We start from the raw sequence: 113,868 nt of genomic DNA, 5'->3' as shown, positions 1-113,868 counted from the left end.
ATAGGTAGGGTCGGCTCAGGGGATGGGGTAGTTGGCAATCCCCTGAACTCCATGAATACCTTGCAGTCTAAGGTTGCAAGGGGCTAGAAGGGAGAATCCCCCGGTTTCTAACCGGGGGAGTGTCAATTCGAGGCGTTCTCCCCCCCACAATGCCGGTGAGAATGCCCGCGATGGTTTCTCATTCTTCAAGCACTCGATACAAGGTCAGCCTCTGCTGAATGCATTGCTCTTTGACCGTTAAAGAATGGAGCTGACGGGAGTCGAACCCGTGTCCGAGATGGGTAATGGGGGATCACTCATTCACAGGCTTAGCCCCTTTTACCCCAGAGGCGGGGATCACCGTTTGGATCCCGGTGATGGGATTTCTCCGCCTGAGCTTGGGCTCTCCCTCGACGGAGCCAAAGAGGAGAGCTGCACCCGTTGAGGGTTTGATCCGCCCACTTAACGGGGTCGTGAGGGGATCCTCGAGCTCAAGAGTAAACCTTTAGGTTACTGAGCCTTAGGCAGCCAGAACGGCAGCTTTACGAGCAAAGGGTACGACGTTGTTCGCACGTACTTGTTTTGAGCCTGGTGGTAACGGGATAAGCTCAATCCCGACCTGTATCATGAACCCTTGTTCGCCACCCCGTCGAAACCGTTACAGCCCCAGGGTTGACTTAGCCTTAGCATAGCAAAAAAACTCGCGACACTGGGAAGTGACTCTGCTAAGATTGTAAAGCTGCAAATTAGGGTCGGTAGCTCAGCGGTAGAGCATTCGGCTTTTAACCGATTGGTCCAGGGTTCGAATCCCTGCCGACCCATATCTGGAAAACCCTTGGTAGAGTGAGCCTAGCAGTGGATCCCTGCTCTTTATAGCTCTTTATATGAGCCCACCCCAAGCGGGAAATCTCCAGCGAATCTCTCTTGGGTTGGGATAGCCTTGCGAGCAGGCTATCAGCCTTTTGGAGCACTCAAGAAGCAAGAATGATAAGACCCTCAGGGAACTGGGAGGCCCCTGGTAGAATCGGTCGGGTGAGCTATTCAGGAGGGCTTTCAAAGCTGTGGCCCGCAGAGCCGCCCTAAACCCAACCCAATTCTCCGTATCAAGGCTTCTGGATGGTACTCAAACTTCTGATTTTTGACTTTGATGGTACGCTCGTCGATTCCGAACCTGGCATTCTCGAAGCGATCCGCCATACTGCTGCGGCCCTGGAGCTGCCCCCAGAAGCGGTGGAATCTTGGCGACAGATGATCGGGATCCCGTTGGAGAAACAACTGGCTGCTCTGCTACCGAAGCATTCCCAGAACCGGATCCCGGAGGCGATTGAAATTTACCGCTGCTACTACGACGCTATCCGCCCTTACTACAGTAAACCCTTCCCCGGTATTCTCGACCTTTTGGCAGATCTAGCGGAACGGATCCCGTTGGCCATTGCCTCGAGCAAGCGACGAGAATCCATCTTGCCTGTTCTCGACCAATGGGGCTTTGGCGACCTATTTGAGCCGATCATTTCCCCAACAGAAGTGACTCATCCTAAGCCACATCCAGATTCTGTGGAACGCATCCTCGCCCACCATGACCTTGCCCCTGATCACACCGTTCTGATTGGTGATACGGAATACGACATCGAAATGGCCCGTCGTGCCGGAGTCGAGGCCTGGGGTGTGGGCTGGGGCATTCACCCCCTGGAGCGTCTGTATCAGGCTGGAGCAGAGCAAGGGTTTGCGGATGTGCAAAGCTTGCACCAAACGCTGACAGAACTGTTAATTTGAGAGAGCTTTAAGAACCTTTCAGGATTATGTTGGGTTGGCTCAACTTTTTAACAAGTTCGGTGTAAAGCCGGATGCTCCCTTTCCTAAAAGAGCACTACTGTAGGAGTACTCCAACTGGACTCCTGCTGTGACCAGTCTTTCCTTTGCCAAAATTGAGATGTCTAGAACAATCGGGGTGCCCGAAACGGCTACTTTAGAGCCAACAGATGTCAGCCACCTCTTGATCGTCGACGATCAGCCCAACAGTCGCATGTTGCTGGGGGATTTGCTAGAGGGCATTGGCTATCGGGTGAGCGAGGCCGAGAGTGGCAATCAAGCCCTGCAGATGTTGGAAACCCTCCAGCCGGATCTGATCCTGCTGGATGTGATGATGCCAGGTTTAGATGGGTTTGAAGTGTGTCGGCGCATCAAAGCGAACGAAGAGACGCGCCTGATTCCGGTGGTGTTGATCACAGCCGCCAGCGATCGCAAAAATCGGGTGCGGGGTATCGAAGCAGGGGCAGATGATTTTCTCAGCAAGCCTTTTGATGAGTCAGAATTGTTGGCGCGGGTGCGATCCCTTGTGCACCAGAAGCACCTGAACGAAGATTTGGATCATGCCGCTCAAGTCTTGTTCGTTATTGCTCGCAGCGTGGAAAGCCGGGATCCCACCACAGGAGATCACTGCGAACGCTTGGTGAAAATGGCCAAGAGCTTTGGCGAGTTTTTGCAGTTACCCCGTCCCATGATCAAGGTATTGGCTTGGGGAGGATACCTACACGACATTGGCAAAATTGGTGTGCCTGACGCGATCTTGGGCAAACCAGACAAACACACCCCAGAAGAGTGGGAAGTGATGAAATCCCATGTCCTGATCGGGGAGGAAATTTGTCGGCCCTTGCGCACTATGAAAGAGGTGTTGCCCCTGATCCGCCACCACCACGAACGCTGGGATGGCGGTGGTTACCCAGATGGGCTGAAGGGGGAAGAGATCCCATTGGTGGCCCGAGTTTTTCAGGTGCTCGATATTTACGATGCCCTCACCTCAGAGCGGCCCTACAAACGTGCCTTTACCGTTCAAGAAGCCATGGACATTCTGCGAGAAGAAACGGCAAAAGGCTGGCGGGATCCCCAATTGGTGGAGTCCTTTTTTGCGTTTTTGCGATCGCGTCTGCCCCAGTTGGATTGATCCTATGTCAGGTGGGGATCCCTTACGTCGCTGTGTGGCCTGTCGCCAGTTGTTCCCACGCTCGCAACTGTGGCGATTGGTCAGGCAATTCGATTCTCACCAAGTTCTTCTGGAGGAGGGCATGGGGCGTTCTGCCTACCTGTGTCGTCAGCTCGATTGTTTACAGGCAGCCCAACGCAAGCAACGGCTGAACAAAGCTCTGAAAGCATCAGTCCCTGACGAACTGTTTCAACGTCTAGAGGCCCAACTGCTGAGCCATCAGCCTTCTGGTGCGCCTACGGAGTTCGAAATCTCTCGATAATCTAAAGAGTTCGGCCATCTGAGCCCCTCAACCGGGACAATTTGCCTTAACGCTACACGGCAACCCAACTCACCTGTCAGAATAGGGATCCGTCTGGTGAACCTGAGGCCAGCCTGTTCAGGCTCCAGAAAGGTTATTCTAGACTAGCGCCTTAGACGTTATGTTCACTTCCCCGGTTGTCCTACCCTATGCCCCATGTGGATATTTCCAGAGCAGCTTTAGATCTAGATTCCCTCCAGTCCGGATCCCTGGAGGCCGACCCAGCTGTTCTCGATAGGCCCGAGGAAGAACCCGCAAGTTCGAAAGGCTCACCCCCTACTGATCATTTGGATCATTTGGATAGTGAAACCGACGAGGAGAGAGGAGCAGAGGCTAGCAGACGAATGACCGATAAAGTTCGACTTTACGATATTGCCCGTGAAATGGGGCGTGAAAACCGCGATGTTTTAGAGGTTTGTGAACAACTGGGGATCCCTTTCAAAAGCCACAGCAGCACCATTTCCCTGGAGCAAGCAGAACAGGTGCGCAGCAAACTGGGTAAAGCCCGTATTGTGCAACCCCCTCGCTCCCGTTCCAAGGGGCAACCCGAGGGCCGTCCACCCGAGTCTACCCCTGAATCTCGAAGTGGTGAGCGTCCTCAGCAGATCGTCGGCATTCGTCGACCTGTGCCTGCCCAGCGGCAGACCTCGGTTGCTGAGGCGACTCCTCCCAGTGCTCCGCCTGCTGCCAAACCCTCACTGCAACGACCCGAGCGGGCCTCCTCTGCTGAAAAACCTGAAAAAAAGGTCTCCGGTGGCAATACCCAGTTGATAGGCCCACCGCGCCGACAATCTGGCTCCCCCGTCCGTCCAGCTGAGATGGCCCAAGAACCCGAGCCCACTCCGCCTACTCCAGCTCGTCCGGAGCCGCCTATCCCAGTTCGTCCTGAGCTCCCTGCCACTAAGGCCAGAAGCCCTGAGCCCAGCCCTGCTCCGGTGGCCAAGCGCCCGACTGTGCTTACTCCCCCCCGACGAGCCACCTCTGAGCCCGAGCCGCCAGTAGAGCGTCCTGAACCTCTACAACGTGCTCCTGAGTCCAGTCGTCCCAGCCCCTCAGAAGCATCCTCCCCTAGCCGTCCCCGTACTCCTCGTCCCACGGAAGAAGGAGCCCCTTCTCGTCAGCCTGTACAGCGCCCGCGTCCCCAGTTGGTGGGTGCTCCCATACGCCCTGGCAGTCGCCCCCAAGAGTCTCCCTCTCCGGTGGCTAGGGAAGATAGCCCAAGCGGAAGTAGCGATACCCCCCGTCCGCAGCGGCGGATGGAGTTGGTGGGCCCCCCCACCCGTCCTGCGGCTAAGCCGACCCTCCCAGACCTGGAGGACTCCCCTCGCTTGCCGGAAGGGATCCCTGGCGAACGTCCTAGCCCGGTGTTGGCGGATGCCCCTGTGCGTCCCGCCGTGCCCAAGGTAAAGCGCAAAACCGCTGCTGAAGAGGAGGACGAGGAGCTACAGGTCCTCAATCGGCGCACCAGCCGCACGCAAGCCAAACGCAAACGCAGCCGCAGACGTGGGGAGGGAGACGGGGACACACTGGATCTGGATCCCACCGCCATAATTTCGGCGGTCAAGCAAGCAGAGCTGAACGCCCTCAAGCCATTAGCCCGTCCCACGGCTAAGCCCACTTCCTATCGACCACCAGCGACTGTCACGGTCAGTAGTGCCCGTCCTCGCCCCGCTGCCCGTTCCCAGCGACAATCTGCCGCTGCCGAAGCCAACGCTGCTGATGCGCCAGCCGAACCGGAAGAGAAGGTATTGCTGTTGGATGGCAGCCTCACTGTACAGGAATTGGCCCATCGCCTGCGTTTGGCTGAAACCGAGATTATCAAAACCCTCTTCTTCAAGGGGGTGATGGTAACCATCAACCAAGTGCTGGATGAATCGATTGCCGAGTCGGTGGCTACAGAACTGGGCTACGAGATTCGGCGGCCAGAGGCAGAATCCAAAGCCAAGAAAACAGAAATGCTGGATGTGGAGGATATCGACCATCTGGTTCCTCGTCCTCCCGTAGTCACCATCATGGGCCACGTCGATCACGGCAAAACCACTTTGCTCGATGCCATCCGCGATACTAATGTCGCTCGGGGAGAAGCCGGCGGGATCACTCAGCGCATTGGGGCCTACCACGTTGATGTGGATTTTGAGGGGGAAAGCCGCCGTGTGGTTTTCCTCGATACCCCTGGCCACCAAGCCTTCACCGCCATGCGTGCCCGTGGCACCCGTGTGACCGATATTGCCGTTTTGGTGGTGGCGGCCGACGATGGGGTACAACCGCAAACCCTGGAGGCAATCAGCCATGCGCGGGCCGCTCAGGTGCCGATCATCGTTGCCATCAACAAGATCGACAAACCGGACAGCCAACCGGATCGCATTAAGCAGCAGCTTGCCGAACATGGCCTACTGCCAGAAGAGTGGGGCGGGGATACCCCGATGGTGGAGGTCAGCGCTCTAGCTCGCCTCAACCTCGACAGCCTGTTGGAGATGATCCTGCTGGTGGCGGATGTAGCGGAGCTGCAGGCCAATCCCAATCGTCCGGCCCGTGGCACGGTGGTGGAAGCCCACCTAGATAAGGCGCGTGGCCCTGTGGCGACGTTGTTGGTTCAAAATGGCACGCTGCGAGTTGGGGAAACCCTGGTGGCGGGGGCTGTTTTGGGCCGTGTCAAAGCAATGGTGGATGATCGGGGCAACCGGCTACAGGAGGCAGGGCCCTCTTCTGCCGTGCAACTGCTGGGTCTGGATGAAGTACCGGCAGCTGGAGATGAATTTCAGGTCTACCCAGACGAGAAAGAAGCCCGTCGCATTGCTCAGGAACGGGCGGATGCGCTGCGGCAAACTCGACTGCAACAGGCGCTCCTCTCCCGCCGAGTCAGTTTGGGCAGTATTTCTGCCAAGGCTCAAGAGGGCCAGCTGAAGGAGCTGAACCTGATCCTGAAAACCGATGTCCAGGGATCCGCCGAAGCGATTCAGGCCGCATTGCAGGATCTGCCCCAAGAGGAAGTGCAATTGCGGGTCTTGCTGGCCGCTGCCGGTGAGATTACTGAGACAGATGTGGATTTGGCAGCCGCCAGTGAAGCGATCATCCTCGGTTTCAACACCAGCATGGCCCCTGGATCCCGACAAGCTGCCGATGAGAAAGGGGTGGATGTGCGGGAATACGACATCATCTATAATCTGCTCGACGATCTGCGGGCGGCGATGGAGGGCTTGCTGGATCCTGAAGAAGTGGAAGAACCTCTAGGCCAAGCGGAAGTGCGGATGGTGATCCCGATTGGGCGCGGTGCGATTGCCGGCAGCTATGTGCTTTCCGGCAAGGTGCAACGGAACGCTTTGGTGCGAGTCCGGCGTAAGGGGGAGGTGATTCACGAAGGTCGCCTCGATTCCTTGAAGCGCTTCAAAGACGATGTGCGCGAAGTGGCTTCTGGCTTCGAGTGTGGGATCGGTGTCGATAAGTTCCAAGCTTGGCAGGAAGGGGACATTATCGAGGTGTATCAGATGGTCTCGAAACGGCGAACCCTGACTCCGGCCTAGATCGGGGTCGAAGCGGTTAGGTTGTGAAGCAGGGATAGGGATCCCTCCCACTCAAGGGGATCCCTGGGGCAGGATGATGACGCTCCGCATCGTGCGGAGCAGGATGGAGATCTCAGCTTGTTGATGGGGAGAAGCATGCGACTGAGCCAGATGTTGTTTGTAACACTGCGGGAGGATCCCGCGGAAGCCGAGCTGCCCAGCCACAAGCTGCTGTTGCGGGGGGGATTCATCCGCCGCCTATCTCCAGGTACCTACACCTATTTGCCGCTGCTCTGGCGAGTCTTGCAAAAAATCTCCGAGATCGTCCGGCAGGAGATGAACGCCATCGGCGGACAGGAATGTCTGATGCCCCAGTTGCAGCCGGCAGAAATCTGGCGGGAGTCCGGTCGTTGGGACGTGTATACCCAAGCGGAAGGGATCATGTTTGCCCTCACAGATCGGCAGGGGCGAGAACAGGGTCTTGGCCCCACCCATGAAGAGGTGATTACCCTCCTTGCCCGCGATTTGATCCGCTCCTACCGACAATTGCCCCAAACCCTCTATCAAATCCAGACCAAATTCCGGGATGAGATTCGGCCTCGCTTTGGCCTGATGCGGGGTCGGGAGTTCATCATGAAGGATGCCTACTCTTTTCATGCCAACGAAGAAAGCCTGCGCCAAACCTATCAGGATATGCATCGTGCCTACTGTCGTATTCTCAGCCGCTGTGGGCTGCAATTTCGCGTGGTGGATGCCGATGCGGGGGCGATTGGCGGGCCGACCGCAGCCTCTCAGGAATTTATGGTGCTAGCTTCTGCTGGAGAGGATGACATTCTCTACACCCCTGACGGCTCCTATGCGGCCAATGTGGAAAAAGCAGTATCGATTCCGCCGGAGGCTGCTCCCTCTCCCTATGATTCTGTTCAAATATTGGATACCCCCGGCACGGAAACCATTGATAAATTGGCGGAGTTCCTCAAGATTTCTCCCACCGTCATCCTCAAAAACGTTCTCTACCAAGCCCTTTACGACAACGGCATGCGGGTGGCGGTGCTCCTGAGCATTCGGGCGGATCAAGAGGTGAATGAGGTGAAACTCTCCAACCATCTCAGCCGCTTGGCGGAACGTTACCAAGCCAGCAAATTGCTCACCCTCACCCTGGCGGATGCCGATATCCAAAGCAGTTGGCAGGGGGATCCGATTCCTGTCGGGTATATCGCCCCTGATTTGCCAGATCGCTGCTTGGGCCAAACCCAGAAAAACCTGGCCCCCAAAATCTTGCGGTTGGCGGATCAAACGGCAGCCCTGATGAAAAACTTCGTGACGGGAGCCAATGAACCCGGCAAGCATGTGGGGGGAGTGAACTGGGGCGAACACTACCCGCTCCCGGAGGTGGTGGATGTGCGCAAAGCCCAAGCAGGGGATCGTTCTCTCCTCAACCCGGAGCAAATCCTAGAAACCACCCGTGGGATTGAAATTGGGCATATTTTCCAGCTGGGCTTGAAGTTCTCGTTACCGATGCGGGCCACCTTCACCGACGAACAGGGATCCGAACATCCGCTATGGATGGGGTGTTACGGCATTGGGGTGTCTCGCTTGGCTCAGGCAGCTGTGGAACAATCCCACGATGCCAATGGCATCATCTGGCCGGTGGCAATCGCCCCTTATCAGGTGGTAGTGGTAGTTCCCAACATCTCCGATGCCCAGCAGATGGAAGTGGCTGAGCGGCTGGTGCGGGAGCTGACGGCTGCCGGGATCGAAACCCTCTGGGATGACCGGGATGAGCGGGCCGGCGTGAAATTCAAAGATGCCGATCTCATCGGGATCCCTTACCGCGTTACCACCGGTCGCAGCCTGAAGCAGGGCAAGGTAGAACTGACCGAGCGGGCCACCGGGCAAGCCATAGAGATCCCAATTGAGGAAGTGGTGGCCACCCTGAAAGAGCGGCTCGAGGCGGCCTTAGCGGTGCCAGACTGAGCAGGGTTCCGGTAGGGCTAGGATGCTGAATATCTCCATCCTTAAAAAGGAAGACAACTCCTGTCCCTTTGGTTCTTACAGCCCTTGCGCGGGTTTGCTACAACAACTGAATCGTAAGGGAGCGATTGGCCGGGGTTATTTGACCCAAAATAACAGCTCGACTGGCTCCAGTTGCCTCGGGTAAATTGTTTGCCTGACCCTGCCAAGTTCGATAGGCCAAGATAGCAAAAGCCAGGGCTTCTTTTGCTTGCGACGGGATCCCCATTTGTTCACTGGTGAGCAGGGTCACTTCCGGAAGCTGCCGCTGCAACATCTTCATCAGAGTTGGGTTTTGGGTGCCACCACCACTCACAATTGCTTGATCCGGCAGATGGGGCAAAAAGGTTCTGTAGGCGTGGGCAATGGAACAAGCGGTCCATGCAGTTAGGGTGGCAATGCAATCTGCGGCTGAAGCAAAATGAGGCCAAATCTGTTGTAGATAGGACGCTCCAAAATATTCTCTGCCGGTGGTTTTGGGTGGAGGCAACTGAAAATAGGGATCCCGCATCCATTCTCTAACCTTTTCCCAGTCCACTTGGCCTTGGGCGGCCCACTGCCCGTTGCGATCAAACGTTTGTTGCCCTTGAGTGGCTTGCATCACTGCTAAGTCGATCAAAATGTTGCCTGGACCCGTATCAAAGGCAAACGGGGATCCCGGCCCAGAGGTTTTGGGTAAATAGGTTAAATTGGCAATGCCGCCAATGTTTTGGGCCACACGATTCCGGTGAGAGTCACTGAACAACAGCCTATCTACAAACGCCACCAGCGGGGCCCCCTGTCCTCCAGCCGCCATATCCCGCGCTCGAAAATTGTTGATGACAGGGATCCCGGTTAATTCTGCAATCACAGCCGCTTCGCCGATTTGCAAGGTAGAGGCATTGGGGCCGGTGGGGATATGCCAAAGGGTTTGGCCATGACTGCCAATCAAGTCAATCTGTTCCGGGTTCAGGTTTGCAGAATCGATCCCCTGCAAAGCTGCTTCCGCAAAAGCTTGCCCCACCCGAACATTCAACGCGCAGAGCTGATCAACGCTGCTGGTTTTGGGATCCGAAGCCCGCAAGATGGCTTCTCTCAACTGTTCGGAATAGGGGATGGTTTCATGATGGAGAAGATCCCAGGTTAAGGGATCCCTGCCCTCAATTTGCACAATCGCCACATCGATCCCATCCACAGAAGTGCCCGACATTAAGCCAATGACAATCATCTTGTTGAAGACAGTGAAGATAGTGAACTACTTCCGCTGGAAGACAACGGAAAGGTTGTTGGCCGGCATAGGAATCACCTCTTTCAGGATCAGCCCCTTTTGCTCAGCCACCTCAACAACGTTTTCCAAATCCCGCACTCCCCATTCCGGGTTCTCCGCTCTTAAGCTGGCATCAAACTGGGCGTTACTGGGAGCCGTGTGTTCTCCCTGGCAACGGAAAGGGCCATACAAATAGAGGATCCCGTCGGGTGGCAAAATTCGACCGGCTCCGGCCATCAATCCCAAACAACTGGCCCAAGGGCTGATGTGAATCAGGTTGATGCTGACCATCGCTGTTGTGGGTGGATCTGGGCTTGGGGTCTCGACCGGCCAGATCGGATCCCGGACATCCAATGGGATAGGGGGGCGTAGGTTGGCTGCCGGAAATTCCGCTTGCCAGGCTTGAATACTACGACAAAGCTCCGGATCCGGCTCACTCGGTTGCCAGATGCAATGGGGCAGACGCGGGGCAAAGTACACGGCATGTTCCCCTGTGCCACTGCCAACCTCCAACACCCTGCCACTGCTGGGTAAAACCTGCTCCAGCACCCTCAGAATCGGATCCCGGTTGCGCAGCGTTGCCGGAGCATGGCGACGATTCTCTTGTCCCACCCCCATCTCCTTGTCCCCTCGACGTTACACCCGACCCCATCAAACGAACACTCCTGAACCCCAACATCAGCGGCCAGAGAAGCTCCCCAGAGACTTTACCAGAGGCTTTAGAAGGTATGAAGGTTCTGCCCTTTCTGCATCAGCCCTCATTAGCATACAAACAGCGCACCCGAAACCTCTGGGTAGGAACTTCGTCTAGTGGGAATTTTGTCTGATGAGTGAAGCCATCCGCTACGATCTTTTGCTGGTAGGGGGGAGTTCCTCCAACCTGATCCTGGCCCATCGCCTTTTGGATCTAGCCAAACTCTCCGGCTTGAAGATCTCCATTGCCATTCTGGAAAAAGCACGGCAATTCGGTGGGCACATCGTCAGCGGCGCCATCTGCAATCCCCAAGTGATCTGCAAACTCTTTCCTGATTTTGAAAGTCAGGGGTTCCCCACCGAAGGGCGCGTGGAAGTCAATCATCTGAGTGTACTGGGATCCGAACAGCGCTGGGATCTACCGGAAGCCGTGATTCCCCAAGGGTTTCGCAAACAGGGACAAGTCATCCTCACCCTCAGCCACGTCATTCGTTGGTTGGCAGAACAACTGCAAGAGAAAGCCAAGGGGATCCCGAATGTCACCCTTGATTTATTTCCCGGTTTTGCCGCCCATGAAATTCTGTACGACGGGGAACGGGTGATTGGGGTGCGAGCCAGCGACTCCGGCCAAATTTACGAAGACTGCATTTTTGCTGATCTCACCTGTTTTGGCGACAAAGGGTTCATCTCCAAAGATCTCATCGAGAAGTTTCAGCTGCGGCCTAATCCGCAACTGTGGTCGGTCGGGGTGAAAGAAGTCTGGCAAATTCCCGGATCCCTGCAAGGGCAGGTGTGGCACACCCTGGGTTACCCGGTTTTGGACGGCAGCTTTAGTGGCGGCTTTGTCTATGGCCTCAAAGACAATCGCCTTGCCTTGGGCCTGATCATCGGCCTCGATAGCAAAAACCCCAACCTGAACCCGCAACAACGTCTCCAGGAGTTCAAAGGCCATCCTTGGATCCAATCTTTGCTGGAGGGGGGCAAGTTGCTCAAGTACGGGGCTGCCGTGATTCCAGAGGGAGGCTACTACAGTCTGCCCACCCGCTTTGGTGTGGAGGGATCCCTGTTGTTGGGGGATGCGCTCGGGGTGCTGGATGTGGGCAGCCTGGCCGGGGTCGATAAGGCCATGGAAACCGGCTATGTGGCGGCGGGCTTAATTCACGATGGCTTTTTGAAAGGCAATCTGCACATTCAAGAGGCCTATCAACAAGAAGTGATGCAAAGCTCGGTGGGGCAAGATCTGTACCGCAGCCGCTACTTCCGGGAAGCTTTCCTGGAAAACTCCCGCCTGTTGGAAGAGTACCTACCCAAAGTGTGCAGCAGCGTCGATGCTGGCCATCCTTGGTTGGGATCCCTGCAATTTGGCCTGCAAGACCCGGTTCGCCGGGGCCGAGAAACCCTGCGCGCTTATACCCTTCTTACCGGACGAGTTAGCACCAGCGCACCCCCACCTCAGGGATACATTGCTCCCCATGCCGCTATTCAGGCGGATTTTGTTGCCCCCACCGCCGTTTCTGTGCCTCAACCCGAGTCCGTGTACGGCTATTTCTCTCGGCCTGATGCGGTCTTTTTTGCCGAACCCCGTTATCACGAAGGCAACCATCATATTGTCGAGTTCAGTGCCGAAACCTGTCGTCGGTGCATCGCCACTTACGACAAACTCAATCGCCCTACCCCCTGCATTTCTGACTGCACCGCAGAAGTTCACCACATCCGAGAACAGCACGGGATCCGTTCCCATGCCATGTCTTTAGAAAATTGCATTCAGTGCCGCACCTGCGAAATCATCTGTCCCCAATTAAATTTGCGGGTTAACCCCAGCTATGAGGGATCCGGCCCGGATTTCTTCGGGTTATGACCGTGCGGTTGTGAGATGCCTTATTTGTAGATAACTACCGCGTTTTACATGGACGGGATCCCTATGTGGCCCAGTCGGTTGGAGACCGGATTTTGCACCGCTTGTGGATGTGGTCGCCAGATGCGGCAGGGATCCCTGAAGGCATTCAATACTCGGATCCCGATGATGTGCTGGTGGCCGCCTCGTAAATTCAGGAAGCTTCAAAATACGCGAGCAGGCGGGAACAGATAAAATCATGGATAGATTAGGAGACCTGAGAATGCCATGTCTCCATTCCGATCGCTCTTGTCAGCCTCAGAAGTAGAAACAGGTGGGGGTCAGCAGATTGGCTTATCCCAAAAGCAGCGCTTCTAACGAGCGAGTTACGACAATTGACGCATGGGATAGCCGTAAGTATCGGTAAGAATAAATACATAGTCTAACCAGGCAGGAGCCGAACTAAAGCCTCCTTGATAAACTAACTGAGGTTGCTGCGTTGGCTGGAGCGGCTTTGGGTTCTGAGGGCCTAGAGTCTGTTCTCGGATTCGAAGCGCTTCCGGACGCCAATTTTCAGTCCTGTTCACCACTCCCTGAAGATGTAAGATGCAAAGCAACGATCGCTTCGATCAGATCGACTTTCGGCTGGATCGCCTGGTGGGTGCCGTGCTGACCCTGACGGAGACTGTGAGCTTCGTCAAAGATGATCTGACCAACCTGAAAGGAATTGTTCAACAGCAGCTTATGGTGACCCAAGAGCACAGCAACTGGTTGGGAGAGTTGAAGCAAATCTGTCAACAACAGGCCGAGACCGCTCGCCGCCAGTCCGACACGGTTGAGCGCATCATCACCTATCTTCTTCCTTCAGAAACTCCCAAACCCTAAAGGGGGATTGGCGGGGTATGGGGACGTGTCAGAATATCACCAGAAACAGAAGTTAAGGTCGTCTACCCTTGCAAAACAAGGTTGAAGCAGCCCAGCAGGGCTCTACGCAGAGTTCTATAAATGCCGAGGAGTTGCTTGCCTTCTTCCGTTGTCGACGACTCCCTTATTTGGATCGGGTTGGGCCTATTCAGGCAAAGCTTCCCCCAGAAGATCTATTAGAGCAGTGGCGGCGGGATCGCCAAACTTTAGTGTCAAGAGTGTTTGAGCAATTCCCCGGAGAACGGATTGAAGCTGGCAATGGGGCGGTGTTGGCGGCCATGTCCCAGGGTGTGCAGTACATCTATGGGGGAGGAATCCAGGCGGAACTATTTATTGAGCGGGTTATTGAGCGGGCAGCCGCGGTGGATGTAACCGCCCTTGAATGTGAAACCGAGCTTTCAAAGGCTCCCCGTTCTTCGCCAGGGATCCCAGACCCTACGGATCCTATAGATAGAGACACCGCAACAGCCGATAACACCTTGCCCGCAGAGTTTGAGGCAATCCGGGTGAGCAGTTCCCTGGATCTACTCATTCGGGATCAACCCCTACCCACCAAAAGCCAACCCTCCCTCAGACACTTTTACCTGCCGGCGCAAATTCGTATTGGCAAACGTCCCAAACCTGAGTACGAGTTGCTGCTGGCTTTACAGGCGGAATTGCTCGGCACTTTGCAGGGGACAACCCCGAAGCGGGGAATTTTGATTTTGAAAGGGGGGAAGTGGCATCCTATCCATCTGGGGCGACGGCGGGAACAGGTACGGCAGTTGATCCGCGAGTATTTGCTCACTTTAGACCAGCCCGATCCCCCCCAGGTGTTTATGGCGCGCAGCCGTTGTCATCTTTGCCATTGGCGGGAGCATTGTCGGCAATTGAATGCAACCAGCCAACCCCTCAGCCTGCTGCCGGGCGTGACGGGATCCCGTTATCCGCTGTTACAAGAAGCAGGGATCGAGTCGGTGGAAGCTCTGGCCAACGCTCACCTGGAAACCCTACAAGCGATTCCCAAACTGGGAGCCGCCGTCGCCCTGCAACTGAAGCGGCAAGCCCATGCCACCCTCACTCAGCAACCCGTCTGGATTCAGCAGGAGCCTTTCCCAAAAACCGCTGTCGAAATTTACTTTGATATTGAGGCAGATCCCCGTCACAATGTCGCCTATCTGCTGGGCTTACTGGTGGTGGAGCAAACTCAGGATGCCGATGCGTTTCGCTATCACAGTTGTTTGGCCACAACCCCAGAAGAGGAAGGGCAGGTGTGGCAGCAATTTTTGCGCCTGACAGCACAGCATCCCGAGGCACCCATTTATCACTTCCACGGGTTTGAAGTACAAACTTGTCAACGCCTGGGTCAGCAATACAATACGGATCCCCGCCAACTGCGGCAGTTATTAAAGCGCTTTGTAGATTTGCACGAATGGGTACAACGTTCCGTCGTATTGCCCATCGAAAGTTACTCCCTCAAAAACATCGCCCGTTGGCTGGGGTTTGAGTGGCGGATCCCGGATGCCAGTGGGGCACAGTCGATTTACTGGTACAGCCAGTGGCTGGAAACCCAAGATCGGGATTTTTTGGAGCGCTCGGTGATTTACAACGAGGATGACTGTCGAGCAACCCATCGCCTCAAAGACTGGCTGGCCAAAGGCGCGGATTCCAACCCTTAAGGCAGCGGTTCTCCGCAAAAAGGATCAACCCAGTTCGGATTAGGATAACCTATAGGACACCAGACTCTGAGGGATCCAATGCGACTCAAATCCCATGAATCCCCCCGCCAACAGGGAAGAAACCATCGCGGGCGGGGAGGAACAGCCCGCAAACGACAACTGGACAAACGGAATCGCACCTTGATGCAACGACTGCGACAGGGTGACCGTTCTCCATCCACTTCCTCTTCAAGGCAGGGCCAATCCAACCCTGCTTTTTTTGTGGCTGCTATTCCTTCAGATTTCAGATCAGATCTCCTTAGACTTCAAGTTCGGTCATCAGAGGCGGGATCCCAGCCTACCGTTTCGGCCACCTGATCCGCCAACTTGGTCGCATCAAAGGGTTTGGTAATCACCCCCCGCACCCCCAGCGGCAAAAACTGCTGCTTGACCAACCGCGCCCGTACTTTCGCTGTCAGGAGAATGACCGGAATATCTCGAGTTTTGGGGTTGGCCCGCAATTGACGGAAGGTGGTCGGGCCATCCATATCCGGCATCATCACATCCAACAGAATTACATCCGGGTGAGCCGTTTCCGCAATGCGGATCCCTTCTTCACCAGAAGGCGCACTCCACACCTCCCAACCGGCCATAATCTCCAGGCTAAGCTGAGCCACTTCGCGGATATCGTCTTCATCGTCCACCACCAAAACCCGGCGGGTCAGAGTGGCATCACTGGAGGTAGAAGTTAAAGTTTGCATGGTCTTAGCCAATTGAGTCACTACGCAACAGATCCATCATTCGGGAGCAAAGAGGGGCAACGTAAAAAAGAAGGTACTGCCTTTGCCGACTTCGCTTTCTACCCAAATTCGCCCCCCATGTTGGCGGACAATGCTACGGCAAATAGCCAGCCCTAAGCCGGTGCCGCCCTTCTCGCGGGAGTCAGAACTATCCACTTGTTTAAAGCGATGAAAGATCGTCTCCAGATTGGCCGCCGGGATCCCTCGCCCCTGATCCTGCACCCAAAAGATAACTTGATGAGCATGGCGTTGTTTGGCCCCCAAGCGCACCGTTGCCCCCCTCGGCGAGAACTTGATGGCATTACTGAGCAGGTTGGTCAAGGTTTGAATAATGCGGTCGGGATCCGCATGTATCGTCACGGGCAAGGGCTGAGTTACCAAATGCACCTGGGCTTGCTCCGCCATCGAGCGCATGGTTTCGGCAGCATACCGAATCAGCTCCGCCGCATCACAGGGCTTTTTCTCCATGCTCAGGCTACCCGCTTCCATGCGATCCAAATCCAGAATGTCATTCACCAAACGCACCAGACGTTCGGTATTGGTGGCGGCAATTTGTAGCAGGCGTTCCCCTTTGGGCAGCAGGGATCCCAGCTTACCGGTAGCCATCAGGCTCAAGGCCCCGTGAATGGAGGTGAGGGGAGTACGCAACTCGTGGCTAACAATCGAGATAAATTCATCCTTCATGCCCTCCAACGCTTGTCGTTCCGTGATGTCTTCCACCATCGTCAGGCCATAGCCCTCTTCTTTTTGTTCCGATTTTTGTTCCGAGTGTTGTCCTGAGTCAGAGGTGGAAATACGGCCAAAGGTTAGTTGCGTCCACACCCAACGGCCATCCCGTCTTAAAAATCGCCTTACCTGCCGATAACTGTGAATCTCTCCCTGGGCAAGGCGCTCCTGTTGTTGTTTCTCCTGTTGCCATTCTTCTGGCGTCAGATCAAGACTCGCTTGGGCCAGGGATCCCAGGTGCAGCCCCACCAATTCAGAGGCATCGGCATACCCTAACATTTCCGCCAGGGCCCGGTTTGCCGTGAGAATATGGCCCTGCCGATGGGTCAGGGCAATCCCAATCGGCGCTTCTGTAAAAATGCTGCGGAACCGTTCCTCACTCTGGGCTAGGGCACGGTTGGCTTGTATCCATTCGGCTGTGCGGGCTTCCACCCGTCGTTCCAGTTCTTCATTAACCTGCCGTAGTTGCGCCTCCGCCTGCTTGCGCAAACTGATGTCGATCACCATATACAGGGTGCCCAAGAATCCTCCTTCCTGTTCCGACTCCAGCATCGGACTGGTGGACACCAAGCTCCAAAGCGGGGATCCATCTTTACGCCGCCAGCAAATCTCCAATTGTTCAGGGAAGACCTTATTTTGGCCTGGTGGAACCACCAGCCGCTGCACCATCTGGCGTTGATCCGGCTCGACAAATTCCACCAGGCCGCGCCCCAACATTTCTGGTGCGGTGTAGCCCAACAGTTGCCCCAAGCGACGATTGATAAAGCAGGTTTTTCCCTGTTTATCCACCACCCAGATCCCTTCCTGGGCTGTATCCACGATGCGTCGATACAGTTGTTCGTGCGCTCGCTGCGCATCCGGATGAACCTGTGGATGGGTTGGATCCCAAACTTTTCGGCCCTGATCAACTTCTGGGTCTGTGTTTACCAATGGCGCGGCAGGGACTTCCTCAGGGGTGGAGGGATACACGGTTGGATCCTCCAGGTGCCAAAAGCGGCGTAGCTGCAACTGAGCCATCACCTGCTCCGCCACCGTTTGCAATCCCTGTAATTGCGACAAACTAAACTGCCGTGGCCGCGGATCCATAACACTCAAAGTACCCAGCACAAAGCCTTCCCCATCGATCAAGGGCTGACTGGCATAGGCGCGAATCCAGGGATCCCTGACAACCAATGGATGCTCCCGATAGCGAGGATCCTGATCTAGATCGGTTAACAGCAACGGTTCGGGGCGACAAATAGCCTGTGCACACCAGGACTGTTCCCGAGGCAACGCTTCAATCTTCCAGCCATAAGCAGCCTTGAACCAATGGCGGGACTGATCGATAAAACCAATCAAGGCAATGGGTGCCTCACAAATCTGAGCCGCCAACCGACACAAATTATCCCATACAGGCTCAGCGGCAGTATCCAAAACACCATACCGATAGAGGGCTGCCAACCGAGCCGCCTCGTAGACTTCTGCAACATCAAGTTCTGTAGGCACCATGAGATTCGCTAGAAGACAGCGAATGAGACTAAATGAAACTATTGAAACAAAAAACAACCGTGTTCAGCCAATTGCTCGAGAGATCTAACAACCGCTGATCAGTCCACTCATCTGGTCAAGATCAATGAACTGGAGCTGTAGCAATATCATCAACAATGGCCCCATCTGTTGTCGTTGTACCTTTCTCGCCAAAGCCAGCTGTCTTTGATCGATAATGCCCTGCGCCAGCAACTGCTGCTCCAGGGAGGTTTCGTTGAACAGAGACATGGACAAACCATCCTTACGTGCAAGTAAGCCAAGGGGCTCGCCGTAGTTCTAAGCAGAGCACTGTGGCACTCAATTCCTCCTCAGCCTGCCGAATCCAGATGAATTTTCCCTGAAGCCAGGGTTAAGCCTCTCTGAACAGACGGAGACAGGCCGAGATCAGGCATGTACAGTGACTCTAAAGTAGAGAATGGATGTGAAGGACTTGTGAAACTCCACCCCTAGGGATCCCAGCGTGAAGCTCCTTTTGGTCGAAGATGAAGCCAGCTTGGCCACTGCTATTGTCGAGGCCCTCAGCGCAGATTACTACGTGGTGGATATTGCCCGTGATGGTCAAGAGGCTCAAGATTACCTGGAGGTCTACCCCTACGACCTGTTGATGTTGGATGTCGGTCTTCCCGACCAAAACGGTATTGATCTCTGCCGAGACTTGCGCACCCAAGGTTATACCCAGCCGATCCTGCTCTTAACTGCCCACAACCACAGCGAGACGAAAGTGGAAGGGTTGGATGCTGGGGCCGACGATTACCTGGTCAAGCCCTTTGAAATGACAGAATTGGCTGCCCGCATTCGTGCCCTTCTCCGACGAGGTCAAATTGCCCAACAACCGATTTTGAGCTGGGGAGAGCTACGGTTGGATCCCAGTAGTTGTGAAGTTAGCTTTGCCGATCTCCCTCTTCACCTTACCCCCAAAGAATACGCCCTACTAGAACTTTTTCTGCGCAATCCTCAGCGAGTATTTAGCCAAAGTGCCATCCTCGATCATCTCTGGACCTATGAAGATCCCCCAGGGACAGATACCGTGCGTGCCCATGTTAAAGGCTTACGCCACAAATTAAAGTCAGCCGCTGCACCCGACATCATCGAAACAGTCTATGGCTTGGGGTATCGCCTCAAAGCTCCACCAGAAGATCTGACCACACCTGCAGAGTCAAACCCTTCTCATCCTGAACCAGAGGAGCAGCCCAATCAAAGTTCCAAACAGCAACGCACCCAACAGGCCCTAGCCAAGACTTGGCAACGGTATCGTACCCAGCACTGGCAACGGTTAAACACTCTGGAAGATCTTGTTTCTCAGCTCTCTGGCGAGATCAGCCAGAATCCCGAATTAGAAATCACTCGTCATGAAGCCGAAGGAGAAGCTCACAAATTGGCAGGTTCTTTGGGTACTTTTGGTTTTAGTCAAGGCTCGGAGCTGGCTCGCCAGATCGAAGAGCAATTACACAAGAAACCACTCAGTGGATCCCAACTTAAACACTTAAGAAAAACAATAACAGCCCTTAGGCAAGCCTTTGAGTCATTTGACGCTACTCATGCCAATCTCCCTGTAATTGCAGCCTATTGGAGCAAAGCCACATCTTCTCCTTTCCAAAGCTTGGCAACAGAACATGGCTTTAAGATCAGACCGATTCCAAACCTTGATGCTCTAAATCATCCACAGGACTTTACCCCCTCACCCTCTGCTTGGATCATTGACCTAGATGAGATCCCAGAGATGGATCCCATAATCAATCTCATCCACTTCAAACAGCCCCACATCTCATATCCTCCCACCTCCCTAATTTTGCTAACAGAGAGAACTGACCTAACCACACGGGTTGAAACCTCCCGCCTTGGGAAACATATCCTCCTACAGAAGCCTCTCTCCTTTAATGAAATACTGATTACACTTAAAACTCAACTGGATCGACAAACAACTACAAATAGCAAAGACTCTGCTCTCAAGAGCCTCAAGAGAGCCAAAATTCTGGTTGTTGATGACGATGAATCTATGCTGTCTGCTCTAGAGGAGCTGTTGGATCCCTGGGGTTTAGAAGTCTATACTCTCTCTGAGCCAAAAGACTTTTTGAAACAACTCAATTACCTCAACCCTGAGCTTCTAATCCTCGACATAGAGATGCCCAAATTCAGTGGGATTGAACTTTGCCAGGTTGTACGTAATGACCCAGATTGGAGTTGGATCCCAGTACTCTTCCTCACCGCCCACACAGACTCTCAAATTGTTGAACAGGTCTTTTCGGTAGGAGGAGATGATTTTGTTAGTAAACCTATCGTTGGCCCGGAACTCATCACTCGTGTTTTCAACCGTCTAGAGCGCACAGAACTTCTACGACGAGTTTGGCAAAAGAACCTTCCAAAAGCCTAATCTCCCCTTTTTCAATTTCACTTTTCTATGGGTCACTTTGCACAAGTGTTGCACGATAGCTTAAAGGACAAGAAAAAGGACCAGATATGTTAATCTAGCCCTTGCAAAAACATTATTCAGCAATGACTAGCCTACGTTCCCTTCCAGGAGTTGTCAAGTCTCTGTTGGCTCAACTTCCTAGCCACGACTATCCGGTGATGAACACCCAGTTGTTCGTCAAAATCTGGCTGACCTATATTTTGGATAAGTCAGTCACAAGCTTGAGAGATCTATTCTTTCAACTCCACCACACTGGAGTAGAAGGTAGTTTATCTTCATTCTCTAGAGCTTGTTCAAGCCGAAGCTTACAGTCTATCAACCGACTTTTTGTGGATTTACTCCACCAAGTGCGTCGTCGGCCCAGCCAGAAAGATGTGATCATCTGTCCCTTTGATTCAACGGTCATCAGTTTGACAAGCAAGTTCTTCTGGGCAAAGCAGTATCATCAAGTCAAACTATTAACCACCTTGAACCAAGAGATGCAGGCTCCCAGTGAATTATTGATTCATTTTGGAGATAAGCACGACGCTTATTTTGGAGAACTAGTCTTAGGGACGACACCTGAGAATGGTTCAGCCGTAGGGGATAGAGGGTTTGCGCGCAAAGAGTTGTTCAATGAGTTTATCAATAGTAATAAACTGTTTTTAATCCGCATCAATAGCAACTAGATTGTTGACAATAATAGGTTGGTTGATGTGGGAGGGAGAAAAATTAGGGTAGTCAGTTTTTGTGATTTAGAGAAACAGATAGAGTATCGTTTAGCGACGAATGTGCCAATAGAGGTTATGGACGACGAGGATATTAGGGAAGCATATCGGCAACGGTGGGGGATAGAGCTACTATGGAAATTCCTCAAGGCCATCTTAAACTTGACCGACTAGCGACAAAGAGTGTGAACGGAGTGACGATTCGAATATATATGGTATTGATAGCTTATCTAATTCTATTGATGATAGAGATACCAAAAATATATGGCGAGAAATTATTAGACAAGTTGAGATATATTCAACTGATTATCCGTCAGGAAAGTAATTTTGTGATTTGGATGACTCGTATGACTGGAGGCTCTAAAGTGTAAAGTATTATGTCAGGATGCAACGCTTGTGGTCACTTCGGTTAATTCGGCTCTTGTCAATACACTTGTCAATACAAGAGAGCTGAAAGCTGCATCCCATTGTTTGTACTCTCAATAAGCTCAATAAGCACTGGATTTTTCGATATGCCCCATAGCTGTTTGACTGACAAAAGTTGATTGTAGGTAGCTGAGCACCTTACTGTGCGGTAGTTTCGGAGATTGAAGAGATGAAGGGGGAGTCAGCGTTCTAAGCTTACAGCCCTCTAATGCTCCGCAGTCGCGTGTCGCGTAGCATTAGCGTTGCTTAGCAACAATGCCTACGGCAGGCTGCGCCACCCCAAAAGTGAACACGGGTTTGCGACAACAACGGTAGTTTCCATAATCGATTTTAAAAGGGCTAGAGTGCTCCGCACCGCTGTCGCGAAGGGGATTGACCCTATGCTAGGTGACTAGCGGTCGCGCTAGCGTGCCCTTGGCGCAAAGGGCTGTAACTTTACAGGTGATCCCTCAAAGGCCACAAACGGCCATGGATTATCTCAGGTCTACTTGCAGGGAAGAAGACGTGGTGGTCCAACCGATAATTCTGGTCGGGCTATATCAGGCAGGAAAATTATTAATGCCATCAAGCTGATGAACCGGCCTGAATGCTACGACCTCGGTGTTGGATGGTCGGCTGCTGCAAGAGCAAAATGGTGGCAGTTCTGTGCCTATCCAAGATATTGACCTCCAGGGCTCGCCGGGTTCTGGCGAGCAGGGATCCCATCTGGTGGCTTTGTTAGGTCGAAGTCGCCTTTTGGGAGATGGAGAAGATTCTTGGCGCAGTGGGCTGGTGCGGGTATCTGGGTCGGGATCCCTGTTCGCTTGCTCTCAAGCAAATCCAGGCCGTAGGGTGAAAAGGTTGAGCCTTTTTAACTTTATCCATCTATGCCCAGTGCCACCCTGTTGGTGTCTTGCCCTGATCAAAAAGGGTTGGTCGCCAAGCTCTCCGCCTTCATCCACAGCTACGACGGCAACATCATCCATGCCGATCACCACACGGATCCGGAAGCGGGGTTGTTCTTGAGCCGCATCGAATGGGATCTGCAGGGCTTCCAACTGGAACGGGCGGAAATCATTCCTGCTTTTTCTGGCATTGCCCGAGGGATCCAGGCCAACTGGGAACTACACTTTTCCGATGCCTGCCCCCGCATTGCCCTCTGGGCTAGCAAACAAACCCACTGCCTGCTGGATCTGATTTGGCGGCAACGGGCCGGGGAGTTACCGGCGGAAATCCCCCTGATCATCAGCAACCACCCGGATTTGGAACCCACAGCCCGCTCCTTCGGCATCGACTACCACCACATCCCCGTTTCTCCAGACCATAAAGCTGAGGCAGAAGCCCAACAACTCGCCCTTCTGCAGCAATATCAGATCGATCTGGTGGTGTTGGCCAAATACATGCAGGTATTGAGCGGATCCCTGCTCCGTCAAGCCCCGCCGGTGATTAACATTCACCATTCCACCCTACCCGCTTTTGCCGGCGCCAATCCCTACCACCGTGCCCACCAACGGGGGGTGAAAATCATCGGCGCAACAGCCCACTACGCCACGGAAGATCTGGATGAAGGGCCGATCATCGAACAGGATGTGGTGCGAGTCAGCCACCGCGATACCGTGGCCGATCTGATCCGCAAGGGCCGAGATATGGAGCGGGTGGTTCTGGCACGGGCCGTGCGCTATCACCTGGAAAATCGCGTCCTGGTTTACCAGAACAAAACGGTGGTGTTTGCATAAGCAACAGACCCAACTCCTTCAAGGTGTAGCGCTGCCCAAAGGGATCCCTGGCCGTTCCCTCAGGAGGGCCATGATCTCATCCTTTAGATCTTGGAAGGCTGGAGTACGCTTGAGGCCGTAGTCCCGCTGGCTGGGCAAGTTCACCAGAATCTCCCGTTTGACGCGACCGGGATGGGAAGTGAGCACGTAAATGCGCTGGGAGAGAAAGACCGCCTCTTCCACATCGTGGGTGATCATCAAAATCGAGGTGCGCGTCCGTTGCCAGAGATCCAGCAAAAATTCCTGCATCGTCTCTTTGGTTTGCACATCCAAAGCGCCAAAGGGCTCGTCCAGTAGCAAAATTTTCGGTTGGGCCGCCAGAGCGCGGGCAATGGCCACCCGCTGCTTCATCCCGCCAGAGAGTTGATTCGGTAGAGCTTTGGCAAAGCGCTCCAGACCGACAATCTCCAGAAAATAGTCCACCCGTGCCGCCCGTTCCTGTCGCTTTACCCCCTGCAGTTTCAGGCCAAAGCCGACGTTTTCCGCCACGTTCATCCAGGGATAGAGGGTATAGGACTGGAACACCACTCCCCGATCCGCCCCCGGCCCGATCACCGGCTCTCCATCAACGCGGATGGATCCCCCGCTAGGTTGATCCAACCCGGCAATCAGGCGCAACAGGGTAGTTTTGCCAGAGCCAGAAGCCCCTACCACACAGACAAACTCCCCCGACTCCACGTGCAGATCGACGCCATCCAAAGCCAAGATAGGGCCTCGGCGGCTTGGGAAAGATTTGCTCAGGCCAACCACTTCCAAATGCACGGCAACCTCACAAGAACGCCCAACGGCAAGTCAAACGCACCAAACGCCGCAAGAGCAAATCCAGTAAAAACCCAATTAAGCCCAAAACAATCAGGCAAGCAAAAATCTCTTCCGTTCTAAAAAAGCGTTGTGCCAGTTGAATCCGCTTGCCCAGTCCCTCATTGGCCGCCACCAATTCCGCCACCACCACCAAGTTCCAGGAAGCCGCCATGTTGATGCGAAACGCATCGAGAATATTGGGGGTGATGTAGGGGGTGATTACCTGCAATAACACCTGCCAACGCCGTCCCCCCAGGGTGTAGGTGGCCTCGATCAACTCCTTGGGGATGAACTTCACCGCGTCCATAATCATCAGCATGTTGAAAAAGACGGTGCCGATGAAAATCAGGCCAATCTTAGGGGCTTCATCCAACCCCAGGTAAATGATCAACAGCGGGGTAAAAGCAGGGGCCGGCATATAGCGAAAAATGCCGCTAATCGGCTCGATCAGGGCACGAATGCTGGCGAAGGCACCCATGGCAATACCGAGGGGGGTCGCTACCACTGCTGCCAGCAGAAAACCACTGCTGACGCGCCCAAAACTGGCCAGCGTGTCATTCCATAGCAATCCCTCTCGCCAGAGGCGCATTAGGGCTGCCCACACCAGCGGGGGAGAAGGCAAAAAACGCGGTGGCACCCACCCCGACACCGATAACCCCCACCACAAGCTAAAAGGCACCAACACCGATAGCCCCATTAGCAGCAACGCCAGTGGGCGCGGGATCCCTTCCGCGATGCGCCAAAACACCGTCGGGGGCAGACTGGGGCGGGCGGGGGGAGAGTCAACCGGGGCTGTTAGCATCCTACTTTCTCATCTCCTGAAGGGATCCCTGCAGTCTCAACACAACAATGAAAGTACCAAGAATCACCGAAAATCAAAATCAACAGAATTACTGTCCAACGCCGATCGACTCTGCGTAAGCACGGACAAAGCGGTCATCGAACAACGCCTCCAAATCTTCAGGTCCTGCCGGAATAAAGCCCACCCCCACCATAAATTCCGTCATCTGCACGGCGGCATAGGGCATGTGTTGCATTCCCTCGCCAGGGCTAAAGGCTTCCAGATTGTCTTCAATCGTGAAGAAACGGGTGCCATCCTTGAACAGTTGCAGTTCTTCCGGGGTGACACCGGCCCGTCTGGCCATAATTTCGTCTGCGCGTTCCGGGTTTTCCTCCATAAATTTCAGAATATCGAACCAGCTATTCACCAAGGCTTGCACCTGATCTGGCTGCTCATCGATCAGCTTTTGGCTCACCACCAACAAATCGGGAATGGCCCCCGGAAACTCCGCCGAAGAAAACAGCTCTTTGCTGCCGGGCCGCTCCAGGGCTGTCAACCAGAACGGGGGGAAAGCGCCGACGGCATCCACCTGTCCGGCGGCAAACGCAGCAGCAGCGGCTCCGGTTTCCAGCGGCACAATCGTCACATCATCCCGAGAAAACCCCTCCCGTTCCAAGCCAAGGGTTAGCAGAAAATCATTCACCACCCCCTCTTCTACGGCCACCCGCTTACCGACAAGATCGGCAATGGTGTTGATCTCTTCGCTAACGATGATCTTGTCGTTGCCTGCCGAGTTGTCGTTGACCAGCACCACCACCTGACCATTCACCGATTCTGGTGCAAAGGAGATGGTGTCGTTCAGGGTCTGGGTATTGGCATCCAATTGTCCGGCGGCAAAGGCTTCCATCGACTCCACGTAGCCATCAAACCAGCGCAACTGCACATTGGCCCCATTTTTCTCGAAGATGCCCTCTTCCTCGCCAATCGCCCACGGCCACCATCCAGCCCAATTGCTGTAGCCCATTTGAATCGGCGTTTGTGCAAAAGCAGGGGTTGTTCCCCCGAGCATAAGGGTTGGCAGCAGGCCCAGCATCCAAGACAAAACCTGACGGCGACGTGGGATCCATGGCAAAGAAGTCATAAACCTACAGGGTAAACAGCGGGGTAACCAGACTGAGAATAAACCGTTCGCAGGGGTTGATTCCAGAGTCTGCCGAAGCCGATCATCAGATTGTTAAGTTGGCTACGGATTTCCCCTTAGCGCCTCTCCCATCAGTAGTCAAAGGTCATGGGTGGAAAGCGGGAAGCTTGCGGTTTTACGCTGCTTGGCTTTGGCTTAGAGCTAGGCTCCGCTTCGGAATAATCCACGAAGGCTTCGGCATCTTGCTTCAGGTTCTGCATGGCTTGGTCGATTTCCTGGAGCCGCGCGTGAATTTGCCCTTGTCGTTCTTGAATCGATTCCAACTCTTGGTGGAGCCGCTGCTTTTCGACTGTGAGTTGCTGCATTTCAGCGTAGAGGGCAGATTCGGTTTTGCGGCGGGGGATCGAGCGTAGCTTCGGGCGAGGACGGGAGCGGGGCACACGGGGCAAACTCATAATCAGGATCCCATGGGAAATGGCGTTGCGCACATCCTAACCGCACATCCCAACAAGGTAGGCCAAACTCTGCCGTAGCAGCGGGTCTAGAGAGATAATCGGCAAACACAACATCAGAAACATCAAAATAGACATGACGGAAATCGTCTGAGGATCCCTGGCAAAGCTGCACCTCTTGGCGACAAGCCCGTTCCTGGGTACGATCCGATTCGTCCGGCATAGGAAACTACAATGGCTGAAACAGTGGCAGAACTGCTGCAACGGTACAGCAGCGGTGAGCGAGACTTCAGCAGCAGCCAACTGGCGGATGCCAACCTGGAGGGGGCGGATCTGGCGGGGATTGACCTTGGTGGGGCAGTGCTCAAACAGGCCCAACTGGCCGCAGTCAACCTAGAGCGAGCTTACTTGAGCGGTGCCGATTTAAGTGGGGCTGATCTGAAGGGATCCAACCTGCGACTGGCTACCTTGGAAAAGGCCCAACTGCAGGGATCCCAGTTACAAGGGGCCAACCTGCGCGGGGCCAATCTCATCGGTGCAGATTTGAGTGGGGCCGATCTCAGTGCAGTGGATTTGGCGGGAGCCAACTTCACCGGGGCCAACCTAAAAGGGGCCACCTTAACCCAGTGCAAGCTTAAACTGGCCAACCTGCGTGAGGCCCGGTACGATGCAGCCACCCAAATGGAGGCGGATATCGACCCGGCATCCTTGGGGATGCTTCGGGAATAACCCACAATGTATCGGTCTGGATCATTATGGGGCGATCTCAGCACTCCGACCCACCTAGTCCTCCCGATCCAGATCCAGAGCCTCTTGAATTTCTGCATCGGTATAACCCACTGCCCGCATTTTTTCCGATACCACCTGAATTTCCTCGGGTGATAGCTCCTGTTGCCGCACCCGATCCCAGAGATTGGCCACAATTTGCATCAATAAGCCGCTGCTCTCCGCCTCGAACAACTCAAAGGCGGTGGCCAACTCGATCGCCTCCAGCACCTCTTCTCCAGTGCCAATCGGCTGATCGATGGATTGATCCTCCAACTGAACAAGCAACTGACGCAACTGGTTCAGGCCATCCCCAAGAGCAGACATGCAGCAGCCTCAAAACGGCACTTGGATCCCCACCCTACCAGACTGTAATCGTTCAACAGAAGGGAGCCGACAGATTCCGCTCCAGCTGGGGCTATCCTAATAAGGAGGAATCGATATGATTGTCAGAAAACCAAGAGGAGATGCATCGGTATGGCCCCAGCGAATGTCCTGCCCAACAGCCCCCAGTCCTTGGCGGGAGAAGCTCGCACCGCCCCTGATTACAGCAGTACAGTCTATCGGCAGGCCTACTCACGCATCAACGGCATTGTCATTGAAGGGGAACAAGAAGCCAACGACAACTATCTGAAACTGGCGGAGATGCTGCCTGAGGCGGCGGATGAGTTGCGCAAGCTGGCCAAGATGGAGTTGCGCCACATGAAAGGCTTCCAATCCTGTGGCAAAAACCTTCAGGTGGAGCCGGATATGGAGTTTGCCCGCGCCTTCTTTTCCCCGTTGCACAACAACTTCCAAAAAGCAGCGGCAGCTGGGGATTTGGTGACCTGCTTTGTGATTCAGTCTCTAATCATCGAGTGCTTTGCCATTGCCGCCTACAACATCTATATCCCGGTTGCTGATGATTTTGCTCGCAAGATCACCGAAGGGGTCGTCAAGGATGAGTATCTCCACCTGAATTTTGGGGAACGCTGGTTGGGAGAGCACTTCCCCGAGGTTAAGGCACAAATTGAAGTGGCCAATGCGCAAAACCTGCCTTTGGTTTGGCAAATGCTGCAACAGGTGGACGCGGATGTGGAGAACATCCATATGGATCGGGAAGCCATCGTGGAAGATTTTATGATTGCCTACGGTGAGGCTTTGGCCAATATCGGCTTTAGTACCCGCGAAGTGATGCGCCTTTCGGCCCAGGGATTACGAACTGCGTGACCGGTTTTAACCCCATTGCCCTGTTTGGCATGAGGCAAAAGGATTGGGTGGTTAGTCCAGATCTAGAAAAAAGCCTACCCCTCAGGGCATGGTCGTGTTCTGATGAGATCCAGGAATTGAATTATCCAAGTGAGTAAACCTCTATGTTCGGCCTGATCGGGCACTTAACCAGCCTTACCCATGCACAACGGGTGGCAGACAAGCTGGGCTACCCAGAATATGCGGACAGCGATCTTGAGTTTTGGTGCATGGCTCCCCCTCAGGTTGTGGATGAGATCACCGTCACCAGCATCACTGGCCAAAAGATCCACGGACAATACGTCGAATCCTGCTTCTTGCCAGAAATGTTGGCGGGTGGACGGGTCAAAGCTGCCTGCCGGAAGATCCTCAATGCGATGGCTTTGGCCCAACGGCGCGGGCTGAGTATCACCGCCCTGGGGGGGTTTAGCAGCATCATTTTCGAGAATTTTCGCCTCGATAGCCTCCGGCGAGTGCGCAATATCGACCTGGAAGTGCAGCGCTTCACCACCGGCAACACCCATACTGCCTACATCATCTGTCAACAGTTGCAACTGGCAGCCCAACGCTATGTTATGGATTTGGCGGCGGCGACGGTAGCTGTGGTAGGGGCCAGTGGGGATATTGGCAGTGCCATCTGTCAATGGCTGGCAGCCCATACCCAGCTGGGCAAATTGTTGTTGGTGGCGCGGGATCGACAACGGCTGGAAGAATTGCAGGCCAACCTCAAGCAGGGGGAGATCTGTTCGGTGGAGGATGCCCTCCCGCGGGCCGATTTCATTGTTTGGGTGGCGAGTATGAATCAGGGCATGGTTCTCAATCCGCAGGTGTTGCGGGATCCCTGTGTGATCATCGACGGCGGCTACCCGAAAAATATCGCTTCCAGCCTGCAACGGCAGGGGGTCTATGTGATCGATGGCGGCATGGTGGAGCACTCCCTTGACATCGAATGGAACATCATGCAATTTCTCAATGTGGCCAATCCGGCCCGCCAGCTTTTTGCCTGTTTTGCCGAATCGATGTTGTTGGAGTTCGAGGGACTCCACACCAATTTCAGTTGGGGCCGCAATCTGATTACCTTAGAAAAGCTGGATTTGATCGGGCAGCTTTCCCGCAAGCATGGCTTCCGACCGTTGATGCCAGAAGCCTAAAAATCCAGAGTTTCTCGGGATCCCTGTGGGCTTTGGGCAAGCCAGAAGTTCCCATCCTTTCATGAGGAGGGATCCCTAAAATCCGTAACCCTGTGGAAGTTGTTTTTTACTATGTCCAATTCCTTTACTGACCACCTTTGGCAGACCATTCAACCGATTTATCAGCAGATTTTGACCCATCCTTTTAACCAAGAGTTGGCAGCTGGAACCTTATCTCGCGCACAGTTCCAATTTTATTTGCAGCAGGATGCCCTCTACCTGACGGATTTTGCTCGGGCTTTGGGTCTAATTGGAGCTCGGTCGGAAGGGGCTGAGCAGGTGGTGAGTTTTTTGAATTTCGCCATCGGAGCAATTGTGGCCGAACGTAGCCTCCACGAAAGCTATTTTCGTCTCTACGACATCCAGCCAGAAACCACCTATGCCCCCGCCTGTTTTACCTATACCCGTTCCCTATTGGCTTCAGCAGCTCTGGATCCCTATGAGGTAGCCATTGCCGCTGTGCTGCCCTGTTTTTGGATTTACCGAGAGGTGGGATCCGCAATCTATCAAATGGCCAAACCTGGCAATCCTTATCAACAGTGGATTGATACCTATGCCGGTGAAGAATTTGCTCAGGTGGTACAACAGGCCATCGACATTACCGAATCGGTAGCTGAGCAAACCACCGCAGCCCTGCGGGAGAAGATGACGGCAGCCTTTGTCACTGCTTCCCGCTTGGAATGGCTTTTTTGGGACAGTGCCTATCGCCTGGAGTCCTGGCTACCAGGGTAACTTTTCCCGACTCCGCTTTAGGAGCTCTAGGACTCCCCCTGGGCGAGCAACCTGCGCACCTGTTCAAAAACCGCATCAAACATCGGCTCTGTAAGCAGCTTGGTGGCCGTATTGCGTTGACTGGGGTGATAGGAGGTGAGCAAATATCGCCCTTCTGCTAGGGCAGTGACTTGGTTGTGGGCAAACTTGGGGCGAGGTTTGGGGGGATCCAGCAACGCCAGGGTGTGCTGAAAGGCAAAGTGGCCCAAGGTGAGGATCACCCGCACCTGAGCCAGCCCGTTCAGTTCCTGGGCCAGGTACCCCAAGCAAGTTTTGGTTTCTGTCAGGGTGGGGCGATTCTCTGGAGGCGCACAACGAACCACTGCCGAGATGTAGCAATCCCTAAGCTGGAGGCCATCCTGTCGATGGGTGGAGGTGGGCTGGTTGGCAAAGCCAGCCCGATGCAAAGCTCGAAAGACCCAGTCCCCGCTGGGATCCCCGGTGAAGACCCGGCCTGTCCGGTTGCCACCATGGGCTGCCGGCGCCAGTCCAATCACCCACAACCGCGCCCGGGGATCCCCAAAGCCAGGAATGGGCCGCCCCCAGTAGGTGTGATCCCGAAAGCGGGCCACTTTTCGGGCTGCGACTTCCTCTCGCCAACTGACCAAGCGTGGGCAGCGACGGCACTGGATGATTTCAGACTCTAGGGCAAGCCAGTCCTGAGATGGAGCAGTAGGATCCCTTTGCGGATCACTCGTCCTCGTCATCCTCCTCCAAGTCATCAAAGGCAGGGGTGGAGTCGTCGATCAGCTGGTCATCTTCGAGAATCAGACGCGGTGGCAGCTCCGGCAGCAACACCTGCTGTTCCTCTTCCTCGTAAGGCTCCGGTTCAGGAGCGATCTCTTCGTAGGTACTAAAGCCAGTGCCCGCCGGGATCAAGCGCCCAATGATCACGTTTTCCTTGAGACCGCGCAACCAGTCTGACTTGCCTTCGATGGCAGCCTCCGTCAGTACGCGGGTGGTTTCCTGGAAGCTGGCCGCCGAGATGAAGCTGTCGGTGTTCAAACTGGCCTTGGTGATCCCCAGCAAAACGGGGGTGTACTTGGCTGGAGCCCCACCGGTAATGGCCATAGTGGCATTCGTCTGCTGGATTTCCCGCAGCTCCACCAACTCACCCGGCAGCAGAATGGTATCGCCACTGTCGTCCACCCGCACCTTCGAGGTCATTTGGCGCACCACAACCTCGATGTGTTTGTCGGAGATCTCCACCCCTTGGGAACGGTACACATTCTGTACCTCATTGACAAAGAAGCGCTGTACCTCCCGCAAGGCCAAACGAGCCGCTTGGTCATCCCCAAGAGTTTGGCGATGGTACTCGTAATAGCTCTCCAGAATGTCGTGGGGATTGGCAGGGCCGTCCGTGAGGGGATCCCCCACTTCCACTGGCTGTCCATCGGCCACCATCAGGTTTTGCCCGGGCAGTAACGGGTAATCGGTGACCGTGCCATCGCTCTCGATAATTTTTAGATCTGGCTCTTCCCCCCGCCAGCTCAGTTGAACAGTACCGGGTCGCTTGGCCAGAACACACATTTCCTTGGGTTTGCGAGCCTCTAGCAGCTCCTCAATCCGCGGCAGACCCTGGATAATATCCCCGGTTTTGGCTCGCTCAAACACCAGCAGGGCCAGCGAGTCTCCCCGCTGCACCAAGTCCCCATCCGCCACCTGCAAGATGGCCCCAGCTGAGACAAGATAAGGCCGTGCCATGCGTAAGACCAGTTGTCCTTCAGACACCTGCATCACTTGGCCTGATTCAGGAGACGGGATCCCAGGCGCAATCTCATCCTTAGCCCGCACCAGATCCCCCACCTGCAGGGTGGTGCTGCCCGTGAAGGGCACACTGACCTGATCATCATCGGTAACCACCAGAACCCGGCGCACCACTTCCGCCCCTTGGCGGATCCCTTGCACAATCCCAGCCTTCTTCGCCTGAATTTCCGTGCGGGCAATCACGGCTCCGGTGCCAATGCTGTCCCCTTCTCCGACCAACAGTCGGGTATGGGTACTGCCCTGAGTCAGATCTGCTTCCACATCACGGCGCAGCAGCAGCGTTTCCAGGATCACCAGTTGCAGGCGGCGGATCTCGGGATCCTCATCATCGTGAATCAGCTCAATGTCCGCCTTCAGTTGCGGGGCATCGGTGTCGATCTCCAGTACCAGTTGGGTGCGTAACAGTTCCACTCCCCCCACCGACCGGACACGCTCACCATCCTTGAAGGGGATGCGCTGCACCGCCCGTAGACGGATGGAACGGCCCGACTCGCTGGTGGACTCTTGGCTGGGCACCGAGGGTTGGTCGGGGATTTCGTACTCCTGCACTGGACGCAGCAGCAGCCCTGGCCCTTCGGGCGTTTCCACATGCTCCAAGTAGACCAGTTGATCAGGAACAATGCTACTGAGCACCTGTTGTCCTGGCTGGATCAAGGTGCCATCCTTCACCTCCATGTCGACGGGGTTTTCCACCAAATGCAGGGATCCCGGTTTAATCACGATCTCCCGCAGAATGTCATTTTTCTGGATCACCTCGACGATGCCGGCATTTTGGCAAAAGATATCCTTCACCACCTCGGTGCCCGCTTCTACAAATTGGCCATCCTCCACATTCAGCAGCGAGATGTCCTTGTTCACTTCGTGGGTTTCCTCCGGGATCCACAGCAGCGTACCCCCCCGGATCACCTCGAAGCCCTGTTTGGCCTTGCCCCGCCGTGCCACCTCAATGCCCGCAAACTTGACCAAGCCGCCGGTTTGGGTGCGGAAGTCGTTCTCGATCAGCTCTGCCACCACTTCGTCATTGCCCACCTTAGTGCCGGGGGTAGCTTTGAGAACAAAGGTTTGACCACCCGCCGTATCCAGCAAAAACTGTTCCCGACCTTGGTGGGACTCCACTCGCACCCGTGCCTCGTGCAGAACCACAGAAGCGTTGATGATCTCCACTTCCCGTCCACTCTTGCTGTCGGTACGCTCCGGCAGCCGCACAACACCGCCGTGCTCCGTTGTTAGGGAGGTTTCCGCAATCACATCCCCCGCCTGTACTGCATCTCCGTTCTGCACCACAGGCTCGGCACCGGGGGGAAGGTTGTACACCTGGCCTGACATCACCCAAATCAAGCCCTGCCGTTGGGCCGTGTAGGTCACGTTGCCTTGGCGGTCAGTCTTTTCTTCGATGGGCAGATCAGCGAAGCGAATCTCTCCAGCCAGATCGGCAATCACCTCTTTTTGTGCTTTTTCGGTGCTCTTGCGGTTGGCCTTGGCCAGCGACACCTCTGCGATCATCTGGTCAGCCTGTACCTTGGCTCCATCCCGAACCAGCAGAGTGGAGCCTTGAGTCACATCGAAAGTTTCCTGCTGCCCATCGGATCCCTCCAGGGTAATTTGGTTGTTCACCTCCACCTGTAGGGCATCATCCCCATGACGGGTGCGGAAGGGGCGGGTACGCAAGCTTTTGGGAAAGCGGACCACGCCGGCAAAGGGAGCGCGGATCTGCCGTGCCACCTCCCCTGTAAACACCCCCCCGGTGTGGAAGGTGCGCATCGTCAATTGGGTGCCTGGCTCGCCGATGGATTGGGCAGCAATAATCCCCACGGCTTCTCCCATATCCACCAAACGGGAATGGGCCAAGCTCCAGCCATAGCAGAGACGACAAACGGAACGGTTGGCCTCACAGGTGAGGGGGGAACGAACCATCACCTGACGAACGCCAGCATTGACGATTACTTTGGCCAGGTCATGATCGACTTCTTGGTTGCGATGGGCGATCACTGCTTGGGTTTCCGGGTGTAGCACATCCCGCGCCAGCACACGTCCCACCAGGCGCTCTTCCAGAGACACCACCACTTTGTCCCCATCCATTAGGTATTCCAGGAGAATGCCCTGCTCGGTGCCGCAGTCGGATTCCCGCACGATCACATCTTGAGACACATCCACCAAACGACGCGTGAGGTAGCCGGAGTCGGCGGTGCGCAGCGCGGTATCCACCAAACCCTTACGAGCACCATAGGAGGAGATGATGTATTCCGTAACCGTCAGGCCCTCGCGGAAATTGGTTTTAATCGGTAAGTCGATGATTTCCCCCTGTGGGTTGGCCATCAGGCCACGCATCCCCACCAACTGCCGTACCTGAGACACATTTCCCCGCGCCCCGGAGTTGGCCATCATGTAGACGGAGTTGAGAGGGTCGTTTTGCTTGAAGTTGCTGAGCAGCTCGTCTTTGATCTGGTCGTTGGTTTGGTTCCAGGTGTCGATGACCTTCTGATAGCGCTCGACTTCCGTAATTTCACCACGGGTAAACCGCTCCGTTGCCGCCTCAATTTCCGCTTCTGCCTGAGCCAACAACTGCCGCTTACTGGGGGGGACGCGCAGATCTTCGATGCTGATGGACACCGCTGCTTGCGTGGCATACTTGAAGCCCATCGCCTTCAGGGCATCGGCCATCTGGGCCGTACGGGCGGTGCCATAGCGGGCAAAAGACCAGGCAATCAAGCTACGCAACTCTTTTTTGCCAATTTGATAATTGCGAAAGGGCACAGCGGGCGGAGTGGTGTTGCCGTCGGCAGCCTGTCGCAACAGGTCAGCAGAAGGTCGTCCTTTTTCGCTCATGATTCCTCGATGATGACTGGATGATGGTGGCAATAGGGCCAGACAGTGACAGGAGAAGGGATCCCTTCGTGTCCTGCACAATGGGGTTGCAACTAGGTGGAAAGGGCTTCCTGCACAATTTTGTTAAAGATGATCCGGCCTGGAGTGGTGCGAATGTACTGGCTGAGGATGTTACCGTCGCGATCTTCGCGGATGCGGCGATAGTTAGTCACCTTGAGGCGAATGCCGCCGGGTTCTTCAGTAACCTCAGGCTCCGACTCTTTTTCTCCCTTACCCAGTTCCATCGGGCCGTTGTAGCGCACCCACACTTTAGCGTGGAGATCCACAGCACCGCGGTCGTAGGCGATCAGGGCATCCTCAAGACTGGAGAAGTAGCGCTCCCCATTTGCGGGCTGCTGTGGATTGTCGGCAGTCAGATAATAGCAACCCAGCACCATATCCTGGCTGGGGGTGATGATCGGGGTACCGGTGGCAGGAGAGAGAATGTTGTTGGTGGCCAACATCAGCAATCGTGCCTCGGCCTGGGACTCCAGTGAGAGAGGGACATGCACGGCCATTTGGTCGCCGTCAAAGTCGGCGTTAAAAGCCGGACACACCAGCGGGTGCAACTGAATGGCCCGACCTTCCACCAAGATCGGCTCAAAGGCTTGGATCCCGAGGCGGTGCAAGGTGGGGGCGCGGTTGAGCAACACGGGGTGACCGTCGATCACCTCCTCCAGCACATCCCAAATTTGCGGATCGTTGCTTTGGATTAGCTTTTTGGCAGCTTTGATGTTGTTGACAATGCCCCGTTTGATCAGCTTGTGAATAACGAAGGGCTGAAACAGCTCGATTGCCATCTCCTTGGGCAAGCCACATTGGTTCATGCGCAGACTGGGGCCCACCACGATGACGGAACGACCGGAGTAGTCCACCCGTTTGCCCAACAGGTTTTGCCGGAAGCGACCTTGTTTGCCTTCGATAATGTCCGACAAGGACTTCAGGGGACGGTTGTTGGCTCCCACGACGGTGCGTCCGCGACGACCATTGTCAATCAGGGCATCCACTGCCTCCTGCAACATGCGCTTTTCGTTGCGGATAATGATCTCGGGAGCAAGAATCTCCTGCAGACGGGCCAGACGGTTGTTGCGGTTGATGACGCGGCGATAAAGATCATTTAGGTCACTGGTGGCAAAACGCCCCCCATCCAACTGCACCATCGGGCGCAAATCCGGTGGGATCACCGGGATCACCCGCAACACCATCCACTCCGGCCGGGATCCGGTGGCAATGAAGTTGTCGATCACCCGCAGCCGTTTAATCAGACGGGCCCGTTTTTGGCCACGGGCACTGGCAATTTCTTCCCGCAACTGCTCGGCTTCTTTTTCCAGGTCAATGTCCATCAACAGGCGCTCGATCGCCTCCGCCCCAATCATCGCCCAGTGATCCGGCAGCTGTAGCTCGGATCCCTCTTCGTACATCTGATCCTCAATTTCGAGGAATTGGTCTTCTGTCAGCAGTTGCTTGTAGGAGAGGTTTTGGGCATTGCCCGGATCCACCACCACGTAGGCGTTGAAATAGACCACCTGCTCCACATCCCGCAGCGGCATATCCAGTAGGGTGGCAATGTGGCTAGGGATCCCTTTCAAATACCAAACATGGGTGACGGGCGCCGCCAACTTGATATAACCCATGCGATGGCGACGCACCCGTGACTCGGTTACCTCCACCCCGCACCGCTCGCAGACAATGCCGCGATGCCGTACCCGCTTGTACTTGCCACAGTGGCATTCCCAGTCTTTGGCTGGCCCGAAGATGCGCTCGCAAAAAAGGCCATCCATCTCCGGCTTGAGGGTGCGGTAGTTAATAGTCTCTGGTTTGGTGACTTCCCCCACCACCTGACCGTTAGGCAAAGTCCGCTGTCCCCACTCCATGATCCGTTCGGGAGAGGCCAACCCAATTTTGACGTAATCAAAACGTTGCTCTGTTCTCGCCATGGCGATTTGCTCCTGACTGACTTGCTGCTGCCCTTGCACCTGATCTGATGGATGTGTAGGGATGACCCCTGCCATCCCTAGCCTGAACGGGATCCCGACCCGCTCCCTTTACGTGCGATTAAAAGTCGTCCTCATCCTCTCCGTCGTCTTCATCTTCATGACTGCGACTAGCATAGGCAAAGGCTGCCGCCGGTGCGGGGGAGAGGTCATCCGACGTGACGGATTCATAGGTGGGCCGCGAGGGAGTATGGCGACCGGACACATCCGTCATCAGATCCGCTTCCACATCGCGGGTTTGCCCTTCGCCGTCCACTTCCACCTTGTGTACCGACACATCTAGGCAGAGGGACTGCAATTCTCGCACCAACACCTTGAAGGATTCTGGTGTACCGGGGCGAGGGATCGGCCTACCTTTGACAATGGCATTCAGGGCTTCGTTGCGACCGACCATATCGTCCGACTTGACGGTGAGCAGCTCCTGCAGGATGTAGGCGGCACCAAACGCCTCCAAAGCCCACACTTCCATTTCCCCAAAGCGCTGACCCCCCTGCTGCGCCTTCCCACCCAGGGGTTGCTGGGTTACCAAGGAGTAGGGCCCAGTGGAGCGGGCGTGAATTTTGTCGTCCACCAAATGTACCAACTTCAACATGTAGGCACGGCCCACCGTGACGGGCTGATCGAAAGGTTCACCCGTGCGGCCATCAAACACCTGCACCTTGCCGCAGTGTTTACCTTCCGAGTTGAAGATCCAATCCCGCCCAGTTTTCTCTCGGGCTTCCTTGAGTTTGGCTTCTACCGTCAGGCGCGAGGCCTCCAAGCCGTGCATCTCGTCGAAGGGCATGAGCTTAAAGCGCACCCCCAAGTGTTCGGCCGCCCAACCCAGCAAACACTCAAACACTTGGCCCACATTCATGCGGGAGGGCACCCCCAAGGGATTGAGTACGACATCCACCGGCGTACCATCCGGCAGGTAGGGCATATCTTCACAAGGCAAGATGCGGGAGATGATCCCTTTGTTGCCGTGGCGACCGGCAATCTTATCCCCCACTTGGATCTTGCGTTTCAGGGCAATGTAGACCCGCACCACCATGTTGGCGCCTGGCGGTAGCTCATCCCCCTGTTCACGGGTAAAGATGCGCACATCCACCACCCGACCCCGCTCACCGTTGGGCACCCGTAGAGAGTTGTCCCGCACATCGCGAGCTTTTTCTCCAAAGATGGCTCGCAGTAGGCGCTCTTCCGGCGGTTGATCCGATTCCCCTTTCGGGGTGACTTTGCCCACCAGAATATCCCCCGCTTCCACCCAGGCACCGACGCGTACAATCCCGTTCTCATCCAGGTTGCGCAGAGCATCTTCTCCCACGTTGGGGATCTCACGGGTGATCTCTTCCGGGCCTAGCTTGGTTTGCCGAGCTTCGATCTCGTGCTTTTCAATGTGTACCGAGGTGAAGACATCGTCGTATACCAGCCGCTCACTGATCAAGATGGCATCCTCGTAGTTATAGCCCTCCCAGGGCATATAGGCCACCAGGACATTTTGCCCCAGCGCCAATTCACCCCCTTCTGTGGCAGGGCCATCGGCTAGCACCTGACCGGCCACCACCCGATCCCCAACGTGAACCAATGGACGCTGATTCAGACAGGTATCTTGGTTGGAGCGCTGGTACTTTTGCAGGCGGTAGATAATCGGATCGCCGCCGTCTTCGGGGCGAACTACCACTTGATCGGCAGAAACATCCACCACCACGCCATTGGTGCGGGACACCACCACCATGCCGGAATCTCGCGCTGCCTGTGCTTCCAAGCCCGTACCCACGTAGGGCCGCTCCGGCTTGAGCAAAGGCACCGCTTGCCGTTGCATGTTGGCCCCCATCAGCGCACGGTTGGCATCGTCGTGTTCCAGGAAGGGGATCAAGGACGTGGCCACCGAGATGACTTGTACCGGCGCCACCTGTACGTAATGCACCTCCGTCGGATGGGCAGTGGTGAACTCCTGGCGGTAACGCACAGGCACCAAGTCACCGAGAATGCGCCCCTCCGCGTCAACAGGAACATCCCCCGGAGCCACTCGATATTCATCTTCCTCATCGGCGGTGAGGTAAACCATGCCCAGGTCTTTGCGCACCAAGCCATTCTCAACGCGGTAGTAGGGGCTCTCCACAAAGCCGTACTGGTTGACGCGGGCATGGGTAGCCAGGGATCCAATCAACCCCGCATTCGGCCCTTCCGGAGTTTCAATGGGACAAATCCGACCATAGTGGCTGGGGTGAATATCCCGCACCGCAAAACCGGCCCGTTCCCGACTCAGGCCACCGGGGCCTAGGGCGGATAGCCGCCGCTTGTGGGTCAACTCCGCCAAGGGATTGGTTTGATCCATGAACTGGGAAAGTTGGCTGGAACCAAAAAACTCCTTGATTGCCGCCACCAGGGGCTTGGGGTTGACCAAAGAGGCCGGGGTGAGATTTTCCGACTCAGAGACCGTCATCCGTTCCCGAATGATCCGCTCCAGACGGTTCAGGCCCACCCGCACTTGGTTTTGCAGCAGCTCACCCACCGAGCGCACCCGACGGTTACCCAGGTGGTCGATGTCGTCCACATGGCCGATGTCGTACTCCAGGTTGATCAGATAGTCGATGACGGCCAGGATATCGGGGATGGTGAGCACCCGCACATTTTCCGGCACACTCAGATTCAGCTTCTTGTTCAGCTTATAGCGACCAACCCGGCCCAAGTCGTAGCGTTTGGGGTCAAAAAAGCGGGATTCCAGCAACTGCTGGCCACCCGAGACTGTCGGAGGTTCGCCAGGCCGCAACTTGCGATACAGCTCCATCAGGGCTTCTTCTTCGCTGTAGTGCCCCTCTTTTTCCATGGTTTTTTGGAAATATTCGGGGTGGCGCAGACCATCGTAAATTTCGGAATCGCTAAGGCCGAGGGCTTTGAGCAGAACCGCTGCCGAGAGCTTACGGGTTTTGTCGATACGCACCCAAACCAGGCTATTTTTGTCAGTCTCGAACTTCAGCCAGGCGCCTCGGTTGGGAATGAGGCTGGCGCTGTAGGTGCGGCGACCGTTTTTATCCAAATCCGACTTGTAGTAAACACCGGGGCTACGGACGATCTGGTTGACGATCACCCGCTCAGCACCGTTGATGATGAAGGTACCCCGATCCGTCATCAAAGGCAGCTCGCCGATGAAGACGTCCATATCTTTGATTTCACCCGTCTCTTTGTTGATGAGGCGAGTGGGCACACGCAGTTGCGCTTGATAGGTAGCATCTCGCCGCTTAGCCTCTTCAGGGTCATAGCGGGGTTGGTTGATTTTGTAGCCTTTGGAGGGATCCCCCAGCCGGAAATCCGGCAGGAAATGGAGTTCCAACTTGCCGGTATAGTCAACGATAGGGGAAAAGCTGAGGAGCTCCTCTTCAAACCCTTCTCTCAAAAACCATAAAAAACTCTCCCGCTGAATCTCTACCAGGTCAGGAAAGGTAGGAGCGGAAGGAAGTTGCACTAATTGTGTCATGCGTTGCTTAGGAGGGGTCGCGCTGCAGTCAGGTCTTCAATTATAGAAACCCCTTCGAAGATCGTCAACGAACGTTACAAAGGAAGAGGGCAACTCCGCCACCCTCACTCGGGATCCGGGAAATGCCCGCAGAACCGCCTCGGATCCCGCCCCCTGCTGCGGGGGAGAGCCTCTCCTCCCGCTTACGCCTTAAGGATTGTTAATATCCATTCATACTCAGACGAATTATTCTAATCATTGACCATCCGTTCGCACGACCTTGGATCGTTGGGGATCTGGGGGGTGGGATAGTGCTGGCAAGCTGGAGTGACAAGCTGCGCTTGTCGGTAAAGGTGGCCTCTTTAATGCGTCGATTTGTCGCTGTTTTGGATGGGGGGGATTGAGAGAACTCCCCCTACCACGTTGTAGTGGGGAAGCAATCGAGGATGAGAAGCGAACAGGAATAGGTTTACAAAGCTTCTCAGGCTGAGGAAACCGTTCGGATGGTTCTTAAAGTTGGTTTGCAAGGAGGGTTTTGTGAGTCAGAGTTTGAATACCAGTTTGTCGGTACAACTGCGGGAAGGCACGAAGCAGTCTCACACGATGGCGGAGAATGTTGGGTTTATTAAGTGTTTCCTGAAAGGGGTGGTGGACAAGCGCACCTACAGCCGCTACGTGGGCAACTTCTACTTTGTCTACAGTGCTTTGGAAGAGGGCTTCACGCAACTGCGGCAGCATCCAGTGGTGGGCAAGCTCTACTACCCGGAGCTGTGGCGCAAGTCCAGCATTGAACAGGATTTGGCCTATTTCGTCGGCCCCAACTGGCGTTCAACAGTACAGCCTTCCCCCGCTTGCCAAGTGTATGTGGAGCGGATTCGGGAGATCGCCAAAAACGACCCGGTGTTGCTGGTGGCCCACGCCTATACCCGCTATATCGGCGATCTGTCCGGTGGCCAAATTCTCAAGAAAATTGCCCGACGGGCGATGGATTTGCCGGAAGGAGAGGGAACAGCCTTTTACGATTTCGAGCAGATCCCCCACGAAGGTAAGTTCAAGCAGCGTTACCGGGCCCAGATGGATGCTTTGGGTTTGGATCAGGTCACCATCGACCGCATCGTGGCAGAGGCCAACTATGCCTTCAAGATGAATATGGATTTGTTTAAGGAATTGGAAGGGAACTGGCTGTTGTCCATGGCTCGTTTGACCTGGAACTCTCTGAAAAGTCAGTTTCAGCGCAAACCGGCTCGCTCCGAAGCAGCAGCGCCTAGCTCTTAATCCAAGCTCTTGAGTGCTCCTCAGTCTGATTTGGGTATGCGTACGGAAGGGATCCCTGGGTAGGGATCCTTTTTTCCTGGTTTTTGGGGTTCACTCACACTCGAGGGTATCGCGGGTGGCTCGCCCGGTTACAGGATTCACGCCTGTTGCCCGTTCGCAAAGGATGGAGAGAGCATCTTGCCGAATCAGGGCATTGGTAAAGTCCGCCCCTTCAATTTGGATCCCGTCCACCCGAGCTAACCACATCATGCTGTCTTGAAGTTGGGCTTCTCGCAAATCTGCCCCCTGCAAGTTGGCCATATCCAAGGTGGCGCTGCGCAGATCCGCCCCCTGTAAATTGGCTTTGCTCAAGTTGGCCCCAAATAAATTCACCCCCGCAGCCTTAACGTGGCTAAGATCACTCTGGCGCAGGTTGGCTTTGAGAAATTTGGAGCCGGTCAGGTCTTGTCCAGCAAAGTTCATCCCCTGCAGATCCCGCTTGGTGTAGTCTTCTGCCTGGGCTGGGGATCCGAACAAAATCATCAACAGGCCAATCATCAGTAAGAAGACCAAGATACCCCGGAAGAGACGGGTTAACGGAGCTGTTCTCGCCAGAAAGGACGCGGACAGGGCAGCAAACATCATGGATCCCTAACCTACCGAGACTGGGGGGTTATTTTTATCCTACCGGATGGGGATCCCGCTTGTAGATTGGGCTATCTTGGCCTTTTATGGGCTGAATCTGCGACTCGCTGGGCGAGGTGCGGGGCACTATCGGTGAGGGGGCGGTAGGGATCCATGTCCAAAGTTGAGATCCTCAATGCAGAGCACTTGGCGAGGTTGATCAATCGGCTGGCCAGTGAGATTGGGGCGGATCATCCGCATTTGGAACAGCTGGCGTTGATCGGAATTCGCACCCGCGGGGTTCCTTTGGCCTATCGGTTGCGGGATCAGCTGGCGGCTCGGTTTGGGATCCCACCCCAGGTGGGGGAGTTAGACATTACCTTCTTTCGGGATGATTTGGGCAGTGGCAGGTTGCGCACCCCAGACCGGAGCGAGATGCCGCGGGACCTGACCGGCAAAGAGGTGGTACTGGTGGATGATGTCATTTTTCGAGGCCGTACGATTCGGGCAGCTTTGGAAGCCCTCAACCATTTCGGACGACCAGAGCGGGTGCGATTAGCAGTATTGATTGACCGGGGGCATCGGCAGTTTCCCATTCAACCGGATTACTGTGGCCAACAGTTGCCAACGGAGCCGAAGCAAATTGTGCGGGTGCATCTACAGGAAGTCGATGGGGAGGAAGGGGTGTTGCTGTGTGCTCCAGATCAGGAAAGCCCTCGCTAGGCTGGGGCAAGACCGGGATCCGCAGTGCGGTATTTTGGGGATGACCTGCCAAACTGCTTCACCATGTCCTTGCTGCCGGAAACCCGTCGTTATGCTGTGTTGGGTACAGGTGCTTTGGGAGGATTTTACGGGGCCAAACTGCAACAGGCAGGCTTTGCGGTCCATTTTCTGCTCCACAGCGACTACGAGCACGTTCGCCAAAAGGGGTTGCGGGTGCAGTCCTGTTGGGGGGATTTCCACCTGCCGCAGGTGAATGCCTATTCCTCCGTCCTGGATATGCCCGTTTGTGAAGGGGTGATCGTAGCTTTGAAAGCCACCCAAAATGCCCTCCTGCCGCAATTAATCCCGCCGGTATTGGCGGAGAATGGCGTGGTCATCCTATTGCAAAACGGGTTGGGGGTGGAACCTGAAATTGCCGAGTCTGTGGGTGCGGAACGGGTGATCGGGGGCTTGTGTTTCATCAGCTCCAACAAAGTTGGCCCCGGCCACATTCACCACTTGGACTATGGCTCAGTGCTGCTGGCCCAATATGGCCCCGACTATGCTGCCCAAGGGATCACCCCCCGCCTCGAACAAGTCCAAGCGGATTTTCAACGGGCGGGGATCCCGACATCCCTCTCCCCCGATTTGATGATGGCCCGCTGGCAAAAGTTGGTTTGGAACATTCCTTTCAACGGCCTATCGGTGGTCTTTAATGCCGATACTCAACAGATGATCGCGGATCCCGATGCCCGTGCTTTGGCGGAAACATTGATGAGGGAAGTGGTAGAGGGAGCGGCTGCCTGCCATCGCCAGATTCCCGATGCAGTGATCGGGCAAATGCTGACCAACACTGAAAAGATGGCTCCCTACCGCACCAGCATGAAAATCGACTACGAACGCAAACGCCCCCTGGAACTGCAAGCCATTTTTGCTAACCCCCTGCGCTATGCCCAACAAGCTGGGATCCACCTACCCCGCATCGAGATGCTGTATCGGCAGTTGCAGGTGTTGGATCGATTGAATCGAGGGATCCCTGTGTCTGGATGGGATCAGTTAAAGCAGGAGGAGGGTTGAGCCAAAGGATAAAAATTCAAGACTCCTCATTCTTTTTGAGGGAACAGCCTCCCGTGGTACTGGCTTGGGTCGGTGGGTCTGATTGAGTGCTTAGATTAAGATAGTAGCCCGCTTCTAGGGGATGAGTAGGTCTTGTATGGTACAAACGCCTTCTAAAACACTGACTTTGGCTGAGTTTTTACAGTTACCTGAAACCAAGCCTGCTTATGAATATATAGATGGCCAAGTCATCCAGAAACCGATGCCTCAAGGGAAACATAGTGCCATCCAAGGGGAACTAATAACGGCTATCAATGCTGTGGTGAAAGTTAACCGAATTGCTCGTGCATTTCCTAAGCTGCGCTGCACTTTTGCTGATCAATCTGTAGTTCCTGATATTGTGGTTCTCCTTTGGAATCGGATCCCTCGTGATCAGAATGGTGAAGTTGCCAACGTGTTTTCTATCGCTCCAGATTGGATCATTGAAATTCTATCTCCTGAACAGAACCAAACAAGAGTGATCAAAAAGATCCTTCACTGTTTGAAACATGGATCCCAGATGGGTTGGCTGATCGATCCGGCGGAACGGACAGTTCTAGTCTATCGTCCAAAGCAAGAAACCGAGATCTTTGAAGTACCAGATGACATTATTCCCAGCCCACCCTTTGCAAGCGAGCTGAAACTAAAAATCAAAGACTTATTTGCCTGGTTGGTTGAGTGAGAGCACAGCCATTAAGGATTAGATCTAAAACATTTTTTGTCTATTCCTAGCTCCAAATCCTAGCTCCAAAGTGTCTGGGAAAGAGCATCATCCAGTAGCAGCCATGCGGGCGAGCGCCAACGCTAGCGAGGTTGCCGCCACAATCGGATCAATCACCGGGATCCCCAAGCGTGTGGAGAGAGAGTCGGCGAATCCTGTCATACCGGCACAACCGAGTGGGATCCCAAACATGAGGCTATGGTGCCACAGCCCTTTAATGCTCCGCAGTCGCGTGTCGCGTAGCATTAGCGTTGCGTAGCAACAATGCCTACGGCAGGCTGCGCCACCCCGAAAGTGAACGCGGGTTTACGACAACAACGGTGGTGTCCCTAACCCATTTCAAATTTCAAAAGGGCTAGAGTGCCCTGCACCGCTGTCGCGAGGGGGATTAACCCCCTGCCAGGTGACAGGTGTTGGGGCCAGGAAAGCCTGTCGGAGACAGACGTGCTAGTGTGCCCTTGGCGCAAAGGGCTGTCAGGAGTACACAGGATCACCTGAAAGTTCAGCAGGTATTCAGCTTAGAAGGGATCCCTTCCCGCAGGCGGGTGCGAATTGCTTGCCAAACCTGTTCTGCCAACTGGGGCGGGCTGATTTCCGACGGGATGGAGACCCTCACATCAGCCTGGGCATAAAACGGTTGCCGCTGCTGCATGAATCTGTGGAGGGTTGCTTCCGGATCCGGGGTTTGCAACAGAGGGCGTTGGTCGGGATCCCTGAGCAACCGTTGCCAAATCAGGGCAGGGGCCGCATCCAACCAGATGGTGAGACCATGGTGTAAATAGCTCCAATTTTGGGGCCGGAGGACAATACCCCCTCCCGTGGCGATCACCAGTCGTGTGTAGCTGCTCAGCTGAGCCAGCACCTGCGTTTCTAGATCCCGGAAGTAGGCTTCCCCCTGTTTTGCAAAAAGGTCTGGAATGGGACAACCCGCCACCTGCTCCACCAGCACATCGGTATCGAAAAATTGAAACCCCAACTGTGCCGCCAGCTCGACCCCAAGCGTTGATTTGCCACTGGCCATCATGCCAATGAGGTAGAGATTAACCCCCTGCAATCGCTCCGCTTCTTCTGGATGAATCATGAATGCAGAACACACCTAGATGGATCTGTGAAACATAGCCATTAAACATAGCCGTGTTCCGCCAAAAACTCCAAAGAAATGGAACTTTCGGGTGAACCCAGGCCCAACAATTTTTCCACATATTTGCCCAGCATGTCCGCCTCCACATTGACGGGATCCCCAGCCTGCAATAGAGAAAGATTGGTGTCGTGATAGGTCTGGGGAATGACGGCCACACGAAACCAACAGCCCCCCTGACGCACCTCGGCAATGGTGAGGCTTACCCCATTCACTGCCACACTGCCCTTAGGCACAATGTAACGACCAATCTCGCCGGGAACCTTGAAACTCAGCTCCCAGGCATCGCCCGTAGCTACTTGATCCCAAAGTTGCCCCACCCCGTCGATGTGTCCGCTGACGAAATGGCCCCCTAGCTTATCTCCAACTCGTAGGGAAGGCTCCAAATTCACCGTGCGCACACCGGATCCCTGGCCCCATAGGGAGCGCCGCACCGTTTCTGGAGACACATCCGCCAGAAAGCCCTCAGGCAGAATTTCGACCACCGTCAGGCATAGGCCATCCACGGCAACGCTATCTCCATAGGCCAGTTGCGGCTGTAGCGCTGGGCAGGTGACCTGTACCCGTGAGGGGCTAATCAACTGGGCAGTACCCATGCTTTGCACTAGGCCCGTAAACATCCAACTTGCCTCCCCACCTTAGGCTTTGCCAGCTGCTTTTTTGGCTTTCTGTTTTTCTCGCTCCTTGGCCCGTTTCTCGGCGGCTTTGGCAGCTTTTTCGGCAGCCAGCTGATCCTGGCGGGCTTTCTCTTTTTCTTCTGCAATTTTTTCTAGGTAGTAGTGATAGTCCCCTGGGTAGGCGACCAATTCCCCATCGCGGATTTCTACAATTTTGTTGGCCACTTTTGAGATGAAGTAACGATCATGGGAGACAACGATCACGGTGCCATCGTAGTGCTGTAGGGCTTCTTCTAGCATCTCTTTGGCCGGAATATCCAGGTGATTGGTGGGCTCATCTAGAATTAACAAATTGGCCGGTTGCAGCAACATTTTCGCCAGCGCTAGGCGAGCCTTTTCTCCTCCACTGAGGGCCGCAACCTTCTTAAACACCGTATCGCCACTAAACAGAAAGCGCCCGAGCAGAGTGCGCACTTCTTCGTTTTTCCAATCGGGCACTTCGTCGTGGATCGTGTCCATGACGGTTTTGTTGAGATCCAACGCCTCCGCTTGGTTTTGCTCAAAGTAGGAGGGAATGACGTTGTGTACCCCCAGTTGGATGGATCCCTCAGTAGGTTGCTCTAGACCGATAATCAGGCGCAGGAGGGTGGATTTCCCGGCCCCATTTGGCCCTAGGAAGGCAATGCGATCCCCTCGCTCGATCAGCAGTTCTGCTCCCAAAAATAAAATTTTGTCGCCATAACTGTGGGTTAGATTCTCAATTTTTACCACCTCACGGCCACTGCGGGGGGCAGGGGGAAAGCGAAACTTAAGGGTACGCACATCTCCGACGGGAGCTTGAACCCGTTCGATCTTCTCCAGTTGTTTTTCACGGCTTTTGGCCTGGGTACTGCGGGTGGCGCTGGCCCGGAAGCGATCCACAAAGGCTTGCTGCTTTTCAATTTCCTTCTGTTGCCGCTCGTAGGTGGCCTGCTGGGTTTCCCGTTGCTCGGCTTTTTGCAGTAGATATTGAGAATAGTTGCCCAAATAGGTGGTGGATACCCCTCGTTCTGTTTCGACAATTTGGGTACAAAGCCGATCCAAAAATTCGCGGTCATGAGAAACGATCACCATTGGAATGGTTAGGCCCTTCAAATAGGTTTCTAGCCACTCAATGGTCTCTAGATCCAGATGGTTGGTTGGTTCATCCAAGAGCAGCAAATCAGGCTTTTGCAATAGGATTTTGCCTAAGCTCATGCGCATTTGCCAGCCACCACTAAAGGCACTCACCAAGCGGTCGCTATCTTCCGGCTCAAACCCCATCTCCGGTAAAATTTTGTCGATGCGGGCATCCAATTCATAGCCATGTAAACTCTCAAATTGTCGTTGCAGACGATCCATGCGGTGCAACAGGGTTTCCAGGGTATCGGGATCCGCCTGCTCCATCTGCCGGGTGACTTGAGATAGCTCCAGTTGGATACGATTTGCTTCTTCAAAAACCGTCCAAAACTCCTCCCGCACGGTGCGCCCGGGATCCACCACCTCAAATTCTTGGGTGAGATAGGCAATATGCAAACTGGCGGGGCGAATCACTTCTCCGGCGGTGGGCTCCTCTTGCCCAGAGATGATCTTCAGTTGGGTGGTTTTCCCGGCTCCGTTCACCCCCACCAAGCCAATGCGATCTCCAGGTTTGACCTCCCAATTCACGTCCTTGAGTACCTCGCCCGTCGGGTAGATCTTGCTGATGTGTTCCAGTCGCAGCATGGTGTTCCTTGTGTGGGTGATCGATGCCGATTCGACGAAGCAGGACAGAGGGTGTCTGACTCCAGCAGCCCTGTGGCGATTTCTTTACATTCCTATCTGATCTTACGCAGTCCTGGGATCCCCGTCCACGCATGGCTTACCTCCTTTGGCCTCAGTCTTCCGCTGGGATCCCCAAGGGGTTGGCAGGACAGGGATGTAACTAAGGTTACAGTTTATGGCGTTTTTTGTTACACTCCGCGCCAGAGTGAAATAATAAAGAAGACCTAAAGGAGGCGCGGTCACTACTCATTCAGGGGAAGTTGATGGGATCCCAGCGGAGCAGGAGGAGGGATGAATAGATCTGCCTGCTTGAGGGTGAGTCCTCCGATTCGACAAGGGTGAACGAACACTTATTCCAGATAGATTCTGCCAGATAGATTCTGGAAGAACGGAGTGAAGTTTTTTTATTTTTTGAATTGATCTGGATGATATCAAGAAGATTTTTTGAGGTTAGGTTGAAGGTGATAAAGGGGTAACCTTGCTATGGCCATTTCACGACGTATGCTGACGGCTGCGATCCCGTCTGGTACAGCATACAATTTCCCAGACAGCCCTGATGTGGAACAGTTCAAGCAAACCAAACGAGATTTGGAAAAAAAGAACCGAGAATTGCAGCTCCTCCACCATCTTTCGCAACTGCATCTGGTGACCACAACTCTACGGGAAGCGTTTCAGTCGGCAGCAGCTCAAATTGCGGAAGCTACAGAATTTCCAATGGTGGCGATTGCGCGATACGATACAGCCCGCCAAGTCATGGTATTCGAGGGTATGGTCGGGATCCCGATGCCGCCAGGCCTCTCGGTTTTGGAAGTGCCTGTGGAGGAGACCTGCTCAGGGATTGTGGTGCAGCAGAAGCAACCTTTCGTAAAGACCTATACTCCCAAAGAAGAGAAAGCCTGTGATCGCAATAGCTTGCTCAGCCAGCTGAAGATTGGCACCTTTGTTTGCATTCCGATGCTGTTTGGGGAAGAAGCGATGGGCACTCTCAGTTTGGCTCATCCCCAGCCCATCGCAGTGGATAGGGAGCAGTTGGCTGGCTGGATCAGTTTGGCCAATTACCTGGCCCTATTGGCTCACAACAAACAGATGGAAGAGGGGCTGCGCCAAAGTCATGAGCGCTACTCTTTAGCGACCCAGGTGGCCAAAGGTATCGTCTACGAATGGGATCCCCGGGCCAATTCGGTTCTGCGGGAGAGGGGTTTGTTTGAGCTTCTGGGCTTTCGAGAGGAGGAGGCAGCACCAACTGCAGATTGGTGGATGGAGCGTATCCATCCCGAAGATTTACCGGCTTGTATGGCTGAGTTTGAACAGCTTTTTGCCGGAAAGCAAGACCAATTTCAGTGTGAATACCGGGTTCGCCATCGAGATGGATCTGATGTGTTTGTGTTGGATCGAGGGGTAGCTCTACGGGATCCGCAAGGACAGATCATCCGCATCATTGGCAACACGCAAGATATCGGCCTACTAAAAACGACGGAACAAGCGTTACAACAGCAACTGCAACAAACGAAGCTGCTTACAGAAATTTCTCATCACATCCGTGAATCTTTGGATCTTGATCAAATTCTTAACACAACCGTTTCGGAAGTACGATCCCTACTGCAAACAGATCGGGTCATTATCTTCCGCTTTCGGCCCGATTGGAGTGGAGATGTGGTCACCGAGGCTGTAGCGGATCCCTGGCGACCGATTTTAGGATCCAACATTTATGACAATTGCTTTGCCCAGTCCTTTGTTGCGCCTTATCAGCAAGGGCGTGTCAAAGCCATCGAAGATATAGAAACTGCTGGTCTTAATCCCTGCCATGTTCAGTTGCTCAAGCAACATCAGGTGCGGGCCAATTTGGTGGTGCCGATTTTGCAAGAGGGATCCCTGTGGGGTTTGTTGATCGCCCATCATTGTCGTGGCCCTCGCCACTGGCAAAATCATGAGGTGGATCTCCTCAAACATTTAGCCGACCAAGTGGCCATCGCCATTCACCAATCTCAGCTTTACCAACAGGTACGCCAACTAAACACCGACCTAGAAGACATGGTGGATGAGCGCACCCGACAACTACGACAGGCCCTCGAGTTTGAATCTCTGGTCAAAGGCATCATCGAAAAAGTGCGTGACAGCCTGAATGAAGACTACATTCTACAAACTGCGGTCGAAGAATTAGGCCGTCAACTTCAGATCATTTGCTGCGATACCGCTCTCTATCACCACGACAGTCAATCCTCAACGATCAATCACGAATATCTCAACCTCAATAGCCCAGGATTGTTGCCTGCCTTGGGCAAAGTAACCGCCTTCCAGGACTTTCCCGATCTGTATCACCAACTTTTGCAGGGCCAGTCGATACAATTTTGTCTGCGGGAAAGCCCTTCCTATCGCAACCCTTCCCCAGATCCCGCAGAACGATTTACGGTGCTCAGTTGCCCCCTTCAGGATGAGCACCAAGTCTTGGGGGATATGTGGCTTTACAAGCCCGCATTGGCGGTGTTCAGCGATGCGGAAGTGCGGATGATTCAGCAGGTGGCCAACCAATGTGCCATTGCCCTGCGACAAGCCCGTCTCTACAAAGCCTCTCTGGCCCAAGTGCAAGAACTGGAGCGACTGAACCAACTAAAGGATGATTTCCTCAGCACGGTTTCTCATGAGTTGCGTTCCCCGATGGCCAGCATCAAAATGGCTGCCAAGATGCTCTCGCTGGTGCTGGATCGAATCGATATTTCTGGCGAAAATGAAGCGCTCATCCAACGCTATTTGTCAATTCTCGACCAGGAATGTGCCCGAGAAACCAACTTGATCAACGACCTTTTGGAACTTTCCCGCCTCGATGCCAATACCCAACCGCTGGAATGGGACACCCTTAACCTCCAAGACTGGCTGCCCCGACAGTTGGATCCCTTTCGGGAACGGGCTGCCTCCCACGCCCAAAGCCTCACCCTGTTTTTGCCAGAAAGGCTGCCCCCCATCATCACCTCTGCAGGGTATCTGGAGCGGCTTTTCACAGAGCTGCTCACCAATGCCTGCAAGTACACCCCAGCCGGGGAACGGATCACAGTCTCCGTTGCATTTCTGGAGAATACTTGGCAACTGCAGGTGGTGAATACAGGCGTGGTCATTCCCCCAGAAGAACTGGCGCGGGTGTTTGATAAGTTTTACCGGGTGCCCAACAACGATCCGTGGAAACATGGGGGTACGGGTCTGGGCTTGGCCTTAAGCCAAAAAGTTGCCGAACGCCTCCAGGGATCCCTTAGGGCCGAAAGTGAGCAGAACGAAACCCGCTTTATTTTGGAGTTGCCTCTACAACCTCAGTGAACTTTTCTTCACGTTACGAAGAGCAGCGTAAAGCCCCCGGTTTCTAACCGGGGGATATAAGCGCACAGGCTGAATTTATTCAGCAACAGAAACAGTACAATAGTCCCCATGAAACGGGTCACCACGACACTCAAGCTCAAGTTTCTTGACCTCAATGCGGTCAAAGCAGAGATGTTTAACCAGACGGTTTGTGCGACAACCGCACTGGCAAACGAACTGCTCCGCATCAGTCCGAAGGAACGAAAAGCCTTGACAACCGCCAAAGTGGTGACACCACTCAAGTCGGCCCTCTCCAACCAGGTGATTCGTGTCCTGAAGGGGAAAGCCGGCCAGCGGGTCAAGCACTTCAAAGTGTTCTGGCCAGAGGTCAACAACCAAAACTGGAAGCTGCACAAAGTAGGTAGCACCTACTCGGTGAGTTTTCCCACGATTCAGGGTGACAAGCGGGTTCCCCTTGAGGTTAGCAGTTCCTACTATGCCGAGCGTCTTGAGCGCATCCTGGCCGAACAGGATTGTGAACGGGGAACCTTGAAACTCATGAAGCTACGGGGCTGTTGGTACGCGGTTGTATCTATCACTTGGGAAGTTCCCGAAGTGAAGAGTACGGAGCGGCTGGGTGTTGACCGTGGGCAGAACCGTTTGGCAGTGGCGGCCACCCGTTGGGGTCGGGCGGTGTTTTTTGGGGGTGGAGAGGTAGCCTATCGTCGTCGGCGTTTCCAGAAGCGTCGTGCCCAGTTGCAACAGGCGGGTAAATACCGAGCACTCAAGCGACTGGAGCGCAAAGAAGCCCGTTGGATGAGGGCGGTCAACCACACCGTTAGCCGTCGCATTGTACGGTTTGCCAATGCGGTAAATGCAGATGTGTGGATGGAAGACCTCTCGGGTATCCGCCAATCCAGACAGAGCCAGAAGGCGCGTTCGGATGCCGGGAAATCGCGCCATACCTGGTCGTACTACGACCTGGAGTGGAAGGTTGCCTACAAGCTGGAAATGGCGGGTAGGACGCTGCACAAGCGTCCGGCTGCCTACACATCCAAAACCGACCACAGGACAGGATTGATTGGGAAAAGGAGTGGGCATCTGTTCACTGGGCAGGACGGGTATTGCTGTGACGCGGACTGGAATGCCGCAATAAACATTGCTCGGTGGGACGGCTTTTCGTGTCCCTTGAGTCTAAAAGAAGCCCTGCCCGTAATAGGCAGGGTCGGCTCAGGGGATGGGGTAGTTGGCAATCCCCTGAACTCCATGAATCCTCCACAACTTCAAGCTGTGGGGAGCTAGAAGGGAGAATCCCCCGGTTTCTAACCGGGGGAGTGTCAATAGGGTTCTGTTGCTGGGCAGACTAGGATCAGCCCACCTTCCACCTGGGATCCCTCCTGGCATGAGCTCTCCCGTTCGCATTCTCATCGCCGACGATCATCCCCTGTTCCGGCTGGGGTTGAAGTTTGCTCTGCAAGCGCAAGGGTTTGAGGTCGTAGCAGAAGCAGAAACGGGATCCCAGGCGGTGCGCTGTTGCCGAGAGGCCCCGATTGATGTCGCCATTTTGGATGTGCGGATGCCGGATGGAGATGGTATTGTTGCCTGCCAGCAGATTACCGAGATGGGATTGCCCTTGGTAGTGCTGTTGATGACCACCTTTCAAGAGCCGGCCTTGATCGAAGCAGCCCGCCAAGCGGGGGCCAAAGGCTACCTGTCCAAAGAAACCGATCCGGCAGACTTGGCCCAGATGATCCGGCACATCTTGGCTGCACCAGAACAAGATTGGTTACCCGCCAAACAAGAGCTGCCCAAACTAACCCCCCGCGAGCTGTGTGTGCTGCAACTGATGATGGAGGGCTTAGCCAACAAACAGATCGCCCGTCGCCTCGGCCTGAGCATTGAAACCGTGAAGGAATATGCCAGCACCGCCTACCGCAAACTAGAGGCTAGCGACCGCGTCACCGCCCTATTTAAGGCCCAACAACTGGGCCTTTTGTAATTCGTAAAGGACGTGTAGAGGGGGCTTGGGTTCCCCCCAGAGGTGGGGATGTCCGGTGGCAATGATCACCTGCATACTGTTGCTAGTTTGGCATCTTGGCAAGGGATCCCTTGTTTTTAGGTGTCTTTCTCCTTTCCGTCATCTGAGATACGGCCATGCCTGCTCCTTCCACCCTGCTGCTCAAGCTTACCCTGCGCTTGCTTGGCTCCTTGAAGACACGGGTGAGTCGCCACAAGATTCGGCAGAAGGGCTTTGTTCTGCCAATTGCAATTCTCATCGTTCTTGTTCTGAGCTTGGTAACGGTGGGCTTGCTGACCCGCTCGACTCAGCGCAGTGTGCAAACTCAAGTGGAGCGGGCTGGCCAAACCGTTAGCCGACAGCTAAATGCAGCCATTGATCGGGCTAGAGCCAAGATTGATTTCCTGATTCGGGATCCTCGTCTTCCCAACAGTGCCCCCACAGATGCTCAGTTCTCCTCAGCTCTGATTAATGATGGGGTTCTTGTCACTAGGAATGATGACGAGCCTTATATCTTACCTGATGAAAATCAATTTGTGATCACCACTGATATTCAGGTGGAGGATCCCCCTAATTCTGGGAATTTTGTTAATGTCCCAGTGCGGGCACCCGCTTGGTGGTTCTTGGTGGACACTGACAACAATGGCACCGATGACTCTGTAACCGTTTATACGATTCTCAGCACGCGTCGGGCTGCCGGTAATGATTTTGAAGACAACGATTTGACCGATACTGAGCGGGCGCGTCGGTTAATGATCCGCAGTGGCCCACTGCAAGGGTCAGCCTTAGCAGGGTGTACAGATGCTCCGACCGACCAAACCGTCAACCCTAATGTCGGCGACTGGTTTCAAGTTGGCTCTGCATTGTACAAGCCTTTCCAGGTTTATGCAGTCACTCTACCGGTTCAAGGGGCTGACTCCACAACTCGCGCCATTTCTGCTTTGCAATTTCAGCAGGATCGTCGGCGAGATTTGTTGAATAAGTGGGGGGCATTTAGTCGGGGAGACATGGAGTATTTCTTCACTCCCGGCTACAACTGGAACGGAGCCATTTATGCCGGAGGGAGTCTCTTCTTCCGCTATGGGCCGAATAATCTGTTTCGCGCCTTTACCATTAGCTCCGAGCAGTCTTGCTTCTACATGCCTGCAGATAACTCCGAAATTAAAGCCTTTGGAGAACTGGTTGCAGGAGCTATTGGATATGCGGGAGAGGAAGCGAGTGACAATTTAATCTTCGATGCACACCCTGGCTTGGCGGATGTAGAGCCGAGCCAACCCTATCCGCGCCTCAACAATCTGAATTTTGATTCGGTTCAAAACGGTACAACTCCTGAGAATGTAGCGCTAGATCCTCTCGAGCTTCAGCTTTTTGGCCGAACTCGTAATCGAGGAAGCTATACACGTGATCCTGAGGGGTGGGCAACTTCTCCCATTAATGTAAGGAGAAGCCCCACTTCTGGGCCACCGGGACGTGTGGATGCAGGTGGTTTTGAAGCTGGCCCAACACAGGTTTGTCCCCCCTATGTGGATGATGTATATCGGGCGGACAATCGATTTGGTCCCAAAGCCAGTTATGACCGACCACCCATCACACCAGATCCCAATACTGGTTGTGATGTCCCAACTTTTGCAGCAACTTTTAATCAAACCGCAGGTGAATTGATTCCTGGAACTGCTGTAAATAACCAGAATGAATCCTTAACCGCGGAAAACCCTGCTCCAGGGGCTTTGTCTGAAGTAGGGCTAGATGGTTATTGGGAGAGACGTTCTCGGTTTGAAGGCTTACGGGTCATTGTTGGACAGCGGTTGGAACTCACTCGGACAGATACTCTGCCCTTGCCTCTGGTTCCCCCTACAAGCGAGTTAACGGGTTTGCAGCCCTTTTTCATCAGCAACGAAGCACGGCAGCGCCTAACCCTTCGAGACAATCCAGCAGCAGTTCAAGCAACTGCTGTTTATCACTACAGCCAAAATAATGGAAATTTCCCTGTAGCCTGTTTGGCGACAGTGGCTCACCCTGCTTCCCCAGATAGCTTGAGACGAGCCTCTACTTTCCCCTTAGGTAGCCAAACCAATCAGTTGGGGATCAACTTCTTCACAGGTCAGGGAACCAATGTTTGGGAATATGATCCTGCTCCTATGCAGAATCGGTTGACTCCTGGTACTCCCCTGTGGACGGCCTTAACCAACTTGGCCAATTTCGCCGGGGATCCCCAAGGGGCCTTTCCTCCCACCCAAGAGCCGGGACGGATTCATCCGGATCCGTTCATCACTGCCTTTGGGAACTTCTCGGAACTGCGGCGAGCCATTGAGATTGTCAACAATGACCCGGCCAATCTAAATGGGCTGAGTTTGGCAGATCGGACCACTCTGCAAACGGCAGGTTGCATGCTGGGGATGTTGGCAGACAATATCCTGCGTATTCAGACTGCTGCTGAGGAAGGGGATCCGGCAGCCCAGATCCTATGGAATGACATTGACGCAAGCCGGAGAGGGGAGCGAGACACCAATTCTGCTACTGGGGAACCTGTTCATCGTTTTTACTTGCCTCTGCGCTATATCTTCCCAATCACTCCTTCAACTACTTCTTTCTTTGATGAGACGGATCCACTAGAGACAGAGCGACGCGCAGCCTACTCCTTCTTGCCTAACAGAGTCAGATATCAAGCTGTAAATGACTTAAGCCAAGTTGCTTTACAGCCTCGAGCTGGAATTGGCAACTGGGCCTTGCCCCATGCGCCCCAAGCTTGTCCTTCTGGATCTGGGGGAATTGAGCCAGGCCCTAACAGCAACCAGTTTGAACTGATTCGGATTGGTACACAGTGTCATCGCGTGCCCTTCAAGGATTCTGTTTTTTACGATGGGCGCGAAGCAATGGCGGTTCGGGCCTTGAATGTGGACTTGGCTCTACTGACCAACAACGTCAACAATCAAGCCAACGGTCTAATTGGTGGCGATACCTGGTTACCTGCTGGGATTGAAGAGAATCGGGAAGGGGGGATTTTCTATGCCTTCCGGGAAGATGCTGTGCGAGAAGATGCTATTGCACGCCCACCTCTTGGAAACTTTGCCGGTTACCAAACCGCCTGGCGCAACAACAATGCCAGAGGGGAGTTGGGTAGCGCTGGCGTGATGAATGCAGGACAGCCAGGTCGGGGTACGGTTAATAACCAAACAGTTTGGGATCCCCCAGTATCCAACGTACCTCCCGATAACACAGGCTTAAGTCCAAAGCCAGTGGACTACTACGCCGACCCGGATCGGCGGCCCTATGGATTCCGACTGCGGAATGGGGCGGTATTGCGGCGGGGAGGCTTAAATCCAGACGAGGCTATATTTGGTTTGTCCTTTATCTCCGATAACCCTGTTTACATTCAAGGGGACTTTAACCTCCACCAAGACGCTAATGGGAATCGTCTGGAAGAATTTACGAATTTGCTCACTTTCGGTGGAGATGGCCTCTACAACAACTTCTACGGTCGGCTTCGTCAAAATGAAAATGCGAACTTTGCCCGTGCTCTAGGGGATCTATGGCGGCCCGCTGACATTTTGGGAGATTCGGTGAATATCCTCTCATCAGATTTCTGTGATGGCAGCATTGACGATGGGTTGATTCAGGATGGCACCCTCAATGGGGGTGGTTCTAGCTTTGTGGCGAATCGAGACTATCAAAGTGGACGCGCTTCTGCTCCCCGTCGTAACCAATACTACGGCTGCACTGGGCCTAATTTGGGAGCCAATACCTCCTTCCTCAACCAAGCCCTGGTGATCAGGGGCAACAATTGGCCGGCTCCGGATCCCAACAATGCAGGAGCAGGGGTACTTCGCTTTGACAATACCGGCGGTGCGCAAAACCTAGGTAACAACACCAACCAGCCTGGTTGGCCAGATCTGTTTGCTAGAGATACAGTCTTTGCCCGCTTTGACAATACGGATGGGGATCCCAGCAACGATGACAGAACAGCGGGAGGCGGAGTGCCGCAGGTGCGGCAGTTGCGAGCACCCGATCTGGGCTATGCCGCCTTCGGTACCCGCATCTCTGCCCTGGGTAACCCGGTGATAGACACCTCCCGTTGGGTGATGGTAGCTCCGCCTGGGCCTTGCCCTGTGCCGAATGGGTCTGGGTTGCTGGCCGAGTACTACAACGGCTGGCTCTCCAGTCCTCAGAACCAGTACAACCGCAATGGAACGAACTTTGCGGCCACCGGCAATGCTGGCCCGTTGGATTCAGCTGCCCGAACGGCCAACCTGCCCTATTTGCGTTCGGTGCGCTGGCCGGATCCGATTTATCCGGGTCAAGGGATCCCTGAAAATGTGGGTGCCTCTACAGGTGCTCCCACCTGTAGCTTCGCCAGCGGAGCAACCACGGCGCAGAGATGGGCCTGTGTGCGGGATGCCATCAACAATGTCAGCAATCTGGCAGGGTTTGCTCGCAGTGAAGGTTCTTTCCCCAGCTGGGGAGGCTTTAACTACCAGTTTGGTGGTAGTGGTTCCATAGACTCCAACTCGCCCTTCAAGCGGCGACTGTACAACAACGCACTGACTTCTTGTAACGGCTCTCTGGCTGATATCTTGTTACCCACCTGTCGTCTGTCGGTGCCCATTCTCTCTCCTCCGAATCCTTGGCCCCCTGTAGCTCCTTTCATCCCTCCGGATCCCGATCCAGATCGCCGGGATCGTGGGGATTTCTTCTGGGATCCCAGTTGTGGTGAACCCGAGACAGGTGGCCTGGTCATCGATGCCGATGATATTGGCTACTCCTATGTGCCCCTGGGCAATCCTCGCATTGCCTATAACAATAATCCTCCCAACAATGGTGTAGTGGACTTCACCTTTGAAGCCAATCAATTCAACCATCTGCGTTCTTGCTGGCGGCGCAGAAGTGGGGGAAGCCCCAGCGGTAATAACCAGGGGAATGACTTTTTCGTTGTGCGCTGGGTGGGTGAGCTTTATCCCCGTTATCCGGGATTGGTGAACTACAACCTGAATACGGATGATGGCGGAAGAATTGTGATTCGGCGGCGGGATGCCTCTACAGCCACCTTCAGAAATGCTTCAGCAGGGAGTGGGACTTTCCTGAACTTGGGGCCGAATGCTGCCGGGGTGGAGTCTTGGTTTGATAGTGGTAATGCCCAGACGACTTTACGGGTGGAGTTGGAGTGTGCGGATCCATCCCAGCCCTCCCCTTACCTAGTGGAAATCCAAGCCTACGAAAACGGAGGGAATGCCTTTGTTCGCTTTAGCACCAACCCCGATGGCCAATCTGCAGAAAGCTACGATCTGCGCTATTTGAAACCGATACCGCCGGTCAACAAACCCTGTGAGCCGGATCAAACCAAAACCGTCAAGGATCCCTCCGTTCAAGCCAAATGTGCTGCGTCGCTGAACTGTGATCCCATTTGGACTGGTTGGGGACCCGCCTGTGATACGACAATCTGTGTTGCAACCACCATCACCCAAACCAAAACGGCCACGCTCCCTGCGGGATGTCCTGGTACTCCTCCTACACCACAAACTCAACTAGTCACCTGTCAGCCTCAATTTACTTATGGGAATTGGTCGCCTTGGTCGCCCGCTTGTACCCAAACCCAGCAGTGCAATGGGACTCAGATTACCCAAACCCGTAGCCGCACAGTCACTCCTCTGTGTACGACCAATCCTCCCTTCACCCAAACTGAAACCCAAACCATCACCTGCTCACCACCTAGCCCAACTTGTGGCAACTGGTCGGATTGGAGTCCGGCCTGTACTGTGGCCAATGGTGGCACCAAGGTGACCCAGACTCGTTCTCGCACCTGTACTTCGGTCTGTAAAGGGAGCTATACCGAAAGCCAAAGCCAAACCGTTACTTGCCCAGCTACGTGCAATTACGAGTACGGGCCTTGGTCTCCTACCTGCGACAGCCTGACTATTGCCTGCGGCACCAGCCAGCCTCTCAACCAAACCCGAACGGGTACTCTAGCTGCTGGTAGCAGCCCCACCTGTTCGGCCACCAAGACCGAGACCCAGACGATCACCTGCACCGGCAAGCCCTGTGGACCTACTACGTTTGCTCCCGACTCCCCCTTCGACACACCGTTGGGAGAACGGGTAGCCGTTAAGCCCAACACTCTTGATCTGCGCCCGGTTTGGGAAATTGAAGTGGAGCCGGAGCCGGAGACCATCAGTGTCAATACAGTAGCCGCTGTCCCTCCTGTTCCCGAAGGTGTAACGATTGCTCTACAGCCGGAGCTTTCACCTGTTCTGGAAGTGAAAGCTGCCAAAGTAGAACCCCACTGGCCGAGTGTATCGGAAGCCTTGCAAGCTGCCTTTAATTGGGTATTTGGAGAGCCAGCCTATGCCGCCCGCAATGGCTTAACCAGTGGCTTGCTTTCGAGCCAAATTGCCAATCCTAGCAAAGAACCCGGCATCCGACCCGCCGAGAATATTGGAGCTAAGATTCCCGGAACTCCTGCTGCGGGTACCGATAATTGGGCGCGGCAACTGCGGCGGCAACTCCTCAACAGCAGCGGAGAAATTCGCTGTGGAGAAGAGGAGGTTAATCCTATCGATAAAGGTTTCTGGGTGCCGGGAGTGTTCCGACCCAACTTCAATACCACCTTTAAGTACACGGCCTATACAGGTGCCAGCCGCCCCAGCACTCTAAAATTTGTCCCTGATCCTAAAGATCCAACCGTCAATATTGTTGTTGATCGGGATCCTCTGTTTGGGAATATCCCTGGCGTACAACCTCAGATGGTGCTGAACCCCTATGCCCGTGTGAACAACGCTACGGCCCAAACCTACACCCCGACCTCTACCTATCTGGACGGTTACTACATCGACGATAAAGGTGTAGAGAGCATTCAGAATGGGCTCTGCTTCTATGTCAAGCCGAGTGGGAATGCGATCCAGATTCAGGTTGATCGCAACGGCAGCGATGGTGGACAGCAGGAATGGGTGAATGTTGAGCCGTTTACGCTCAACATCAATGCGGCAACAACTGGCTTTGCGGGTACCAACCCAGTTTTGGGCGTGATTCTGGATGAAGTGACCCGCCGCCCGATACCGATCCCCAATTTCCAAGAATTGGCCTCCGCCACCCTTGCCAATCGACGCCGCAATGATAACGGAACTACCAACTATCAGTTGCAACCGGCTTCGTCAACGCGGGTCAATGCGGTTGCCATTAGCGGTATTGTTCCCCCTCGGCTTAACCAACCCAGTGGTGGGATGCACAACTTCTTGCGCCTGAATGAGCTGTGGCGGAATCAGGATCTGTTCTTCAGTGGATCCATGATTCAACTGAACTACAGCACCTATGCAACCGGGCCATTCCTGCAGCGAAGTTTTGAGCCGCCTAATCTGGTGGCCGATCCAACGAATGTCCTTGGGTTTGATTATTACTTCCCACCCAACCGCCGCTTTGGCTACGATGTCGGTTTGCAAATTGCCCGTCGCTTCAGCCCTGTGTCGGCTCGTTTCCAATTCCCCTCCAATACCCGCACAGAATTCTTGCGGGAACTGGATCCACAGGATCCGTATGTGCGTCGCCTACGCTGTGCCTTACAGGCTCAGGCAGGAGTCAACCTGGAGGGTGCTGCACAAATTGGCGGTTGTGGAGAATTCAACTGATGAGATGGCGCCTCTGTGACTTGTGGGTACAGTTAGAGTAAAGGTGTGTATTGGATAAAGGGTAAAGGGTCGTTAGGGAGAATCCGGCAATGGCTCGGTTGACGAATTGGCTGCTCCTTCGCCATCGGTGGCAAGAGGGTGGGTTTTCTCTTATCGAAGTCTTGGCTTCTTTGATCATTGTGGCCATCGCCATGGCGGCTCTTGTCCCTGCCCTCACCTTAGTGGCCTATCGTCGTGCCATGTCAGAGCGCGTTGAAGTCGCCAATCAACTCGCCCAAGCAGAGGTTGATCGCATTCGGACTCTGGTTGATCTGGAGCTAGCGGCGAGTCCGGGTGCTTTTCAGAATCCCGTTCAACTGGCTCGGCTACCCAGAATTGGAGCGGATCCCTTAGATAGCACCCCACCGCCAGCCAATATGGATACTGATGGTGGAAATTACTCTATTCGCTTGGCCCAAATTGAGCTGCCTGGGCGCAACCCCGAGGAGTATGTCATCCAAAGCTTTCGAAACAGTGGTGGAGACTGTATTGACCGACGCAACAACACTGTCATTGTCGGAGTCCCCTGCACATTCTTGATGGGGGTAAGGGTTTACCACCGTTTTTCTTTTAACCAAGCGACACGAGAAGCGCTTCCTGGGTTGCGGACTGAGTCAGTTTCAGCTAATCAGAACTTAGCCAACGCCGATGTTTGGCTGTTTCCGATGGCGAGCTCAATTTTAGAAATTAACTTGGCTGCTGATTTGGGAGATGTTTGTCGGGGAATTTTGGCTACTACTGCCAACCCAACTAATAGCTGTGATGCCTTCCCTGTTCCTGTTCCTAGCCTTTAGATATTGAGTGTACACAACTCTACAAGACAAGCAACACGATCAACGGTATTGAGCCATGGGTAAACTCTTTCGCCAAAGCTTCAAGCGTGTTTTGGGCTTTACTCTGATCGAGTTGTTGGTTGCTGCATTGATGGCATCCATCTTTCTAGCTGCCACCGGTGGCATCGTTATCCAAACGATGCGGGTAGATCGAGAAGAGACCGGGCGAACTCAGGTACAAGCAGAGCTTACCCAAGCTATGCAGTATATTCAGCAAGATTTGGCCGAAGCGCTCTATATTTATAATGATGCTGAGCAGCCTAATGGAGATGGGATCCCTGATCTAATTGAGGAGCTTTACGATCCAGGTTGGATTCGCAGACCTGCTGGAAGCATCCCTGTTGTTGCTTTCTGGAAACTTAGCCCGATTCCTCAAGCCTGTTATGCAGGCGATCCAACACTACAGGACATTCGAGAGGGTCGCGCAATCTTACCTGCCAACCCACCTGCTGGATTCTTGCCAAACAATGTAGGTGATTGGGAAAATATTCGCCGTAGGCGCAACATATACACCTTAGTGGTTTACTACTTACGACGTAACTACAATAATGCTGGCAATTTAGCGGATGGCTCAACAACTCCTTGGGAGGGAAATGCCCGGATTACTCGTTTTGAGTTGCAACCTTTCAATGAAGACTGTACTGCCCGTAGCCCATTCTTTGTAGAGGATCCGGATCCCTTTCAGGCCGGTTTCTTGAGTTGGCCTCGGGTTCCGGATGATCAGACTCCCATTGCCAATCAGGCAGGTACAACTGGAGGTGTACCACGTTCCTTAGTCTCGAATATCTTTAGCAGCCGTCAAGGGAGTCCACAGGTGGCTCCTGCTTGCCCTCAAGGATATGCGTTTGGGGGAGGTAAGCCTGCATCAGTAACTTTTAGTGGACTGAATACGAACGAAAATGACGTGGGTTTTTATGTCTGTGTTCGCCGCAGTGCCGCTGCAAATCTACCTCAGGATGTGATTATTAATATCACTGCGACGGCTATGGAGCGCTCAAATCCTGGCCTTTTCCGGCGATATATTCAGGACGCAACCAGTGTTGATGCAGAGCAGATCTCTCGCTATCTGACAACCATGCAAACTCAGGTTTTGTCCCGTGGCGTGTTTAATCGACAAGCCTGAACTACTCGATCAAGTGGGAGTGCGTACCTATGTTTGCCCCTATTAAGATGTCTAGCCTGAGTAGAACTGTTCGAGCAAGAGGCTTCACGCTAACAGAGGTCTTGGCCGTCATTGTTATTGTTGGCATTCTGGCTGTGATCACTATTCCGTCTGGGATCAACATATGGGCACGGATCCAGTTGGATGATGCACAAAATCGTGTTGAGAGAGCTTTACGTACTGCCCGCACCAATGCGAGAGCATCTCTACGAGGTAGAGCTTGGGTGGTTGCTGTTGATAATACGGATCCCAACGTGCCTACGCTTGTTATTGAAGATGAAAATGCTCTGTGTGATGAACCGGCTTCTTGTCAGCGAGTTCGATTGAATAATTATGTAACGGTGGCCAACAACTTTAATGGTGGAAGAGCTGTTTTTGACTCAGAGGGTCGGGCCCGTTTCTTGGGTCGGTTTGTTGTGAGCAGCACCTATTCTCAGGGGGAAAATCGTTGTGTCATAGTCAGTACCCTTTTGGGTACAGTTCGTAAGGATAACAACCCTGCCTGTGCTGGTGCAACAGATAATGAGGAAGCTAGCTAGTGTCGGTTTGCTAAGAAAGGTATTATGGTCAGGCAGTAAAGCTTAGATTGATTGGATGCTGCATGGCTAGTTCACCAGCACTTGCACAGGAAAACAAGCTTGAAAAGCTTCGGCAGACTCTTCGACCGGCGCTGCTGGTACTGGCTGATGGTACCTCTTTTTCAGGGTGGTCATTTGGTGCATCTGGCACTGCTATTGGCGAAGTGGTCTTCAACACCGGCATGACCGGTTACCAGGAAGTGATCACGGATCCCAGCTACCGGGGGCAGCTGATTACCTTTACCTGCCCGGAATTGGGCAATACTGGCGTGAACAACCTGGATGAAGAGTCGGCTAGGCCCCAGGCCAAGGGGGTTATTGCTCGCAATGTATCCCGGTTGGTTAGCTCTTGGCGAGCCACCGGCAGTCTGCCCGAATACCTACGCCAGCACGGGATCCCGGGCATTACCGGTGTGGATACCCGCGCTCTGGCGCGGCGGCTGCGCTCGCAAGGGGTGATGAATGGGGCCATTTCCACCGAGATTTTGGATCCAAAAGCATTGCTGGAGCAGGTACGGGCAGCACCTTCCATGCAGGGGCTGAGTTTGGTGGCGGAGGTTACCACTCCCCAACCCTATGAATGGCTGGAACCCACCCCTGCCGACTGGGATTATGGGCGCAGCCAAGGGATCCCAGTGCCGGATCCGCCGTTGCGGGTGGTGGCTTTGGACTTTGGCATTAAGCGGAATATCCTGCGGCGGTTGACCCGTTACGGCTGCCGGGTGATGGTGTTGCCTGCCGATGCCACGCCGGAACAGGTGCTCAGTTACGCGCCGGATGGGGTCTTTCTTTCCAATGGGCCAGGGGATCCCGCTGCGGAAACGCAAGCGATTCGAACGGCCCAAGCGCTGCTGCAAACCCAGAAACCCCTATTTGGCATTTGTCTGGGGCATCAGATCCTCAACCTCGCCCTGGGCGGATCCACCTTTAAGCTGAAATTTGGCCATCGCGGGCTGAATCATCCCTGTGGATTGGAGCGGCAAGTGGAGATCACCAGCCAAAACCACGGCTTTGCCGTCGATGCAGAGTCGATCCCGTCTGAACTGGCGGCGATTAGCCATTTGAACTTGAACGATCGTACCGTGGCCGGGATCCGGCACCGGCAGTTGCCCCTGTTTTCGGTGCAGTATCACCCAGAGGCCAGTCCCGGCCCCCATGATGCAGACTACCTGTTCCAGGAGTTTGTGGAATTGATGCTGAAGAATCGTTCCCAGTCTGGCGCTTAGTCTGGGTTCGGGATCCCCTCTGATCCACAGGTGCGCAGGGCAAGGGCACGGCGGGCTTCTTCGCGGTCATCGAAGTGGATCTTTTGGGTACCGAGAATTTGATAGTCTTCGTGGCCTTTGCCGGCAATCACCACCGTATCTCCGGGCTGGGCCGAGAGAATGGCCTGTTGGATGGCCTGACGACGATCCACCTCGACCAACTTAGGGGACAGCGGGATCCCAGCGACAATATCCGTTAAAATCCGCTGCGGATCCTCGGTACGGGGATTATCGGAGGTGACAATCACCTGATCTGCCCATTCGGCAGCAATGCGGCCCATCTGGGGTCGTTTTCCCCGATCCCGATCCCCCCCACAGCCAAACACACAGATCAGTTGTCCTTGCACCTGCGGTCGGATTGCCCGCAACAGGTTGTCCAACCCATCGGGTGTATGGGCATAGTCCACAATCACGGTAATGTCCTGCCCCGGCACCGTCACCCGTTCCACCCGCCCCGGTACACCTGGAAAATGGGGCAAAGCCGCTTGAATGGTTTCGAGGGGGATCCCCAAGTGCAGGGCTACCCCTACGGCTGCCAAGAGATTGGACAGGTTAAAGGATCCCACGAGGGGGGCCTCGACCGCACCAGAACCAACCGGGGTGTGGAGGGTTGCTTTCAGACCTGTGGCGTGCAACTCCACCTCAGTGGGCCATAATCCCGGGAGCCCTTGTAGCGGCTGTAAAGAATAAGCCCAAGGTTCCGGCTGGGTAGCACCGGCCTGTGCGGGATCCCATCCTGCCAAGAGCCGTCGGCCGCCGGCATCATCCCAGTTAATCAAGGCCCGCCCCTGGAGATACTCCGGCTGGAAGAGGGTGGCTTTCGCCTGCCAATAGTCTTCCAGGGTGGGGTGAAAGTCCAGATGATCCTGGGTCAGGTTCGTCCAAACCGCCGCCTGAAACGAACAGCCCCATACCCGATCCTGGGCAAGGGCATGAGAACTCACCTCCATCACCGCCACTTGCGCCCCGGCGCTGTAAGCCTCGTTTAAGCTCCGCTGTAGCTCGATGGGAAACAGGGTGGTGTGTGTGGCCATCTGGCTATGTCCAGGCCAGCGGTTGTAGAGGGTGCCGAGTAGGGCAGTAGGCCGGCCCGCTGCCTGCAAAAGATATTCGATCAAATGGGTGGTGGTGGTTTTGCCGTTGGTGCCGGTTACCCCTACTAGAGTGAGATGGCGAGCGGGAAAGCCATAGAAAGCAGCCGCCACCTGGGCTATCCCTTGGGAGAGAGCAGCAGCAGGCAGGAGAAAAATAGGACTACGTCCCGCTGTCGCGATCGGCGCGGAGAAGACTTGTAAAGATTCAGAACCGACGCTGGCCCAAGCCTCTTGGGAGATCAAGGCTGCCCCAGCCCCGGCCTGTAGAGCTGCGTGAACAAACCGCCCTCCATCCACCTGAGTGCCCAACACCCCAAAAAACAGATCCCCTGCTTTTACCTGGCGAGAGTCGGTACAGAGACCCCTCACCCTCACCCCATTGAGGGATCCCTGGGCCAAGTGCGGTTGGATCCCTGCCTGTTTGAACAAGTTCTGAAGATCGATACTGACCGCTTCCATCCCCCTAGCCCCCATATCCCTGGAGCCTACGCTACCTCTTGGGCGACTCACCTGACTAGGGGTAGTTTAGCTTATCGTCCGTGTAATGACTCCAAAAAAGTGTATAACCTAACCATTAAGCAACCGCAAAAACACCAGTATCTCAAAACGTCTGATCTATAATCTGGCTAGCCTTCTGCTTTCCCTCCTGTTCCCATCCCTCTGAGGAATTGAGTCATCCATGACTGGCTTTTCCCATATCCCCGAGCCCCCTAGCGATATGACCGGGTTAGGGGAAAGTACTGCTGGATCGCCGGTTTCACGGGTGAAAGAGCCCATTCCCTTGGGGCAGCAGTTGGTACGGGCTGGCCTATTGACCCAGGCTCAGTTGGCCCAAGCCTTGCGAGAGCAGCAACAAACCCATCTGCGCTTTGGCGAGGTTTGCCTAGAAAAACAGTGGATTTCACCGCAGCAACTGTACCAATTCACCTCCAGCCAATCCCTCTGTTTAGGGGAAATTTTGGTGGCCCGCGGTTACATCGAGTTTGATCAACTGCGCATTGCCCTCGCCCAACAACGACGCTATGGGCGCAAATTGGGAGAAATCCTAATCTGGAAAGGCTGGATTCAGCCGGCGGTTCTGGAACACATCCTGAGCGAACAAGAACAACTGCGAGGGATATCCGGGGTCAATGCCTGGCAAGCCCTGAGTCGCGCAGTGCCGGAAGGGTTCGACCCAGTGGAAGCAGCCGATGCAGAAGAACTGGATGAGCTCGTCGATTTGGCCATACCTTCAGTCGGCGAATCCGAAGCCGGGCAAGCAGAGTTGGTGGTCAGGGGGCCGCTAAGTTATGGCGACCAGGGATCCCTGGAGTCCTTGGCTCCTACTCCCAAACCCGTGATCCTGCCGGATCCAACGGAGATCCCTTTTTCTAACTTGGAGTTGGAAACGGGCACTCCCACCACCCAGTTGATGGGCTATCGCAACCGCATTGCCGCTCTGGAACTGGAACTGGAGTTACAGCAGCGGGAATGGGATGCCAGCATCCAGCGTATGAATGAGCAGGTGCTGGAATTTCAGCGGGCCTACGAAGAACGTATCCAAACCCTGGAAAACCGCCTGCAACAGGTACAACAGGAACGTTCGGAAGCGGAAGCCGAATTGGTGCGGGTGCATCAACAGCAGGTTTTTCAGTTGCGGGAACTGCTGGCGGAACGGCAGGCGGAGCTGCAAAGTCGCCTCGATCAACAGTCCCAGCAGGCCAATGCCCATGCGGCTTTGGTGAGTAGTTATCAGCGGCGCATTCAGGAGTTGGAAGCTCAACTGGCCAAGCTGCAGCAGGCGGTTGCCCAAGGGGAGGGATCCCAGCAAGCTCAATGGCTCCAATTGAAACAAACCCTGCAAAGTGAGCGAGCAGCCCTGGCTGAACAGCAACAGCGAACTGCTCAGCAGGAAAAGTTGGTGCTGCAGCTCTATCGCAATATCGATGAGCTGGAAGCCAACTTAACTCAACAGGCAGAAGCACACTCCCAAGAGCGGCAAGCTCTACTGCAGCACCATCAAGAGCACATCAACCAACTGCAGGCCCAACTGGCAGAACAGCAGCAGGCCAGCCAACAGGCCCAACAAGCCCGACAAGAGGTGGAACATCTGCGCACCCAGCTCCAGAAGCTGAGCCAAACCTTGAAACAGATGCAGCCGTTGCAACAGCGCTACCAGGCCCTGACTCAGCAGGTACAACCGCTGGTGCAAAAACTCAACCAGGCCAAAACTCACATCGCCAAATTGGGCGAAGCGCTCCAACGGTCGCAAACCTCACAGCAACACTACCAACAACTGGCTCAAAAACAACAGACCCAACTGCAACAGGCGCAAGCCACCACCGCTCGGCTGAGACAGGAACTATCAGCCGTTCAAAAAAAACTGGCAACTTTTGCAGAGCAACAGCAACTGGCCCAACAGCTGCAGAATGCCCAGCAACTGATGAAGTCCTATCGCCAGAGTTTGGAAACTCTGCAACAGGAACTGAAGGCGGAGCAGATGCGCAATCGCTTACTGCAAGCCCAACTGGAACGGCAGCAACGGATCTCTTCTAACTCCTCCAACTTTTCTGGAGCTTCTCAAGGGATCCCAACACCCGCCCTAGACCCTAGCGACGATGGCACCCTACAAGCCGATCCGGTGACGGGATCCCCGGTGCTTACTCCTTGGTCTCGGCAACTGTTTATCCGTTTGCGCAAAGCCGATTTGATCACCCGGCAGCAGGTACAGGAGGTGTTAGATCTGTGGCAGCGGCAGGGGGGAAGGCTAACGGATATCCTTACCGCCCACCTGGGTTTGCAAGTGGCCACCATCCGGTTTTTTAGTGATGAAGGGTATGCGGCGCGATTGGGCGGATGTCAGCGATTGGGGGAATACCTGCAGGCGGCTGGGTTGGTGAGCGCTGAACAGCTGCAACAGGCCCTGCAAGTTCATCGGCAAAGTGGCCTGCGGCTAGGGGAAACCCTTGTCCAGCAGGGGTTGATCCGGCCCAGCACCGCCAACTACTTTGCCCATACCTTTACACAAGCCCAACAAACTGAGCGCCCTTCCTAGTGGTCTTTAGGACTCTCCAGCTCGTTTTGGAGTTTGGAGTCGGATGCCAGGACAGCTTCAAACCAGCACCTCTTCCAACTTCTGTTTGGCCCAAAGGGAGGCATATAACCCCTCGGTATCGGCCAGCAGCTCCGCATGGGATCCCCTTTGCACAATCCGTCCCCCTTCCATGACCAAAATTTGATCAGCATCCACAACTGCTGTAAGGCGATGGGCGATGAAAATCACCGTCTTCTGGGCAGTGGCGTGGCGCAGGGTGTAGAGAATCGACTGGGCGGTTTGATTATCGACGCTGGAGAGGGAGTCATCCAGGATTAAAATGGGCGCATCCACCAGCAAGGCGCGGGCTAGAGCCACCCGTTGCCGTTGCCCGCCCGAAAGGGTGATCCCCCGCTCCCCGACGAGTGTGTCATAACCTTTGGGGAAATTGAGGATTTCCGGGTGGATATGGGCGGCTTTGGCTGCTAGCTCCACTTCCCAATCTTCCGCTTCCGGTTTGCCGTAGCGGATATTGTCACGGACCGTGGCGCTGAACAGAAAGCTCTCCTGGGGTACATAGGCGATGGCCTGGCGCAGGGATCCCAGTTGAATTTGGGTGATATCCCGGCCATCCAAAAACAGTTGCCCCGGCTGAATTTCCAGCAGATGGGGAATCGCATTGGCGAGGGTGGATTTGCCAGCTCCAATCGGCCCGACAATCGCTACCATCTGGCCCGGTTCAATGCGAAACTGCAACTGATCCAAAGCCGGGGTCTTGGCGTCAGCAAAAGAGAAGGTCAGACCACGGGCTTCGATCTGGCCGCGCACGCTTTCCGGCAGCAGCGGCAAAGCCGTTGGGGCATCTTGAATCGTGGGTTCTACCGCCAGCAGGGCATCGATCCGCTCCAGGCTCACCTGCCCCCGTTGATAGGCGGTGATGGTAAAGCCCAGCAGAGCCGTTGGGAAAACCAGCCGCTCGATGTAGAGAGTCAGGGCGGAAAAATCGCCGATCGTCAGCACACCTGAGGCAATTTGTGGCCCTCCCACCGCCAATAACACCAACAAGCTGAGGCTGACCAAGGCCACCAGAGAGGGGAACAGGAGGTTGCGGGTCAGGGCTAGGCGCAAGTTGGCCTGTAAAAGCTGTTGATTTTGGCGGCGAAATTCCGCTTGTTCGTGGTGTTCCTGGCCGTAGACCTTGATCAGGGTGATGCCGTTTATATCCTCCTGAATCAAATCGCTCAGCTCCGCCAACCGCTGTTGCACCCGCAATTGTTGCTGTTGTAGCCGGGCACTGGTTAGCTTCACCAGCACCAGCATCACCGGAAACACCGACAGGGCCAAGGTGCTCAGGCGCGGATTAATCCAAAACATGGCCGGCAAGGTGGTGCCATAGGCAAAGATGGTGTTGGCCAAATTGAGCAGGGCAAATCCGAGTAGCCGCCGGATATTTTCCACATCGCTGGTAATGCGGGTAAGGATATCGCCAATGGTCTGCTGCGCAAAGTAGGAGGGTTGCAGGGTGAGCAAATGTTCGAAGATCGCTTGTTTGAGGTGAAACTCCACCTGCCGACCCACCCCAAACATCCAGACTCGCGAGGCGATGCGGATCCCCATCATCAGGCTGGAGACAACCAACACCGTCAGGGCATAAAGGACAATGCGCTGAGCCTGCAAAGAGGCCAGATTTTGGCTCAGATCATCGATCACCAGCTTGATGTACCAGGGCAGAAAAACCCCAAAGCCGTTCACCAACATCAGGGATCCAATCCCCAAAGCCACTTGCCGTTGGTAGGGGCGCAGGTAGTGGGCCAGTTGCTGTAAATGGGATCTGGATCGGGCCAATTGCTTACTTACTCCCTGCGTCTTCTCTCACTCTAGCGCTGAGCCGGATCCCCCCGGTAGGGATCTATCTGGGTTCTCTAGAGGCGATCCCCGGTCAGACGCAGGAAGACATCTTCTAGGTTGGCTTTGCGGCGCAACAGTCGGCTCGGCTGTTCATCTTCAACGCGATGGAAAAAAGATTGCGGATCGGTGCTGGGCAAGACCACCAAAAAACCGGTGCTGAAGGGGCGCCACCACATCCCCGCCCGTTCTGCCAACGCTTCTATCCGCTCCGCCGGGATCCCTTCCACCTCCAAAACCTCCTGCCCCACCACCCGTTCGATCAGCTGGGCTGGAGTGCCCCGATCCACAATTTGCCCCTGCTGCATCAACAACAGCCGGTCGCACAACCGTTCTGCCTCGTCCATGTAGTGGGTGGTGAGCAACACCCCCCGCCCCGCCTGCCGCAGTTGGGTCACCAATTTCCAAAAGTCTTGGCGGGCATCGGGATCCAATCCGGTGGTGGGCTCATCCAAAAAGACAATTTTCGGGTTGTTCAACAATGCCCGTGCCAGCACCAACCGCCGTTTTAATCCGCCGGAAAGCTCCTCTACGTTGGCCTTTTCTCGCCCGAGCAAGCTTACTTGCTCCATCACCTCCGCCACCCGATGGTTGGCCTCACGCCCGATGAGGCGACAATGGCGGGCAAAGCAGATCAGGTTCTCGTAGACATTCAAGTCTGGATCCAGGTTGTCATCTTGGGTAACCACGCCCATTTGGCGGCGGGCCAAGGATCCCTGAGTGTGGATATCGAGGTGATCCAGGCGGACAAATCCCTGTGTGGGCACCACCATGCCGTAGAGCATACCCATAGTGGTACTTTTGCCGGCTCCATTCGGCCCCAGCAACCCCAGCACCTCGCCCGTATCCAGGGTGAGTTCTACGCCGCGTACCACTTCCACGTTGGTATAAGTTTTGTGCAAATCGTGAGCAACCAACATGGGTGGAGGAATAAAAACACTTGACTAGGCTACAATCAGGCGGCTAAGAATGCCCACCCATCCAAAGCCGCTGATGGTCGTTACATGCTCGGCGACCCTGTTTGTTGCGCTTGCCATTCCATCCAAGCTTTTAGCTTGCCGGGGTTCAGCAAACCCAAGGGATCCGTGCGTTTTTTCAGTTCCAATTGTTGGTTGCGGTTGCTGGCATCTTTCTTCTGTAGGCTATCGAGGGTGAAATCGTGGCAATCGTGGACATGCACCCCTTGATCCCGATGGATTTGCATGATCTCCCGCAGGCGAGCTTCGCTGGTATAGCGCACCAACTGACCGCCGAGGGCGGTGACTTTGCCATTCAGACGCAGGTACTCGATGTGGATCATCATCTCTTCCGCCAACGTTCTGTAGAGGTATTCCATCGCCTTGAGGTCCGGATCGGCAGGGAAGAGGCAGTCGATGTAGGTCAGGCTGGGATCCGCAGTGCGGGCATGCAAGGTGGTGTGATTGTAGCCATATTCCATTAGGGTGATGCCCTTACCGGTTGAGGATGTCGTCCCGCCGACGCAAACGGCAGCCGGCTTGGTATAGGTGATTTGGCCTCCCCACTCCTTGACCAAATCCGCCAGCGGTTCCAAGGAGTTTTCGGCGATTAGCAATAGGGCCGCATGGGATCCCTCTGGTAGATAGGGCTTAAGGGCGACAAAGTAGCTGGGGATTGGCCAGGCATGGAGGCTGATCATCCGCTTGACGATGCCGTCCGACTCTCCCAACCGCTGACAGAAACGGGCCGACTGCATAAAATCATCGAAGACCACAATGCACTCCGCCCAGGGATAGGCCATGCCCAGGGGCATTTCCATCTCGGTGATGATACCGTTAACCCCCCAAGCGTGACTGACCTGATGCACAGCCTCCCCGCGTAGCTCTAAGATTTGCGGCTCGGCTTCCATGGTGACCACCTGCAGACCGAGGATATTGCCCCGTTCCCGTAGCACCCCGTAGGTAATGGAGCCAATGCCACCAAACCCACCGGAAACAAATCCTCCCACCGTGGCCGTCCGAAAGGTAGAAGGAGCCATGCGCACCTCCCACCCCGTTTTGCGGGCCTCTTTTTCCATGGCCATCAGTTTGACTCCCGGCTGAACCCGCATGATTCCCCCTTTCGTCCAGAGAATCGACTGCATGCGGGTTATATCCAGCACCACACCGCCTTCTAGAGGTACGGCTTGTCCATAGTTGCCGGTACCGGCACCACGGGGGGTGAGGGGGATCCGATGACGGACACAGGCTTGGATGATGCGAATCACCTCGGCTTCGCTGGTGGGGAAATAGACAATATCCGCCCGCTTGCCAGCCAGTTTCTCGCTCAGAACCGGGCTAAAGGTATGCCAGTCGATGGACAGCTTGCTCAGTTGTTGCGGCTCGGTGGTGCAAGGGATCCCTTCTAGCTCCTCCTGCAGGGCGGTCAGGGCAGTAGAGCGCTCAGAGATCTTGAAATCTGCGGGACGGAGTCCTGGGGTCATGGGATCCCACCGTGAATGTCAGTTTTTGGTCGCATAAAATGCGGTGGAGACACAGTAGAGGATCCCCGGCTGAACTTTTGTAGCTTTCAAAACAGGATGGATTCAGGATGGATTAGACAGGGGTGGGCAGCGGCTCCGGGTGGCTGAGGCTGGGGAGCTGTTGCAATTGCGGTTGTTGAGGGCGGATCCCCATGGCCTGACGCATCAATGCCGGTTTGAGCAATGGCAGAGAGTCCAGGCTCCACAATCCAAGGCGACGCAAGATCAGCAGCAGCCCGTTCCGGTTGGAGAAGAGGCGATTGGCAGTATCGGTTCCGAACAGGACAAGTTCGTTTTCTGGGCGGCGACAGCGCTCGTAGGCCTGCAGTAGGGCCGGAGCACCGGGATCCCTGCCCGTGGTTTTCGCCTCGATCAGCAGGGCGGTCAAAGCGGCCACATCCCTCATGCCCAAATTCACCCCTTGCCCCCCTACCGGGTGGGTGGTGTGGGCGGCATCCCCAACTAAGGCCAGCCGGGATCCGATATAGGTTTGGGCATGGGATCGCTGCGGTTCGTAACAAGCCCTGGGGGAAGCCGCCAGCAAAGCCCCCAACTGGGAGCCAAAGGAGGGCTGAATGGCCTGTAAAAACTCCTCCTCCGGCAGGCTCATCAATCGCTCTCGGTCTGACTGTCGGGCGGTCCAAACCACACAACTTCGGTGCGGATCGGGGGTGGGCAAAATGGCGAAGGGGCCACTGGGCTGAAACCGTTCGTAAGCCACTTGGGCATGGGGCAACTCGTGGGTAAGGGTGGAAACAATGCACACCTGCCCATAGCCCCAACGGGATACCGGGATCCCCGCCCATTCCCGTAGCTGTGAACGAGCTCCATCCGCCCCTACCAACACAGCGGTTCGCAGGGTGTGTCGGGATCCCTCCTGGGACAGCTCCACCTGCATATGATCGGGTCGAGCCGAAAACCCTTGCACTTGGGCTGGGCTCAAAACCGTTACGGAAGGGCACTCCCGGATCCGCTGCAACAGGGCTTTTTGGGTGATCTGGTTCTCCACGATGTAACCCAGAGCGGGCGCTTGGATCATTTCGCGGCGCAACTGAGCCACCAGTGGGCTCTCTCCATCCGAGACTTGAATGCGGTGAATGGGGGAAACCCCCCAAGACTGCATTAGAGGCCACACCCCAAGCCGTTCCAGAATACGCGCCGTTCCCAAAGCCAGCGCACTGGCGCGTCCATCCGGCCCGACCCCCTGACCCAGATCGCGGCTTTCGATCAATGCGACTCGGATCCCAGCTTGACCCAGAGCAACTGCCAGGGTGGATCCCACCATACCGGCCCCTACAATTCCCACATCACAATCCAAGTCAACAGAATAGGTGGAGACCGTTGAGGAGACGGAGAGGTGCGAAGGGATCATGGGGGATCACAGCAATGATGCTCAATTTCCATTTTAGGGGTGTTCACAGTAGGGCTGTTCACTCCTGCGGGCCAGCTGTTGCCTGAGGGGTCGAGGGTAACTCCAGCGCCAGTGGCCCCAACAACCCCTTGCGATAGTCGTTCAGGATCTGCCGTGCCGCCCGTTCCAGATCCCCTTGGTAGTGCCGCTCTGCCAACTCATGCACAGCCACTTCTCCGGTTGGGATCCCTGCTGACCAACCATAGCGCTTTTGCAAAATCGCCTCTGCCTGAGGATGAACCATCCGCACGTGATCCAAAAAATGGGCTGCCACCAACTCTGGTGTGTAGGCGGCCTCGCCAATATCATCACAGATGGCCAGTTTGGTTGCAGCCTCTTGATCCGGCAACAGGGGGGGGATGATCCCCGGCGAATCCAGCAAATCCAGATCGCCACCCAAGCGCACCCAGCGCAGTTGCCGTGTCACCCCCGGTCGAGCCGCACTCTCCGCCACTCTCCGCCCCAAGAGGCGATTCAACAGGGCGGATTTGCCCACGTTGGGAAAACCTACCACCACCGCTCGAATGGCGCGAGGTCGCATCCCCCGTTGTTGGCGCCGTGCGTTGACCGATTGCCCCAGCTGCAGGATCGCCTGTTTGAGACGATTTACCCCTTCTCCCGACTGGCCATTGGTGGGATAAACCGGGATCCCTTGCCCAGTAAACCAATCCTGCCAAGCCTTGAGAGCGGAGGGATCCACACAATCCACCCTGTTCAGGGCCAAAACTCGCGGCTTTTCTCCCAACCACTGACCCAACTCTGGATGACGACTGGCCAACGGGATCCGCGCATCCAAGACCTCAATCACCACATCCACCCGCTGCAACTGTTCGCGCAACTGGCTGATGGCCTTGGCAATATGGCCGGGATACCACTGGATGGCCGGAGAACTCATGTCGCCAGAGGTTGGAAGTGAACAATCAAAAGCCAACAGAGAAGTCAAACTTAGCCTGCTCCCCGTCACAATCCCCAAAAAAGAGAGCCACGAGATCCACCGGCCAAACTGATGCTCTGCATACAGCGCCGGCTTCTCTAATCAACCCTAAGTGAGCAGATCCTCCCCAGTCGGATCCCTGCTGAGGTGGATCCCGTGTCATCATCAGTGCAAAGTCTCTCTCTATGGCATTCACGTGACCAGTTTGTTGCAACTTCTCATCTATGGTCTGGTGTTGGGCAGTATTTATGCCTTGGGGGCCATTGGGGTATCCCTCACGTTTGGCATTTTGCGCTTTGCCAATTTTGCCCATGGCGACTTGATGACTCTTGGGGCTTACTTCGGCCTCAGCTTTGTGTCCTTGGGTTGGCCCATCGGGGTGAGCTTGATCCCGGCAGCGCTGGCCACGGTACTCTGTGCCGTTGTGATTGACCAATTGATCTATCGGCGTTTACGTCGGGAAGCCCCGGTGATTTTGCTCATCTCCTCTTTTGGCACAGCCTTGATTTTGCGCAGCTTGGTGCAAATTATTTGGGGGCCCAACAATCAAGTGTATCGCAGCAGCCTTCAACTACCTTGGCGGTTTTGGGGGCTACGACTCAAACCCGACTGGGCGGTCATCTTGCTCGGGACAGCCCTGTTGGTGGTGGCGCTGCATTTCTTCCTGCAACGCACCCGAGTGGGCAAAGCGATGCGAGCCATGGCTGACAATTTTGATTTGGCCAAGGTCACTGGCATTGATACGGAGAGCATTATCCTCTGGACCTGGGCCATTGGCGCCATTTTGGCCTGTGCGGCGGGCATGTTTCTGGGCATGGATACCCGTCTGCACCCCACCATGGGCTGGCGGCTGTTGTTGCCGATCTTTGCGGCGACGATCTTGGGAGGGATTGGTCGTCCGTATGGGGCGATCGCAGGGGGCTTGGTGATCGGCGTGGCGGAGGAACTCTCGACGTTGGTGATTAGCCCTGCCTACAAGACGGCGGTGGCCTTTGCCATTTTGGTGCTGATGCTGATCATTCGGCCCACCGGACTGTTTGGAGGACGTGCCTGATGCTGAGCTATGGCATTTTCTTTTTAATTTTGGTCGGGATCTACGGCGTGCTGGTGTTGGGCCTGAATTTGCAGTGGGGCTACGCGGGCATGTTCAACATTGGGGTCGGGGCTTTTTTTGCGGTAGGGGCTTATGCCAGTGCCATTGTGACCACTCCCCTCACCAGCGATCACTTGGGTGGGTTTGGCCTGCCCTTTTGGGTGGGGTTTCTCACGGCTTTGGCAGCAGCGGGATCCATCGCCTTCTTAATTGGCCTCATCACCCTCAAGCTCCGCTCTGACTACCTAGCCATTGCCACCATCGGCATCGCTGAGATCATCAGCCAAATCCTGAAAAATGAGGGCTGGCTGACCAATGGGGTACGGGGCATTACCCGCATTCCTCGCCCCTTTCGCGGTTGGATCCCAGGGCAAGATACGCTGCTCTACCTGGGGTTGGTGCTGCTGATTTTGCTGGTGGTGTACTGGGGCAGTGAGCGGGCCTATCGCTCCCCCTGGGGCCGGGTGCTGCGGGCAATTCGGGAGGATGAACCGGCTACCCTGGCGGCGGGCAAGAGTGTGCTGAAATTTCGCTTGCAGGCGTTTGTGCTCGGATCCATGGTAATGGGATTGGCGGGAGCCCTCTACGCCCATTTTGTCAATTTCATCAGCCCGGAGGCGTTTCAGCCGGAGTTTGCCACTTTTATTGTTTGGGTGATGTTGATCGCGGGGGGCAGTGGCAACAATCGCGGGTCTCTGTTAGGAGCACTGGTGATTTGGGGGGTGTGGTCGGGGAGTGAACTGTTGACCAACCGCTTGCCGGCTCAATGGACGACGCGGGCTGGCCCACTGCGCATTTTGCTCATTGGGATCCTCCTCCAGGTAATTCTTCTGACTCGCTCCCAAGGACTGTTGCCAGAACGCCCGCCGAAGCCGATTCTGTCGGCATCAATGGGCCAGAGGCAGGATCTCTCCCACAACCAGGATCCAGCAGGGTAGGATTGGGGCGACTCAAACCATTGTTGATGTGTCCCAGACAACCTAACCCCCACCACTATGATGTCGCACCCCAGGGAAACTGACCCGTCGTTAGACTTCAACCCAGAGGTTTCCGCTGGCCATCCAGGGATCCCGGCGACTCCGATCAAAGAAGGCTATGCCCGACCGGATCAGTACTTTAACCGGGAGCTGAGCTGGATTGAATTCAACGCACGGGTTTTGCATGAGGCTCTAGATGAGCGCACGCCACTGCTGGAACGGTTAAAATTTCTGGCTATTTTCGAGACCAACCTGGATGAGTTTTTTATGGTGCGGGTGGCGGTGATTCGCCGCCAGTTGGAAACGGGCGTTTTGACCTTGACCCCGGATGGCCTCACCCCGCAGCAACAGTTGCGGCAGATCTCGCAGCACCTACGGCCCCTGATTCAAAAGTTGCACACTTGCTTCCGACAAGATCTGTTGCCCAAGCTGGCGGAACAGGGGATCCACATCCGCGAGTTTTCAGATCTGGCGGAGTCGGAACGGCAGGAGCTGCGGGATTACTTTGAGAGCCGCTTGTTTCCGGTCCTCACGCCTTTGGCGGTGGACCCAGGGCATCCGTTTCCTTATATTTCCAATCTCAGCCTGAGTCTGGCAGTGGTGGTACGGGATCCAGAAACCGGCAAGGAACATTTTGCCCGTGTGAAAGTGCCCAATACCTTGCCCCGCTTTGTTCCGCTCAAGGATGGGCTGAGCTTTGTACCGCTGGAGCAGGTGATTGCCCACAACCTGGAGTCGTTGTTCGTCGGCATGCAGGTGCTGGAATACTATCCCTTCCGCATTACCCGCGATGCTGATCTGGAAATCCAAGAGGATGAAGCCGATGATCTGCTCTCAGCCATTCAGGAGGAACTGCGCAAACGTCGCTTTGGTTCGGTGGTGCGGATGGAGATCGCCAGGCACACCCCAGCGGCGATCCGGCAGCGGCTAAGTGAAGAGATGCGCCTCGACAGCGACTCGGTGTATGAGGTGGATGGCCTTCTGAATATGGGGGGATTAATGGCTTTTATGAGCCTGGATCGTCCCGATTTGAAGGATCCCCCTTGGGGAGCAGTCAGCCCCATTCGCCTGCGCACACCCTCGGTCAGCGAGGAGCCGGTGGATATCTTCTCGATTATCCGGGAGGGGGATCTGCTGGTCCACCACCCCTACGATTCCTTCAGTGCTAGTGTGGAGCGCTTCTTGGAAGAGGCAGCCAATGACCCGCAGGTGCTGACCATTAAACAAACTCTCTACCGCACTTCCGGCGATTCTCCGGTGGTGGGATCCCTGATCCAGGCGGCAGAAAACGGCAAACAGGTGGCGGCACTGGTGGAGCTCAAGGCCCGCTTCGACGAAGAAAACAACATCCTCTGGGCCAAAAAGCTGGAAAAAGCCGGGGTACATGTAGCCTATGGACTACCAGGGCTGAAGATCCATTGCAAATTGGCTTTGGTGGTGCGGCAAGAAGGGGGATCCCTGCGGCGGTACTTGCACATTGGCACCGGCAACTACAACTCCAAAACGGCCCGCATCTACACCGATCTGGGCCTGTTTACCTGTGATGAGACCTTAGGCAACGATGTGACGGAGTTGTTTAACCTGCTGACGGGCTATTCGCGGCAACGGCAATTCCGTAAGCTGTTGGTAGCCCCCAGAACCCTTCGTCAAGGGATGGAAGCCCTGATCCGACGAGAGATACGACATGCTCAAGCGGGCAAAACCGCCCGAATCATTGTCAAGGTGAATTCCTTGGTGGATCCGCAGATGATCCAGGTGCTCTACGAAGCCAGCCAAGCGGGGGTAGAGATCGACTTGATCGTGCGGGGGATGTGTTGCCTCAAACCGGGGATCCCGGGCCTGAGCGAACGAATTCGGGTGATCAGCATTATTGGGCGGTTTCTGGAGCATTCCCGCATTTTTTATTTTCACAACGATGGCCAGGAAGAATATTTTATAGGCAGTGCTGACTACATGACTCGCAATTTGGACCGACGGGTCGAGGTGGTCACCCCTGTGGAGGATCCCTTGTTGCAGCAGGAGTTGAAAGCCATTTTGGAGATCTGCTTGAGCGATAATCGACAAGCTTGGGAACTGCACGCCGATGGTACCTACGTTCAGCGGCAACCGCAGGCAGGAGAAGAGGTACGCTCTACCCACCAACGCCTGATGGAACGGTCAGCCAGCCGCATTTAGGGTAAAGATCCTTTGATGATTTTTCTAAAAAATCCAACGAAAACAAAAAAGGGGATCCTGCCTCAGCCAGAGGGGATCCCTTTCTTTTCCAATTGGCTCGAATTATTTTAATTAACTCTAAAGTTCTCAAGACTGAGCCGCTTTAGCAGCCTCAGCTTCTTCTTCCCCCAACGCAATCACCCGCTCGGTGGCTTCCAAAGAAGATTGCAGACTCTCTAATCGTTGACGGCTAGAACGATTCAAACCTGCTTCGATCCCCTTCACCAACAGCTGATCCAAGGAGAACATCCCTCCACCATTCACAGTAAAAGCCAAGAAGATAGCCGCATAAATGGCCGATAGCTCCAGGTAAGGAACGCTAAAGCCTGCCACCTTGATGTGATGAAACATGGCCACAGCCATCGTGCTCAACAGACCAAAAGCTGCCACTCGGGTCAACAACCCCAACGCCACCATCGGAGCCGCGATCAACTCGGTGAAAGCAGCCACATACGCAAAAAAGATCGGGAAAGGCAACCCGATGACTTCAACGTAAGCTACCGCAAAGCCCTCGATATCTGCCAATTTGTCTAGGCCGTTATGAATCATGAATAACCCCGCCACCACCCGCAAAACGGCCCAACCGAGTTGAGACCAGCGCGGGGCAACGCTGTCGTGGCGCAAAGCCGAAGCAAGCAGCACCGGAAACTGCTGAATAAGTGCCATGAGATGAAACCTGCAATGCAAAGATAGCAACTATTGTAACGATTCTAAATTTCTGTAACAAGCTCAATGGCCTGATCTCCAGGGATCCCGGGATCCGGGTCGCCACCCCCTGATGTGATGCAAATCACGCATCCAAAGAGAATGGCCGCCGTACTCCCTATAGAAGCCAGACAGGGTTGGGATGAAACACTTCCCCTTCGCCCTTGGCTTTTCACCCTCATCGACAACCCTCTTCAGGAGATCGGTACATGATTTCTAAGTCTTTCTTGGCTCTGGCCGCTCTGGCCACCCTCTTGATGGCCAATCCAGGTTTTGCTCAAGCCTATGGTCAGGCCAGCAACAGCTCCAGCACCCCTAGCAGTGAGTGGAAGCCTCAAAATCCTGAGCAAAATCAATCCGCTCTGCGTCAGCTGGTTCAGGAGGCTCACAGCTCCAAAAAGAATTGATGCCCGGAGCAGAACACAACCTGAGTTCAGACTGGATCCCAGCTTAGCACCTTCTCAGTAAACTCTTCACTCACCCACAGTTTGTACTCAAACCCTTCTCAGGCTGGACTCGTTTAATCAAATCATGACGAGGAAAGAGAACTTCACTCCTCACCTCAACCTCACCTCTCACCCTACTCTCAAGGAGATTTGACCATGAATACCGTTACCCGTATTGCTTTCGGCCTTCTGTCGGCTGTTGTGTTGGTGAATGGCTCTGCTTCTCTGGCCAGTGCTGCCACCTCCACCCTGCGCGCGCTGCAAATTCAAGCCAGCCAAACCCGTGACAACGGTGGCAACTTTGACGTGGATACCGCTAGAGTTCAACCCGAATTGCGCGCCAGCTTGATCACCGATAGCCCGATTATGGAACCCGGCCAATCCTCCCGCATCCGTGCACTGGTGCAACAGGCTCGTAATAGGGGTTCTGTGCGCGACTGAGTTGGAATTTCACCCCAAACAGTCATGTGAATAGTTGAATTCATGTTGGATCCCCTTGCTACGGCAGGAGGGTTTTCCTACGCATCATTCCCCTGTCTCTGCATAGGTTACAAACTTGAGGTTGGATTGAGTCCACACACTGAATCCACTTCAAGCGGGTCAGTTGATCCGTTCCTTGAGGGTGTTTTGTTCTCTCCTGTCGCTCTTCATTCTTTTCTTGCATCCAACCTAATCGCCACAGGTGAGAGTGAAGGAATTTATCAGCCAGAGGACGCGGCATCACTATCGAGTGATACGGCTCTGGGAAGAGCCGGCAGCAGGATTGATGAAACGGGTGAGTTCACCACCTAAGCCACCACCCTCAACCTGGAAAGACCCCTCGATGGAGGAGGAGTCTACATGCGAACCAATCTCGCCTGTTTCTGCGGCTTCTAGAGGGCACTAGTAGGCTGTGTTCCATACAAAACGTTGGCGGGAGAGAGAATGGGGGATCCCTCTCCCAGAAGGCTCAAATTACTTCACTTTGACAGTAGCACCAGCCTCTTCTAGCTTCTTCTTAATTTCGTTGGCTTCCTCTTTGGCCGCCCCTTCCTTAACGGCTTTGGGAGCAGCTTCCACGAGGTCTTTGGCATCTTTCAGCCCTAAGCCTGTCAACTCGCGCACCACCTTAAGAATGGCGATCTTCTTATCAGCGGGGACAGCCTCAAGAATGACATCAAAGGCCGTTTGTTCTTCTACAGGCTCAGCTGCTGCTGCTGGAGCTGCTGCTGCTGCTGCCACGGGAGCAGCCATCATCATGCCACCGGCGGGGGCTGCAGCACTGACGCCGAATGCTTCTTCGATGGCTTTCACCAATTCCGAAGCTTCCAACAAGCTCAGGGCTTTCAGGTCTTCGAGGATTTTTTCAACGCGCTCAGAAGCCATGGTGTTGTTCTCCTTATGGGTAACTTGGGTGTGACTTGTGCTCTAGGGTGGGAATTGGACAAGTGTCCGGTGTGGGTTCACGATCCGTTTCAACTGATGGACGATGTTAGGTCTGACAGTGGAACGGAAAGGTAGGGGATGTGCAAGGAATCCCCCTAAGCGGCCTCTTTGTCGGCAATGGCCTGAATGGCCCGTCCCAGTGAAGCTGGGATCTCGTGGATGCCACGCGCCACCTGGGTAGGCACGGCATTGAGTCCAACGGCCAACTTGGTTGCCACCGAGTTGAGGCCGCCCGCTACTTGGGCCATCAACACCTCTTTGGGGGGTAGATCGGCGATGGCTTTGGCCTGATCCAATGTCAGGGACAGCCCCTCAATGCCCGCACCCCGGAACTCGGTTTTCTTGGTTTGCTTGGCGAAATCCTGATAGGTCTTCAGGGCGGCTGAAATATCCCCCCGAATCAAGATAAAGGCCGATGGCCCTGCCAAGAAGGGTTGAATCCCTGCCCAAGCTTTTTGGTCGGCGATGGCCCGCCGCATTAGGGTATTTTTGACCACCATGCACACAGAATCCGACTTGCGTAACTCTGCCCGCAGCTGGTTCATTTCCGAAACAGTCAGCCCCTTGTAGTCGATCACCAGCACCATTTGGCTGGCTTGCAGCAGGGATCGTACTTCATCGACGACCTCCGCCTTCTTCGCTACAGGTTGCTTGCCCATGCGCTCACCTCCTGATTTGAATGGATGAACCTGTGTGTTGCTCCATTTGGGGGTGGATCCCGGTCGCTCAAAACAGAATGCGTCCCAGCCGAAGCCAAGACGCATTGAGGCGAGAACAGACAGAACAAGAACCCGCAAAGGATCCCTCTGCACTCCACTCAAACCTCGGCAGGACATTAAGCCTGTGGGCACCTGCTGTCTTCGGCTCGATGATTCGACTGTAGGAAGCGTGTTCTGTCTCGGGTCTCCTAATTCACCAATCCAAACTCAAAAGCAACAGTCTTTAACCTACCGCAACCCTGAACCTGGCTCAGCCTTTAGGCTGCCAATTTCAGGTCTCGCAGGGCATTGATATCAACCTCGATTGAGGGCCCCATTGTAGCAGAAACATGCAAGGTTCGCCAATACTTGCCCTTGGCCCCCGAGGGACGGTTGCGATCAATTGACTCTTGCACCGCTTTAAGGTTCTCCAGCAGAGCCTCCACTGGGAATTTGCACTTGCCGAACATCATATGCACGATGCCGGTGCGATCAGCCCGATATTCCAATTTACCGGCCTTGAATTCACGAATTGCCTGGGTCAAATCCGCAGTAACAGTCCCTCCCTTGGGAGAAGGCATCAGGCCACGCGGCCCCAACAACCGACCCAACTTGGCCACCTGTGGCATGACATCAGGAGTGGCAATCAACAGGTCAAAATCCATCATGCCTTTGCTGATTTCGTCGATGAGTTCCTCGTAGCCCACCAGATCGGCACCTGCATTTTGAGCTTCTGTCACTTTTTCACCACGGGCGATCACCGCTACCCGGATCTCTTGGCCGGTGCCCTTGGGTAGAACCACCGTGGTTCGCAGTTGTTGGTCGGCATATTTGGGATCGATGCCGAGGCGGATATGGACTTCTGCCGCTTCTTCAAATTTGGCGGTGGCGGTCTCCTTCATCAGGGCCAAGGCCGCCTCAGGGGCATAGGCAATGGGCTTCACTTTCTCCCGCAAAGCCTGCATACGTTTGGAAATCTTTCGAGCCATAGTTTCTCCTTGGGGTGCTAGCGAGAATGTCTCTCCCCCACAATGGTTTGTTTGAATAATCTAACAATTGAACAACGGTGGACGGAAAGCCATTCAACCTCAATCGGCTACCGTCACACCCATGCTGCGGGCGGTGCCAGCGATGATCTTCATGGCCGCTTCCACATCATTGGCATTCAAATCCGGCAGCTTCTGCTCGGCAATCTGACGCAACTGAGCTTGGGTTAGGGATCCCACTTTGGTTTTGTGGGGCTCACTAGAACCCGACTCAATGCCAAGAGCCTTTTTAATCAACACGGATGCGGGCGGTGTTTTGAGGATGAAGGTAAAGCTGCGATCCTCAAAAATGGAGATCTCAACCGGTACAACCATCCCCGACTGATCCGCCGTTTTGGCGTTATATTCTTTGCAGAAGGCCATGATGTTGACCCCGTGCTGACCCAGTGCTGGGCCGATCGGGGGTGCGGGGGTGGCTTTGCCCGCTTGAATGGCCAGCTTGACCACTGCCACCAATTTCTTTGCCATGGAACGCTGTTACACCTCTTTTCGCACTTGACCAAACTCTAATTCTACCGGGGTATCGCGCCCGAAAATTGAGATCAGAGCCTTTAGCTTGCCTCGTTCTGGGCTGACTTCTACCACCTCGCCGTAGAAACCCTGGAATGGGCCTGATAGCACCTCAATTCGATCCCCAGCGGCCATATCGATTTTGAGAGGCACTTCCTCCACCTCGACACTGCTGAAGATACGCTGAATCTCCCCGTGGCTTAGGGGACGGGGGGTGACATGCCCGCGACCGCGACCGTAGGCGCGTTTCTCTTCGGTGCCGACAAAATTGATGACGTTTGGGGTACTTTTCACCACCATCCAAGAATCATCGTTCATGTCCATGCGCACCAGTACATAGCCAGGGAAAACTTTTTCCTCTTGCTCTTGGCGTTTGCCAGCCCGATCCAGCTTGAACCCCAGCCGCTTCGGGATCACCACCTCCACAATTTGATCCGCCACATCCAGAGCGGCAGCCCGCTGCATCAGGGTGCTTTTAACCTTGTTTTCACAACCTGAAGCCACCTGCACGGCATACCAACGTAAGGTGCGCGGACTTTGCCCCTCAGCCTCTGAGGATTCAGGTGCCCTATCATACACTTCGTGGTGCTCCGGCTCTAGGCTCATCACCTATCTTCCTCCGCCTGATTGATTTCGATCCGTACCTGCGCTTGTCTATCCTGTATCTATCCCGTACCTATGGTGACAGGGATGCCCCTGAAATAGCCAATTAGGCCAAAATTAGACCAGTTAGAACAATTGAATCGCTATCCAGCTAAACAGTTGATCGACCAAGTAAATAAAGGAGGCAAAAGCCAGCACAATCAGCAAAACGCCCACTGATTCACTGATCAGTTGCTGACGACTCGGCCACACAATTTTGCCCAATTCCTCACGGGTCTCTTTCACAAAGCCCAGAATCCCTTTGGATTCAGCGGAACTTTCTTTAGAGTTGCCCCGGCTAGAGGGATCCAGACGTTGCTCCGTATCGACTTTGCTAGAAGGGGTGCTCTTGACCACAGCAGTACTCTCCTGATGGATCCCAAACGACGCACCGGATCTGAGCGTACTCAGGATCGGCTTTGCGATCCTAACAGAATTTATTGGGGATGGGATCCCATTTAAGGCGTCGTTGGGGGCTCAGGCCGCAAAGACCCGGGAGAAAGTTGTAGGGGGCGGCGACGGGATTGATTGAATTGCTCCACGGCAGCATCAAGTCCAGCCGTGCTATCCCAGCGGGAGGCCGCATTTTGGTTGGAGAGAAAGTCGGCAGCGCGAAACAGATCGTTCATGTCAATGCTGCTGCCATCGAACAAGTTGGTATTGCCATCGCGGCGAATGGCATCGTTAACGTTCTCGTTTTGAGCCAAGGCAGGTGTAGGGCTGGCCAGAATCTGACCCATGGAGATCCCTAGGAGAACCACCGCCAAAGGGATCCCGTACAAACCAATACAAGATGGGTTAGATAGATGGTTTCTGCGCATCGGTGGGTTCCTCCACATCCACAGCATCTGTTCTCTCCCCGGCCAACCCAGTCTCCAATAGGTGTTGTTCTTGGGGAGTGAGGGAGCGTTTGGCCAACAGATCAGGTCGCCGCTGCCAAGTGCGAATCAACTGCTGCTGCTGACGCCAACGGGCAATGGCCTGGTGATCCCCTGAGAGCAGCACATCCGGCACCCGATGGCCCTGAAACTCCGGCGGACGGGTGTACTGAGGGTACTCCAACAACCCGGACTCGAAGCTCTCGCTCTTCAGTGAGTCTACCTTACCGACTGTGCCTGGCAAGAGCCGCACCACGCCGTTGATTAAAGCTAGGGCAGGAATCTCTCCCCCCGTGAGTACAAAGTCCCCCAAAGAAATCTCACGGGTAGCCAGATTTTGGCGAATCCGCTCATCAAAGCCTTCGTACTGGCCACAAATGAGAATCAACTGCGCCTTCTGGGCCAACTCCCGTAATACCTCCTGGTTAAGGGGCTGCCCCTGGGGAGTGAGCAAAATGATCTCGTAGGGATCCCAGCGGGGTAGGGATCCCACGGCAGCGAAAAAAGGCTCTGGTTTGAGCACCATACCCACCCCACCCCCGTAGGGCTCATCATCAACACGGCGGTGTTTATCGGTGGCGAAGTCCCTCGGGTTGATGCAATTCACCTGAGCAATGCCTTGCTGCAAAGCCTTCCCCAGCAGCCCAATTTGCAGAGGAGCCTCGAAGAAGTCTGGAAACAGGGTGATGATATCGAGACGCACAAGTTACAGGCCAAAAACTTGTCAGGATTCTTTACTCTGCCTGATCCGCATTGGAAGTTTTGGAAGGTGGAGAAGTAGGATCCGTGCGCAGCCGCTCCAGATCTAGGCGCAACGACTCAATTTGGTGGGTCAACTCCATCAACTCAGCAATCTCTTCTTTTGAGATGGGCGTCGAGCTGACTGTACTGGAAACAGGGGGGGCAGAAGTCGGTGGCGAGCTAGAAGCAACTTCGCTAGGAGTGCTGATGGGAGTTTCGCTATCCGGGGCTGTAGAGGGAGCATTGGCAGTGGCATCCTTAAGGCCCTCCAGATAGCGAATCGCCTCTTGCTCGGTCAGCTCTCCCTTTTGCTCCAACTCCTCTGCTAGCTGTCCCAAATCCATCGACAGACGGTTTAGATTTTCCGTGCGCTTTTCTGGATCTTGGAGAATCTCAACCAGAGCGGTGGCTGTGCCATAGAAGATGTGGCGGGCACGGGTAAACCAGTCAGAAGAGTTAGAACTCATGGCAGCAGAGATCCTTTCAATTCTGAACCGATTCTAGGCGATAGCCCTTCCCCGGTCTCTAAATCGGGAGAAGTCAACAGCCCCATAGTCCTCACCGCCGTCCTGCTAAATCAGCTATGAGAATCAAAATAAATATTAAGTAAATCTAAAGAAAGATGGAACTTTGATGACCGATCGTGCATGGTATGTGGGTGTGGTTCTGAATCCATGAAGATTTGCGAGGTGGTATGCAAAGCTACGCACAAACTAATCTGCAGCTCTTCAACCAAGTACTCCAACAGAACTATAGCTTGGAAGACTTGCAACAACTAGCAAAAGCCTATCGAGTTACAATTGAGCTCTTTACGGGCATGTTTCGGCCTTCCGGCAAAACCTTTGTTGCTCACCTCGTTGGCACTGCGAGTATCCTTGCTTCCCTCAATCTATCCATTGATGTTGTCATAGCTGGTTTACTTCATGCCGCTTATGCTAATGGAGACTTTGGTGTTGGGGGCCGAAAAGGTATCACACCCGCTAAGCGTTTCTATCTTCAGTCTCGATTGGGGAATAGAGTTGAGTCCTATATTGAACAGTATGCAAAACTCAAGTGGGATCCCGATGCCCCTGCAAGACTTTTGAGTCGGATGGAAGAACTTGACCAAAAAGATAAAGATGTGCTTTTAATTCGATTGGCAAACGAGCTTGAGGAATATCTTGATTGCGGCATGGTCTACAATGGAATGGAAAAGGGTCAGCGATACTTGAAACACGATAGTATTGCAATTAGGAATTTAGCTCTTGAGCTGGGTTTTCCGATATTGGCTCAGTCTCTATTTGAGGCTATAGAGTTCAATGAGCATACCTCTATTCCTCTTGAGCTTTGTAATCTTGCAGAAAAGTCATCTTCCACGCTCCTGCTTCCGAAGTCTCTGCAGATGAGGCCGTTTGATCGGGTGATTCAACTGATCAGATATCAGTCAAGAAAGTTTTACAAATTACCTCAGAAATTGAAGAGGGTTTTTAGTGTCCTCTTGCCCGGACTAAGTTCTCAATAAATAGGTAGGTGAATCTCCTGACTTTTTTATGGTGATAGTACTAGAATTTCCTGTTCGTGTTAGCGATGCGTAGCAGGATGCATGATGTCAACACCTGATGGGGCAAGGATCTCAGAGTACGGGATGAGCCACCTCCACCACGTTTTCGAGAGAGTCAGGTAAGGTTTGTGGTACGGGTTGGAAACTTCAGATAAACGGCTCATCCTCATGCATCAAAAAATTGTCCTGAGTTGAGCCTAAAACCTGATCCATCTCAGACTGATTACCTTTAGATTCTTTTTATAAATCAGCTCTTACTGCACTATGGTCAGCACACTAATTATTTAGGGCTGCCCACCTAACATAGGTAAAACACAAGCTCCACCCTTGGATAAAGGCGGATAGAGGTGTTTTTGTTTACGTGGATTGTGCTATGAACGGCCTTGCTTTACTGAGCAGGGTGGTTAATGTTGAAATCACTGGCTTTGTCCTTCACTGTTTATGCTAATGGGATCCTTGATCCTAAAGCTAAAAGGAACACCATACTGGCTTTTGTGTAAGTGATGTCTCAAACCCTTTCTTTGTATTTCTGGAATCCCAAACGGCGCCGGTGGAAGGGTAGGTTTGGCAAGAATCTCCCCTTCTACAGTCGCCCCAACAATTTTGGGGATCTCCTTGGCCCCCTCATTGTGGAAAGAGTATTGGCTCAAAGAGGGGTGACAAGAAAAATCCGAACCACCGGAGATCCAGACTCGGCCAATCAATCCCTCCTAACCGTAGGGTCTATCCTTCATTTTGCAAAAAATGGTGACATTATCTGGGGAAGTGGTCGCAATGGGAAAATCTCGAGCGAGGAGCATCGTTTCAGCAACCTTGACGTGAGGATGCTGCGTGGCCCCTTAACTCATGTTTTTTTGGCAGAGCGCGGCGTTTTTGCTCCTAAGATTTTTGGGGATCCTGGACTGCTAGTCGGATATCTTTTCCCGGAATATCTGGCCCTCAGAAATACTAGGATTCACAAGATCACGGTAATTGGTAACTTAAACGATAGGATTTTGAATGTTCAACCCACTATGCTCAAAAGCCCCACAGACTCACTGTCCAGCATTCTTAGGCGCATTGCCCAAAGTGAACTAGTCATCAGCTCCTCCCTCCATGGCATTGTTGTTGCTGAAGCTTTTGGGGTGCCCGTCAGAGTGCTCAAATCAAGCGCGGAGCCAAGCTTCAAGTATGAAGATTATTTCTTAGGAACCGGAAGATCCCACTATCCTTCCTACGAAACTGTTCAGGCCGCAATGGATGGACAGAGTCCGGATCCACCCGAGTATTCCGTATCAGAGATGCTTGCCGCTTTCCCCTATGAATGTTTTGAGGATACTTCAGTTTGAGCAACAGTAGGAAGCCTGTAGCATTTTCTTGGCCTGCTGCACCCCATGAAAATGCTTTTGTTGACACTGCCTGTAGAATGCTAACCCATCTGGGCATGTCTGTGTGCAACAGTAATCCTACCTTTTGGAAGACCTCAATCCAAAAGGCAGACCTCTTTGTCATCCATTGGCCTGATGCAATTTTTTGGTCGTCAAGGTCAGCGACCCAATTGTGGTTTTCAATTTTACAAGTAGTTACAAACTTAATGTTTCTGAAGTTACGGGGCACACGGGTACTTTGGTTTGTGCACAACCTTCAACCCCATGATCTCCATCCTGAGCACCACCGTGCTTGGGGTGTTTACGTGAGTGCTCTTTTGCAACTTATTGATGGGTGGATCACTCTCTCTCCCTCTACTGCTGGAGTGGTGGTTGAGCGCTACCCAGAATTGTCTAGAAAGCCTCAAGCCTTTATTTGGCATCCACCTTATTTGATCAGCTATAGCGGCAACTGTGAGCAGGCTAGGCAAGAGCTGAGTTTGACATCTTCCGCATTGATTTACGGGCATGTTGGACAGCTTAGGCCCTACAAGAAACTCGTGCCGTTGGCGGAGAGGTTTGAGCAAATCGCGCCACCTGGCTCTCAGCTTTTGATTGCTGGTTTGGCCAAGGATGGCGTTGACAGCGCACTCGCAAAGCTCTCAAACACTAGAGATGCATTAGATTTTAGACCGGGCAGCCTTACCTCAGAAGAGTTCGAACGGGTCTTGACAGCTTTGGATGTGTTCATTGCTCCCTATGGTAACTTTCTCCATTCCGGAGCGCTGATTCATGCCCTCTCCTGTGGGTGTGTGGTCGTTGCCCCAAGGGTACCGTTTACCTGCGATTTGGTCGAAGCGGTAGGGTCTGATTGGGTAATCACTTACGACGGGGAGATTTCTACGCTTACGTTGGCTAAGGCGGCTATCAGCGCTCGTTCTCTGACTGGAGAGAGGCCGGATCTATCTGCATTAGAACCCAGCGCTAATCTGGAACGTCTTGCCAATCTTCTGGTGAACATGAAGACAAGACTCCCTAAGGTAGGGGGATCCCACTGGTGCGAAGAGAAAATCCCTCCCCAAGGGCAAGTCTTAAGTAAATCTTAAGAAAGATGTACTGTTCAAGGTTGAGGCGATAGAAGTGACTTAGCTTTGTGCCGAGCAATTCGCTGGTAGCGGTCTATGGGTCTAGAGAAGGGTTTTCCCCGTGAGGAGGAGTTGTGAGAATTGCGATGATTGTGGGCCATTTCCCACTCCTCTCCGAAACCTTTGTGATCAACCAGATCGTTGGCCTGATCAGGCGTGGGCATGAGGTAGATATTTATACTCGTAGGTTGGGTGAGCAAAGCAAGTTGCACCCTGAGGTTATTGCCTATGATTTGCTCAAATGCACTTATCTTTTGCCAGGTAAGCCTACAACGCTGCCAGGCCAACTGAAACGCGTTGTCAAGACTTTATTGCGTCAGAGCCTGATGGATCCCTTCCGACTACCTCGTTTGATACGAGTTTTTTGGGGCTCAGAGGGATCCCTGGCTGATCGTTTAATGGTTGCTCAGGCTGCTGTTGGCAGGGCTCCTTACGACATTGTTCATTGCCAGTTCGGCACCTTGGGGGAGCTGGGCATCGCCTTTCAGGCAGTCAATAGCGGCAAGTTGGTCGTTTCCTTCCGAGGACATGACATCAGCCAATATGTGCAGGAGCAGGGAGAGGCGGTTTACAACACACTCTTTTCTGCTGCCGATTTGTGTTTGACCAACTGTGGGTTTTTTCAACGGCGGCTCTTGGCGATGGGTTGCCCTGCAGGGCAGTTAAAGGTGCTCTATTCAGGGCTGAACCCGAAGCAGTTTCCCTTTCAGGTGCGTCATTTCCCGGAAGATGGGCGGGTGCGCATTGCCTTGACAGGGCGATTGGTGGAAAAAAAGGGGATCCCGGATGCCGTCCAGGCAGTGGCTCAGGTGGCCAAAACGTACCCGAATTTGGAGTTCAACATCATTGGAGAGGGAGAGCAGCGCCCCTTGCTGGAAGCCTTGATCCAGGAATTGGGTATGCAGGAGCAGATTCATCTGCTGGGGCAAAAGAATCAAACGGAGATTGTTGAGATTTTGTCGCGCTCGCACCTCTTTTTGGCTCCCAGCGTGACGGCAGCCGATGGCAACCAGGATGCGCCGGTGAATGTGCTGAAGGAAGCGATGGCAATGGGCTTGCCGGTGATCAGCACCTGGCATGGGGGCATTCCAGAATTGGTGCAAGAGGGCCTCTCAGGTTTCCTGGTCCCCGAGCGGGATCCCGGAGCTTTGGCCGAGCGGTTGCTTGATCTCATTCAACACCCTGAACGTTGGCCGGAAATGGGCCGAGCTGGGCGCAGTTTTGTTGAACGAGTGTTTGATTTGGAGACTCTTAATGATGAACTGATACGGCATTATCAAAAGCTATTGCGGGAGGACGCCCTAGATGCGCTAGCTGACCCCACCCCACAGCCTTCTGCTTGAGCCGTTTTATTTTGGGTTCTTAACCGGTTTCTTCTCAGTTTTTCGATCAGGAGTGGTTATGTTGCAAGCCGATTTCAATTCCAACCCGGAGCAACCACAAATTACCTTAGTCGTCGTGCCAAGGGAGCGCTTTAGCTGTACTCAGGCTTCTTTGGAAAGTCTTTATGCCCACACACGGATCCCGTTTCACCTTATCTATGTGGATGGCAATTCTCCTGCCCATATCCGGCGCTATTTGCAGGAGCAATCCCAAGCGCGAGGCTTTCAGTTGATTCGCACCGAGCACTATTTATCCCCGAATCAAGCTCGAAATATGGGCTGGAAAGCAGTACGAACCCCCTATATGGCCTTTGTGGATAACGATGTCATTGTTTCATCCGGCTGGCTAGAGTCGATGCTTCAGTGCGCTGAAGAGACCGGGGCTGCCATTGTAGGGCCGCTGATGTGTGAGCGCGAACCCGTCCATACAATCGTTCACTGTGCTGGTGGCGAAAATCACGTTTGGCAAGATGGCAAGGGATCCCGACATTTGCGGGAAAAAATGTACAAACAAGGCCAAAAGGTGGAGCAGGTTCGTGCTCAACTGCACGCTCAGCCCACCGAACTGGCGGAGTTTCACTGTATGTTCTTGCGCACCGATCTGCGAGAGAAAGTCGGTTTTTTGGATGAGGGAATGCTCAATACCAAAGAGCATCTGGATTTTTGCATGACGGTGATGGCTGCCGGTGAATTGATCTACTTTGAGCCCAAGAGTCTTGTTACCTATGTGCCTGGCCCGCCTGCGGACTGGAGTGATGTTGCCTTTTATATGCTGCGCTGGAGCAACCATTGGACACAAGCCAGCCTGGAGCACCTGCGGCGGAAATGGGGCTTGGCCGAAGACAGCTACTTTAAGACAAAGCTGAAAAAACTGGGCTGGCGGCGGCGGATGACCCTTTGGCAACCGCTAAATCGCAGGCTCACTCGGGGTCGTACCAGTGATCGTCTGAACCAATGGGTGTTATATCCCTTGGATCGTTTCATCGAAGGCTGGCTGATTCACACCTATCGGCGGCAGAACTCAGCCCAACCGCCTCAGATCCAGGTCAAGGATCCCGTGCTCTCTAGCGGTCAGAGGTCAGTATGACCTACGAGGTCGTTCATACTCCCGCCAGCCCTTTGCGTGCTCCGCTGAAGCTGTTGCGGGCGATGGGATCCGATCTGCTGGCCAGTCGAGAATTGGCCTGGCGGTTGATGCTACGGGATATCAGTGCTCAGTACCGGGCCTCTTTGCTGGGTTTTGTTTGGGCTTTCATCCCCCCGATTGTCATGGCCTTCAGTTTTAGCCTTGCCAGTGAAGCGGAGGTGTTTACTCCCGGTCAGACGGATCTGCCCTATCCCGCTTATGTGATGTTTAGTACCTCCCTCTGGCAGACCTTTGTGGAGGCGCTCAATGGGCCTATTCAAGCGGTGACTCAGGCCAAGCCCATGCTGACTCGGGTGAACTTCCCACGTGAGGCGATCATCCTGGCCAAGCTGGGGGAGGTGGGGTTCAACTTTGCCATCAAGCTGATTTTGATCGTGGGGCTTTTTGGGGTGTATCGGATCCCCGTGGGGCCATCGGCCCTCTTGGCTCCTGTGGCCCTGATCCATCTGATCCTGCTGGGCACAATGGTGGGTACATTGCTTTCCCCTTTGGGGGCACTGTATCAAGATGTCTCGAAGGGGATCACGTTGGTAACAGGGTTTTGGCTGTTTCTGACGCCGGTGGTGTATCCCGTGCCCACCAGTGGACGCCTGGAGATGCTGGTCAACCTGAACCCGGTTACCCCTTTGCTGGTGACCACCCGTGAGTTGGCTACGACTGGCATTCTGACGCAAATCCCCAGTTTCTGGTGGGTGAGTGGGTTGGTTTGGGTGGGCCTGTTGCTCACTTGGATCGGCTTCCGGTTGGCTATGCCCTATGTGATCGAGCGGGTCAGTTCTTGAAGACAGTCAGGAGAGAGGAAAAGCATGGTTGGATCCCTGGTACGGTCCTCCGGTCATTTAGCGGTTGAAGGCTTTAGCCCGGAAGCGGTTGTCACAGCGGAGGGAGTGAGCAAAAAATTTTGTCGGCAGCTGCGGCGCTCCCTATGGTACGGGGTACAAGATATTGCCACGGATTTGGTCGGGGGATCCCGTCAGGGGGATCGGCTGCGACCCAAGGAATTTTGGGCTTTGCAAGGGGTCAGCTTTCAGTTGCTGCCTGGACAGGCTCTGGGACTGGTGGGATCCAATGGAGCTGGCAAAAGTACTCTGTTGCGCATCATCAGTGGCCTGATCAAGCCGGATTTGGGTCAGGTACGGGTGCGGGGGCGGTTGGCTCCCTTGATTGCCTTGGGGGCAGGGTTTAACCCCATTTTGACGGGGCGAGAAAACATCTACGCCAATATGTCTATTTTGGGCCTCTCCACCCGACAGATTCAGGCTCGATTCGATGCTGTGGTGGATTTTGCCGAAATTTGGGAGGCCATTGATGCACCTGTGCAAACCTATAGTTCTGGGATGACGGCTCGGTTGGGGTTTGCCTGTGCGGTACACATTGAGCCGGAGATTCTTCTCATCGACGAGGTGTTGGCGGTGGGGGATGTGCGCTTTCGCATGAAATGTTACCAACGGTTGGCTCGCTTGCGGGATCAAGGCACGGCGTTTGTGTTGGTATCCCATAATCCCAATGCCATTCTGAATGTCTGCGAGCAATCCGTATACCTGAAAAAGGGTCAGTTGGTGGCGGTTGGCCCGACTGAGCAGATTTTGCGGCAGTACGAAGCGGATCTCAGTTTGGGAGATGGCCAATCTACGGCAGAGTTTTTGCGCTTGCCTGCCAAGGATCCCGACGAAAGTTTGGGTGTGGATATTACTGCTCTCGGTTTTCAAGATGGGGAGGGGAACTGGCAACGCCATCCCACTAGCGGGGATCCAATCAGCTTGTGTGTAGAAGTGTTCAGTCATCGACCGATCCAGCGGGCCAATGTCGGGGTGTTGATCTCAGCAGTGGCGGGGGAAACGGAACGGGTATTAACCCTGACCTGTGCCGCTGAGGACGAATACCTGACGCTACCTGCGGGTCGATCCCGTGTTTTGATGCACCTGCCGAATATGGGGCTGTTGCCGGGGGTCTACAACCTCAAGGTGTATGTGAAAGAGGGGGTTTCTTCGCTGGATATTGTCGAGTACTTTCGCTTTGCCGTTCATCCCGGTCGGCTGGTTAGCCAATGCTTATTTTATCAGCCGCGCTCTTGGCAGGTGATCCCCGGTTCCAGTCTAGGGGCTTAGGAACTGAATCCGCCCCCTCCCAGGAGTTTTTATCCTTTTTGTTCATTTTCATTCAGATTTTAATGAAGAAAACCCACGGGCAAAATCCGGCGGTACCGGGATCGGTTTCCAGGTGTTGAGATCCAAAAAAGCCCCCACTTGCTCTGCCGTGGCTACCAGGGATCCCTCCACTTCAAACTCGGCGGAGATGTACCACTTCATGTGGGAGATTTTGGGAAGCCACATGCGCCCGATCACGGGATCGAACAGCCGCACAGGCCGCCGGTAGTCAATTTCTGTGCGTCGCAGCACCGGGGTGTACCCTTGGGCCAACTGTCCTTGCAAGGGGAAATAGGCATCCAGTAGCGCCAGTCGCAAATCCTCTAACCAACGCAGGTAGACGAGGTTGCTCACCACCCCCGCGTAGTCGGTATCGTAGGTTTTGACTTGGATGGACAAAGAGACCTGAAAGGGATGTGTCATGGAGGGTTGCTTATCCTTGGCTGTCAACCGGAACCCAGTATCAGGAGAGATCAGTCCACAGCCCGGATCTCGCCACTGCTGAGGCGCTCCACAATTAACTCTAGTAACTCGTGTTCTTCCGGAGAGACCTCTTGATCGGCAGTAACGGCATTGAGGATTTGTTGTTGTTCGGCGCGGGTTAAAACCTTATCCGCCAGCGCCCGGTTGATCAGCGCTTTTAATTCAGTTATCTCCACCGTTTTTCTCCTAGTGCTTGCGGGGCAGGGATCCCATAATAGGGTTCCAGAATATAGATATAGCGGATAGCGGTTCGTTGCTCAGTATAGCGGTAGGCTTGTGGAACAACAGACATCACAACCGGTTGGGGTGATTGGCGGCGGTCAGTTGGCGCAGATGATGGGTCTGGCCGCCCGCCAGTTGGGGATCCCTTGGGTGGTCCAAACGGCGGCTCCCACCGATCCGGCAGTGGCGGTGGCGCAGGAGGTAATTTGGGGCTCGGTTACCGATGTGGCAGCAACAGCCCAACTGCTGGAGCGATGCCCTGTGGTCACTTTTGAAAATGAGTTTATTCCGCTGTCTGAGCTTTTGCCCCTGGATCCCGAGGGATCCCGGTTTCGCCCCAGCCTAAATACTCTCAAGCCGCTGCTGGATAAAGGGGAGCAACGAAAGTTCTTGGCTCACTTAGGGTTGCCTGTGCCTGCGTTTCAACTCCTGCCGGACTGGGCTGAGAGGGCAGATCTTGCAAGTTTAGATTCTCTGGTTGATCGCCTGAGTCGGGTCAGTGGCGGCAACCGTTTCCCGGTTGTGCTCAAACAACGGCGCCATGGCTACGATGGCCAGGGCACGCAAATTCTCCAAAACACTCAGGCTTTGCAGCAGGCCCTGCAACAACAGCCTGGGATCCCTTTCCTGTTGGAGGAATGGATCCCGTTTGAGCGGGAGTTGGCGGTTGTGGTGGCACGCAGCATAACCGGAGAGATCCGGGTTTACCCAGTGGTGGAAACGCTGCAGGTGGAGCAAATCTGTCGGCGGGTGATTGTGCCTGCTCGCATTCCCGAACCGATTACGGTCAAGGTGCAAGAGATTGCCACGGATCTGATGGAAAAACTGGAGGCCGTCGGGGTTTTTGGTCTAGAGCTGTTTTGGGTGCCAGAGGGTCAACCTTTCGCGTCAGCGATGCGGAGCACTAAGGCCGGGATTTGGATCAATGAACTCTCCCCACGGGTTCACAACTCCGGTCACTACACGTTGGAGGCCTGCTTGACTTCCCAATTTGAGCAGCACCTGCGGGCGATCACGGGCTTACCGCTAGGGGATCCCTCCCTTCGCTGCGCGGGGGCCGTGATGGTGAACCTTTTGGGCTACGAACATTCTCAGTCGGACTATGCTGAGAAACGGGCTGCACTGGCGCGGATCCCGAATGCCACCGTTCATTGGTACGACAAAACCCCAGCCCGTCCCGGTCGAAAATTAGGGCATGTTACCGTTTGCTTGCCCACAGCAGCTGATGGGTTCCAGGCAGAAGCTCTGGCCACCCAGATCGAATCCCTATGGTATGAACAGCTATGATGCAAGACCGGGATCCCGCTTTGTCTGCAGCAATCCAAGCCCTGATCGAGGCCATGCAACGGCGGGATGTGCCGGCAGTGGCCCAACAGGTGAATGGCCTAGCCCCTTCAGAACGATCCAAGGTCTTAACCCCCGCGCTGGAACATCTTGCGGAGGTGGATCCCGCCAGTGCTCAGTGGTTTGTCCGCTATTTGATGGATCCGCGGGCCAAAGCCCAACTTCAAGAAGGGATCCTCAAGGCAGCTCAGGAGTATCTCCAGGAAGCAGGATTTGTGGAAGGAACGGACTATGAGATCAAAGGGGGTGTCCTCAGCATTAGCCGTAAAGCCTTACCCTATGCCGCTCCGGATGATGACCCGTTTGGGCAATTATTGCTAGCCGAATGTTGTGAATTGCGAGATTGAACTTGAGTAGCGGTGTTGCCTACCGTTTGGAAGTACTGGATAGTACAGCTTTGCCGCAACTGTTGCAGTTGGATCAGCTGTGTTTTGGCGGTCATTGGGGAGAACAAGGGTATCAAACGGAGTTGGAACGGCCCAGTAGCATCGTGCTAGGCGCTTTCCTAGAGGAATGGTTCCCCAATTCCTCTGGTCAAGACTTGGTAGGATTTGGCATTCTTTGGCGCATTGAGGAGGAAGCCCATATCATCTCTCTAGCGGTTCATCCTGCCCATCAAAGACGAGGTTTGGGGAGAACCATTCTGCTAGAACTTCTACATCAAGCCAGAAGCTTGGGTTGTGCTTGGGCAACGCTGGAGGTCAAAGCCTCCAATCAAGCGGCTCTTCATCTCTACGAGTCAGTCGGGTTTCAAAAGTTGGGAGAACGCAAAGGCTACTACAACGGCGAAGATGGTTGGGTGTATTGGAAGAAACCCATCTAGGTTACAGCCCTGTTGAAGAACCTATCGAGAAGCAACCTGTTGAACGGCCTCATGCACTGGGAAAAGACGAGCTTCCTCCACAGCAATCTGAACACGGGATCCAATCGGCAGCACCTCTCGTGTCAGCGCATGCAATTCCTTCCCAGCATCGGAAATCAGGCAATAGCGATACTCCCGTCCCAAAAACTGCCGATCTCGAATGGTGATCTCCCCAGTTGGATCCGGATACAGCTGTAAGTCCTCCTGCCGCACCATCAACTCTCCTCGGTGGAGTTCGGGATCTAGGGGAGCTTTTAAAACTTGCGTTGGGATCCGCAGCAAATTCTCAGCTTGCCAACCTTGATCCTGTCGTTTACAGGCTAAAAAATTGGCCTGGGTAATAAATTCCGCCACAAAGCGGGTAGCCGGATCCCGATAGATTTCCTCCGGGGATCCCCATTGTTCAATGCGACCCTGCCTCATCACCGCCACCCAATCGGAAAGGCAAAGGGCCTCCTCTTGATCGTGGGTAACAAAAATGGCAGAAGTCTGGGTTTCCTTCAGAATTCTGCGGATCTCTTCCCGGAGGTAGTGGCGCACCTGCACATCCAAGTTGCTCAGGGGCTCATCCAAGAGAATCAAGCTGGGATTCGGAGCCAAAGCACGGGCCAAAGCGACCCGTTGTTGCTGCCCTCCTGAAAGCTCGTGCGGATAGCGCCGGGCGAACTCCTCTAATCCCACCAACCGCAAGACTTCATAAGCCCGTTCCCTCGCCCCTTGGGCAGTGCCTTCAGCCCACTGTGAACCATTCACCTTCCGGAGGCCATTCACGCCAGTGGGCCGGAGGCCATTCACGCCAGTGGGCCGGAGGCCATTCACGCCAGTGGGCCGGAGGCCAAACATCACATTCGCCAACACGTCCAAGTGTGGGAAAAGGGCAAAATCCTGAAACACCAGCCCCACCCCCCGCTGCTCCGGTGGGATCCACTGCCCAGCCCCAGCCACAACCCGATCTCCTATGATGATACGGCCGGCATCCGGTTGCTCAAAGCCTGCAATGGTGCGTAGCAGCGTCGTCTTGCCACACCCGGAAGGACCGACAATCCCCAATAGATCCCCTTTGGGCAGGCGAAACTGGATTTCACTTAAAACCAGTTGCTGCTGACCAGGAAACCCTTTGCTAACGCCATCGAGCTGGAGAATGCAAGAGGAAGTTTGGTGAGCAGCAGCGGATGTTGAGGTGAACAGAGACTCAGCCATACGATAGAGCAAAGGAGTTGTTGCAAAAGATTTTCACTACACAGCACTCTACCATACCCCCAGCCCACCCTTGGACAATCTGGGTCAGATGATCTAGATGATCTGATGATCTTGGGAGGAAGGATCCAAGGTTAGACTCACCAGTAGACCACAGGTCGTGCGTAGCAATAACCACCTAAATGGTTAAGGATCCTCCCCAAAGCTAACAGTCACCATTAGAGTGGCAAGAGATCTTCAATCGCCTGTAACAGTTGTTGTCGTTGTTCTGGGCTGAGGACTTGGCGCATTTCCAAAACGGCTTCAAAGCGACTGGCATTCACTTCTTGGGCTAGCCGTTGTACCCGCTGAAATTGAGCTTCTACTTCCGATTCGGGGGCATCGCTGACCAGTAGCTCTCGCAGTTGGCGACGGGCGGTTCTCAGCTCGAGGGTGCGATCCAGGAGCTCCTCTTGTTTGCGGTGGCGGATTTGTTGCAGTTGGCGCAATTGCTCGGCAGATAGGTTTAGATCCCGCAGGTTGCGGCGCAGCTCTGTGACCCGTGGGCGACTTGGCTGGGCTACTGTGGATTGATTCACAGCTCCCAAGTACAGCAGGCCCAAACTCAAAAGAGGGATCCACACCAGAGTTCTTTTCATTGGTTCATTGTTCTCCTGGCAAGGTTTCAACAATCCAAACAGTCCAATCGGTCAGGGGTAATGGCAGACGTCGGGCAACCTTCCGACAATTAGGATCCCTCTGGGCCCAGTTCGATCCACCAGGTTTCGGCTTCCACCCCGTCTTGGCCGAGCAGGCCTCCCCAAGTGCTGACCAAAAAGGTTTCTAGGGCTTCGGTTTCCTGAGCTACCATCTGGGCTTGCCAGCGTTGATATCCAGCCCAAGCCAGCAACGTCCCCACCAAAATCGGGATCCCAACCCAACCCCAAAACAGCCGCGAACGCCGTTGCAGGGGATGGGCAGCCACACTCCGCAAGATCCGATCCTCCAAATCGGAGGAGGGGGGAGGGGGAGGAGTGCGGGATTGGCGCAAAAACTGCCGCAGGCGCTCCTCTTCAGAGAAGTTGGGTTCAAAGGGAGGTTGGCTCATGGGGTAATTCCCTCCTGAAGTAGGTGTTTGCGAATGGTGGCACGGGCATGAAACAGTCGGGACTTTACCGTTCCCACCGGGATCCCCAAAATGTGGGCAATTTCCCTCTGGGGCAGATCTTCGAGATCATGTAAAACCAGCACCATGCTGTGTTCCGGGCTAAGCTGAGCCATGCCCCGTTGTAAGGCTTGCTGATGGTGCAACTGCATCATGTCTGGGCCAGGATAAGCCGCTGACGCGGACAGTGTCAGCTCTTGGGTTTGGGATCGCTGACGGGCATGGCGCCGCCGTTGATCCGAGGCCACATTCCAGCAGATGCGGTAGAGCCAGGTGGAAAATTGGGCTGAACCCCGGAAGTGGGGCAATCCTTTCCACGCCCGCAGAAACACCTCCTGCACCAGATCGTCCAAAGGATCCGCTCCACACAAGGGGTAGAGAATGTTGCGCACCGACCGCTGGTATTTGCGGTAAAGTTGGCGAAAGCTTTGGCTATCCCCGTTCAGGCAACGTTGGATCAGCTCGGCATCCTCTGCCTTGTCTGCATTGAATGTATCCCTCGCCGCCTGCACAGCTTGTTGCTCCCTCTCGACCTTGCTTAATCTGACTGTCCATGGACTCAAAAGGTTTAACCGGATCCCCGCTTGCGATTACAGGCACTTTCCTGGATGAAATCAGCCATGATATCCCCTCTGCCAACTGGGGATGCGAAGATTGGGCTAAGGACTTTGCCGCCATGCGTCAAGACGGCATTGATACGGTGATCTTGATTCGGGCGGGTTACCGGGATCGAGCCACCTTCCCTTCAAAGGTGCTGGCCAAACTCCACCCCACTTTAATCGTGGATGAGGACTTGGTGGCGCTGTTTTTGGGCTTGGCAGAACAGGAGGGCATGACCTTCTTCCTGGGCACTTATGATTCTGGTGATTATTGGTTACAGGGAAACTATCAAGCGGAGATCGACCTGAATCTGGCGTTTGCCGACGAAGTTTGGGAGCGCTATGGTTCTAGCCCAGCTTTTGGGGGTTGGTACATCAGCCACGAAATCAACACCTTTGATTTGGGCATGATGCAAGTGTATGAGCAGCTTTCTCAACATCTCCGCTGCCTCAAGCCCTTGCCGATTTTGATCTCTCCCTATATTCGGGGCCGCAAGCAATTTGCACAGGCCATTTCCCTAGAAGAACACGAACGAGAATGGGATCAAGTCTTTGCCCGTTTGCAAGGCAAAGTGGATTGTGTTGCCTTTCAAGATGGACAGATAGACTTTGCCGAGTTGCCAGACTATTTGGCAGTTAATGCTGCTCTGGCCCAACGATATGGTATCGCTTGTTGGTCGAATATCGAAAGCTTTGATCGAGATGTGCATATCAAGTTTCCACCAATTGCCTGGCCGAAGTTGCGGTTTAAGCTAGAAGCCGCTCAAGCAGCAGGGGTAGATAAGTTAATTACCTTCGAGTATTCACACTTTCTCAGCCCCAATTCTATATATCCAGCGGCCCACAACCTCAACCGACGCTACCGAAATTGGGTAAAAAGTTTATCTTTGCAGGGATCCAATGATGACCCAAACAACTCAGACAACGGATAAAGCCGATCTGTTCGGAATTCTCTATCGCCGACCTTTCCTCACCCTTATCATCCTGTTGGGGCCACCCTTACTCTGGCTGTTGGTTTTGTATTTGGGGCCCCTGTTCACCCTGCTGCTACAGAGTTTTTATCATTTGGATCCCTTTACGGGTCTGGTGCTACGTCAATTCACCTTGGCCACCTATCGGGACTTGCTCACATCTGCCAATTTGGATATTTTTGCTCGCAGCTTTGTCATGGCTCTGGTGGTGACTGTGGCGGCAATTGTGTTGGCTTTGCCTTTGGCTTATACAATGGTGCGGCTGGCCTCTCCCCGTTGGAAAGGGTTTTTGTATCTATTGGTGCTCTTGCCGCTCTGGTCTAGCTATTTGATTCGGGTCTACGCCTGGAAGTTGATCTTGGCCAAAGAAGGGATCCTCACTTATCTGTTGACCCATTTAGGGCTGCAAGGCTGGGTGGAGAAGATTTTACATTTACCTGGGATTGGTGGGCCATCGCTGGCAGTCTCCAATTTGGGCATTTTTTTGGTGTTTCTCTACGTTTGGCTGCCCTATATGATTCTTCCTATTCATGCGGCTCTGGAGCGGGTTCCCGATAGCTTGATTGAGGCTTCTGGAGATTTGGGCGCTAGGGGATGGCAAACCTTTCGTCATGTGATTTTCCCCCTCACGTTGCCCGGGATCCTGGCGGGATCTGTCTTTACTTTTTCCCTAACCCTAGGGGATTTTGTGGTGCCCTATTCACTGGGTAATTCCAGCTACTTTATTGGACAAGCGGTTCTGGCTTTTCAAGGCACCTCTGGAAATATTCCACTGGCGGCGGCCTTCACGGTGGTGCCGATGGGGATCATGATTGTCTATTTGTTGGTGGCTAAGCGATTGGGGGCGTTTGAACAAGTTTCTTGAGAAATGGGCAGGTGTATTTTTAGGGGGTTAATCAGGAGTTGGGGATATCGGGCTGAGTGAAGACCCGACCCCGCACAGGGCTGGAAAGCACGACCGAGGTTGAGGTGGTGCCATAGCTGCTGAATTGCCCGATCAACTGCTCTAGATCTGGGATGGATCGGCCCCCCTGCTCACCCTATCCAATCCCCTCACCATCCTCCCGTTTTTGGCCATTTTTGCTGGCCTGGGGTTGGGAGAAAAGGCTGATGTGGGTGCTCCGATATCCTTGGTTTTGGGTTTTGGGGATATTTATCGGTTCTTGCCTCTGGTGGCTGTTGCTCTGTGGTGCAGTCGCCTATGGCCTCAATCGCTGGGGTGCAGGTCTCTCCTCAAAGCATTTTCGCGCTATTGATCGCCTTTCGGGAGGTTTGTTGATTGGGTTTGGCCTAGTTGGTTGTATGGGTGGGATTAGGGTTGCCTGGTAGCTTGTGAATATCTCACCGCGCCAACACACCTACGGCAGATGACTAGAGAACAGGCCGTAATATCACAGCTCTTTCGGCAGCTAATTACAAAAGTCCTAGTCAGCTAGGATAGAGAGTGAGCCTGACTTTAGACATCTCTCTGAATCACAAAGTTTATCTCTGTCTCTCTACTTGGTTGAGCATTCTGTCTCGATCCATGAGGCGCTGATGTATAGATCTCAGTGTAGCCACCTGTGAAAACTGCTCATTCTGAACGCGCGGAGGCACTGTTGTTGGGTTTGGCCACCCCTTGAGATCCGAACAGGGGCAAGGTCCAATAGCAGTCGCCGGGGTGGCTGGCAAAGGGACAGGTAAGCCGCAACGACTGCAGGGACTGATCTCCCAAGCAGGGCTAAGCAACTGCCCCAAGGACTGATCAGTCCCTTCCAGGTGACAACGCCAGGGATCCATGCTCATGCGCTGCCAGCTGAGTTGAAATTCCTGGCTTAAGGATCCCAAGCTCAGGAGCGGCTCCGGTCGCAGGCACTCAACGCCAGCCGGATGGTTGCACAACACTACCTTACCCAATTGCAACCAGCAGGCCACATAGGCTTGGACTTGGTTTGGGGCAGCCATATCCCTTCTTTGAGTTTATACAACAACCAACAGGGGAGTAGCCCCACAGCCTCTTGCTCCCCCACCAGCTTTGAATCTCTGATACTCCTAAATTTAATTTTAGCCAAGCTGTGGCAAGCCCCTGGCTTCACTTTGCCCCGCTTGAGTCTACTTGAGTTGGGAAACTCCCACGGCGGACTTCTGGGTAAACGAGCTAACCCTCCGGGAAAACACCCTCTCTGGAGTCACAATCTGCCCCAGACAAAGGTAGAGCCTGGTAGAGGTAGCCACAAACACAAAAAACCTGCCAACACAGCCTTTTCGGCAGGAGATTTGCAATGGGGGTAAAATTAAGTAAACTTTGAGTCGTAAAGCTTTGGACTCCTTGTCAGGATATTTAATAAAACGCTTTATCCGCAGTTTGGGCTGCAATCTGACCTATGGCTCGCATACTCGTCATTGAAGATGATCCTTCTATCCTGGATATCCTGCGCATCAACCTGGAGTTAGCGGGCTACGAAGTGGTAAAGGCTAGCGATGGGGTACGCGGGCAGGCAATGGCCTTGCAAGTGATCCCCGACCTGATCATCCTCGATCTGATGCTGCCTCAAGTGGATGGCCTGACCATCTGTCAGCGCTTGCGGCGAGAAGAGCGCACCAGTGAGATCCCCATTTTGATGCTCACCGCCCTTGGGCAAACCCAGGACAAGATTGAAGGCTTTAATGCTGGCGCAGACGACTACCTGACCAAACCCTTTGAGGTACAGGAGTTGCTGGTGCGGGTACGGGCTTTGTTGCGCCGCTCGGATCGGATCCCGCAGACTGCTAAGCACAGCGAAATTCTCAGCTATGGGCCACTTACCTTAGTACCAGAGCGCTTCGAGGTGGTATGGTTTGGCAAAACCATTAAGCTCACTCACCTGGAGTTTGATTTGCTCCATTGCTTGATGCAGCGCCACGGCCAGACGGTTTCCCCCAGCGAAATTTTGCAAGAGGTATGGGGTTACGAACCGGACGACGACATTGAAACCATTCGCGTCCATATTCGCCACCTGCGTACTAAACTGGAGCCGGATCCTCGCCATCCGCAATACATCAAAACAGTCTATGGGGCAGGGTACTGCCTGGAGTTACCCAACATTGCCGAACCTGGTCAAGGGCAGCCGGAACTGGCCAAAGAGGGTCTCAAATAGCTGCACTAGCTGTATAAGTCAGTCTCTATCTTGCTGACCTTTGGGACTAGGACAAGTGTCAGGAGCTGGGTTGTTTTGCTAGGGTAGCTCCAGGCTGCCTTGAAATGCAGAGAAGAATGGTTTGAGGTTCACCTACATGCCTTTGCCCCCTGATGCAACAGCCTGGTGGTGGGTTCTATTCCTTTCGGTGATGGGGAGTATTCCCCTCTCGTTTTTAGGGATAGGGTTTTGGTTGACTGAGTTTTATTCCAAACTGTTTAAGCATAGGTTTGGCCATTCTTTTGGAGAAGGGTTAGAACTGGGGGGGCTGTTCATGGCGATTGTTTTGAATGTTCTCTATCCTTTGGGATGCTTCTGGGGCTACTTGGTAATGTTACCGCTACGCCATCAGGTGCCTTGGGTATGGGGGGTAGGGATCCTTGTTGCTCTGGGATGGACGCTGGGAATGTTCGCTTGGTTTTACTTCGATGGGCTGAGGCAAGCGGGGCTACGCTAGGAGGAAGCTGAAAGAAGTTCGTGGTCTCCCAAATGCCCTTGATCAGTCTGCCAACTAACCCACCTGGAGTTTGACCTCCTCCATTGCTTGATGCAGCGCCATGGCCAGACGGTTTCTCCTAGCGAGATCTTGCCAGAGGTGTGGGGTTACGCACCGGACGAGGATATTGAGACCATCCGCGTCCCCACTTGCCACTTGCGCAGCAAGCTGGAGCCGGATCCCTGCCATCCGCAATACATCAAAACGGTTCACGGGGCAGGGTACTGCCTGGAGTTACCCAACATCGCTGACTCAAGCCAACTGCAACCGGAACTGGCCAAAGAGAGCTTCAAGTAACCGTTGAGGACGCTGTTTCCATCAACTGCTAATCTAGGGGATGCCCTGCTGCGGATCCCTGGGATAACTGGTTTTTATGTCTAGTCTGATTCAGTATTTAATGTGCCCACCTGACCATTACGAGGTGGACTATGTGATCAACCCCTGGATGGTGGGGAATGTGCATCGATCCTCGCGGGAACGGGCGGTGCAGCAATGGCAGGCTTTGTACCAACACCTCTCGCAGCGGGCCAAGGTTCATTTGGTGGAGCCTGTTCAGGGGTGGCCAGATATGGTCTTTACTGCCAATGCCGGGTTAATTCTTGGATCTACAGTGGTGCTGAGCCGCTTTTATCACCCAGAACGGCAGGGGGAACAACCCCATTTCAAGGCCTGGTTTGAGAAGCAGGGGTACACCGTCTATGAATTGCCACCTGCACTGGCTTTTGAGGGGGCTGGTGATGCCCTGTTGGATCGGGCGGGGCGCTGGCTGTGGGCCGGTTATGGCTTTCGCTCCATGCTAGAGTCTCACCCCTACCTGGCCAAGTGGCTGGAGATTGAGGTGTTGTCCCTAAGGCTGGTGGATGAGCGGTTCTACCACCTAGACACCTGCTTCTGCCCGCTTTCGGAAGGGTATTTGCTCTACTATCCGGCAGCTTTTGATGCCTATTCCAATCGTTTGATCGAGATGCGGGTGCCCCCTGAAAAACGGATCCCTGTTCAGGAGGCGGATGCCATCCACTTTGCCTGCAATGCGGTGGATGTCAACGGCACGATTCTGGTGAATTGGGTCAGCCCCGAGCTGGAGGCCACCTTGCAGGAGCGGGGCTTCACGGTAGTCCAGACTGATCTGACGGAGTTTTTGAAAGCAGGTGGGGCGGCCAAGTGTTTAACGCTGCGGTTGAACGAGACCGTTGCTCCCCAAACGGATCCGGTCGCCACCGTATTGAGCCGAACTGTAACCCTCCAAGGTCACTTGGTGGACAGTGCCCTTCTCACGGAGGCGGTCGATTGCATCGTGGAAAATGGCGGCAGCTTCCAGATCCTCAAGTTCCATTTGGGAGAAAAGCGCCAAAGCACTTCGACGGTGGAACTGTCGGTTTCTGCTCCAACTGAGGAAATGCTGGATACCATTCTCAGTGGTTTGATCGAGCGGGGAGCCCGGCTAGCGGAGCAAAGCCATCAGGATGCCCGCCTAGAACGGGTGCAAAAATCAGGGGTGGCTCCGGATGATTTCTATGTCACCACCATTTATCCCACGGAAGTGCGGGTAGCGGGCCAATGGATCCCGGTGCAACGGCAGCGGATGGACGGGGTGATTGTGGTTAAGGGATCCGCAGCCTATTGCACCCTGATCCGCGATTTGCAGGTGGGGGATGCGGTGGTCTGTGGCGTGGAAGGGATCCGTACCCTGCGCCAAGCCAGCAAAGAACGGGGATCCCAGGAATTTACCTTTATGGGATCGGGGGTATCCAGTGAGCGGCGGGTGGAGATCCTGGTGGAACAGATTGCCTGGGAATTGCGCCGCATCAAAGAGCGGGGTGGCAAAACCGTGGTGGTGGCGGGGCCGGTGGTGATCCATACCGGCGGGGGATCCCATTTGGCTACTTTGATCCGCGGAGGCTATGTACAGGCTCTGTTGGGGGGCAATGCCATTGCTGTACACGACCTGGAACAAAATCTCTACGGCACCTCGCTGGGAGTGGATCTGGTGCGGGGCAATGCTGTTAAGGGGGGGCACAAGCATCACCTCAAGACCATCAATCTCATCCGCAAGCACGGCAGCATTCGGGCGGCGGTGGAAGCGGGGGTGATCACTGGAGGCGTTTTCTACGAGTGTATTCGTGCTGGGGTGCCTTTCTCACTGGCAGGATCGATTCGGGATGATGGGCCGCTGCCGGATACGGAGATGGACTTGGTCAAGGCGCAGCAAGACTATGCCCGCTTGATCCAGGGGGCAGATATGGTGTTGATGCTCTCTAGCATGTTGCACTCAATTGGTGTTGGCAACATGACTCCCGCAGGGGTGAAGCTGATCTGTGTGGATATCAACCCAGCGGTGGTGACCAAGCTGGCGGATCGGGGATCCCTGGAGTCGGTGGGGATCGTGACGGATGTGGGCTTGTTCTTGAGCTTACTGGTGCAGCAGTTGGCTCGTTTGGGGCAAGGGTATGAGCGCCCACAACCTGTACTGACCTCTCGTTAGGTTCTTGTAGGATGCTGATCCATTTCACGGCAGTGCGGCAGGAACGCTAGTGACCCCTTTCCATCGAGGAGGTGAGGGCGATTGCAAAATCCATGGATTAGCCTACTGACGGATTTTGGCCTTCAGGATCCCTATGTCGGCATCATGAAGGGGGTGATCCATACCCTTGCCCCGCAGGCTGAACTGATCGACCTGACCCACGGGATCCCTCCCCAGGATGTGGCTGCTGCCCGCTTTGCCCTGATGACGGCTTATTCCTATCTGCCGCAAGGGACAATCCATTTGGCAGTGGTGGATCCCGGGGTGGGTAGCAACCGCCGTGCTGTTGCCCTGCAAATTACACAAGGTTATCTGGTCGGCCCTGACAATGGCCTTTTTAGCGGTGTTTTGGCTCAGTCCCCTCCCCTGGCAGCTGTGCAACTGAACAACTCCCGCTATTGGCGCACCCCTACACCCAGCTCAACTTTTCATGGGCGAGATATTTTTGCCCCCGCCGCGGCCCACTTGGCCAATGGGATCCCTTTGTCGGAACTGGGGGATCCCCTCAACCCGGCAGAATTGACGAGGCTAGACTGGCCGGAACCCCAGCCCACACCCAGCGGCTACCAAGCGGTGATCCAAGCCATTGATCACTTTGGCAATTGCATTACCACTCTGCCAGAATCTCTCTTGCGGGGGCGCAACTGGAGAGTCTGGGTAAGAGAAACCTGGATCCCTCTGGGTTCTACTTTTGCCAGCAGTTCTGTGGGGAACCTAATTGCTGTGGTGGGTAGCTCTGGCTGGCTAGAGATTGCCCAAAATCAAGGCAATGCCAGCCAGGCATTGCACCTCAGGGTAGGGGATGAGATCCGGGTGGACTGGGCTTAAGCCAGGATTTCACCAGCTTTTTGACTGTGATCTGAACTTTCTGACTGTGATCCGCCAGAACGCCATCAGGCAGATTGGCCTTCAACAGCCACGGTTTTGGATGCAGGCGCTTCCCCTGGGGCACTCACTTGCACTTTCACCGCCCGGGCGGCTTCGGCCTTGGGCAGGGTGAGGCTGAGAATGCCATCGGTATAAGTGGCGGCTACCTTTTCCGGTTGGATGCGACGGGCCAACTTCAGGCTGCGCTGAAAGGATTTGCCTTCTACCTCTTGGTAGCGCAGTTCGGCACCGGCAGGGCCACTTAGCTTGATCTCACCGCTGACCGAGAGCTGATGGGGAGCCGCTTCGATATTTAGGCTCTCCCGATCCGCGCCAGGGATCAACAGATGAACTGTGTAGGCTTCAGCACTTTCCCAAACCTGTAGCGGGGCAGCAGGAACAGTGGCGCTGGGGCGCTCGGTGGGCCATTCCAGTAGGCGGTTGAGATCCCGTTGTAAGGATCCCACTTCGAGAATGGGGTTGAAATGGAGGCGTGGCATGGTGGCTCCTAGGGTAGTGGTAAATAGAGAAGGGATCCAGACGGGGAAGGAAAAGGAACATTAATAAAGTTATTTTGGCCCGCAATCCAGATCCCAAAAATCCTGTTTTGATCATGGAAAAGAATCCCTGATGATCAGGGAGGGCAAACCGATCCGGCGAGGGGAGGATCCCATCACCTGCTCAGATTGTTCGTCAAAAACATTGGCAGCCGAACGAAATGTCGTAGATGTGAAAACGGGATCCCGGAAGCCCACTTTTTACCAACAGGCATCATGCCAAGACCCCCCATGCACTCCCCCTTGATTGCCATTCACCTGCAAGTTAACGGCCACTCCTACAGCGAATCGGTTTTACCGGGATCCAGCTTGCTCAGTCTGTTGCGGGAGCTGGGGTGGGTGGGGGTACACCGCGCCTGTGAATCGGGGGATTGCGGCGCCTGCACGGTGCTGCTGGAGGGGGAGGCCATCCACAGCTGTCTGTATCCGGCGGCCCGGCTGCAGGGCCAGCGGATCACCACCATTGAAGGGTTGGCCAAGGATGGGGAATGGGATCCGATGCAGGCCCGGTTTTTGGCAGGGCAAGGGTTTCAGTGCGGCTTTTGCACGCCGGGTCTGATCCTGAGTGCGCGTCAACTGTGTCGGGAAGGGATCCCGTCGGAAGCCCAGTTGCGAGATCAACTGCGGGGTAATCTTTGTCGCTGCACCGGCTACCAGGCGATTCTAGAAAGCATTCAAGGGATCCCGGCAGAGCTGCCTGAATCCGATTTGGAGAGTGTGGGACGCAACATTCCCAAGCAGGATGGGCCGGAGATCGTCTCTGGACAACCCGCCTACACCGGCGATTTTACCCCTGCTGGGTTACTGCATTTACGAGTGCTGCGCTCTCCCCATGCCCATGCCCGCATCCGTGGCCTAGACACGACCTCAGCCCAAGCTTTGCCCGGTGTGGTGGCTGTGCTCACCCACCAGGATAGTCCTCGCCAGATCTACAGTACCGCCGGCCATGCGGAACCTGTGCCGGATCCGTTGGATCGCTTTGTGCTGGACAAGAAGGTGCGCTTTGTTGGGGATGTAGTAGCGGCGGTGGTGGCTGAGTCAGTGGCAATTGCTGAGCAAGCTTGTGAGCTGATCCGGGTGGACTATGAGGTGCTGCCCCATGTGCTGGATCCGTTGTCAGCCATGCAACCGGGATCCCCCATCCTGCACGACGAACCGGAGGCCCGACAAATTTACGATGCCAGCCGCAACCTGGCCGGCTATGTCCATTTGCAAAAGGGTGACCCCGAGCAGGGATTTGCCGAAGCGGATCTGATCCTGGAGAACACCTATCAGCTCCCTGCTGTTCAACATGCCCATTTGGAACCCCACGTCAGCACCAGTTGGCTGGCAGCCGATGGCAGCTTAGTGGTGCGTTCCAGCACCCAGGTTCCCTTTCATTGTCAGCGGGTTCTCTCCGAAGTTTTTCGGATCCCCCGCGACCGCATTCGGGTGATTAAGGGCAAAATCGGGGGCGGCTTTGGCAACAAACAGGAAATTCTCACCGAACCCCTCTGTGCTCTGGCAACCCTGAAAACAGGCCGCCCGGTGCAATGGGAACTGACCCGCAGTGAAGAGTTCACCGCCACCAACAGCCGTCATGCCATGCAGATCCGCATCAAAACCGGCGTGAAAGCGGATGGATCCCTGGTTGCCCAGGAGATAACCGCCTACGGCAATGCTGGGGCCTATGGCAACCACAGCCAGACGGTGGTGTTTTTGGCGGGCTACGTGCCCCTGGGGTTGTACCGTTGTCCCCACAAACGCTTTGAGGGCTTTGCTGTTTACACCAACTCCATGCCAGCGGGGGCCTTTCGTGGCTATGGGGCTACCCAAGGCACCTTCGCCATGGAGTCCCAGATGGATGAGATTGCCCACAAGTTGGGGTTGGATCCGATCGCGTTGCGCCTAAAAAATGTGATTCGCCCTGGAGATGCCTTGGCCCTGGGCTATCGGGATCAACAGCAGGCCGACCTCAAGGATTCCCACTTCAACCTCATCGGCAGCTACGGCCTACAGGAGTGCTTCCAGAAAATCCAGGCCGCCTTTGCCACCCCGCTTCCGCCCCCGCAGGGATCCCGCCGTTATGGCCGTGGCATTGCTGTTTCTATGCAGGGGAGCGGTCTTTCCAAGATTCATGTTGCCGGCCTGAAATTGACCCTTCTCCCCTCGGGGCGGATCCTGATGCGCAGCGGCGCCGTGGATGTGGGTACTGGCTCCGATACCACGCTGCGCCAAATTGTTGCCCAAGTGTTGGGGATCCCTTTGCATCAGATCGACCTGATTGCCGCCGATACCGGACAAACCCCCTTTGATGCCGGATCCTACGCTTCCGCTACCCTGTTCATTTCCGGCCAAGCCAGTCGCCGTGCTGCCGAGGCCCTGCGGGAGAAGCTGATCCAGGCTGCCGCCCTGAGGTTACAAACGGATCCAGAACGGGTGCAGTTTGCCCATGGGATCTTCTCCAGTTCCCAGGGATCCCTGACCTTGGCGGAATTGGCGGAACAAGCAGCGGATCCGATTGAAGTGGAGCTGCATCATGCTGCCGATGAGTCTTCCCTCACCTTTGCGGTGGCGGGGGTGGAAGTGGCGGTGGATATGGAAACAGGGCAGATTGAGCTGCTTAACAGTGTGCAGGCCATCGACTTGGGCACAGCGATTAACCCGCGCATCTGTCATGGACAAGTTACAGGTGGCACCGCCATGGGCATTGGCTACGCTCTTTCGGAGGAGTTGATCCAGGATGAGCAGGGGCAAATCCTCAACCCTGGCTTCCGCTACTACCGCATCCCTACAGCCAAGGATGTGCCGCCGATGCGGGTGCATCTCATTCAACAGCCGGATCCCTATGGGCCTTTTGGGGCCAAAGGAGTCGGGGAGATCACCACCAACTGCACAGCTCCTGCGATTGCCAATGCCGTGTTTCAGGCCACAGGGATCCGCTTTCGCCAATTGCCCCTGACCCCGGAACGGGTTTGGACTGCCCTCCAGTTGCAGCAGGGAAATTGGGTTGACACTCCACACGCCTAAAGACGTGGGATTCTTGGTTCTACGAGCCAACTTGCTGCTCCCCACCGGAGTGGGAACCCGTAGAGGTCGTCTCTCCCCAAGCGTTTCGGTTGTCTAGCAACCCCGTTCCCGTGTGCCCCACGGTACGCAACCCTCTACGCAAGATGTT

General features: G+C 54.6%; 94 protein-coding genes, 1 tRNA gene, 1 other RNA gene, 2 pseudogenes and 1 other annotated feature. Of the genes and pseudogenes, 54 read left to right on the top strand and 44 right to left on the bottom strand.

The features are described 5' to 3' along the window. Positions 1-242 precede the first annotated feature (242 nt). Positions 243-647: a transfer-messenger RNA gene (gene ssrA / locus JX360_RS04305) on the bottom strand. An 81-nt stretch (positions 648-728) separates the two neighbouring features. Between ssrA and JX360_RS04300 the strand changes: the two genes are divergently transcribed. From JX360_RS04300 to JX360_RS04275, 6 genes are all read left to right on the top strand, one after another. After that, positions 729-800, top strand: a tRNA-Lys gene (locus tag JX360_RS04300). A gap of 295 nt (positions 801-1,095) precedes the next feature. Continuing rightward, the gene (locus JX360_RS04295) at positions 1,096-1,752 is read left to right on the top strand and encodes an HAD family hydrolase (RefSeq protein WP_244349361.1); all 657 of its coding nucleotides are present in this window, start codon (positions 1,096-1,098) and stop codon (positions 1,750-1,752) included. A 157-nt stretch (positions 1,753-1,909) separates the two neighbouring features. Continuing rightward, positions 1,910-2,920, top strand: coding sequence for a response regulator (locus JX360_RS04290; RefSeq protein WP_279611244.1), 1,011 nt, complete (start codon positions 1,910-1,912; stop codon positions 2,918-2,920). 4 nt (positions 2,921-2,924) lie between these two features. Beyond that, the gene (locus tag JX360_RS04285; protein WP_244349359.1) at positions 2,925-3,221 is read left to right on the top strand and encodes a YlxR family protein; all 297 of its coding nucleotides are present in this window, start codon (positions 2,925-2,927) and stop codon (positions 3,219-3,221) included. 383 nt (positions 3,222-3,604) lie between these two features. Next, the gene (gene infB, locus JX360_RS04280; RefSeq protein WP_244349358.1) at positions 3,605-6,781 is read left to right on the top strand and encodes a translation initiation factor IF-2; all 3,177 of its coding nucleotides are present in this window, start codon (positions 3,605-3,607) and stop codon (positions 6,779-6,781) included. Between the two features lie 135 nt (positions 6,782-6,916). Then, positions 6,917-8,737, top strand: coding sequence for a proline--tRNA ligase (locus tag JX360_RS04275; protein ID WP_244349357.1), 1,821 nt, complete (start codon positions 6,917-6,919; stop codon positions 8,735-8,737). A gap of 97 nt (positions 8,738-8,834) precedes the next feature. Here the strand turns inward: JX360_RS04275 and JX360_RS04270 are convergent, their stop codons facing one another. Then, a complete protein-coding gene (locus tag JX360_RS04270) occupies positions 8,835-9,980 on the bottom strand; it encodes an anhydro-N-acetylmuramic acid kinase (protein ID WP_279611234.1) in 1,146 nt (381 codons plus the stop codon). A 27-nt stretch (positions 9,981-10,007) separates the two neighbouring features. Then, on the bottom strand, positions 10,008-10,637 hold the full coding sequence (locus JX360_RS04265) for a DUF938 domain-containing protein (protein ID WP_244349355.1): 630 nt from the start codon (positions 10,635-10,637) through the stop codon (positions 10,008-10,010). Positions 10,638-10,845: 208 nt separating this feature from the next. Between JX360_RS04265 and JX360_RS04260 the strand changes: the two genes are divergently transcribed. From JX360_RS04260 to JX360_RS17825, 5 genes are all read left to right on the top strand, one after another. Then, the gene (locus JX360_RS04260) at positions 10,846-12,570 is read left to right on the top strand and encodes a 4Fe-4S dicluster domain-containing protein (RefSeq protein WP_244349354.1); all 1,725 of its coding nucleotides are present in this window, start codon (positions 10,846-10,848) and stop codon (positions 12,568-12,570) included. Between the two features lie 65 nt (positions 12,571-12,635). Next, positions 12,636-12,758 carry a hypothetical protein gene (locus JX360_RS17480; protein WP_279611233.1) on the top strand — a complete coding sequence of 41 codons (123 nt, stop codon included), beginning with the start codon at positions 12,636-12,638 and terminating at the stop codon, positions 12,756-12,758. Between the two features lie 394 nt (positions 12,759-13,152). Then, the gene (locus JX360_RS04255) at positions 13,153-13,431 is read left to right on the top strand and encodes a hypothetical protein (protein WP_244349353.1); all 279 of its coding nucleotides are present in this window, start codon (positions 13,153-13,155) and stop codon (positions 13,429-13,431) included. A gap of 68 nt (positions 13,432-13,499) precedes the next feature. Then, the gene (locus JX360_RS04250; protein WP_279611232.1) at positions 13,500-15,128 is read left to right on the top strand and encodes a TM0106 family RecB-like putative nuclease; all 1,629 of its coding nucleotides are present in this window, start codon (positions 13,500-13,502) and stop codon (positions 15,126-15,128) included. Positions 15,129-15,206: 78 nt separating this feature from the next. Next, the gene (locus tag JX360_RS17825; RefSeq protein WP_425244354.1) at positions 15,207-15,485 is read left to right on the top strand and encodes a hypothetical protein; all 279 of its coding nucleotides are present in this window, start codon (positions 15,207-15,209) and stop codon (positions 15,483-15,485) included. On the opposite strand, the gene JX360_RS04245 is transcribed toward JX360_RS17825, so the two are convergent. From JX360_RS04245 to JX360_RS04235, 3 genes are all read right to left on the bottom strand, one after another. After that, positions 15,434-15,868 carry a response regulator gene (locus JX360_RS04245; RefSeq protein WP_244349352.1) on the bottom strand — a complete coding sequence of 145 codons (435 nt, stop codon included), beginning with the start codon at positions 15,866-15,868 and terminating at the stop codon, positions 15,434-15,436. The genes JX360_RS17825 and JX360_RS04245 overlap by 52 nt on opposite strands. A gap of 36 nt (positions 15,869-15,904) precedes the next feature. Next, positions 15,905-18,121 carry a PAS domain S-box protein gene (locus JX360_RS04240; RefSeq protein WP_244349351.1) on the bottom strand — a complete coding sequence of 739 codons (2,217 nt, stop codon included), beginning with the start codon at positions 18,119-18,121 and terminating at the stop codon, positions 15,905-15,907. A gap of 84 nt (positions 18,122-18,205) precedes the next feature. Further along, a complete protein-coding gene (locus JX360_RS04235; RefSeq protein WP_244349350.1) occupies positions 18,206-18,388 on the bottom strand; it encodes a DUF2949 domain-containing protein in 183 nt (60 codons plus the stop codon). A 232-nt stretch (positions 18,389-18,620) separates the two neighbouring features. Here JX360_RS04235 and JX360_RS04230 point away from each other — a divergent pair, with 232 nt between their 5' ends. The 3 genes and pseudogenes from JX360_RS04230 (at position 18,621) to purU (ending at position 23,418) form a co-directional block, all read left to right on the top strand. Further along, on the top strand, positions 18,621-20,531 hold the full coding sequence (locus JX360_RS04230; protein ID WP_244349349.1) for a response regulator: 1,911 nt from the start codon (positions 18,621-18,623) through the stop codon (positions 20,529-20,531). A gap of 122 nt (positions 20,532-20,653) precedes the next feature. Beyond that, positions 20,654-21,451 (top strand): annotated as a pseudogene (locus tag JX360_RS04225) (transposase). Between the two features lie 1,118 nt (positions 21,452-22,569). Continuing rightward, positions 22,570-23,418 carry a formyltetrahydrofolate deformylase gene (gene purU, locus JX360_RS04220; protein ID WP_244349347.1) on the top strand — a complete coding sequence of 283 codons (849 nt, stop codon included), beginning with the start codon at positions 22,570-22,572 and terminating at the stop codon, positions 23,416-23,418. Positions 23,419-23,436: 18 nt separating this feature from the next. Here the strand turns inward: purU and JX360_RS04215 are convergent, their stop codons facing one another. The 4 genes from JX360_RS04215 to JX360_RS04200 all read right to left on the bottom strand — a co-directional run bounded on the left by JX360_RS04215 (position 23,437) and on the right by JX360_RS04200 (position 26,635). Beyond that, positions 23,437-24,219, bottom strand: a complete 783-nt coding sequence (locus JX360_RS04215; protein ID WP_244349346.1) for an ABC transporter ATP-binding protein — start codon at positions 24,217-24,219, stop codon at positions 23,437-23,439. Between the two features lie 7 nt (positions 24,220-24,226). Continuing rightward, positions 24,227-25,060 (bottom strand): ABC transporter permease, encoded by an 834-nt coding sequence (locus JX360_RS04210; RefSeq protein WP_244349345.1) that lies wholly within the window; start codon positions 25,058-25,060, stop codon positions 24,227-24,229. An 88-nt stretch (positions 25,061-25,148) separates the two neighbouring features. After that, the gene (locus tag JX360_RS04205; protein WP_244349367.1) at positions 25,149-26,108 is read right to left on the bottom strand and encodes an ABC transporter substrate-binding protein; all 960 of its coding nucleotides are present in this window, start codon (positions 26,106-26,108) and stop codon (positions 25,149-25,151) included. 203 nt (positions 26,109-26,311) lie between these two features. Next, positions 26,312-26,635, bottom strand: a complete 324-nt coding sequence (locus JX360_RS04200) for a gas vesicle protein GvpV (RefSeq protein ID WP_244349344.1) — start codon at positions 26,633-26,635, stop codon at positions 26,312-26,314. A gap of 231 nt (positions 26,636-26,866) precedes the next feature. Here JX360_RS04200 and JX360_RS04195 point away from each other — a divergent pair, with 231 nt between their 5' ends. Then, complete coding sequence (locus tag JX360_RS04195) at positions 26,867-27,361, top strand: pentapeptide repeat-containing protein (protein WP_244349342.1); 495 nt, start codon at positions 26,867-26,869, stop codon at positions 27,359-27,361. 54 nt (positions 27,362-27,415) lie between these two features. Here the strand turns inward: JX360_RS04195 and JX360_RS04190 are convergent, their stop codons facing one another. Beyond that, a complete protein-coding gene (locus JX360_RS04190; RefSeq protein ID WP_244349340.1) occupies positions 27,416-27,724 on the bottom strand; it encodes a hypothetical protein in 309 nt (102 codons plus the stop codon). 150 nt (positions 27,725-27,874) lie between these two features. Between JX360_RS04190 and JX360_RS04185 the strand changes: the two genes are divergently transcribed. From JX360_RS04185 to tenA, 3 genes are all read left to right on the top strand, one after another. Continuing rightward, on the top strand, positions 27,875-28,606 hold the full coding sequence (locus JX360_RS04185; RefSeq protein WP_244349339.1) for an aldehyde oxygenase (deformylating): 732 nt from the start codon (positions 27,875-27,877) through the stop codon (positions 28,604-28,606). Between the two features lie 143 nt (positions 28,607-28,749). Continuing rightward, the gene (locus JX360_RS04180) at positions 28,750-29,775 is read left to right on the top strand and encodes a long-chain acyl-[acyl-carrier-protein] reductase (RefSeq protein WP_244349338.1); all 1,026 of its coding nucleotides are present in this window, start codon (positions 28,750-28,752) and stop codon (positions 29,773-29,775) included. Positions 29,776-29,886: 111 nt separating this feature from the next. Then, positions 29,887-30,546 carry a thiaminase II gene (gene tenA, locus JX360_RS04175; protein ID WP_244349337.1) on the top strand — a complete coding sequence of 220 codons (660 nt, stop codon included), beginning with the start codon at positions 29,887-29,889 and terminating at the stop codon, positions 30,544-30,546. Between the two features lie 26 nt (positions 30,547-30,572). Here tenA and JX360_RS04170 read toward each other — a convergent pair whose 3' ends face one another. The 4 genes from JX360_RS04170 to rpoB form a co-directional block, all read right to left on the bottom strand. Next, positions 30,573-31,292: a uracil-DNA glycosylase gene (locus tag JX360_RS04170; RefSeq protein ID WP_244349336.1), complete on the bottom strand. Its 720-nt coding sequence runs from the start codon at positions 31,290-31,292 to the stop codon at positions 30,573-30,575. Then, entirely contained in the window at positions 31,276-35,178 is a 3,903-nt protein-coding gene (locus JX360_RS04165; protein WP_279611229.1) for a DNA-directed RNA polymerase subunit beta', read from the bottom strand. The genes JX360_RS04170 and JX360_RS04165 overlap by 17 nt, the downstream gene beginning before the upstream one ends. Before the next feature lie 92 nt (positions 35,179-35,270). Further along, the gene (locus JX360_RS04160; protein WP_244349365.1) at positions 35,271-37,154 is read right to left on the bottom strand and encodes a DNA-directed RNA polymerase subunit gamma; all 1,884 of its coding nucleotides are present in this window, start codon (positions 37,152-37,154) and stop codon (positions 35,271-35,273) included. Positions 37,155-37,272: 118 nt separating this feature from the next. Continuing rightward, positions 37,273-40,671, bottom strand: a complete 3,399-nt coding sequence (gene rpoB / locus JX360_RS04155) for a DNA-directed RNA polymerase subunit beta (protein ID WP_244349335.1) — start codon at positions 40,669-40,671, stop codon at positions 37,273-37,275. 516 nt (positions 40,672-41,187) lie between these two features. On the opposite strand from rpoB, the gene JX360_RS04150 reads away from it, so the two are divergent. Further along, positions 41,188-41,925, top strand: a complete 738-nt coding sequence (locus JX360_RS04150) for a biliverdin-producing heme oxygenase (protein WP_341830527.1) — start codon at positions 41,188-41,190, stop codon at positions 41,923-41,925. Positions 41,926-42,015: 90 nt separating this feature from the next. On the opposite strand, the gene JX360_RS04145 is transcribed toward JX360_RS04150, so the two are convergent. After that, the gene (locus JX360_RS04145) at positions 42,016-42,549 is read right to left on the bottom strand and encodes a pentapeptide repeat-containing protein (RefSeq protein ID WP_244349333.1); all 534 of its coding nucleotides are present in this window, start codon (positions 42,547-42,549) and stop codon (positions 42,016-42,018) included. Positions 42,550-42,702: 153 nt separating this feature from the next. Here JX360_RS04145 and pyrR point away from each other — a divergent pair, with 153 nt between their 5' ends. From pyrR to JX360_RS04130, 3 genes are all read left to right on the top strand, one after another. After that, positions 42,703-43,251, top strand: a complete 549-nt coding sequence (pyrR, locus tag JX360_RS04140) for a bifunctional pyr operon transcriptional regulator/uracil phosphoribosyltransferase PyrR (protein ID WP_244349332.1) — start codon at positions 42,703-42,705, stop codon at positions 43,249-43,251. Between the two features lie 63 nt (positions 43,252-43,314). Further along, positions 43,315-44,307 carry a putative 2-dehydropantoate 2-reductase gene (locus JX360_RS04135; protein ID WP_279611240.1) on the top strand — a complete coding sequence of 331 codons (993 nt, stop codon included), beginning with the start codon at positions 43,315-43,317 and terminating at the stop codon, positions 44,305-44,307. A gap of 136 nt (positions 44,308-44,443) precedes the next feature. Further along, complete coding sequence (locus JX360_RS04130) at positions 44,444-45,007, top strand: Uma2 family endonuclease (protein WP_244349329.1); 564 nt, start codon at positions 44,444-44,446, stop codon at positions 45,005-45,007. 87 nt (positions 45,008-45,094) lie between these two features. Here the strand turns inward: JX360_RS04130 and JX360_RS04125 are convergent, their stop codons facing one another. From JX360_RS04125 to JX360_RS04110, 4 genes are all read right to left on the bottom strand, one after another. Further along, positions 45,095-45,292, bottom strand: a complete 198-nt coding sequence (locus JX360_RS04125; RefSeq protein ID WP_244349327.1) for a hypothetical protein — start codon at positions 45,290-45,292, stop codon at positions 45,095-45,097. Positions 45,293-45,548: 256 nt separating this feature from the next. Beyond that, positions 45,549-46,127: a shikimate kinase gene (locus tag JX360_RS04120; RefSeq protein WP_244349325.1), complete on the bottom strand. Its 579-nt coding sequence runs from the start codon at positions 46,125-46,127 to the stop codon at positions 45,549-45,551. A gap of 41 nt (positions 46,128-46,168) precedes the next feature. Then, on the bottom strand, positions 46,169-46,804 hold the full coding sequence (locus tag JX360_RS04115) for a riboflavin synthase (RefSeq protein ID WP_244349324.1): 636 nt from the start codon (positions 46,802-46,804) through the stop codon (positions 46,169-46,171). An 18-nt stretch (positions 46,805-46,822) separates the two neighbouring features. Further along, complete coding sequence (locus tag JX360_RS04110; protein WP_244349323.1) at positions 46,823-48,544, bottom strand: ABC-F family ATP-binding cassette domain-containing protein; 1,722 nt, start codon at positions 48,542-48,544, stop codon at positions 46,823-46,825. A gap of 522 nt (positions 48,545-49,066) precedes the next feature. On the opposite strand from JX360_RS04110, the gene JX360_RS04105 reads away from it, so the two are divergent. The 8 genes from JX360_RS04105 to carA all read left to right on the top strand — a co-directional run bounded on the left by JX360_RS04105 (position 49,067) and on the right by carA (position 65,336). Next, positions 49,067-51,889 carry a GAF domain-containing protein gene (locus JX360_RS04105; RefSeq protein ID WP_244349322.1) on the top strand — a complete coding sequence of 941 codons (2,823 nt, stop codon included), beginning with the start codon at positions 49,067-49,069 and terminating at the stop codon, positions 51,887-51,889. 108 nt (positions 51,890-51,997) lie between these two features. Then, a complete protein-coding gene (locus JX360_RS04100; RefSeq protein WP_244349321.1) occupies positions 51,998-53,170 on the top strand; it encodes an RNA-guided endonuclease TnpB family protein in 1,173 nt (390 codons plus the stop codon). A 100-nt stretch (positions 53,171-53,270) separates the two neighbouring features. Next, positions 53,271-53,867, top strand: coding sequence for a response regulator transcription factor (locus JX360_RS04095; RefSeq protein WP_244349320.1), 597 nt, complete (start codon positions 53,271-53,273; stop codon positions 53,865-53,867). 155 nt (positions 53,868-54,022) lie between these two features. Then, a complete protein-coding gene (gene hpsA / locus JX360_RS04090; RefSeq protein ID WP_244349318.1) occupies positions 54,023-61,498 on the top strand; it encodes a hormogonium polysaccharide biosynthesis protein HpsA in 7,476 nt (2,491 codons plus the stop codon). 89 nt (positions 61,499-61,587) lie between these two features. Beyond that, complete coding sequence (locus JX360_RS04085; RefSeq protein WP_244349317.1) at positions 61,588-62,331, top strand: type IV pilus modification PilV family protein; 744 nt, start codon at positions 61,588-61,590, stop codon at positions 62,329-62,331. A gap of 55 nt (positions 62,332-62,386) precedes the next feature. Next, entirely contained in the window at positions 62,387-63,493 is a 1,107-nt protein-coding gene (locus JX360_RS04080) for a PulJ/GspJ family protein (protein ID WP_244349316.1), read from the top strand. Between the two features lie 29 nt (positions 63,494-63,522). Beyond that, a complete protein-coding gene (locus JX360_RS04075) occupies positions 63,523-64,071 on the top strand; it encodes a pilus assembly FimT family protein (RefSeq protein ID WP_244349315.1) in 549 nt (182 codons plus the stop codon). Between the two features lie 62 nt (positions 64,072-64,133). Further along, entirely contained in the window at positions 64,134-65,336 is a 1,203-nt protein-coding gene (gene carA, locus JX360_RS04070; RefSeq protein WP_244349314.1) for a glutamine-hydrolyzing carbamoyl-phosphate synthase small subunit, read from the top strand. Here carA and JX360_RS04065 read toward each other — a convergent pair. Then, positions 65,333-66,928 carry a UDP-N-acetylmuramoyl-L-alanyl-D-glutamate--2,6-diaminopimelate ligase gene (locus JX360_RS04065; RefSeq protein WP_244349313.1) on the bottom strand — a complete coding sequence of 532 codons (1,596 nt, stop codon included), beginning with the start codon at positions 66,926-66,928 and terminating at the stop codon, positions 65,333-65,335. The two genes, carA and JX360_RS04065, sit on opposite strands and share 4 nt — an antisense overlap. Before the next feature lie 220 nt (positions 66,929-67,148). Between JX360_RS04065 and JX360_RS04060 the strand changes: the two genes are divergently transcribed. Further along, on the top strand, positions 67,149-69,503 hold the full coding sequence (locus JX360_RS04060; protein WP_244349312.1) for a cyclic di-GMP-binding domain-containing protein, MshE-related: 2,355 nt from the start codon (positions 67,149-67,151) through the stop codon (positions 69,501-69,503). Positions 69,504-69,560: 57 nt separating this feature from the next. Here the strand turns inward: JX360_RS04060 and JX360_RS04055 are convergent, their stop codons facing one another. From JX360_RS04055 to ylqF, 5 genes are all read right to left on the bottom strand, one after another. Then, entirely contained in the window at positions 69,561-71,327 is a 1,767-nt protein-coding gene (locus JX360_RS04055) for an ABC transporter ATP-binding protein (protein WP_244349311.1), read from the bottom strand. A 77-nt stretch (positions 71,328-71,404) separates the two neighbouring features. After that, positions 71,405-72,307, bottom strand: a complete 903-nt coding sequence (locus JX360_RS04050; RefSeq protein WP_244349310.1) for an ABC transporter ATP-binding protein — start codon at positions 72,305-72,307, stop codon at positions 71,405-71,407. 80 nt (positions 72,308-72,387) lie between these two features. Then, entirely contained in the window at positions 72,388-73,827 is a 1,440-nt protein-coding gene (locus tag JX360_RS04045; protein WP_244349309.1) for an FAD-binding oxidoreductase, read from the bottom strand. Between the two features lie 112 nt (positions 73,828-73,939). After that, positions 73,940-75,238, bottom strand: coding sequence for a UbiH/UbiF/VisC/COQ6 family ubiquinone biosynthesis hydroxylase (locus tag JX360_RS04040; protein ID WP_244349308.1), 1,299 nt, complete (start codon positions 75,236-75,238; stop codon positions 73,940-73,942). 58 nt (positions 75,239-75,296) lie between these two features. After that, positions 75,297-76,172 (bottom strand): ribosome biogenesis GTPase YlqF, encoded by an 876-nt coding sequence (ylqF, locus tag JX360_RS04035; protein ID WP_244349307.1) that lies wholly within the window; start codon positions 76,170-76,172, stop codon positions 75,297-75,299. 235 nt (positions 76,173-76,407) lie between these two features. Here ylqF and JX360_RS04030 point away from each other — a divergent pair, with 235 nt between their 5' ends. Genes JX360_RS04030 through JX360_RS04020 form a run of 3 tightly spaced genes read left to right on the top strand, consistent with a single transcriptional unit; the run spans position 76,408 to position 80,456 of the window. Continuing rightward, positions 76,408-77,265 carry a branched-chain amino acid ABC transporter permease gene (locus JX360_RS04030; RefSeq protein ID WP_425244355.1) on the top strand — a complete coding sequence of 286 codons (858 nt, stop codon included), beginning with the start codon at positions 76,408-76,410 and terminating at the stop codon, positions 77,263-77,265. Beyond that, a complete protein-coding gene (locus tag JX360_RS04025) occupies positions 77,265-78,242 on the top strand; it encodes a branched-chain amino acid ABC transporter permease (RefSeq protein WP_244349305.1) in 978 nt (325 codons plus the stop codon). The genes JX360_RS04030 and JX360_RS04025 overlap by 1 nt, the downstream gene beginning before the upstream one ends. Before the next feature lie 57 nt (positions 78,243-78,299). After that, positions 78,300-80,456, top strand: coding sequence for an RNA degradosome polyphosphate kinase (locus JX360_RS04020; RefSeq protein WP_244349304.1), 2,157 nt, complete (start codon positions 78,300-78,302; stop codon positions 80,454-80,456). 126 nt (positions 80,457-80,582) lie between these two features. Here JX360_RS04020 and JX360_RS04015 read toward each other — a convergent pair whose 3' ends face one another. After that, a complete protein-coding gene (locus tag JX360_RS04015; protein WP_244349303.1) occupies positions 80,583-81,161 on the bottom strand; it encodes a DoxX family protein in 579 nt (192 codons plus the stop codon). A gap of 248 nt (positions 81,162-81,409) precedes the next feature. Here JX360_RS04015 and JX360_RS04010 point away from each other — a divergent pair, with 248 nt between their 5' ends. Further along, positions 81,410-81,607: a hypothetical protein gene (locus tag JX360_RS04010; RefSeq protein ID WP_244349302.1), complete on the top strand. Its 198-nt coding sequence runs from the start codon at positions 81,410-81,412 to the stop codon at positions 81,605-81,607. 195 nt (positions 81,608-81,802) lie between these two features. Then, on the top strand, positions 81,803-82,087 hold the full coding sequence (locus JX360_RS04005) for a hypothetical protein (RefSeq protein WP_244349301.1): 285 nt from the start codon (positions 81,803-81,805) through the stop codon (positions 82,085-82,087). Positions 82,088-82,600: 513 nt separating this feature from the next. On the opposite strand, the gene rplL is transcribed toward JX360_RS04005, so the two are convergent. The 9 genes from rplL to JX360_RS03960 form a co-directional block, all read right to left on the bottom strand. After that, positions 82,601-83,011, bottom strand: coding sequence for a 50S ribosomal protein L7/L12 (gene rplL / locus JX360_RS04000; RefSeq protein ID WP_244349300.1), 411 nt, complete (start codon positions 83,009-83,011; stop codon positions 82,601-82,603). Between the two features lie 155 nt (positions 83,012-83,166). Continuing rightward, complete coding sequence (gene rplJ / locus JX360_RS03995; protein WP_244349299.1) at positions 83,167-83,730, bottom strand: 50S ribosomal protein L10; 564 nt, start codon at positions 83,728-83,730, stop codon at positions 83,167-83,169. 64 nt (positions 83,731-83,794) lie between these two features. Continuing rightward, positions 83,795-83,953: a sequence feature (ribosomal protein L10 leader region), on the bottom strand. 94 nt (positions 83,954-84,047) lie between these two features. Continuing rightward, positions 84,048-84,758, bottom strand: a complete 711-nt coding sequence (gene rplA, locus JX360_RS03990; RefSeq protein WP_244349298.1) for a 50S ribosomal protein L1 — start codon at positions 84,756-84,758, stop codon at positions 84,048-84,050. Between the two features lie 99 nt (positions 84,759-84,857). After that, entirely contained in the window at positions 84,858-85,283 is a 426-nt protein-coding gene (rplK, locus tag JX360_RS03985; protein WP_244349297.1) for a 50S ribosomal protein L11, read from the bottom strand. Positions 85,284-85,292: 9 nt separating this feature from the next. Continuing rightward, positions 85,293-85,931, bottom strand: a complete 639-nt coding sequence (gene nusG / locus JX360_RS03980) for a transcription termination/antitermination protein NusG (RefSeq protein ID WP_244349296.1) — start codon at positions 85,929-85,931, stop codon at positions 85,293-85,295. Positions 85,932-86,054: 123 nt separating this feature from the next. Continuing rightward, a complete protein-coding gene (gene secE / locus JX360_RS17695) occupies positions 86,055-86,324 on the bottom strand; it encodes a preprotein translocase subunit SecE (RefSeq protein ID WP_244349295.1) in 270 nt (89 codons plus the stop codon). A gap of 101 nt (positions 86,325-86,425) precedes the next feature. Then, positions 86,426-86,788, bottom strand: a complete 363-nt coding sequence (locus JX360_RS03970) for a hypothetical protein (RefSeq protein WP_244349294.1) — start codon at positions 86,786-86,788, stop codon at positions 86,426-86,428. Further along, entirely contained in the window at positions 86,766-87,548 is a 783-nt protein-coding gene (gene trmD / locus JX360_RS03965) for a tRNA (guanosine(37)-N1)-methyltransferase TrmD (RefSeq protein ID WP_244349293.1), read from the bottom strand. Before trmD ends, JX360_RS03970 begins: the two co-directional genes overlap by 23 nt. Positions 87,549-87,579: 31 nt before the next feature. Beyond that, complete coding sequence (locus JX360_RS03960; protein ID WP_244349292.1) at positions 87,580-88,053, bottom strand: hypothetical protein; 474 nt, start codon at positions 88,051-88,053, stop codon at positions 87,580-87,582. Between the two features lie 227 nt (positions 88,054-88,280). Between JX360_RS03960 and JX360_RS03955 the strand changes: the two genes are divergently transcribed. The 7 genes from JX360_RS03955 to JX360_RS03925 all read left to right on the top strand — a co-directional run bounded on the left by JX360_RS03955 (position 88,281) and on the right by JX360_RS03925 (position 96,254). Next, positions 88,281-89,087 carry a DUF6817 domain-containing protein gene (locus JX360_RS03955; RefSeq protein WP_244349291.1) on the top strand — a complete coding sequence of 269 codons (807 nt, stop codon included), beginning with the start codon at positions 88,281-88,283 and terminating at the stop codon, positions 89,085-89,087. Positions 89,088-89,629: 542 nt separating this feature from the next. Further along, complete coding sequence (locus JX360_RS03950; RefSeq protein ID WP_244349290.1) at positions 89,630-90,454, top strand: polysaccharide pyruvyl transferase family protein; 825 nt, start codon at positions 89,630-89,632, stop codon at positions 90,452-90,454. Between the two features lie 344 nt (positions 90,455-90,798). Continuing rightward, positions 90,799-91,578, top strand: a complete 780-nt coding sequence (locus tag JX360_RS03945; RefSeq protein WP_244349289.1) for a glycosyltransferase — start codon at positions 90,799-90,801, stop codon at positions 91,576-91,578. A 113-nt stretch (positions 91,579-91,691) separates the two neighbouring features. Further along, complete coding sequence (locus JX360_RS03940; protein WP_244349288.1) at positions 91,692-92,960, top strand: glycosyltransferase; 1,269 nt, start codon at positions 91,692-91,694, stop codon at positions 92,958-92,960. 58 nt (positions 92,961-93,018) lie between these two features. Continuing rightward, positions 93,019-94,086, top strand: coding sequence for a glycosyltransferase family 2 protein (locus JX360_RS03935; protein ID WP_244349287.1), 1,068 nt, complete (start codon positions 93,019-93,021; stop codon positions 94,084-94,086). After that, complete coding sequence (locus tag JX360_RS03930; protein WP_244349286.1) at positions 94,083-94,928, top strand: ABC transporter permease; 846 nt, start codon at positions 94,083-94,085, stop codon at positions 94,926-94,928. The genes JX360_RS03935 and JX360_RS03930 overlap by 4 nt, the downstream gene beginning before the upstream one ends. A 24-nt stretch (positions 94,929-94,952) precedes the next feature. Further along, positions 94,953-96,254 (top strand): ABC transporter ATP-binding protein, encoded by a 1,302-nt coding sequence (locus tag JX360_RS03925; RefSeq protein ID WP_244349285.1) that lies wholly within the window; start codon positions 94,953-94,955, stop codon positions 96,252-96,254. A 48-nt stretch (positions 96,255-96,302) separates the two neighbouring features. Here JX360_RS03925 and JX360_RS03920 read toward each other — a convergent pair whose 3' ends face one another. Genes JX360_RS03920 through JX360_RS17470 form a run of 3 tightly spaced genes read right to left on the bottom strand, consistent with a single transcriptional unit; the run spans position 96,303 to position 97,068 of the window. Next, positions 96,303-96,716 carry an acyl-CoA thioesterase gene (locus tag JX360_RS03920; RefSeq protein WP_244349284.1) on the bottom strand — a complete coding sequence of 138 codons (414 nt, stop codon included), beginning with the start codon at positions 96,714-96,716 and terminating at the stop codon, positions 96,303-96,305. Between the two features lie 50 nt (positions 96,717-96,766). Next, positions 96,767-96,952, bottom strand: a complete 186-nt coding sequence (locus JX360_RS03915; RefSeq protein WP_244349283.1) for a hypothetical protein — start codon at positions 96,950-96,952, stop codon at positions 96,767-96,769. Then, a complete protein-coding gene (locus JX360_RS17470) occupies positions 96,943-97,068 on the bottom strand; it encodes a hypothetical protein (RefSeq protein WP_279611228.1) in 126 nt (41 codons plus the stop codon). The genes JX360_RS03915 and JX360_RS17470 overlap by 10 nt, the downstream gene beginning before the upstream one ends. On the opposite strand from JX360_RS17470, the gene JX360_RS03910 reads away from it, so the two are divergent. The 3 genes from JX360_RS03910 to rimI are packed head-to-tail and all read left to right on the top strand — an operon-like array spanning position 97,053 to position 99,165. Then, positions 97,053-98,285 (top strand): 5-(carboxyamino)imidazole ribonucleotide synthase, encoded by a 1,233-nt coding sequence (locus JX360_RS03910; protein WP_341830526.1) that lies wholly within the window; start codon positions 97,053-97,055, stop codon positions 98,283-98,285. The genes JX360_RS17470 and JX360_RS03910 overlap by 16 nt on opposite strands. A gap of 20 nt (positions 98,286-98,305) precedes the next feature. Then, positions 98,306-98,689, top strand: coding sequence for a hypothetical protein (locus JX360_RS03905; RefSeq protein ID WP_244349282.1), 384 nt, complete (start codon positions 98,306-98,308; stop codon positions 98,687-98,689). Positions 98,690-98,691: 2 nt separating this feature from the next. After that, positions 98,692-99,165: a ribosomal protein S18-alanine N-acetyltransferase gene (gene rimI, locus JX360_RS03900; protein ID WP_244349281.1), complete on the top strand. Its 474-nt coding sequence runs from the start codon at positions 98,692-98,694 to the stop codon at positions 99,163-99,165. Between the two features lie 21 nt (positions 99,166-99,186). Here the strand turns inward: rimI and JX360_RS03895 are convergent, their stop codons facing one another. The 4 genes from JX360_RS03895 to JX360_RS03880 all read right to left on the bottom strand — a co-directional run bounded on the left by JX360_RS03895 (position 99,187) and on the right by JX360_RS03880 (position 102,057). Then, the gene (locus JX360_RS03895; protein ID WP_244349280.1) at positions 99,187-100,404 is read right to left on the bottom strand and encodes an ABC transporter ATP-binding protein; all 1,218 of its coding nucleotides are present in this window, start codon (positions 100,402-100,404) and stop codon (positions 99,187-99,189) included. A gap of 215 nt (positions 100,405-100,619) precedes the next feature. After that, entirely contained in the window at positions 100,620-101,039 is a 420-nt protein-coding gene (locus JX360_RS03890; RefSeq protein ID WP_244349279.1) for a Spy/CpxP family protein refolding chaperone, read from the bottom strand. A gap of 89 nt (positions 101,040-101,128) precedes the next feature. Then, positions 101,129-101,488, bottom strand: a complete 360-nt coding sequence (locus tag JX360_RS03885; RefSeq protein WP_244349278.1) for a hypothetical protein — start codon at positions 101,486-101,488, stop codon at positions 101,129-101,131. After that, on the bottom strand, positions 101,485-102,057 hold the full coding sequence (locus tag JX360_RS03880) for a sigma-70 family RNA polymerase sigma factor (RefSeq protein ID WP_244349277.1): 573 nt from the start codon (positions 102,055-102,057) through the stop codon (positions 101,485-101,487). The genes JX360_RS03885 and JX360_RS03880 overlap by 4 nt, the downstream gene beginning before the upstream one ends. A gap of 41 nt (positions 102,058-102,098) precedes the next feature. On the opposite strand from JX360_RS03880, the gene JX360_RS03875 reads away from it, so the two are divergent. From JX360_RS03875 to JX360_RS03845, 7 genes and pseudogenes are all read left to right on the top strand, one after another. Then, positions 102,099-103,076 carry a DUF4434 domain-containing protein gene (locus JX360_RS03875; protein WP_244349276.1) on the top strand — a complete coding sequence of 326 codons (978 nt, stop codon included), beginning with the start codon at positions 102,099-102,101 and terminating at the stop codon, positions 103,074-103,076. Then, complete coding sequence (locus JX360_RS03870; protein WP_244349275.1) at positions 103,048-103,980, top strand: ABC transporter permease; 933 nt, start codon at positions 103,048-103,050, stop codon at positions 103,978-103,980. Before JX360_RS03875 ends, JX360_RS03870 begins: the two co-directional genes overlap by 29 nt. A gap of 1,498 nt (positions 103,981-105,478) precedes the next feature. Beyond that, positions 105,479-106,231, top strand: a complete 753-nt coding sequence (locus JX360_RS03865) for a response regulator transcription factor (RefSeq protein ID WP_244349274.1) — start codon at positions 105,479-105,481, stop codon at positions 106,229-106,231. Positions 106,232-106,367: 136 nt separating this feature from the next. Beyond that, positions 106,368-106,727 carry a hypothetical protein gene (locus tag JX360_RS03860; RefSeq protein ID WP_244349273.1) on the top strand — a complete coding sequence of 120 codons (360 nt, stop codon included), beginning with the start codon at positions 106,368-106,370 and terminating at the stop codon, positions 106,725-106,727. A 51-nt stretch (positions 106,728-106,778) separates the two neighbouring features. Further along, positions 106,779-107,063: pseudogene (locus JX360_RS03855) on the top strand (winged helix-turn-helix domain-containing protein); the annotation flags it as partial. Between the two features lie 76 nt (positions 107,064-107,139). Continuing rightward, positions 107,140-109,248 (top strand): bifunctional arginine dihydrolase/ornithine cyclodeaminase, encoded by a 2,109-nt coding sequence (gene argZ, locus JX360_RS03850; protein WP_244349272.1) that lies wholly within the window; start codon positions 107,140-107,142, stop codon positions 109,246-109,248. A gap of 81 nt (positions 109,249-109,329) precedes the next feature. Beyond that, positions 109,330-110,115, top strand: a complete 786-nt coding sequence (locus JX360_RS03845) for an SAM hydrolase/SAM-dependent halogenase family protein (protein WP_279611226.1) — start codon at positions 109,330-109,332, stop codon at positions 110,113-110,115. A gap of 65 nt (positions 110,116-110,180) precedes the next feature. On the opposite strand, the gene JX360_RS03840 is transcribed toward JX360_RS03845, so the two are convergent. Beyond that, complete coding sequence (locus JX360_RS03840; protein ID WP_244349271.1) at positions 110,181-110,654, bottom strand: Hsp20/alpha crystallin family protein; 474 nt, start codon at positions 110,652-110,654, stop codon at positions 110,181-110,183. 288 nt (positions 110,655-110,942) lie between these two features. Here JX360_RS03840 and JX360_RS03835 point away from each other — a divergent pair, with 288 nt between their 5' ends. After that, positions 110,943-113,720, top strand: coding sequence for a molybdopterin-dependent oxidoreductase (locus JX360_RS03835; protein WP_244349270.1), 2,778 nt, complete (start codon positions 110,943-110,945; stop codon positions 113,718-113,720). Positions 113,721-113,868 lie beyond the last annotated feature (148 nt).

It is taken from the genome of Thermostichus vulcanus str. 'Rupite' (assembly GCF_022848905.1).
In the GTDB taxonomy this organism is placed as follows: domain Bacteria; phylum Cyanobacteriota; class Cyanobacteriia; order Thermostichales; family Thermostichaceae; genus Thermostichus; species Thermostichus vulcanus_A.
The sequence above is the reverse complement of the archived record's forward strand: the minus strand, read 5'-3'. Positions and strand labels throughout refer to the sequence as shown.

What these genes read in the sequence shown, in the direction of transcription:
- JX360_RS03930 (WP_244349286.1), top strand. Translation starts at nt 94,083, where the DNA reads ATGACCTACGAGGTCGTTCATACTCCCGCCAGCCCTTTGCGTGCTCCG.
- JX360_RS04160 (WP_244349365.1), bottom strand. Translation starts at nt 37,154, where the DNA reads ATGGCGAGAACAGAGCAACGTTTTGATTACGTCAAAATTGGGTTGGCC.
- JX360_RS03865 (WP_244349274.1), top strand. Translation starts at nt 105,479, where the DNA reads ATGGCTCGCATACTCGTCATTGAAGATGATCCTTCTATCCTGGATATC.
- JX360_RS04120 (WP_244349325.1), bottom strand. Translation starts at nt 46,127, where the DNA reads ATGATTCATCCAGAAGAAGCGGAGCGATTGCAGGGGGTTAATCTCTAC.
- purU (WP_244349347.1), top strand. Translation starts at nt 22,570, where the DNA reads ATGCCCAGTGCCACCCTGTTGGTGTCTTGCCCTGATCAAAAAGGGTTG.
- JX360_RS04110 (WP_244349323.1), bottom strand. Translation starts at nt 48,544, where the DNA reads ATGCTGCGACTGGAACACATCAGCAAGATCTACCCGACGGGCGAGGTA.
- JX360_RS03875 (WP_244349276.1), top strand. Translation starts at nt 102,099, where the DNA reads ATGGACTCAAAAGGTTTAACCGGATCCCCGCTTGCGATTACAGGCACT.
- JX360_RS04100 (WP_244349321.1), top strand. Translation starts at nt 51,998, where the DNA reads ATGAAACGGGTCACCACGACACTCAAGCTCAAGTTTCTTGACCTCAAT.
- JX360_RS03890 (WP_244349279.1), bottom strand. Translation starts at nt 101,039, where the DNA reads ATGAAAAGAACTCTGGTGTGGATCCCTCTTTTGAGTTTGGGCCTGCTG.
- JX360_RS04260 (WP_244349354.1), top strand. Translation starts at nt 10,846, where the DNA reads ATGAGTGAAGCCATCCGCTACGATCTTTTGCTGGTAGGGGGGAGTTCC.
- JX360_RS03895 (WP_244349280.1), bottom strand. Translation starts at nt 100,404, where the DNA reads ATGGCTGAGTCTCTGTTCACCTCAACATCCGCTGCTGCTCACCAAACT.
- JX360_RS17470 (WP_279611228.1), bottom strand. Translation starts at nt 97,068, where the DNA reads ATGTCTGTTGTTCCACAAGCCTACCGCTATACTGAGCAACGAACCGCT.
- JX360_RS04190 (WP_244349340.1), bottom strand. Translation starts at nt 27,724, where the DNA reads ATGTCTGCTCTTGGGGATGGCCTGAACCAGTTGCGTCAGTTGCTTGTT.
- argZ (WP_244349272.1), top strand. Translation starts at nt 107,140, where the DNA reads ATGTCTAGTCTGATTCAGTATTTAATGTGCCCACCTGACCATTACGAG.
- JX360_RS04050 (WP_244349310.1), bottom strand. Translation starts at nt 72,307, where the DNA reads ATGTTGGTTGCTCACGATTTGCACAAAACTTATACCAACGTGGAAGTG.
- JX360_RS04185 (WP_244349339.1), top strand. Translation starts at nt 27,875, where the DNA reads ATGGCCCCAGCGAATGTCCTGCCCAACAGCCCCCAGTCCTTGGCGGGA.
- rplK (WP_244349297.1), bottom strand. Translation starts at nt 85,283, where the DNA reads ATGGCAAAGAAATTGGTGGCAGTGGTCAAGCTGGCCATTCAAGCGGGC.
- rplJ (WP_244349299.1), bottom strand. Translation starts at nt 83,730, where the DNA reads ATGGGCAAGCAACCTGTAGCGAAGAAGGCGGAGGTCGTCGATGAAGTA.
- JX360_RS04240 (WP_244349351.1), bottom strand. Translation starts at nt 18,121, where the DNA reads ATGGTGCCTACAGAACTTGATGTTGCAGAAGTCTACGAGGCGGCTCGG.
- JX360_RS04115 (WP_244349324.1), bottom strand. Translation starts at nt 46,804, where the DNA reads ATGTTTACGGGCCTAGTGCAAAGCATGGGTACTGCCCAGTTGATTAGC.
- carA (WP_244349314.1), top strand. Translation starts at nt 64,134, where the DNA reads ATGGCTAGTTCACCAGCACTTGCACAGGAAAACAAGCTTGAAAAGCTT.
- tenA (WP_244349337.1), top strand. Translation starts at nt 29,887, where the DNA reads ATGTCCAATTCCTTTACTGACCACCTTTGGCAGACCATTCAACCGATT.
- JX360_RS04065 (WP_244349313.1), bottom strand. Translation starts at nt 66,928, where the DNA reads ATGGAAGCGGTCAGTATCGATCTTCAGAACTTGTTCAAACAGGCAGGG.
- JX360_RS03955 (WP_244349291.1), top strand. Translation starts at nt 88,281, where the DNA reads ATGCAAAGCTACGCACAAACTAATCTGCAGCTCTTCAACCAAGTACTC.
- JX360_RS04105 (WP_244349322.1), top strand. Translation starts at nt 49,067, where the DNA reads ATGGCCATTTCACGACGTATGCTGACGGCTGCGATCCCGTCTGGTACA.
- rpoB (WP_244349335.1), bottom strand. Translation starts at nt 40,671, where the DNA reads ATGACACAATTAGTGCAACTTCCTTCCGCTCCTACCTTTCCTGACCTG.
- JX360_RS04180 (WP_244349338.1), top strand. Translation starts at nt 28,750, where the DNA reads ATGTTCGGCCTGATCGGGCACTTAACCAGCCTTACCCATGCACAACGG.
- JX360_RS04275 (WP_244349357.1), top strand. Translation starts at nt 6,917, where the DNA reads ATGCGACTGAGCCAGATGTTGTTTGTAACACTGCGGGAGGATCCCGCG.
- JX360_RS03920 (WP_244349284.1), bottom strand. Translation starts at nt 96,716, where the DNA reads ATGACACATCCCTTTCAGGTCTCTTTGTCCATCCAAGTCAAAACCTAC.
- JX360_RS03970 (WP_244349294.1), bottom strand. Translation starts at nt 86,788, where the DNA reads ATGCGCAGAAACCATCTATCTAACCCATCTTGTATTGGTTTGTACGGG.
- JX360_RS04125 (WP_244349327.1), bottom strand. Translation starts at nt 45,292, where the DNA reads ATGCTACGCGACACGCGACTGCGGAGCATTAAAGGGCTGTGGCACCAT.
- JX360_RS04200 (WP_244349344.1), bottom strand. Translation starts at nt 26,635, where the DNA reads ATGAGTTTGCCCCGTGTGCCCCGCTCCCGTCCTCGCCCGAAGCTACGC.
- JX360_RS04095 (WP_244349320.1), top strand. Translation starts at nt 53,271, where the DNA reads ATGAGCTCTCCCGTTCGCATTCTCATCGCCGACGATCATCCCCTGTTC.
- JX360_RS04130 (WP_244349329.1), top strand. Translation starts at nt 44,444, where the DNA reads ATGGTACAAACGCCTTCTAAAACACTGACTTTGGCTGAGTTTTTACAG.
- JX360_RS04045 (WP_244349309.1), bottom strand. Translation starts at nt 73,827, where the DNA reads ATGACCCCAGGACTCCGTCCCGCAGATTTCAAGATCTCTGAGCGCTCT.
- JX360_RS03840 (WP_244349271.1), bottom strand. Translation starts at nt 110,654, where the DNA reads ATGCCACGCCTCCATTTCAACCCCATTCTCGAAGTGGGATCCTTACAA.
- JX360_RS04135 (WP_279611240.1), top strand. Translation starts at nt 43,315, where the DNA reads ATGTCCTTGCTGCCGGAAACCCGTCGTTATGCTGTGTTGGGTACAGGT.
- rplL (WP_244349300.1), bottom strand. Translation starts at nt 83,011, where the DNA reads ATGGCTTCTGAGCGCGTTGAAAAAATCCTCGAAGACCTGAAAGCCCTG.
- pyrR (WP_244349332.1), top strand. Translation starts at nt 42,703, where the DNA reads ATGTCCAAAGTTGAGATCCTCAATGCAGAGCACTTGGCGAGGTTGATC.
- nusG (WP_244349296.1), bottom strand. Translation starts at nt 85,931, where the DNA reads ATGAGCCTAGAGCCGGAGCACCACGAAGTGTATGATAGGGCACCTGAA.
- JX360_RS04060 (WP_244349312.1), top strand. Translation starts at nt 67,149, where the DNA reads ATGACTGGCTTTTCCCATATCCCCGAGCCCCCTAGCGATATGACCGGG.
- JX360_RS03950 (WP_244349290.1), top strand. Translation starts at nt 89,630, where the DNA reads ATGTCTCAAACCCTTTCTTTGTATTTCTGGAATCCCAAACGGCGCCGG.
- JX360_RS04075 (WP_244349315.1), top strand. Translation starts at nt 63,523, where the DNA reads ATGTTTGCCCCTATTAAGATGTCTAGCCTGAGTAGAACTGTTCGAGCA.
- JX360_RS17825 (WP_425244354.1), top strand. Translation starts at nt 15,207, where the DNA reads ATGCGACTCAAATCCCATGAATCCCCCCGCCAACAGGGAAGAAACCAT.
- JX360_RS04145 (WP_244349333.1), bottom strand. Translation starts at nt 42,549, where the DNA reads ATGATGTTTGCTGCCCTGTCCGCGTCCTTTCTGGCGAGAACAGCTCCG.
- JX360_RS03870 (WP_244349275.1), top strand. Translation starts at nt 103,048, where the DNA reads ATGACCCAAACAACTCAGACAACGGATAAAGCCGATCTGTTCGGAATT.
- JX360_RS04195 (WP_244349342.1), top strand. Translation starts at nt 26,867, where the DNA reads ATGGCTGAAACAGTGGCAGAACTGCTGCAACGGTACAGCAGCGGTGAG.
- infB (WP_244349358.1), top strand. Translation starts at nt 3,605, where the DNA reads ATGACCGATAAAGTTCGACTTTACGATATTGCCCGTGAAATGGGGCGT.
- JX360_RS04265 (WP_244349355.1), bottom strand. Translation starts at nt 10,637, where the DNA reads ATGGGGGTGGGACAAGAGAATCGTCGCCATGCTCCGGCAACGCTGCGC.
- JX360_RS04245 (WP_244349352.1), bottom strand. Translation starts at nt 15,868, where the DNA reads ATGCAAACTTTAACTTCTACCTCCAGTGATGCCACTCTGACCCGCCGG.
- JX360_RS04235 (WP_244349350.1), bottom strand. Translation starts at nt 18,388, where the DNA reads ATGTCTCTGTTCAACGAAACCTCCCTGGAGCAGCAGTTGCTGGCGCAG.
- JX360_RS04270 (WP_279611234.1), bottom strand. Translation starts at nt 9,980, where the DNA reads ATGATTGTCATTGGCTTAATGTCGGGCACTTCTGTGGATGGGATCGAT.
- JX360_RS04255 (WP_244349353.1), top strand. Translation starts at nt 13,153, where the DNA reads ATGCAAAGCAACGATCGCTTCGATCAGATCGACTTTCGGCTGGATCGC.
- JX360_RS04040 (WP_244349308.1), bottom strand. Translation starts at nt 75,238, where the DNA reads ATGATCCCTTCGCACCTCTCCGTCTCCTCAACGGTCTCCACCTATTCT.
- JX360_RS04210 (WP_244349345.1), bottom strand. Translation starts at nt 25,060, where the DNA reads ATGCTAACAGCCCCGGTTGACTCTCCCCCCGCCCGCCCCAGTCTGCCC.
- JX360_RS03925 (WP_244349285.1), top strand. Translation starts at nt 94,953, where the DNA reads ATGGTTGGATCCCTGGTACGGTCCTCCGGTCATTTAGCGGTTGAAGGC.
- JX360_RS04005 (WP_244349301.1), top strand. Translation starts at nt 81,803, where the DNA reads ATGAATACCGTTACCCGTATTGCTTTCGGCCTTCTGTCGGCTGTTGTG.
- rplA (WP_244349298.1), bottom strand. Translation starts at nt 84,758, where the DNA reads ATGGCTCGAAAGATTTCCAAACGTATGCAGGCTTTGCGGGAGAAAGTG.
- JX360_RS03835 (WP_244349270.1), top strand. Translation starts at nt 110,943, where the DNA reads ATGCACTCCCCCTTGATTGCCATTCACCTGCAAGTTAACGGCCACTCC.
- JX360_RS03860 (WP_244349273.1), top strand. Translation starts at nt 106,368, where the DNA reads ATGCCTTTGCCCCCTGATGCAACAGCCTGGTGGTGGGTTCTATTCCTT.
- JX360_RS04165 (WP_279611229.1), bottom strand. Translation starts at nt 35,178, where the DNA reads ATGAGCGAAAAAGGACGACCTTCTGCTGACCTGTTGCGACAGGCTGCC.
- JX360_RS03960 (WP_244349292.1), bottom strand. Translation starts at nt 88,053, where the DNA reads ATGAGTTCTAACTCTTCTGACTGGTTTACCCGTGCCCGCCACATCTTC.
- JX360_RS03935 (WP_244349287.1), top strand. Translation starts at nt 93,019, where the DNA reads ATGTTGCAAGCCGATTTCAATTCCAACCCGGAGCAACCACAAATTACC.
- JX360_RS04015 (WP_244349303.1), bottom strand. Translation starts at nt 81,161, where the DNA reads ATGGCACTTATTCAGCAGTTTCCGGTGCTGCTTGCTTCGGCTTTGCGC.
- JX360_RS04010 (WP_244349302.1), top strand. Translation starts at nt 81,410, where the DNA reads ATGATTTCTAAGTCTTTCTTGGCTCTGGCCGCTCTGGCCACCCTCTTG.
- JX360_RS03885 (WP_244349278.1), bottom strand. Translation starts at nt 101,488, where the DNA reads ATGAGCCAACCTCCCTTTGAACCCAACTTCTCTGAAGAGGAGCGCCTG.
- JX360_RS04285 (WP_244349359.1), top strand. Translation starts at nt 2,925, where the DNA reads ATGTCAGGTGGGGATCCCTTACGTCGCTGTGTGGCCTGTCGCCAGTTG.
- JX360_RS04080 (WP_244349316.1), top strand. Translation starts at nt 62,387, where the DNA reads ATGGGTAAACTCTTTCGCCAAAGCTTCAAGCGTGTTTTGGGCTTTACT.
- ylqF (WP_244349307.1), bottom strand. Translation starts at nt 76,172, where the DNA reads ATGAGTTCTCCGGCCATCCAGTGGTATCCCGGCCATATTGCCAAGGCC.
- JX360_RS04085 (WP_244349317.1), top strand. Translation starts at nt 61,588, where the DNA reads ATGGCTCGGTTGACGAATTGGCTGCTCCTTCGCCATCGGTGGCAAGAG.
- JX360_RS04295 (WP_244349361.1), top strand. Translation starts at nt 1,096, where the DNA reads ATGGTACTCAAACTTCTGATTTTTGACTTTGATGGTACGCTCGTCGAT.
- JX360_RS04025 (WP_244349305.1), top strand. Translation starts at nt 77,265, where the DNA reads ATGCTGAGCTATGGCATTTTCTTTTTAATTTTGGTCGGGATCTACGGC.
- JX360_RS04020 (WP_244349304.1), top strand. Translation starts at nt 78,300, where the DNA reads ATGATGTCGCACCCCAGGGAAACTGACCCGTCGTTAGACTTCAACCCA.
- JX360_RS04170 (WP_244349336.1), bottom strand. Translation starts at nt 31,292, where the DNA reads ATGACGAGGACGAGTGATCCGCAAAGGGATCCTACTGCTCCATCTCAG.
- JX360_RS04290 (WP_279611244.1), top strand. Translation starts at nt 1,910, where the DNA reads ATGTCTAGAACAATCGGGGTGCCCGAAACGGCTACTTTAGAGCCAACA.
- JX360_RS04205 (WP_244349367.1), bottom strand. Translation starts at nt 26,108, where the DNA reads ATGCTCGGGGGAACAACCCCTGCTTTTGCACAAACGCCGATTCAAATG.
- hpsA (WP_244349318.1), top strand. Translation starts at nt 54,023, where the DNA reads ATGCCTGCTCCTTCCACCCTGCTGCTCAAGCTTACCCTGCGCTTGCTT.